At 40.8% G+C, this 115,343-nt stretch carries 95 protein-coding genes, 20 tRNA genes and 1 pseudogene (2 of these 116 running past the window's edge); 58 read left to right on the top strand and 58 right to left on the bottom strand.

What is annotated here, in order from left to right; all coding sequences use genetic code 11:
- From dinG to IT970_RS06105, 8 genes are all read left to right on the top strand, one after another.
- A protein-coding gene (gene dinG / locus IT970_RS06140; protein WP_036969462.1) for an ATP-dependent DNA helicase DinG crosses the window boundary here: on the top strand, nucleotides 1-1,169 show its 3' portion. It extends 907 nt beyond the left edge of the window; the window shows 1,169 of its 2,076 coding nt (coding positions 908-2,076); its start codon lies beyond the left edge, outside the window; the stop codon is at nucleotides 1,167-1,169.
- Nucleotides 1,169-1,945, top strand: coding sequence for a sulfite exporter TauE/SafE family protein (locus IT970_RS06135; protein ID WP_196857682.1), 777 nt, complete (start codon nucleotides 1,169-1,171; stop codon nucleotides 1,943-1,945). The genes dinG and IT970_RS06135 overlap by 1 nt, the downstream gene beginning before the upstream one ends.
- The gene (locus tag IT970_RS06130; RefSeq protein ID WP_036969469.1) at nucleotides 1,946-2,554 is read left to right on the top strand and encodes a primosomal replication protein; all 609 of its coding nucleotides are present in this window, start codon (nucleotides 1,946-1,948) and stop codon (nucleotides 2,552-2,554) included.
- Nucleotides 2,551-3,444: a histone deacetylase family protein gene (locus IT970_RS06125; protein WP_196857781.1), complete on the top strand. Its 894-nt coding sequence runs from the start codon at nucleotides 2,551-2,553 to the stop codon at nucleotides 3,442-3,444. Before IT970_RS06130 ends, IT970_RS06125 begins: the two co-directional genes overlap by 4 nt.
- A gap of 45 nt (nucleotides 3,445-3,489) precedes the next feature.
- A complete protein-coding gene (locus IT970_RS06120; RefSeq protein ID WP_036969473.1) occupies nucleotides 3,490-3,768 on the top strand; it encodes a late competence development ComFB family protein in 279 nt (92 codons plus the stop codon).
- The gene (locus IT970_RS06115) at nucleotides 3,758-3,916 is read left to right on the top strand and encodes a YbaM family protein (RefSeq protein WP_075594137.1); all 159 of its coding nucleotides are present in this window, start codon (nucleotides 3,758-3,760) and stop codon (nucleotides 3,914-3,916) included. Before IT970_RS06120 ends, IT970_RS06115 begins: the two co-directional genes overlap by 11 nt.
- Nucleotides 3,917-4,023: 107 nt before the next feature.
- Entirely contained in the window at nucleotides 4,024-4,914 is an 891-nt protein-coding gene (locus IT970_RS06110; protein WP_196857681.1) for a DMT family transporter, read from the top strand.
- Nucleotides 4,915-4,987: 73 nt separating this feature from the next.
- A complete protein-coding gene (locus IT970_RS06105) occupies nucleotides 4,988-5,230 on the top strand; it encodes a hypothetical protein (protein WP_036969480.1) in 243 nt (80 codons plus the stop codon).
- A 5-nt stretch (nucleotides 5,231-5,235) separates the two neighbouring features.
- On the opposite strand, the gene IT970_RS06100 is transcribed toward IT970_RS06105, so the two are convergent.
- From IT970_RS06100 to IT970_RS06085, 4 genes are read right to left on the bottom strand one after another with little or no spacing between them, the layout of a single operon-like run.
- The gene (locus tag IT970_RS06100; RefSeq protein WP_196857680.1) at nucleotides 5,236-5,895 is read right to left on the bottom strand and encodes a tRNA (adenine(22)-N(1))-methyltransferase; all 660 of its coding nucleotides are present in this window, start codon (nucleotides 5,893-5,895) and stop codon (nucleotides 5,236-5,238) included.
- Nucleotides 5,895-6,824 (bottom strand): class I SAM-dependent methyltransferase, encoded by a 930-nt coding sequence (locus IT970_RS06095; protein WP_074989788.1) that lies wholly within the window; start codon nucleotides 6,822-6,824, stop codon nucleotides 5,895-5,897. Before IT970_RS06095 ends, IT970_RS06100 begins: the two co-directional genes overlap by 1 nt.
- 5 nt (nucleotides 6,825-6,829) lie before the next feature.
- Entirely contained in the window at nucleotides 6,830-8,824 is a 1,995-nt protein-coding gene (uvrB, locus tag IT970_RS06090; protein WP_036969486.1) for an excinuclease ABC subunit UvrB, read from the bottom strand.
- Nucleotides 8,821-10,200, bottom strand: a complete 1,380-nt coding sequence (locus tag IT970_RS06085; protein WP_196857679.1) for an MATE family efflux transporter — start codon at nucleotides 10,198-10,200, stop codon at nucleotides 8,821-8,823. The genes uvrB and IT970_RS06085 overlap by 4 nt, the downstream gene beginning before the upstream one ends.
- 1,054 nt (nucleotides 10,201-11,254) lie before the next feature.
- Between IT970_RS06085 and IT970_RS06080 the strand changes: the two genes are divergently transcribed.
- The 12 genes from IT970_RS06080 to nth all read left to right on the top strand — a co-directional run bounded on the left by IT970_RS06080 (nucleotide 11,255) and on the right by nth (nucleotide 20,749).
- Nucleotides 11,255-11,331: transfer RNA gene (locus IT970_RS06080), tRNA-Asn, on the top strand.
- 21 nt (nucleotides 11,332-11,352) lie between these two features.
- Nucleotides 11,353-11,429: transfer RNA gene (locus tag IT970_RS06075), tRNA-Asn, on the top strand.
- Between the two features lie 19 nt (nucleotides 11,430-11,448).
- Nucleotides 11,449-11,525, top strand: a tRNA-Asn gene (locus tag IT970_RS06070).
- A gap of 26 nt (nucleotides 11,526-11,551) precedes the next feature.
- Nucleotides 11,552-11,628, top strand: a tRNA-Asn gene (locus tag IT970_RS06065).
- A 183-nt stretch (nucleotides 11,629-11,811) separates the two neighbouring features.
- Nucleotides 11,812-13,755 carry an EAL domain-containing protein gene (locus IT970_RS06060; protein WP_036969491.1) on the top strand — a complete coding sequence of 648 codons (1,944 nt, stop codon included), beginning with the start codon at nucleotides 11,812-11,814 and terminating at the stop codon, nucleotides 13,753-13,755.
- 169 nt (nucleotides 13,756-13,924) lie between these two features.
- Complete coding sequence (rsxA, locus tag IT970_RS06055) at nucleotides 13,925-14,506, top strand: electron transport complex subunit RsxA (protein WP_036969494.1); 582 nt, start codon at nucleotides 13,925-13,927, stop codon at nucleotides 14,504-14,506.
- Nucleotide 14,507: 1 nt separating this feature from the next.
- Entirely contained in the window at nucleotides 14,508-15,062 is a 555-nt protein-coding gene (rsxB, locus tag IT970_RS06050) for an electron transport complex subunit RsxB (protein WP_196857678.1), read from the top strand.
- A gap of 8 nt (nucleotides 15,063-15,070) precedes the next feature.
- Nucleotides 15,071-17,692, top strand: coding sequence for an electron transport complex subunit RsxC (rsxC, locus tag IT970_RS06045; protein ID WP_196857677.1), 2,622 nt, complete (start codon nucleotides 15,071-15,073; stop codon nucleotides 17,690-17,692).
- Complete coding sequence (gene rsxD / locus IT970_RS06040; protein WP_036969501.1) at nucleotides 17,689-18,744, top strand: electron transport complex subunit RsxD; 1,056 nt, start codon at nucleotides 17,689-17,691, stop codon at nucleotides 18,742-18,744. The genes rsxC and rsxD overlap by 4 nt, the downstream gene beginning before the upstream one ends.
- A complete protein-coding gene (gene rsxG, locus IT970_RS06035; protein ID WP_036969504.1) occupies nucleotides 18,744-19,379 on the top strand; it encodes an electron transport complex subunit RsxG in 636 nt (211 codons plus the stop codon). Before rsxD ends, rsxG begins: the two co-directional genes overlap by 1 nt.
- Entirely contained in the window at nucleotides 19,379-20,077 is a 699-nt protein-coding gene (locus IT970_RS06030; RefSeq protein ID WP_036969507.1) for an electron transport complex subunit E, read from the top strand. The genes rsxG and IT970_RS06030 overlap by 1 nt, the downstream gene beginning before the upstream one ends.
- Nucleotides 20,078-20,116: 39 nt before the next feature.
- Nucleotides 20,117-20,749, top strand: coding sequence for an endonuclease III (gene nth / locus IT970_RS06025; RefSeq protein ID WP_182396258.1), 633 nt, complete (start codon nucleotides 20,117-20,119; stop codon nucleotides 20,747-20,749).
- A gap of 189 nt (nucleotides 20,750-20,938) precedes the next feature.
- Here nth and IT970_RS06020 read toward each other — a convergent pair whose 3' ends face one another.
- Entirely contained in the window at nucleotides 20,939-22,474 is a 1,536-nt protein-coding gene (locus IT970_RS06020) for a S10 family peptidase (protein WP_196857676.1), read from the bottom strand.
- Nucleotides 22,475-23,313: 839 nt separating this feature from the next.
- On the opposite strand from IT970_RS06020, the gene IT970_RS06015 reads away from it, so the two are divergent.
- The 3 genes from IT970_RS06015 (at nucleotide 23,314) to gloA (ending at nucleotide 26,809) form a co-directional block, all read left to right on the top strand.
- Complete coding sequence (locus tag IT970_RS06015; RefSeq protein ID WP_065978844.1) at nucleotides 23,314-25,221, top strand: aminotransferase class I/II-fold pyridoxal phosphate-dependent enzyme; 1,908 nt, start codon at nucleotides 23,314-23,316, stop codon at nucleotides 25,219-25,221.
- Nucleotides 25,222-25,338: 117 nt separating this feature from the next.
- Complete coding sequence (locus tag IT970_RS06010) at nucleotides 25,339-26,370, top strand: serine hydrolase domain-containing protein (RefSeq protein ID WP_196857675.1); 1,032 nt, start codon at nucleotides 25,339-25,341, stop codon at nucleotides 26,368-26,370.
- A 40-nt stretch (nucleotides 26,371-26,410) separates the two neighbouring features.
- Entirely contained in the window at nucleotides 26,411-26,809 is a 399-nt protein-coding gene (gloA, locus tag IT970_RS06005; RefSeq protein ID WP_036969520.1) for a lactoylglutathione lyase, read from the top strand.
- A gap of 21 nt (nucleotides 26,810-26,830) precedes the next feature.
- Here gloA and IT970_RS06000 read toward each other — a convergent pair whose 3' ends face one another.
- Complete coding sequence (locus IT970_RS06000) at nucleotides 26,831-29,062, bottom strand: HAMP domain-containing hybrid sensor histidine kinase/response regulator (protein WP_118844166.1); 2,232 nt, start codon at nucleotides 29,060-29,062, stop codon at nucleotides 26,831-26,833.
- Nucleotides 29,059-30,141 carry a sugar ABC transporter substrate-binding protein gene (locus IT970_RS05995; RefSeq protein ID WP_036969526.1) on the bottom strand — a complete coding sequence of 361 codons (1,083 nt, stop codon included), beginning with the start codon at nucleotides 30,139-30,141 and terminating at the stop codon, nucleotides 29,059-29,061. Before IT970_RS05995 ends, IT970_RS06000 begins: the two co-directional genes overlap by 4 nt.
- Before the next feature lie 538 nt (nucleotides 30,142-30,679).
- On the opposite strand from IT970_RS05995, the gene IT970_RS05990 reads away from it, so the two are divergent.
- Nucleotides 30,680-31,693, top strand: a complete 1,014-nt coding sequence (locus tag IT970_RS05990; RefSeq protein WP_065979998.1) for an IS110 family transposase — start codon at nucleotides 30,680-30,682, stop codon at nucleotides 31,691-31,693.
- 553 nt (nucleotides 31,694-32,246) lie between these two features.
- On the opposite strand, the gene IT970_RS05985 is transcribed toward IT970_RS05990, so the two are convergent.
- From IT970_RS05985 to IT970_RS05945, 9 genes are all read right to left on the bottom strand, one after another.
- Nucleotides 32,247-32,322, bottom strand: a tRNA-Glu gene (locus IT970_RS05985).
- A gap of 182 nt (nucleotides 32,323-32,504) precedes the next feature.
- Nucleotides 32,505-32,580, bottom strand: a tRNA-Glu gene (locus IT970_RS05980).
- A 182-nt stretch (nucleotides 32,581-32,762) separates the two neighbouring features.
- Nucleotides 32,763-32,838, bottom strand: a tRNA-Glu gene (locus tag IT970_RS05975).
- A 94-nt stretch (nucleotides 32,839-32,932) separates the two neighbouring features.
- Nucleotides 32,933-33,008, bottom strand: a tRNA-Glu gene (locus tag IT970_RS05970).
- Nucleotides 33,009-33,102: 94 nt separating this feature from the next.
- Nucleotides 33,103-33,178: transfer RNA gene (locus tag IT970_RS05965), tRNA-Glu, on the bottom strand.
- A 94-nt stretch (nucleotides 33,179-33,272) separates the two neighbouring features.
- Nucleotides 33,273-33,348, bottom strand: a tRNA-Glu gene (locus IT970_RS05960).
- 94 nt (nucleotides 33,349-33,442) lie between these two features.
- Nucleotides 33,443-33,518 (bottom strand) — tRNA-Glu (locus tag IT970_RS05955).
- A gap of 129 nt (nucleotides 33,519-33,647) precedes the next feature.
- Nucleotides 33,648-33,723, bottom strand: a tRNA-Glu gene (locus tag IT970_RS05950).
- A 38-nt stretch (nucleotides 33,724-33,761) separates the two neighbouring features.
- A tRNA-Ala gene (locus IT970_RS05945) sits at nucleotides 33,762-33,837 on the bottom strand.
- 647 nt (nucleotides 33,838-34,484) lie between these two features.
- Here IT970_RS05945 and IT970_RS05940 point away from each other — a divergent pair.
- From IT970_RS05940 to IT970_RS05895, 10 genes are all read left to right on the top strand, one after another.
- Nucleotides 34,485-34,560, top strand: a tRNA-Val gene (locus IT970_RS05940).
- Between the two features lie 34 nt (nucleotides 34,561-34,594).
- A tRNA-Val gene (locus IT970_RS05935) sits at nucleotides 34,595-34,670 on the top strand.
- Between the two features lie 46 nt (nucleotides 34,671-34,716).
- Nucleotides 34,717-34,792: transfer RNA gene (locus IT970_RS05930), tRNA-Val, on the top strand.
- A 38-nt stretch (nucleotides 34,793-34,830) separates the two neighbouring features.
- A tRNA-Val gene (locus IT970_RS05925) sits at nucleotides 34,831-34,906 on the top strand.
- A 43-nt stretch (nucleotides 34,907-34,949) separates the two neighbouring features.
- Nucleotides 34,950-35,025: transfer RNA gene (locus IT970_RS05920), tRNA-Val, on the top strand.
- Between the two features lie 35 nt (nucleotides 35,026-35,060).
- A tRNA-Val gene (locus IT970_RS05915) sits at nucleotides 35,061-35,136 on the top strand.
- Between the two features lie 38 nt (nucleotides 35,137-35,174).
- Nucleotides 35,175-35,250: transfer RNA gene (locus IT970_RS05910), tRNA-Val, on the top strand.
- Nucleotides 35,251-35,814: 564 nt separating this feature from the next.
- A complete protein-coding gene (locus tag IT970_RS05905) occupies nucleotides 35,815-37,449 on the top strand; it encodes a response regulator (RefSeq protein WP_036969529.1) in 1,635 nt (544 codons plus the stop codon).
- 26 nt (nucleotides 37,450-37,475) lie between these two features.
- On the top strand, nucleotides 37,476-38,834 hold the full coding sequence (locus tag IT970_RS05900) for an extracellular solute-binding protein (protein WP_162898029.1): 1,359 nt from the start codon (nucleotides 37,476-37,478) through the stop codon (nucleotides 38,832-38,834).
- Entirely contained in the window at nucleotides 38,831-40,780 is a 1,950-nt protein-coding gene (locus IT970_RS05895) for an ATP-binding protein (RefSeq protein ID WP_075594150.1), read from the top strand. The genes IT970_RS05900 and IT970_RS05895 overlap by 4 nt, the downstream gene beginning before the upstream one ends.
- Before the next feature lie 5 nt (nucleotides 40,781-40,785).
- Here the strand turns inward: IT970_RS05895 and msrB are convergent, their stop codons facing one another.
- The 11 genes from msrB to IT970_RS05840 all read right to left on the bottom strand — a co-directional run bounded on the left by msrB (nucleotide 40,786) and on the right by IT970_RS05840 (nucleotide 51,611).
- Complete coding sequence (gene msrB, locus IT970_RS05890; RefSeq protein ID WP_180311477.1) at nucleotides 40,786-41,229, bottom strand: peptide-methionine (R)-S-oxide reductase MsrB; 444 nt, start codon at nucleotides 41,227-41,229, stop codon at nucleotides 40,786-40,788.
- 268 nt (nucleotides 41,230-41,497) lie between these two features.
- Nucleotides 41,498-41,956 (bottom strand): hypothetical protein, encoded by a 459-nt coding sequence (locus tag IT970_RS05885; RefSeq protein ID WP_036969534.1) that lies wholly within the window; start codon nucleotides 41,954-41,956, stop codon nucleotides 41,498-41,500.
- A 2-nt stretch (nucleotides 41,957-41,958) separates the two neighbouring features.
- Nucleotides 41,959-42,453 carry a DUF2919 domain-containing protein gene (locus IT970_RS05880; RefSeq protein WP_065979790.1) on the bottom strand — a complete coding sequence of 165 codons (495 nt, stop codon included), beginning with the start codon at nucleotides 42,451-42,453 and terminating at the stop codon, nucleotides 41,959-41,961.
- Complete coding sequence (locus tag IT970_RS05875) at nucleotides 42,450-42,794, bottom strand: DUF3392 family protein (RefSeq protein ID WP_118844164.1); 345 nt, start codon at nucleotides 42,792-42,794, stop codon at nucleotides 42,450-42,452. The genes IT970_RS05880 and IT970_RS05875 overlap by 4 nt, the downstream gene beginning before the upstream one ends.
- Nucleotides 42,787-44,808, bottom strand: coding sequence for an NAD-dependent DNA ligase LigA (gene ligA / locus IT970_RS05870; protein ID WP_180311476.1), 2,022 nt, complete (start codon nucleotides 44,806-44,808; stop codon nucleotides 42,787-42,789). The genes IT970_RS05875 and ligA overlap by 8 nt, the downstream gene beginning before the upstream one ends.
- An 84-nt stretch (nucleotides 44,809-44,892) precedes the next feature.
- Nucleotides 44,893-45,597 carry a cell division protein ZipA gene (gene zipA, locus IT970_RS05865; protein ID WP_036969545.1) on the bottom strand — a complete coding sequence of 235 codons (705 nt, stop codon included), beginning with the start codon at nucleotides 45,595-45,597 and terminating at the stop codon, nucleotides 44,893-44,895.
- A gap of 36 nt (nucleotides 45,598-45,633) precedes the next feature.
- On the bottom strand, nucleotides 45,634-49,029 hold the full coding sequence (locus tag IT970_RS05860; RefSeq protein WP_036969548.1) for a chromosome segregation SMC family protein: 3,396 nt from the start codon (nucleotides 49,027-49,029) through the stop codon (nucleotides 45,634-45,636).
- 60 nt (nucleotides 49,030-49,089) lie between these two features.
- Nucleotides 49,090-49,821 carry a TrmH family RNA methyltransferase gene (locus IT970_RS05855; RefSeq protein ID WP_036969551.1) on the bottom strand — a complete coding sequence of 244 codons (732 nt, stop codon included), beginning with the start codon at nucleotides 49,819-49,821 and terminating at the stop codon, nucleotides 49,090-49,092.
- A 267-nt stretch (nucleotides 49,822-50,088) separates the two neighbouring features.
- Entirely contained in the window at nucleotides 50,089-50,535 is a 447-nt protein-coding gene (locus IT970_RS05850; RefSeq protein ID WP_036969555.1) for a flavodoxin, read from the bottom strand.
- Nucleotides 50,522-51,295 (bottom strand): tRNA pseudouridine(65) synthase TruC, encoded by a 774-nt coding sequence (gene truC / locus IT970_RS05845; RefSeq protein WP_036969558.1) that lies wholly within the window; start codon nucleotides 51,293-51,295, stop codon nucleotides 50,522-50,524. Before truC ends, IT970_RS05850 begins: the two co-directional genes overlap by 14 nt.
- Complete coding sequence (locus tag IT970_RS05840; RefSeq protein ID WP_036969562.1) at nucleotides 51,288-51,611, bottom strand: YqcC family protein; 324 nt, start codon at nucleotides 51,609-51,611, stop codon at nucleotides 51,288-51,290. The genes truC and IT970_RS05840 overlap by 8 nt, the downstream gene beginning before the upstream one ends.
- Nucleotides 51,612-51,718: 107 nt before the next feature.
- On the opposite strand from IT970_RS05840, the gene IT970_RS05835 reads away from it, so the two are divergent.
- Nucleotides 51,719-52,747, top strand: a complete 1,029-nt coding sequence (locus IT970_RS05835) for a DUF3549 family protein (protein WP_036969569.1) — start codon at nucleotides 51,719-51,721, stop codon at nucleotides 52,745-52,747.
- Nucleotides 52,748-53,047: a DUF3301 domain-containing protein gene (locus tag IT970_RS05830; protein ID WP_036969572.1), complete on the top strand. Its 300-nt coding sequence runs from the start codon at nucleotides 52,748-52,750 to the stop codon at nucleotides 53,045-53,047.
- 696 nt (nucleotides 53,048-53,743) lie between these two features.
- On the opposite strand, the gene IT970_RS05825 is transcribed toward IT970_RS05830, so the two are convergent.
- Complete coding sequence (locus IT970_RS05825; protein ID WP_118844163.1) at nucleotides 53,744-54,394, bottom strand: GNAT family N-acetyltransferase; 651 nt, start codon at nucleotides 54,392-54,394, stop codon at nucleotides 53,744-53,746.
- A 148-nt stretch (nucleotides 54,395-54,542) separates the two neighbouring features.
- On the opposite strand from IT970_RS05825, the gene IT970_RS05820 reads away from it, so the two are divergent.
- The 3 genes from IT970_RS05820 (at nucleotide 54,543) to IT970_RS05810 (ending at nucleotide 55,968) form a co-directional block, all read left to right on the top strand.
- Nucleotides 54,543-54,773, top strand: coding sequence for a DUF2789 domain-containing protein (locus tag IT970_RS05820; protein ID WP_036969581.1), 231 nt, complete (start codon nucleotides 54,543-54,545; stop codon nucleotides 54,771-54,773).
- Nucleotides 54,774-54,928: 155 nt separating this feature from the next.
- Nucleotides 54,929-55,195: a hypothetical protein gene (locus IT970_RS05815; protein WP_036969583.1), complete on the top strand. Its 267-nt coding sequence runs from the start codon at nucleotides 54,929-54,931 to the stop codon at nucleotides 55,193-55,195.
- The gene (locus IT970_RS05810) at nucleotides 55,195-55,968 is read left to right on the top strand and encodes a Zn-ribbon-containing protein (RefSeq protein WP_036969585.1); all 774 of its coding nucleotides are present in this window, start codon (nucleotides 55,195-55,197) and stop codon (nucleotides 55,966-55,968) included. The genes IT970_RS05815 and IT970_RS05810 overlap by 1 nt, the downstream gene beginning before the upstream one ends.
- Before the next feature lie 242 nt (nucleotides 55,969-56,210).
- Here the strand turns inward: IT970_RS05810 and syd are convergent, their stop codons facing one another.
- Nucleotides 56,211-56,750 (bottom strand): SecY-interacting protein, encoded by a 540-nt coding sequence (syd, locus tag IT970_RS05805; RefSeq protein ID WP_118844162.1) that lies wholly within the window; start codon nucleotides 56,748-56,750, stop codon nucleotides 56,211-56,213.
- A 59-nt stretch (nucleotides 56,751-56,809) separates the two neighbouring features.
- On the opposite strand from syd, the gene queF reads away from it, so the two are divergent.
- A complete protein-coding gene (queF, locus tag IT970_RS05800) occupies nucleotides 56,810-57,655 on the top strand; it encodes an NADPH-dependent 7-cyano-7-deazaguanine reductase QueF (protein WP_118844161.1) in 846 nt (281 codons plus the stop codon).
- 118 nt (nucleotides 57,656-57,773) lie between these two features.
- Here queF and IT970_RS05795 read toward each other — a convergent pair whose 3' ends face one another.
- Together IT970_RS05795 and IT970_RS05790 are read right to left on the bottom strand one after the other, a co-directional pair.
- On the bottom strand, nucleotides 57,774-58,808 hold the full coding sequence (locus tag IT970_RS05795) for an isoaspartyl peptidase/L-asparaginase family protein (protein ID WP_118844160.1): 1,035 nt from the start codon (nucleotides 58,806-58,808) through the stop codon (nucleotides 57,774-57,776).
- 127 nt (nucleotides 58,809-58,935) lie between these two features.
- Nucleotides 58,936-59,640, bottom strand: a complete 705-nt coding sequence (locus tag IT970_RS05790) for a SapC family protein (RefSeq protein WP_036969596.1) — start codon at nucleotides 59,638-59,640, stop codon at nucleotides 58,936-58,938.
- A 230-nt stretch (nucleotides 59,641-59,870) separates the two neighbouring features.
- Between IT970_RS05790 and IT970_RS05785 the strand changes: the two genes are divergently transcribed.
- Nucleotides 59,871-60,599 carry a DUF6445 family protein gene (locus IT970_RS05785; protein ID WP_196857674.1) on the top strand — a complete coding sequence of 243 codons (729 nt, stop codon included), beginning with the start codon at nucleotides 59,871-59,873 and terminating at the stop codon, nucleotides 60,597-60,599.
- Between the two features lie 59 nt (nucleotides 60,600-60,658).
- Here IT970_RS05785 and IT970_RS05780 read toward each other — a convergent pair whose 3' ends face one another.
- From IT970_RS05780 to pgi, 5 genes are all read right to left on the bottom strand, one after another.
- On the bottom strand, nucleotides 60,659-62,176 hold the full coding sequence (locus IT970_RS05780; RefSeq protein WP_331272824.1) for a tryptophan halogenase family protein: 1,518 nt from the start codon (nucleotides 62,174-62,176) through the stop codon (nucleotides 60,659-60,661).
- A gap of 75 nt (nucleotides 62,177-62,251) precedes the next feature.
- Nucleotides 62,252-64,792, bottom strand: coding sequence for a TonB-dependent receptor (locus IT970_RS05775; RefSeq protein ID WP_180311623.1), 2,541 nt, complete (start codon nucleotides 64,790-64,792; stop codon nucleotides 62,252-62,254).
- 663 nt (nucleotides 64,793-65,455) lie between these two features.
- Nucleotides 65,456-66,166 carry a 6-phosphogluconolactonase gene (pgl, locus tag IT970_RS05770; protein WP_118844157.1) on the bottom strand — a complete coding sequence of 237 codons (711 nt, stop codon included), beginning with the start codon at nucleotides 66,164-66,166 and terminating at the stop codon, nucleotides 65,456-65,458.
- A gap of 5 nt (nucleotides 66,167-66,171) precedes the next feature.
- Nucleotides 66,172-67,644 carry a glucose-6-phosphate dehydrogenase gene (gene zwf / locus IT970_RS05765; protein ID WP_036969609.1) on the bottom strand — a complete coding sequence of 491 codons (1,473 nt, stop codon included), beginning with the start codon at nucleotides 67,642-67,644 and terminating at the stop codon, nucleotides 66,172-66,174.
- A gap of 269 nt (nucleotides 67,645-67,913) precedes the next feature.
- Entirely contained in the window at nucleotides 67,914-69,560 is a 1,647-nt protein-coding gene (gene pgi / locus IT970_RS05760; protein WP_118844156.1) for a glucose-6-phosphate isomerase, read from the bottom strand.
- A gap of 349 nt (nucleotides 69,561-69,909) precedes the next feature.
- Here pgi and IT970_RS05755 point away from each other — a divergent pair, with 349 nt between their 5' ends.
- A complete protein-coding gene (locus IT970_RS05755; RefSeq protein ID WP_196857673.1) occupies nucleotides 69,910-70,944 on the top strand; it encodes a LacI family DNA-binding transcriptional regulator in 1,035 nt (344 codons plus the stop codon).
- 261 nt (nucleotides 70,945-71,205) lie between these two features.
- Here IT970_RS05755 and IT970_RS05750 read toward each other — a convergent pair whose 3' ends face one another.
- The gene (locus IT970_RS05750; protein ID WP_196857672.1) at nucleotides 71,206-73,476 is read right to left on the bottom strand and encodes an aminotransferase class V-fold PLP-dependent enzyme; all 2,271 of its coding nucleotides are present in this window, start codon (nucleotides 73,474-73,476) and stop codon (nucleotides 71,206-71,208) included.
- A 118-nt stretch (nucleotides 73,477-73,594) separates the two neighbouring features.
- Nucleotides 73,595-74,662, bottom strand: a complete 1,068-nt coding sequence (locus tag IT970_RS05745; protein WP_036969615.1) for an AI-2E family transporter — start codon at nucleotides 74,660-74,662, stop codon at nucleotides 73,595-73,597.
- Between the two features lie 367 nt (nucleotides 74,663-75,029).
- Between IT970_RS05745 and IT970_RS05740 the strand changes: the two genes are divergently transcribed.
- The 5 genes and pseudogenes from IT970_RS05740 (at nucleotide 75,030) to IT970_RS05720 (ending at nucleotide 78,567) form a co-directional block, all read left to right on the top strand.
- Nucleotides 75,030-75,695, top strand: coding sequence for a hypothetical protein (locus IT970_RS05740; protein ID WP_036969618.1), 666 nt, complete (start codon nucleotides 75,030-75,032; stop codon nucleotides 75,693-75,695).
- Nucleotide 75,696: 1 nt separating this feature from the next.
- A pseudogene (locus tag IT970_RS05735) lies at nucleotides 75,697-77,152 on the top strand (M48 family metalloprotease).
- 55 nt (nucleotides 77,153-77,207) lie between these two features.
- Nucleotides 77,208-77,555, top strand: coding sequence for an arsenate reductase (glutaredoxin) (gene arsC / locus IT970_RS05730; protein WP_196857671.1), 348 nt, complete (start codon nucleotides 77,208-77,210; stop codon nucleotides 77,553-77,555).
- Complete coding sequence (gene wrbA / locus IT970_RS05725) at nucleotides 77,555-78,109, top strand: NAD(P)H:quinone oxidoreductase (protein ID WP_196857670.1); 555 nt, start codon at nucleotides 77,555-77,557, stop codon at nucleotides 78,107-78,109. Before arsC ends, wrbA begins: the two co-directional genes overlap by 1 nt.
- Nucleotides 78,106-78,567: a DUF2069 domain-containing protein gene (locus tag IT970_RS05720; RefSeq protein WP_036969630.1), complete on the top strand. Its 462-nt coding sequence runs from the start codon at nucleotides 78,106-78,108 to the stop codon at nucleotides 78,565-78,567. Before wrbA ends, IT970_RS05720 begins: the two co-directional genes overlap by 4 nt.
- Before the next feature lie 280 nt (nucleotides 78,568-78,847).
- Here IT970_RS05720 and IT970_RS05715 read toward each other — a convergent pair whose 3' ends face one another.
- Both IT970_RS05715 and IT970_RS05710 read right to left on the bottom strand, forming a co-directional pair.
- The gene (locus IT970_RS05715) at nucleotides 78,848-80,185 is read right to left on the bottom strand and encodes an ankyrin repeat domain-containing protein (RefSeq protein ID WP_036969633.1); all 1,338 of its coding nucleotides are present in this window, start codon (nucleotides 80,183-80,185) and stop codon (nucleotides 78,848-78,850) included.
- A gap of 256 nt (nucleotides 80,186-80,441) precedes the next feature.
- On the bottom strand, nucleotides 80,442-81,035 hold the full coding sequence (locus tag IT970_RS05710; RefSeq protein ID WP_036969635.1) for an MlaC/ttg2D family ABC transporter substrate-binding protein: 594 nt from the start codon (nucleotides 81,033-81,035) through the stop codon (nucleotides 80,442-80,444).
- Nucleotides 81,036-81,272: 237 nt separating this feature from the next.
- Between IT970_RS05710 and IT970_RS05705 the strand changes: the two genes are divergently transcribed.
- The gene (locus IT970_RS05705; protein ID WP_065979777.1) at nucleotides 81,273-81,809 is read left to right on the top strand and encodes an acyloxyacyl hydrolase; all 537 of its coding nucleotides are present in this window, start codon (nucleotides 81,273-81,275) and stop codon (nucleotides 81,807-81,809) included.
- Nucleotides 81,810-82,040: 231 nt separating this feature from the next.
- Nucleotides 82,041-82,184 (top strand): DUF2897 family protein, encoded by a 144-nt coding sequence (locus tag IT970_RS05700; RefSeq protein WP_074988602.1) that lies wholly within the window; start codon nucleotides 82,041-82,043, stop codon nucleotides 82,182-82,184.
- Nucleotides 82,185-82,214: 30 nt separating this feature from the next.
- Here IT970_RS05700 and IT970_RS05695 read toward each other — a convergent pair whose 3' ends face one another.
- A complete protein-coding gene (locus IT970_RS05695) occupies nucleotides 82,215-83,582 on the bottom strand; it encodes a YjiH family protein (protein ID WP_180311468.1) in 1,368 nt (455 codons plus the stop codon).
- Between the two features lie 71 nt (nucleotides 83,583-83,653).
- Nucleotides 83,654-84,715 carry an outer membrane protein assembly factor BamC gene (gene bamC, locus IT970_RS05690; RefSeq protein ID WP_065979776.1) on the bottom strand — a complete coding sequence of 354 codons (1,062 nt, stop codon included), beginning with the start codon at nucleotides 84,713-84,715 and terminating at the stop codon, nucleotides 83,654-83,656.
- 367 nt (nucleotides 84,716-85,082) lie between these two features.
- On the opposite strand from bamC, the gene IT970_RS05685 reads away from it, so the two are divergent.
- Both IT970_RS05685 and bcp read left to right on the top strand, forming a co-directional pair.
- Nucleotides 85,083-85,616 (top strand): glycine cleavage system protein R, encoded by a 534-nt coding sequence (locus IT970_RS05685; RefSeq protein ID WP_036969643.1) that lies wholly within the window; start codon nucleotides 85,083-85,085, stop codon nucleotides 85,614-85,616.
- A 10-nt stretch (nucleotides 85,617-85,626) separates the two neighbouring features.
- Complete coding sequence (gene bcp, locus IT970_RS05680) at nucleotides 85,627-86,109, top strand: thioredoxin-dependent thiol peroxidase (protein ID WP_036969646.1); 483 nt, start codon at nucleotides 85,627-85,629, stop codon at nucleotides 86,107-86,109.
- A 129-nt stretch (nucleotides 86,110-86,238) separates the two neighbouring features.
- Here bcp and queE read toward each other — a convergent pair whose 3' ends face one another.
- A complete protein-coding gene (gene queE, locus IT970_RS05675; protein WP_036969649.1) occupies nucleotides 86,239-86,904 on the bottom strand; it encodes a 7-carboxy-7-deazaguanine synthase QueE in 666 nt (221 codons plus the stop codon).
- Between the two features lie 131 nt (nucleotides 86,905-87,035).
- Between queE and queC the strand changes: the two genes are divergently transcribed.
- Entirely contained in the window at nucleotides 87,036-87,707 is a 672-nt protein-coding gene (gene queC, locus IT970_RS05670) for a 7-cyano-7-deazaguanine synthase QueC (protein ID WP_141687275.1), read from the top strand.
- A gap of 29 nt (nucleotides 87,708-87,736) precedes the next feature.
- Here the strand turns inward: queC and IT970_RS05665 are convergent, their stop codons facing one another.
- From IT970_RS05665 to IT970_RS05650, 4 genes are all read right to left on the bottom strand, one after another.
- The gene (locus IT970_RS05665; protein WP_196857669.1) at nucleotides 87,737-89,911 is read right to left on the bottom strand and encodes an exonuclease domain-containing protein; all 2,175 of its coding nucleotides are present in this window, start codon (nucleotides 89,909-89,911) and stop codon (nucleotides 87,737-87,739) included.
- A 68-nt stretch (nucleotides 89,912-89,979) separates the two neighbouring features.
- Nucleotides 89,980-90,168: a DUF3185 family protein gene (locus IT970_RS05660; RefSeq protein ID WP_065979772.1), complete on the bottom strand. Its 189-nt coding sequence runs from the start codon at nucleotides 90,166-90,168 to the stop codon at nucleotides 89,980-89,982.
- Nucleotides 90,169-90,231: 63 nt separating this feature from the next.
- Complete coding sequence (locus tag IT970_RS05655; RefSeq protein WP_075594283.1) at nucleotides 90,232-91,641, bottom strand: sensor histidine kinase; 1,410 nt, start codon at nucleotides 91,639-91,641, stop codon at nucleotides 90,232-90,234.
- Nucleotides 91,641-92,315 carry a response regulator transcription factor gene (locus tag IT970_RS05650; RefSeq protein ID WP_036969661.1) on the bottom strand — a complete coding sequence of 225 codons (675 nt, stop codon included), beginning with the start codon at nucleotides 92,313-92,315 and terminating at the stop codon, nucleotides 91,641-91,643. The genes IT970_RS05655 and IT970_RS05650 overlap by 1 nt, the downstream gene beginning before the upstream one ends.
- 174 nt (nucleotides 92,316-92,489) lie before the next feature.
- Between IT970_RS05650 and IT970_RS05645 the strand changes: the two genes are divergently transcribed.
- From IT970_RS05645 to IT970_RS05635, 3 genes are read left to right on the top strand one after another with little or no spacing between them, the layout of a single operon-like run.
- Entirely contained in the window at nucleotides 92,490-94,433 is a 1,944-nt protein-coding gene (locus IT970_RS05645) for an LTA synthase family protein (protein WP_074988605.1), read from the top strand.
- A 15-nt stretch (nucleotides 94,434-94,448) separates the two neighbouring features.
- Nucleotides 94,449-96,074 carry a phosphoethanolamine transferase gene (locus IT970_RS05640; protein ID WP_231387320.1) on the top strand — a complete coding sequence of 542 codons (1,626 nt, stop codon included), beginning with the start codon at nucleotides 94,449-94,451 and terminating at the stop codon, nucleotides 96,072-96,074.
- A gap of 20 nt (nucleotides 96,075-96,094) precedes the next feature.
- Complete coding sequence (locus tag IT970_RS05635; RefSeq protein ID WP_065979768.1) at nucleotides 96,095-96,475, top strand: diacylglycerol kinase; 381 nt, start codon at nucleotides 96,095-96,097, stop codon at nucleotides 96,473-96,475.
- Here IT970_RS05635 and IT970_RS05630 read toward each other — a convergent pair.
- The 5 genes from IT970_RS05630 to IT970_RS05610 form a co-directional block, all read right to left on the bottom strand.
- A complete protein-coding gene (locus tag IT970_RS05630) occupies nucleotides 96,472-96,705 on the bottom strand; it encodes a hypothetical protein (protein WP_075594280.1) in 234 nt (77 codons plus the stop codon). The two genes, IT970_RS05635 and IT970_RS05630, sit on opposite strands and share 4 nt — an antisense overlap.
- Nucleotides 96,706-96,754: 49 nt before the next feature.
- Nucleotides 96,755-97,507 (bottom strand): hypothetical protein, encoded by a 753-nt coding sequence (locus tag IT970_RS05625; RefSeq protein WP_196857668.1) that lies wholly within the window; start codon nucleotides 97,505-97,507, stop codon nucleotides 96,755-96,757.
- A gap of 62 nt (nucleotides 97,508-97,569) precedes the next feature.
- Complete coding sequence (locus tag IT970_RS05620) at nucleotides 97,570-98,001, bottom strand: hypothetical protein (protein ID WP_196857667.1); 432 nt, start codon at nucleotides 97,999-98,001, stop codon at nucleotides 97,570-97,572.
- Nucleotides 98,002-98,028: 27 nt separating this feature from the next.
- Entirely contained in the window at nucleotides 98,029-99,087 is a 1,059-nt protein-coding gene (locus IT970_RS05615) for a glycoside hydrolase family 10 protein (RefSeq protein WP_196857666.1), read from the bottom strand.
- A 77-nt stretch (nucleotides 99,088-99,164) separates the two neighbouring features.
- Nucleotides 99,165-101,804: a TonB-dependent receptor gene (locus IT970_RS05610; protein ID WP_036969673.1), complete on the bottom strand. Its 2,640-nt coding sequence runs from the start codon at nucleotides 101,802-101,804 to the stop codon at nucleotides 99,165-99,167.
- Between the two features lie 1,004 nt (nucleotides 101,805-102,808).
- On the opposite strand from IT970_RS05610, the gene IT970_RS05605 reads away from it, so the two are divergent.
- Together IT970_RS05605 and IT970_RS05600 are read left to right on the top strand one after the other, a co-directional pair.
- Nucleotides 102,809-103,009, top strand: coding sequence for a hypothetical protein (locus IT970_RS05605; protein WP_075594278.1), 201 nt, complete (start codon nucleotides 102,809-102,811; stop codon nucleotides 103,007-103,009).
- A 272-nt stretch (nucleotides 103,010-103,281) separates the two neighbouring features.
- Nucleotides 103,282-104,661, top strand: coding sequence for an alpha-amylase family glycosyl hydrolase (locus tag IT970_RS05600; protein ID WP_118844147.1), 1,380 nt, complete (start codon nucleotides 103,282-103,284; stop codon nucleotides 104,659-104,661).
- Nucleotides 104,662-105,033: 372 nt separating this feature from the next.
- Here IT970_RS05600 and IT970_RS05595 read toward each other — a convergent pair whose 3' ends face one another.
- Nucleotides 105,034-105,585 carry a cytochrome b gene (locus IT970_RS05595; protein ID WP_118844146.1) on the bottom strand — a complete coding sequence of 184 codons (552 nt, stop codon included), beginning with the start codon at nucleotides 105,583-105,585 and terminating at the stop codon, nucleotides 105,034-105,036.
- A 1,363-nt stretch (nucleotides 105,586-106,948) separates the two neighbouring features.
- On the opposite strand from IT970_RS05595, the gene IT970_RS05590 reads away from it, so the two are divergent.
- Nucleotides 106,949-107,944 carry a LacI family DNA-binding transcriptional regulator gene (locus IT970_RS05590; RefSeq protein WP_075594274.1) on the top strand — a complete coding sequence of 332 codons (996 nt, stop codon included), beginning with the start codon at nucleotides 106,949-106,951 and terminating at the stop codon, nucleotides 107,942-107,944.
- Here the strand turns inward: IT970_RS05590 and IT970_RS05585 are convergent.
- The 5 genes from IT970_RS05585 to IT970_RS05565 all read right to left on the bottom strand — a co-directional run.
- Nucleotides 107,925-109,130, bottom strand: a complete 1,206-nt coding sequence (locus tag IT970_RS05585; RefSeq protein WP_196857665.1) for an oligosaccharide MFS transporter — start codon at nucleotides 109,128-109,130, stop codon at nucleotides 107,925-107,927. The two genes, IT970_RS05590 and IT970_RS05585, sit on opposite strands and share 20 nt — an antisense overlap.
- Before the next feature lie 62 nt (nucleotides 109,131-109,192).
- Nucleotides 109,193-111,202: a glycoside hydrolase family 32 protein gene (locus tag IT970_RS05580; RefSeq protein WP_118844143.1), complete on the bottom strand. Its 2,010-nt coding sequence runs from the start codon at nucleotides 111,200-111,202 to the stop codon at nucleotides 109,193-109,195.
- Complete coding sequence (locus tag IT970_RS05575) at nucleotides 111,189-112,526, bottom strand: sugar porter family MFS transporter (protein ID WP_075594271.1); 1,338 nt, start codon at nucleotides 112,524-112,526, stop codon at nucleotides 111,189-111,191. Before IT970_RS05575 ends, IT970_RS05580 begins: the two co-directional genes overlap by 14 nt.
- A 51-nt stretch (nucleotides 112,527-112,577) precedes the next feature.
- Nucleotides 112,578-114,290, bottom strand: coding sequence for a RagB/SusD family nutrient uptake outer membrane protein (locus tag IT970_RS05570; protein WP_196857664.1), 1,713 nt, complete (start codon nucleotides 114,288-114,290; stop codon nucleotides 112,578-112,580).
- 27 nt (nucleotides 114,291-114,317) lie between these two features.
- A protein-coding gene (locus IT970_RS05565; protein ID WP_075594269.1) for a SusC/RagA family TonB-linked outer membrane protein crosses the window boundary here: on the bottom strand, nucleotides 114,318-115,343 show its 3' end. It continues 1,923 nt past the right edge of the window; 1,026 of the gene's 2,949 nt are visible here — the last part of the coding sequence; its start codon lies off the right edge, out of view — the gene reads right to left on this strand; its stop codon occupies nucleotides 114,318-114,320.

Here is a 115,343-nt window from a genome sequence, read left to right as displayed (position 1 = left end):
GCGACAGTATTAATGATGCGGCTAAAAACTTAAAAGTGGTGCGCGACATACTCGACAATGCCAACTTTAATTACAACAGTGATGATACCTATCGCTTTGAGCACGGTGAAATCCCAGCCTCGTTACATGCCAAAGCAAAAGACATTAGCGACGCAACGCTTGATGCTCTGCGTGCCTTGAATAAAATGCATGACACGCTCGTACAAGATGTGAGTGATGGCGATATAAAACCCTATGTTGCCGACCCTATTTTAGGGGAAAGTGGTCACTACATAAATCGTTTGGAATTATTAAATAAATTATGGTTTAGTTATGCCACAAAGGGTGAAGGTATTCCCCATGCACGCTGGATTAAACGTTTAGAATATAAAAATCATCATGATCATTTACTCAGTGATTGCCCAATTGAAGTTGGTTATTACTTAAAAGATAAACTTTGGAATCAATGCGCGGGAGCCGTACTTTGCTCTGCAACTTTAACCGCACTAGGGTCATTTGACCACTTTGCTTACGAGTGTGGCCTTGCCAAAGAAGAGGGTGTTAAGTATATCAAAGTGCCGTCACCTTTTGATTACCCCAAACAAGCTACATTACATATTCCGAACACACTTATAGAACCGACAGACAAAGCATTTAGTGATCATTTAGCCGAAAAGTTACCAAGTTACCTTGATGATAAAAAAGCAAATTTAGTGCTTTTTGCCTCATATTGGCAAATGGACCATGTGGTCAAAGCTCTTAGAACGAAAGGGATAGATGTCTTAGTTCAAGGTGAAATGTCGCGCGAGGCTTTACTCAAAAAACACAAAGCTAATGTCGATTTAGGGAGGGCAAGTTATTTATTTGGTACACAAAGCTTATCAGAAGGGCTCGATTTACCGGGTAAATACCTAGAAAACCTCGTCATTACTAAAATTCCTTTTGCGGTGCCAACTTCACCGATAGAAGAAGCACAGGCCGAGTTTGTGCAAAGTAAAGGGGGCAATCCATTTTTATCAATCACAGTTCCTGATGCAGCAAAGAAATTAGTTCAAAGCTGTGGTAGACTGCTTCGCAAAGAAAACGATCAAGGTCGCATTACCATTCTTGATCGCCGTTTAGTGACCAAGCGATATGGCAAAGCCATGCTCGATACCTTGCCACCTTTTAAAAGACAAATTGATTATTAATGTTTGAACTAGCTTTAGAACCAACCACATGGGCATTACTTTGCGCTGTCGCGCTGGCCGCTGGATTTATTGATGCCATTGCTGGCGGTGGAGGTATGCTTACCGTCCCCGCATTACTGACAGCCGGACTTCCTCCCCATCTTACGCTTGGCACCAATAAATTGGCAGCCAGTTTTGGCTCATTAACAGCCAGTGTCACCTACTTTCGTAAGAAGTTATTTAGCCCTCGTTTTTGGGCTGCATCCATAATAGCAACAGCAATAGGGGCATTAATTGGTACGTTGGTTGTTGATTATTTAAGTATCGATTTTTTAAATAAATTGCTCCCTGTGGTAATCATTTTGGTTGCCTGTTACAGCTTATTTGGCAGCCTAAGCACAACAGAGCATAATGAATTACCAACACTTGATACTAAAACAAAGATTAAACAATGGTTACAAGGTTTAGGACTTGGCTTTTTTGATGGTCTTGCAGGCCCCGGTACCGGCACGTTTTGGACGGCTTCAAATAGTCTATTATATAAAATGAGCTTATTGCTTAACTGCGGCCTTGCTCGGTCAATGAACTTTGTCTCAAACTTTATTTCATTGATTACCTTTGTCGCATTAGGCCATGTTAATTTTTTATTAGGCATCACAATGGGCTTATTTTTAATGCTAGGCGCATGGCTAGGTGCGCATTCTGCGATTAAATTTGGTGGTAAAATGATACGCCCTGTCTTTAATAGCGTAGTCATTATTTTGGCATTAAAGTTAATTTATGAGGCTTACTTATAAATGCATTCCCCTGCTTTTGATAAACTATGTGAACAAATTGCTCGGCTGAAACATCAAGCCACACAATTCGATCAGAGCAATTTATTTGCTAAAAACCGCTACATGCAAGCGCAACCAAGTTTATTTGATAGAGGGGTGTTTACAACAAAAAGTATGAAGCTTGCTGACTACGTGAGTGAAATTGAAGACGAGTTAAAAAGTTTACCCCCGGCAGAGCATCGCCACGCGTATCAATATGCCTTAGAGCGGATAACTCAGCAGGTACAAGCCGTCTTCAATGTAATAAAGTCGACTCCTGTTTGGGCAAAAGAAAATAAATACAGTTTTAAGCCTAAAACCAAACCTCAGGTATACAAACAAGCCGTACAAAAAATGATGCAATCGTCGCATGAACTGTATGACGAACTGAAACAGAACCATGAGTTTGAACGTCGTTTAGTACTGATGATCGAAGAAAGAAAACTCAAACTAGACGCAGCCAGCGCAGCAAAAGCAGCAGAAATAAATCAAGAGATACTGGCGTTGCATGCACGCTTAGGAAGGTGTCGTAAAGCAATTTCTGCCACCGAAGACAAAATTCAACAGGTCGAAAAACAGCAGCTTAGATAATGTTTTACTATCATCCCAGTTATTCTGCGCTTAATTTACCCGCACGGCATCGCTTCCCTATTCAGAAGTACAGCTTACTAAAACAAAAATTAAGTACCTTTATAAACGACGATAAGTTTATTACACCTAATAAAGCCACAACAGCACAATTAGCGTTGTGTCACGACCCGGCTTACATTAATGCATTTTTAAATGGGACACTTGAGGAAAAAGCCATTAAGAAAATGGGCTTTCCTTGGTCAAACGAGTTAGTTGAACGCACCTTACTTTCTGTCGGTGCAAGTATAAATGGCGCTGAATTCGCATTGCAGCACGGTGCCGCTTTTAATCTAGGCGGCGGTTATCATCACGCCTTTAGTGATCACGGAAGTGGTTTTTGTATTTTTAACGATTTAGCGATTGCTGCAAACCACTTAATAAACGAAGGGCTGGCTGACACTGTTCTGATTTTCGACTGTGATGTACACCAAGGAGATGGCACCGCAGAAATTGTAAGCCATCACGAACAAGTGATTAGCTGCTCAATTCATTGTGAGCAAAATTTTCCGCGCATCAAGCAACACTCTCACTACGACTTCGCACTTGAGCATGGCACCACTGACCAACACTACTTTGAAACAGTAAAACAAGCATTCCAACTAACCGTTCGACTTCATCAACCCGATATCATTTTATATAACGCCGGCGTAGATATCGCTAGCGACGATGAGTTAGGGCATTTTTTTGTTAGCCTTGATGGGGTATACCAACGTGATCACTTCATATTAAGCCAAGCAAAAGCGCAGCAAATTCCTATTTTTTCGGCTTTAGGTGGGGGCTATCAACGAAATATAAATCGCTTAGTTAATGTTCATACTCAGCTTTTTAGAGCTGCTGTCGATTTATTTTAAAGCTTGGTATACACTGAAATGACTATCACTTTGGATTCAAACTGTATGAAATTGCATGATGATATTCATAACTATTATGAAAAACTGGTTGTCGAAGATATAGCGCAGCGAGACTTAGACTCTGTATACAATGACGATGTGATGGCCGATTTATGCTGCACAGTACTCAACCAGCTTCCCGCTCGTTACATTCGCTACGATGTCGATATGGAGTTTTATTTACCGCACAGTGAGCGAATGCTAATGGAACAACAAGTACAAACGGCTATCGATGTTGCAATCAGCCAAGTTGCAAAGAAAAAGGAATTACAGAATGGGCAATGAATTAGAAGCCGCTCCTAATTATATTAAAGTGGCTGTCGACCTTATTATGCTCTTAGAACAAAACGAAGTCCCTGCAGAGGATGTACTCGCAGCATTAGAAATAGTCAAATCAGATTACGAAAAAAAACGTGTGAAACCTGCTGAATAGAGGCCTTCTATTCAGTGCTTACTCTACACTTACAAGCCCGAATAAGGCGAGTTTATCAGGCAGTATCTGATATGCTCGTGCTTTATTATTTTGAATGATTCATCATTATGCCAATACACAGCTTACTGCGCTTATTTTTTCTTGCCGCTATTTGGGGCGCATCATTCTTGTTTATGCGTATGGCGGCCTCAAGTTTAGGGCCTGCCGTTTTAATTGAACTACGCGTAGGGTTTGCTGCCTTAACACTCTGTGTCTTTGCCGTGTATTTTAATAAAAAGCTTGCTTTTCTTACCTACAAAAAGCACTTTTTTATTATTGGTGCACTCAATTCTGCGATTCCATTTTTATTATTTGCGTTTGCCGCACAAACTATTAATGCCTCGACATTAGCGATTTTAAATTCAACAACCCCCATTTGGGGAGCCATTGTTGGCATAATTTGGAGTAAATCGACACCGAGTAAAAGTATGATACTGGGACTCTTAATCGGTCTCATTGGGGTTGCTATCCTAGTTGGACAAAACAGCCTAACTATCAATACCGCCACCACAGTAACAGCAATTATTGCATCCCTGTGTGCCTCACTTAGTTATGCTATTGCCTCGCATTACACCAAACACGCCCCCAAACTGTCAGCTTTCGATAATGCGCATGGCAGTATGTGGGCCGCAAGTATGCTCGTATTACCATTGATTTTTGTGATGCCAATAAGAGAAATGCCAAGTCAAACCGTAATGGCGGGTGTTATTGCTCTGGGTATTGTGTGTACTGCAGTGGCGTATATTCTCTTTTTTCGTCTAATTGACGAGATTGGTCCAACCTCTGCGCTCACCGTTACCTTCTTAATTCCTTTGTTTGGCATTATATGGGGCAACCTGATACTCGACGAAGAAATAGGGCCAAATACGTTACTTGGCGCTCTGTGTGTTATTGCTGGCACCATGCTTGTGACTGGGTTTATTCGTATAAAATCGCTTTTTAAACGACATACCTTGTAACAGAATCCCCTTTGCTTTTTAAAATCCAGTCTATACTCTATTGGATAAAGATACTGATAAAAGGAGAATTATGATGTCAGGCACTACGATGGTGGTATTAATTGTACTGATCTCGGTTGGTTCAGGCGTTATCTTCGATATGTATAAAAAACATTTAGAATTTAAATCGCGCACCCTAAAAGACAATAAAGAAGCGAATGAACAAGTTGCAGCGGTTACCGCTGAGCTTCTTGAGTTAAAACAACGCGTGCAGACCCTCGAAGCCATAGTCACAGACTCAAGTTACAGCGTAAAACAAGAGATTAACAAGCTTTAAAACAATTAGGTTCGCATTAAGCGAGTATACTCATCAAGCACTTGCTGATAATAATCAGCATCTTGGTTTAGCATGCGTTGGTAATGTGCACATAGTTGCCCTAAGTAAGCTTGGTGCTCCTTATTCGTTAATTGCCACATCCCCTGTCCGACTCGCGTTATTGGCGTTTTAGCCGATGCGCTCACGAACATTAACTCATAAAAGCGTCTATTTTCAGAGATAAGGTGCTCGGCGACTAAACCAAAATCTAATGACTGTAGGTGGCTGCGTACTTTATAGCTATGGTGCACAGGACAAACTATAAAATCGATGTGAGCAAGATGATTGTGAGCCTGAATCTGCGAAATAAACTGACACATTAAATCTCCCCCAACTCCTGCAATAATCACGAGATGACGTTTTTGGGGTGTTAAAGAAATAGTGGCCACATCTTGGCAATGTACCTGCCAATGTCCGCGTTGTTCTTCAGTTGAAAAACGCGCCAATGTCTGTTGGAGTGACTGCATCAACTCAGGCACGATATCTACAAAGTGGATTTGATCGGCTCTATTATCTTTGAGTAACTGCATGCCTAAAAAACCATGATCGCAGCAGCAGTCCCAAATCTCATCATACTCATTTGGGACCATTTGCGCGATCGCTAATAAACGCTTACTTAACGCCATTACTGTGTGGTTTTATAAACAAGCGCTTTTAAGCTTCTATCGCTGTCTACTTCAATAAAACCAGCGGTAGGCGCTAAACGTTCAACGAATGTAATTGCACCTTCTGTGTGCTCTGCAATCAGTGCTTTAAATGCTTGTTCAGACATTTCAGGGCTATTGGCACACAACAATAAAAGGGTGTTTTCGTTGAGCAGCTCAGGCAAACGGCGCAATATTTTTTGATAATCTTTCGTCAAAATAAAGCTGCCTTTTTGAAAGCTGGGCGGATCGACAATAATCAACTCATAAGGTGCTGACTTTTTAAGCTTACCAAATGATTTTAAAATATCATGAGGCAAGTAACTAACACCCCGTGTAAACCCATTAAGTTGGTGATTTTGTTTACCTGTTCTGAGCACGCCTTTATTCATATCCATATTAATGACTTGCTCAGCCCCCCCTTGCATTGCCGCAACGGAGAATCCGCAAGTATATGAAAATAAATTCAGTACTTTAGCCCCCTGACTATGAGCCTGTACAAACTCACGGCCACGACGCATATCAGGAAAAATACCGGTATTTTGCCTGCTCAATAAATCGACTCTAAATTTTATGTCATTTTCTTGAACAACATGCTCGTCAGGAAGTTCGCCGTGTACCACGCTATTAATCGTATTTATACCGCTACGCTGTTGATACACCAACGCAGTAATTAATTCTGGGGCATTATTTTGCGCCCATTGCCAAAGTACTTCAGTGAGTTGACCTAGTTGATCGTCAGGGATGCTCTCATACGACACTAAAAATAATGCCGGAGGGTAAAAATCAACATTAATATGGCTTAATTCAGCCACACTGTGGCCGCGGCCATGAAAAATACGGCAAAGTTCGTTAGCCGAAAGTGGCGCATCTGCTAACGCAGTTAAAATGGCTGAAAAATCGTTTGTCATAGTACTTAATTTATTAGCTGTTGTTGTAATTCATGTATTTCGTCACGCACTGAGGCTGCTTTCTCAAACTCCAGATCACTTGCGTACGCGTGCATTTTAGTCTCCAGTGCTTTAATTTGACTGGCAATCTCTTTAGCGCTTAGCACTTTTTTAGATTCTTTACGGACCAATCGAAGGTTATCTTTAGGGCCAGCCTCTTCACCAACATCCATAATATCCGTGATACTTTTCACTAACGCTTGCGGTACAATTCCATGTTCTGCGTTATGAGCTTGCTGTTTTTCACGACGACGATCAGTTTCATCAATAGCCTGACGCATTGAATTCGTTATACGATCACCGTACAGAATTGCTTTACCATTTAAATGACGAGCAGCGCGCCCTATTGTTTGTAATAAAGAACGCGTCGAACGTAAAAAGCCTTCTTTATCAGCATCGAGTATCGCTACGAGTGAAACCTCTGGCATATCAAGGCCTTCTCGTAATAAGTTAATACCCACTAACACATCGAAAACACCAGCGCGCAAATCACGAATAATCTCAACTCGCTCAACAGTGTCGATGTCAGAATGCAAATAACGAACTTTTACATCATGATCATTTAAGTAATCCGTTAAGTCTTCCGCCATACGTTTTGTTAAGGTCGTCACTAAGACACGCTCATTTACCTCAACTCGTTTGTAAATCTCAGACAATAAGTCATCAACCTGAGTACCCACAGGGCGCACTTCAATTTCAGGGTCTACTAAGCCTGTAGGACGAATAACTTGTTCAGCCACTTCACCTGCTGAGCGCGTTAGCTCAAATTCGCCTGGCGTTGCCGATACATAAATCGTTTGCGGTGCAATTGCTTCGAACTCTTCAAATCGAAGTGGCCGGTTATCCAATGCCGAAGGAAGACGAAATCCATATTCAACTAAGTTCTCTTTTCGACTACGGTCACCTTTGTACATTGCACCAATTTGCGATACGGTCACATGCGACTCATCGATGATCATCAAGGCATCATCAGGTAAATAGTCAAGCAATGTAGGCGGCGGATCGCCCGGAGTACGCCCCGATAAATAACGGCTGTAGTTCTCAATACCAGAGCAATAACCAAGCTCGGTCATCATTTCTATATCGTATTGTGTTCGCTGTGCAATACGTTGCTCTTCGACGAGTTTATTTGCGCTAAGCAACTGGGCTCTGCGATCTTTTAACTCGACCTTAATATTTTCAATCGCATCAAGAATTTTCTCACGGGGTGTCACATAGTGTGTTTTTGGGTAAATAGTCGCGCGCACAATGTGCTTTTCAACAGCCCCTGTTAATGGATCAAAGATACTTAAACGCTCAATTTCATCATCAAACATTTCCACGCGCACCGCGTATGTATCTGACTCAGCAGGGAAAATATCAACCACTTCACCGCGCACACGGTACGTACCACGACTAAATTCAATGTCATTACGCGTATATTGCAACTCGGCTAAGCGACGAAGCATATCACGCTGGTCGACTGTTTCGCCTACTTTAAGTAACAACATCATCTTCATGTACGAGTCAGGATCGCCCAAACCGTAAATAGCCGAAACAGATGCAACAATAATTGTGTCACGGCGTTCAAGTAACGCTTTGGTTGCACTTAAGCGCATTTGCTCAATATGCTCGTTAATAGAGGCATCTTTTTCTATAAAGGTGTCACTGGCAACAACATACGCTTCAGGCTGATAGTAATCATAATATGACACGAAATATTCAACCGCATTATGAGGGAAAAACTCTTTCATCTCTCCATATAACTGGGCTGCAAGCGTCTTATTATGCGCCATGATAATCGTTGGCCGATTTAGATCATGGATTATATTTGCCATGGTAAAGGTTTTACCCGTCCCTGTAGCACCTAACAATGTTTGATGAGCAAGCCCTGCTTCAAGGCCCTCAGATAATTGAGCAATGGCCGTGGGTTGGTCACCACTTGGTTTAAATTTTGAAACCAGTTGAAAATGATCACTCATAAATGACACTCCTTCATCGCCGTTGTGCTTAATGCATTTACTTCTTTTATAAACCACTTATAAGCCACAAAAGCGGTAAACAAATTACCCACAGCTGCGCCTATAAACAAGCCTGTTAACCCTGCAATTTCACTCCCGACATAAGCAATTGGCACATAAAAGACAAATAAACGAATGATACTTAAAATCAGCGCATTCATTGGCTTATGTAGAGCATTAAATGAAGAGTTAGAGAGAATTATCACGCCTTGCAAACCGTAACTTAATGGCAAGATATAAATGAAAAGTTTAATGACATCAATAACCGCCTGCTCTTTACCAAAGACATGCGCAATAAAACCAGAGGTCAAAAGCAACAGTAAATAAATGCCGAATTGCCAAATCATCACAAACTTCAACGTAGTAATATACGCTTCTTTTACACGGCCTAACTTTCCGGCTCCGAAGTTTTGACTAACAAACGGTGGCAATGTCATCGACAATGCTAAAACCACTAAACTGGCTATTGACTCAATTCGGCTACCCACACCAAATGCAGCGACGGCTTCAGGGCCATGCTTAGCCACTAACGCCGTCATCACAGCCATTGCAATGGGTGTCAACATGTTCGCCCCTGCTGCAGGTAAACCTATTTTTAAAATTTTTCTTATTGCCCCAATAATCGTTTGTTGGCCAGCGTACAAGCTCAACAAACCATTTTTAATTGCCAGTATATAAAGAATAATCACCACCGCGAAAGACCATGCAATTACACTGGCAATGGCAGCGCCTTGAATACCCAATGCCGGTATTGGGCCCAAACCAAAAATTAAAATCGGATCTAACACGGCATTAATGAGACCCGCTCCCCCCATTACTAAACTCGGCGTTTTTGTATCGCCACTTGCGCGCAAAACAGAATTACCAACCATCGGGGTAATCAAAAATACACTGCCTAAAAACCACACACTCATATAGTCGTGTATTAGCGGAAGTACTTGCTGCCCAGCCCCCAACAATTCAAAAATAGGGTTAATAAATACATACCCAATAACAGACAAGCAAAACACCAAAACCACAGAAATGAGTAAAGCAATACTGGCATCAAACCGAGCTTCATCTAATTTGTCACTCCCTAATGCTTTCGCAATTACCGCTGAAGTGCCAATACCGAGGCCAATGGCAAGACTAATAACCGTAAAGGTTACAGGAAAAGTAAAGCTCACTGCTGCAAGGGGTTCTGTACCAAGTAGACTAATAAAGAAAGTATCAACTAGGTTAAACATCATTAAGGTGATCATCCCGAAGATCATAGGGATAGTCATTTTTTTCAACGTTGGCAGGATTGGAGAGTTTAAAAGATCAGGTTTAGATTTGCTCTGCGACGTCACGGTCATGGGAATACTTTGCCTCTTTTACTGAGCTGATAAGTTTAAAGCATCCTCGCCTTGCAAGCCACGGTTAATTTTAAACAAAGAAAACTGTCACTTTTGAGGCTTTAACATAAAAACAACCACGAACATCGTTAAAAAACAAAATAAGAACATCATTAATAGCATTGTTACAATAAAATGGCAGTAACCGCTGCTTTTTTACACAACAAACCGCGTCATTTTATCGTCACGAATAACATTACTTATCAATTCAGCGTCGCTTCAGATACAAAACTTAACCGTTTGATTTTAAATAAGTAAAAAAAATATGATTAAATGCTTGAAATTGCTGCAGCGCCCTAAAATTCTAGCGCCATAGCTGTTCTTAAAGTTTAATAAACAGAGTTATCCACAGAAACCGTGGATAACTCTCTGAAAGCCGCAATTATAAAGGCTTTTGAGCTCAGTATTTATCGCAACCTATGAAAATCACGCAAGTGTCTTGTTTTAACCCTTTTGTTAGATTCTTTTAAAGAATGCCTAATTATTGTTCACACTCACCCTGCAAATAAATATGACAATTCAAAATAAAGAGGCTAAAAAACAGCCTAACACACTGATAAAAAACACTTAAACCACTCTTCCATCTGTCTTTACATTCACAATTCAGGATCAATTAATGCCGTATTTAACGTTTTTTCTCAACCGACAGACCGATTTGAGACCTCTAAAATGGAAGAATTTAATGCGCAAATAAAAATGATTAGATTAAATTTTTATAGCGAGAATAAAATCTGAGATAAATGACAATTTCCTCTCTTATAAGCCAAAATTCTATACAACGAATACTTTTGGCTAATTTATAATATTGCTAGTGGTCAAAAAGCATGCAAAAAATCACATGATCCAACATGAAATTTTACTTTAACCGCGAAAACATCTGTGTTTTTCAGCTACATTTTGTTCAGATCGAACATAAAAACATCGAATACACTTCTTTTTTGAATTTATGAAGTTTTTATGTTGACACTTTGCAATGCTGTCATTAATATTTCGCCCCGTTGAAAGGCATGACGCTTCCCCCTTAGCTCAGTTGGTTAGAGCGACGGACTGTTAATCCGCAGGTCCCCCGTTCGAGTCGGGGAGGGGGAGCCAAGTTTTTCGACCATAAACGTTTCCCCCTTAGCTCAGTTGGTTAGAGCGACGGACTGTTAATCCGCAGGTCCCCCGTTCGAGTCGGGGAGGGGGAGCCAAGTTTATGATTATGATTGTTCCCCCTTAGCTCAGTTGGTTAGAGCGACGGACTGTTAATCCGCAGGTCCCCCGTTCGAGTCGGGGAGGGGGAGCCAAATCATAAAGCACACTACTCTATTGTTCCCCCTTAGCTCAGTTGGTTAGAGCGACGGACTGTTAATCCGCAGGTCCCCCGTTCGAGTCGGGGAGGGGGAGCCAACTTCCAGAATATATTAGACTTTTATCGTCTTTCACATTCTGCGAATCTATTAGACTTTCTGCCTTATATATTCTAATCTATCCTGAGTTATTTCTTTTTGCTATTTAATTAGAATTCACTGTACTTAAAGCAATCAATCAGGGAATTGATTCTTCCTTTTAGGCTTTTATAAGATAAAAAACATGGCAGGCTTTAAAAAACTAATATTTGTTCAACTTATTTCTTGGCTACTATTTGCATTGCTCGGTGGGTATTTTATTGCACTGGGGTTTGACAACGCAGTTAGCGATGCACAGAAAAAAGCGCAATTCGTAGTGAATACTTACATAAATAGTTTAACGATGGACGAGCTTGCGCCGGAAAAAATACAAAAAGCGCTTGCCGACGGCACTACTTTCTCTAAATTTATAATACGAGATCAAGCAGGTAACCTCGTTACCATGGTTGAATCGCCACAGCCCCTGCCCCTCTTTGCAGATATTGTAAATACGAGCTTTAATTCGATTCGCCCACAATTTGCTGTTAACCAAGCATCTGACATAAAAGTTGAATTCACAATCAACGCAAACAATCTGGCAAACCTGCTACAACAGTCCATGTTTATTGTCATTTTAGTCTCAGGCTTAATTGCTTTGTTGCCTATTATATATATGCAAAGCATGTTCAGACGCTTAAACCGAAAAGTGAGCACCACCATTGCAGATATCATCGATATCTATATCAATCAAAATCAGGTTAATGGCGATCTTGAACAAGCAATGGACACAACACGCTTGAAAAAGCTTAGTAAAGATTTAATACCTACTTTCAATCGTCTTTCGCACTTTTTACAAACCAAGCATGATGATATTGAAAACAATGCAATGAGCATTAAGCAAGAAGCGTATAAAGATGTCATTACAAATCTTGGTAATCGTAATATGTTCGTCGAATACTACGAGAAAAACATCGAAAATGCCGATAAAAGTACCTTTGGTTCTTTAGCTATGGTGCGTTGTAGTGAGCTACAAGCAATTAACCAAACTCGCGGTTATCAAAAAGGCGATGAATACGTAAAAGGTGTTGCCGATATTATTAAACATATCAGTGGTACTTACACCAATAGCCAAGTATTTCGGGTAAACAGTTCAGACTTTGCTGTTATTTTACCTAATACACCCCTAAAAGAAGCTGAACGATTCGGTGATAACTTACAATCGCGTTTTACGCAGTATCAGCAGAACCAAGAATTAAGTTCAGTAGCAAATACAGGCATAGTTGGCTACGAAAAAGGCAAACCTTTAGGCGAACTACTGTCGATTGTTGATAACGCTATGAGCATGGCACAATCTAAGCAAGCAAATGCATGGCATGTTCAACGCGAAACAGATTTAGTAAACAATGTGAGTGCTGGCTTTGGTAATCAAAACTGGCGCAAAGTGATAAACGAAGTGATCGAGTCAAAGCGTGTTCACTTAGTTATGCAAAATATCATGCCAATTGGTAAAAGCATCAAAGCCTATGCCGAAATTCAAGTGCGCTTTAAAACAGCCGAAAATCAAATGCTTCCTACGGCGTCTTTTTTAGCGATGGCCGAAAAACTCGGTATGGCAATGGAAATTGATCGATTAATAATCGACACCACCCTTGAAAAAGTGAAGACACGCAACTTCTCACAAAAGTTTTTTGGTATAAATGTCACAGCATCCAGTGCGCATAATGATCAATTTCTTATTTGGTTAGAACGCCGTTTGTTAAAAGATAACAATATTGCCACTAAATTAATTTTTGAAGTCAGCGAATTTGGTCTTCAGCAAAATATAAAAGCAAGTAAGCGTTTTATTGATATGGTTCATCGTGTCGGTGCGCGTGTGACTGTTGAACGCTTTGGTGTAGGCTTAACTTCATTTAAATTCTTCAGAGACTTGAAGCCTGACTTTATTAAAATGGATGCAAGCTATACCCGCGGCCTTGAAGATGATAAAAACAATCAATATTTTATGCGCTTGATGGTAGATCTTGCTCACCGGATTGGGGTTAATGTTTTTGCCGAAGGTGTAGAGAGCCAGGAAGAGAAACACATTATCGAAACCCTTTGCTTAGATGGCGTGCAGGGTTATTACATAGAAAAACCAAAAGACATCTAAGATCTACGCCAATAAGACCTAATAAACCGACTGTTTATCAGGTCTTTAACGTAACTTTAACACTTCAAATACAAACAGCTTTGTTAATTTAAGCTAATCGCCTCGCATGTGTTGTGTCAGCCTCCAGAAAAAAGGATAATGACGTTGTTTTTATTCTCGTGAGGCACGCATGACAGAGTATGTCTTGTTACTGATTGGTACCGTACTAGTCAACAACTTCGTTTTAGTTCAGTTTTTAGGTTTATGCCCGTTTATGGGTGTATCAGGTAAACTCGACACTGCTATTGGTATGTCTTTAGCGACAACCTTTGTGCTAACACTCGCCTCTGTTACCAGCTATCTGGTGAATCACTATATTTTGATTCCACTCGATATCGCATTTTTACGCACCATGAGCTTTATTTTGGTGATTGCTGTCGTTGTGCAATTTACTGAGATGGTTGTTAGAAAAACCAGTCCAACTTTGTATCGTTTGCTCGGTATATTCTTGCCTCTGATCACAACAAACTGTGCAGTGTTAGGTGTTGCCCTTCTTAATATCAAAGAAGACCATTCATTCTTACAATCAGCCGTGTATGGTTTTGGCGCAGCAGTTGGTTTTTCAATGGTGTTAATTCTTTTTGCCGCATTACGCGAACGTTTAGCTGTTGCAGACGTTCCTTCACCATTTAAAGGTGCATCGATTGCGATGATCACCGCAGGTCTGATGTCGATGGCCTTTATGGGTTTTACAGGATTAGTGAAGTTTTAATATGACCTTGTTTTATGCCTTAATTGCGCTAGGTTCATTAGCGCTAATATTTGGTTTGATTTTAGGATTTGCTGCCGTACGTTTTCGGGTAGAAAGCAACCCTATCGTTGATCAAATTGACACCATATTGCCACAAACTCAATGTGGACAATGTGGCTACCCTGGTTGTCGCCCTTACGCAGAGGCGATAGCGAATGGTGACGAAATAAATAAATGCCCGCCGGGCGGCGAAGCCACGGTAAAAAAACTGGCAGATTTAATGGGGGTTGAAGCAAAACCTCTTGCTGGCGGCGAACAAGCAGAGCCAGTAAAAACCGTTGCATACATTCGAGAAGACGAATGTATTGGCTGTACTAAATGTATCCAAGCCTGCCCTGTTGATGCCATTATTGGTGCGACCCGTCAAATGCATACCGTACTCATTGACGAATGCACTGGCTGTGATTTATGTGTTGAACCTTGCCCAGTTGACTGTATTGATATGCTGCCTGTAAAAGAAACCAAACAAACTTGGAAATGGCAATTAAATGCAATCCCTGTGACTCAGGTAGATTAGGAGCGCAGATGGAAACGTTAATAGAACAAATCAAACAAGGTAAAGTCTGGCCATTCGCTGGGGGGATTCATCCACCTGGACAAAAGCAACAATCAACATCACGTGCAATTGAGCGACTAGAGCTGCCAGATAAATTAGTTGTGTCACTAAAACAACATATTGGTGCCAACGGCAAATTAATCGTAGTAAAAGGCCAATCAGTTCTTAAAGGTCAAGCGTTAACGAAACCTAGCGGTAACTGGTCAGTGCCTGTACATGCGCCTACTTCTGGTGTGATCACAGATATCTGCCCGATGCCATCTGCACACCCATCAGCGTTGCCTGAGCTCAGCGTCATTATTGAACCAGATGGCAAAGATACATGGTGTGAACTAAACCCTGTTGATGACCCTAAAGCACTCTCACATGATGAGCTAGTCGATATTATTCATCAATCAGGTATTGCAGGGATGGGGGGAGCTGGTTTTCCCACTTATGTAAAAGCAGATACGCGAAAAAGCATTGAATTTTTAATTGTAAATGCCGTTGAGTGTGAGCCATACATCACTGCAGACGACATGTTAATGCGTGAACATGCACACGGAATTATCGCCGGTATTGAGTTAATGCAGCACTTGCTCAACCCAACACTGACAATCATAGGTATTGAAGATAATAAGCCAGAAGCTATTGCAGCAATGCAACAAGCAGCAAAACATAATGAGTCTATCATTGTTCAAACTGTCCCTACTGTTTATCCTTCTGGCGGTGAAAAACAATTGATAAAATTGCTAACAGGCAAAGAAGTACCTAGCGGCAATATTCCTGCTGACATTGGTATGTTAGTGCACAATGTAGGCACCCTGTTTGCAATTAACCAAGCGGTTTATGAAGGCAAGCCATTAATTGAACGCGTGGTCACAGTGACTGGCAATACAATCCATAAACAAGGAAATGTATGGGCGTTACTTGGCACTGAAATAAAACACTTACTAGATTGCCAAGGCTTTTCACCGGTGCCACAACAACGAGTTGTCATGGGCGGCCCTATGATGGGCTTTACCTTACCAACGGTAAGAATCGGCATTGTAAAAACCACAAACTGTATTTTAGCCCCTGATCATCAAGAGCTGGCTGAACCAGGAGACGAAAAAGCCTGTATTCGTTGTAGTGCCTGTGCTGATGCCTGCCCTGCTTCGCTATTACCCCAACAGCTGCAGTGGTTTGCTAAATCAAAAGAATACGACAAGTTAAATGAGCATAACCTATTCGATTGCATCGAATGTGGAGCCTGCGCCTATGTCTGCCCAAGTGAAATTCCACTTGTGCAATACTACCGAGTTGCTAAAGCCGAAATCAAAGAGCAACAAGCAGAACAAATAAAAGCTGAGCGCGCCAGAGAGCGCTTTGAAGCACGCAAAGAGCGTTTAGAGCGCGAGCAAGAAGAGCGACAAAACCGTCATAAACGCAAGCCCGCGACGAAGTCGAGCGATGAAAAACAAAAAGTGGCTGATGCCCTCGCCCGTGTTAAACCAAAATCTGACGATAAAGACAGTAAATCAGCTGTTGCAGCCGCTATTGCCCGTGCCAAAGCGAAAAAACAAGGCGCAGAACTGGAACCAGATAATTCTGAAGTAGCTAAAGAACGTGCTGCACGTAAAGAGCAAGCGCGTAAGTACAAAGAGCAAAAAGCGCTAGAGCAAAGTGAAGAAATCGTCGATAAAGACGATAAGAAGTCAGCTGTTGCAGCGGCTATTGCCCGTGCTAAAGCGAAAAAAGCAGCACAAGCCACAGAAGCTGATAACGCAACCAATGCAGAGCCTGCAGCCGTTGACGGTAAAAAAGCGGCCGTAGCGGCGGCGATTGCCCGTGCTAAAGCGAAAAAAGCAGCGCAAGCCACTGAAGCTGATAACGCAACCGATGCAGAGCCTGCAGCCGTTGACGATAAAAAAGCGGCCGTAGCGGCGGCGATTGCCCGTGCTAAAGCGAAAAAAGCAGCGCAAGCCACTGAAGCTGAGAACGCAACCGATGCAGAGCCTGCAGCCGTTGACGATAAAAAAGCGGCTGTTGCAGCGGCGATTGCCCGTGCGAAAGCAAAAAAAGCAGCGAGAGAGCACGCTGAAACTGAGAACGCAACCGATGCAGAGCCTGCAGCCGTTGATGATAAAAAAGCAGCTGTTGCAGCGGCGATTGCCCGTGCTAAAGCAAAAAAAGCGGCACAAGCCACTGAAGCTGATAACGCAACCGATGCAGAGCCTGCAGCCGTTGATGATAAAAAAGCGGCCGTAGCAGCGGCAGTTGCCCGTGCAAAAGCGAAAAAAGCAGCGAAAGAGCAAGCCGAAACTGAGAGCGCAACCGATGCAGAGCCTGCAGCCGTTGACGATAAAAAAGCGGCCGTAGCAGCGGCAGTTGCCCGTGCAAAAGCGAAAAAAGCAGCGAAAGAGCACGCTGAGCAACAAGCAAAAAGCGAAAGCGCAGACACCCACGGTACTGACGCTCACTCTGATGATTCAAGTACAGATGAATCTGAAGCACAGCAAATAGATAACACGCCTGAATCAAGCGAAGACAAAAAGAAAGCGGCGATTGCACGTGCAATTGCTCGCGCTAAAGCTAAAAAGTTACAACAAGAAGGAACCGATAAGTCATGAAACTAACCATGGCCAGTTCGCCGCATAATCATAGTACCAAATCATTAAGCCGCTTAATGATCACCGTGATTGCTGCGTGTATTCCAGGTTTAATAGCCCAAGTTTACTTTTTTGGCACTGCGGTATTAATTCAGCTTGTGCTCGCGTTACTGACTGTCAGTGCCTGTGAAGCGGCTGTTCTGTTACTTCGTAAACGCAAAGTATGGCCAACATTAAGTGATGGTAGTGCTTGGCTTACAGCTGTGCTATTGGCGCTTAGTATCCCACCTCTTGCCCCATGGTGGATTATCGTAATTGGTTGCCTATTTGCTATTGTCATTGTTAAACAACTTTATGGCGGGCTTGGTTTTAACTTGTTTAACCCTGCAATGGCGGCATATGTATTATTGCTTGTGTCATTTCCTGTGCAAATGACAAGCTGGCTGCCAGTAAACGAACTGCTCGCAAACCCAATTAGCTTTACACAACAACTATCCGTTATTTTTAACGGCTTTACCTCTGCTGGATTTAGTGTTGATCAGCTGCGTGTTGCAATTGATGGCACAACAATGGCAACCCCTTTAGATACGGTTAAAACCGATGTGGCTCACCACCTAACAGTGTCAGAAAGTATGAGCAAACCACTGTTTAATGATTGGTTTGGACTTGGCTGGGGCTGGGTAAACTTTGGTTTCTTATTAGGTGGTTTATACTTATTAAAAGCAAAGATAATAAACTGGCATATTCCTGTCGGCTTTTTAGCATCTCTTATACTGTGCAGTGGTATTGGTTATATTGCAGCGCCAGGCACAGAGCCAGGCGTGGTATTTCATCTATTCAGTGGTGCAACCATGTTAGGCGCATTTTTTATCGCGACTGATCCTGTTTCGGCATCAACCACCAATAAGGGCCGCTTAATTTACGGTGCCTTAATTGGTTTACTTGTTTACTTAATTCGTACCTTTGGTGGTTATCCAGACGCGGTGGCATTTAGTGTTTTGTTATTAAATATGGCTGTGCCGTTAATTGATTACTATACACAACCACGTACTTACGGCCATGGAGTGAAATAATGATCCTTTCCTCAATGACTAAAAATGGTGGCATTCTTACTGTTTTTGCACTGCTTACCACAGGGGCTGTTGCACTGACACATAGCCTGACGGCTGAGCGTATAAGCGAGCAAGAAAAAAAGCAACTTGCAGAGCAATTACAGCAAGTGCTTGATGCCCATCACTATGACAATCAACTATATAAAGATTGTGTGATCATTACAGATGAACGTTTAGGACCTCGTCCTGATCAGGTTATTTACCGTGCTTACAAAAATAACGAACCCTATGCTTTAGTCATGCGCCATGTCACACCTAGTGGCTACAGCGGCGATATCAACTTACTAACAGCCGTATTTGCTAATGGCGATATTGCTGGCGTGCGTGTCACAAAGCATGAAGAAACGCCCGGTCTCGGCGATAAAGTCGAAATAAAAAAATCGGATTGGATCACCCTCTTTAAAGGCCAAAATGTGCTAGGTGACGATGACACACGTTGGGCCGTTAAAAAAGATGGCGGTCAGTTTGATCAGTTTACTGGGGCAACAATTACCCCTCGAGCGGTCGTTGGCTCAGTCAAAAATGCGGTGCTGTTCGCAAAAGCTGAGTTTGATAACCTATTTGCTGCGCCAAATTCATGCCAAGGAGCACAGTAATGAGCGAAATCAAAACCTTATTTAAAGAGGGTATGTGGGCAAACAACCCCGCCCTCGTGCAATTACTGGGCTTGTGTCCTCTGCTGGCCGTAACATCAACCATTACAAATGCGTTAGGCCTTGGTTTAGCAACCTTACTGGTATTGGTTGGTTCAAACATCACTGTCTCTATTGTGCGTAACTGGGTGCCGAAAGATATACGTATTCCCGTTTTCGTGATGATCATTGCAGGGTTTGTTACCATCGTTCAGCTGCTTATGAACGCCTACACATTTGGTCTGTATCAATCATTAGGTATTTTTATTCCACTGATTGTAACCAACTGCGCAATTATTGGCCGAGCAGAGGCATTTGCCTCTAAAAATACCGTGCCTCTTTCTGCATTCGATGGCTTAATGATGGGACTTGGCTTTATGTTGGTGCTTGTTGTGCTTGGCGCTATTCGAGAATTAATAGGCCAAGGCACGCTGTTTGATGGTGCCGACTTATTACTTGGACCATGGGCAGAAGTACTGCGCATTGAAGTCTTTAGCTTTGACAATCAGTTCTTATTAGCAATTTTACCTCCTGGCGCTTTTTTAGGGCTTGGATTATTGATTGCGGCAAAGAATGTGATTGATACACAAATAAAATCTAAGCAAGTTGTTACTCCAGAAGTAGAAAAAGGCCCTCGAGCCCGAGTAACGAGTTTAACTTAAAGGAGAGCACGCACCGTCACTGCGTGCTTAACACTCACCATGAATAAAGAAAAACGCTACGAGATCCTGTCTCGCCTCCGCGCAGAAAACCCTCACCCAGAAACTGAGCTTGAATACTCAAGCCCTTTCGAGTTGTTGGTTGCGGTTACCCTATCAGCTCAAGCAACGGATGTTGGTGTAAATAAAGCGACCCGTAAGCTTTTTCCTGTCGCAAACACGCCCCAAGCTATTCTTGATTTAGGTCTTGAAGGCCTGCGTGATTACATAAAAACAATTGGTTTGTTTAATTCTAAAGCCAATAATGTCTATAAAATGTGTGAAATTCTGGTCAATAAACACAACGCTGAAGTACCAGAAAACCGCGAAGCCCTTGAAGCCCTACCGGGCGTGGGTAGAAAAACGGCTAACGTTGTTTTAAATACTGCTTTTGGCTGGCCTACCATTGCCGTAGACACGCATATTTTCCGTGTTTCTAACCGTACTAAGTTTGCCATGGGTAAAGACGTCGTTGCAGTTGAGCAAAAACTAGAAAAAGTCGTACCTAAAGAATTTAAAGTCGATGTGCACCATTGGTTAATACTTCATGGGCGCTACGTGTGTACTGCACGTAAACCAAAATGCGGCAGCTGTATTATCGAAGACTTATGTGAGTTTAAGGATAAAACAGAGTAATAAAGTTTGCTTTGCTAACTTAAAAAGTGGTCGCGCTGAATGCGCGGATAATGTCGCTAATGTGTCAGTATAATCGCTAATTTGTGAGAATCTATCAGTATTGCAAACTCACCACTGCTATTTTCCATCCTGAGTTCATTCGCTAATTGTGCCAAACACAGGCTTTGACACAATTAGCTAGGCCTATTATTAAGGGTTTTGGCTCAACTGTTTTTTAATAAAGTCTCGCGTATCTTTTAAAAGCGACACTCTTGCTGGTTCGTGAACATACATCATGTGACCACCGTGATAATAGTAGTAATCAATTTTATCAGCGTTTATACCGTGTCTGTTTAAGGTGTATTCAGCATCAAAAAATGGTGTGACCATATCGTAATACCCAGAGGCAACCATAACTTTCATCTGTGGATTACTGCGAAGGGCATACGATAAATCTGGCGCAGTATTCACGTATTTTGGCTCCCAGCTTTGTCCATCAGGAGCCGTACGCCAGCGCCAATTATCAGATAATTCAGGGTCAGATGGATTTAAGTATTTTCTTTTCCACTGTACCTTTAAATCCGTGTGCATATATTTCATGAGTGCTGCTTTGTAGGCCGGTGCTATGGCTTTCGACGCATCTTGCGTAGGATCAGCGGATAGGTCGTCTCTTTCATCAAGCTTATAACGTCCATCGAGCAACCCAACGGCGACGCCCTCGTCACGCAACAACTCTTTAGCAAATCTAAACGCGTTGATGCGCAAATCAGTTCGCTCTATGTATTGTTTGCTAAGGCCTGTATAACGTTGTAATCCCTCAACAATTCGCGCTCTTTCAGCTGTGCTAAGGGTATTACCTTTAAATAATGCGGGCAGCAATTCATCAACGGCAAATTGTCGACTCGCATCAATAAACGCTTCAAAACTTCCTGATGTATCAACTTTTTTATGGTACCAAGCTGTCGCAGCTAATGTTGGTATGTAAGTAATGTAAGATATAATATTGTCGTCTACATAAGGGCTTGAGCCTTGGTAATCCAAAGCTTGGGACACAAAAATGATGCCATTTACATTAATAAGGTGTTTGTCCATGAGCACTTTAGAAACAGCTGCCGCTCTAGTCGTACCATAGCTTTCTCCTAATAAAAATATTGGCGCGTTCCAGCGATTTTCTTTCGTCAGCCACTGCGCAATAAAATCAGCAATGGCGGATGTGTCTTCATTCAACCCCCAAAAGGCTTTGCTTTCAGTTTCACCTAATGCGCGAGAGTACCCTGTGCCAACGGGATCAACAAACACCATATCAGTCACATCGAGAATCGTTTCTGGCGCATCTTTTAATTCATAAGGAGCAGCTCCTGGATGCGCTGCGTCGCTTGGTACAACAACGCGTTTAGGCCCGTAAGCGCCCATGTGTAACCAATTAGAAGATGAACCAGGGCCACCATTCCATATAAACGTAACCGGTCTGTTCTCTTTGTCGTCTGCGACAATGTAATCAAATGAAAAGACAGAGGCGGTAGGTCCTTCGTCTTTGTTCAATAAATAGGTTTCACCGGCTACAACTTTGTATTTCAGTTTTTTGCCATTAAAGGTGCCTTTGTGCTGTGTAACAAATTGAGTGGCTTCTGTTATCAGTTTCTTACTGTTGTTTGAAGCTGATACTTCCTCTGCATACGCCACGTTTATACTCAACGCGCTTAATGTAAATATGACCACTGTTTTGAAATTTTTAAAATACGCCATTCTTTACTCTCTTGGTTGTTTACTTTTGTTTTTATCTGTATCGAGTGGGAGTGCTTTTGTCACTCGTTCTTTATCGCTGAGCATTTTTCAATTAGGCAGTCATCCTCCCACGAGTCAAACTTAGAAGCGTGTAAGCTCCCTCTGTTTACACTTGGCAATGATGTAAAAAGTTGCATTATCGTGTTGCTCACTCAGGATAGCCTCTGTGGTGAATACCCTATGCCATCGGGTCCATTTCCTGTGGGCAGTTCAAATAACGTTTTGCCAGAGACTATATCAATTACAAGCACCTTATTTTTTTCATAAGCAGACAAAAACAAAGTACGATCATCAGGATGAAAAACCACACCTTTTGGCCCCGTCCCCTTCTCAAATACGATTTGATGCAATATTTCCAACGAAAAGTACACAAATCAAATAATACATCCACTTCATTTTCTGCTCCCTATTCTTAATAAGCTTAATTTTCGAATTAGGTATAATTAAGCCCCCTCTAAGGAAAATATATTTTTCTGCCTTCCTAACACAAGTGCGGCGATATAAGTTGTCTGCGTTTAGTTGTATATAATTACAGCAATCTCGCCAGAAAATAAAATATATGTGTTCAAACTCACTATTCTGTTTGCTAATACATAAAACACTTTCCTTGCTAAGGTATTACTAGTATCGAATGATTGTGAGTGATTCCAACTTGTACTCGAATTAAAAACATGAAATTGCACAAACTCTAATCTCAAAAGACTCGAAACTAATAGCACAATAATCAAAGTATTAATTTCACAAGCCACCATCCTTTCGTTATGCTGTTGAGTATTGTGAAAATTTTTATGAGAATTGCTATGTTACCTTTACTTCGTATCTTGTTAATTGAGCAAGACCCTGCCACTTTGCAAGAGCTGTCAACGAACCTTGCACGAACAATCCCTAATTTTGAGCGTAGTGATGTTGATATCGATATTATTGAGTGTAATGAGCTCAAGCAGGCATTAACATGTGTAGAAGAAGATGGTGATATTCAAGCTGTGGTACTCAGTTGGGATGTACTGAACAATAGCGAACGAACCTATAGTCGCTTTATAGAGCAGTTAAAAGGGATCCGTCTTGAGCTGCCAGTGTATGTTATTGGCGACGATACTAAAGGGTTAGAGATCGTTAACGAGTCAGAAGAAATTGAATCTTTCTTCTTTAAAGATGAAGTAATTTCGGACCCCGAAGCAATCTTAGGTTATATGATCAACGACTTTGATGACAGATCAGAAACCCCATTTTGGACAGCCTACCGTCGTTATGTCGGCGAAGCGAATGATTCATGGCACACACCCGGGCACAGCGGTGGTTCTAGCTTTAGAAATTCTCCCTACATCAAAGATTTTTATCAGTTTTATGGCCGTAATGTATTTGTTGGCGACCTGTCGGTTTCTGTTGATTCGCTTGGTTCATTGTCAGACAGCACCAATACCATTGGCCGCTCACAAGAGTCAGCTGCTGCGACATTTGAAGTTAAGCATACTTATTTTGTCACCAACGGTTCATCCACCTCGAATAAAATTATTTTGCAAACGTTGCTGCGTAAAGGCGATAAAGTGATCATCGATCGCAATTGTCATAAATCAGTACATTATGGCATTTTGCAATCAGCTAGTTTACCCATTTATTTGTCGAGTATTTTAAACCCTAAATATGGCATCTTCGCGCCCCCCTCATTAGCAGATATCAAGCAAGCGATTGAACAGAATACTGACGCAAAACTGCTTGTTCTCACCGGTTGTACCTACGATGGCCTTCTTAGTGACTTGAAACAAGTGGTTGAGTTTGCCCATCAACATGGGATTAAAGTGTTTATCGACGAAGCGTGGTTTGCGTACTCGCTTTTTCACCCAAGTTTACGCTACTACTCTGCCATTCATGCAGGCGCTGACTATGTAACCCACTCTGCACATAAAGTCGTGTCGGCGTTTTCTCAGGCGTCTTATATTCACGTAAACGATCCTGATTTCGACGCCGATTTCTTCCGCGAGATCTACAGTATTTACGCCAGTACATCACCTAAGTATCAACTTATTGCCTCGCTTGATGTGTGCCAAAAACAACTAGAGATGGAAGGCTATAAGCTACTGAATGCCTTGTTGAATCATGTCGCAGAGTTCAAGCAACAGATGGCGTCACTCAAGTATATAAAAGTACTTGGAAAAGAAGATTTTATGGAAATTTTCCCGCATTTTAGTGGCGATAACATGGGTCACGATCCACTAAAAATTCTTATTGATATTAGCGAATTGCCTTATTCATTAAAGGATATTCATAAATTCCTATTGGATGAAATTGGCCTAGAAATAGAAAAATACACGCACAGTACAATATTGGTTTTACTGACACTTGGCGGAACGCGTTCTAAGATCATTCGTCTTTACAATGCATTAAAGAAACTAGACAGCGGAAAAGTAAAACTGGCTACATCGATGAGACGTACACGCTTACCAGAGAACTTACCAGCCATAGACTTAGCATGTATTCCAAGCGATGCGTTTTACGGCGAACGCGAGTCTGTGCCTATTAGTAAGAGTAACAACCGCATTTGTGCCGGATTAGTGACTCCTTACCCGCCTGGTATTCCACTTTTAGTGCCAGGCCAGCATATCACTGATGAGCATATAGAATATCTAAAAGAATTAGCAGGACAAGGACTGACGATTCAAGGGAGTTTTGATGGCGAGATCTATGTTCTTAAAGGTAAGGTGAAAAAGTAAAAAAGGCTATTAATACCGTCAAGTACCTTATCACTATTCAGCAATGCCACACGGTATTGCTCAATAGTAGATTAAAAACAGCCCCACACACCACAAAATAAACGAAGCGAGAATGCAATGATACAATTGAAGAACAAAAAAGCGCTCAGACTTATGCGCGTTGCAGCTCTTATTGTTACTCTCACTAGCATATACATTTTTGCCCCCTGGCAGTTTGCCATATATTACTTTCAGCCACTTCCCGCCAACATTCAAGCACAAACACAAGAGGCTATTGAACAAGGAGTTGATGGCATTATTGTGTATGTTCATAAACAAGGAAACCAACCTGAATATTTTGCACAAGGTTGGCATAATCGAGAGCAAAAAATCCCCGCTTATGCGACTGCGTTGTTTAAAATTGGGAGTATCCGTAAGCTGTATGACGCATCAGCTTTAACAAAGCTTGTGTCTGCAGGGCTGATTGATATCGATAAAACACTGGCTGATTATCTTCCATCGTTAGTTGGACGCATTCAAAACGCAGATAAAATCACCTTACGAATGATGGTACAGCACAGAAGTGGCATTCCCAATTACACAGATACTAATAACTTTGATTGGTCAATCGCCTACCCCGATCCGCTAGCTTTGGTGCTAGACACCCCTGCTGACTTTGATCCAGATACAGATTATGGTTATTCCAACACAAATTACCTGCTACTGCGAAAAATAATGTCTACTGTGCTGGGTTATGATCATAACCAATTTATTAAAGATGAAATTTTAACGCCATTGGGCCTAACGCATACGTTTTCATCAGTACATGAAATCAATTTAGTAGATTTGATGAGTGGTTATTACGTGGGTTATGAGAATGATTTTAAAGCACTCGATCAAGGCTATGTGGCGACAGCACAAGATGTAGGCGACTTTATTCTTGCTTTAAACAAATGCACTTTTTTCAACCAACAAGAGCAAATTTTGTATGCATCACTTTATAAGTATGAACACACAGGTTGGGTATTAGGGTATTCAAGCATTGCTCGTTATTATAAAGATATCGATACAGTCGTTGTGCAGTTTATAAATACTAATGGCGATGATACTGTGATGCTAGCAGAAATAATTTATAATCGAATTATTGATATTTTAACAGCGCAGCAGTAGCTGCGTTATCAAAAATTTGTGAATTTTAAAGAGGATTTAAATGCGTTTATTACACACAATGCTTCGCGTTGCTGATTTAGACAAATCTATCGAATTTTACACGCAAGTATTAGGCATGAAAGAACTGCGTCGTGCAGATAATGAAGAATACCGTTACACACTTGCTTTTGTTGGTTACGGTGAAGAAAAAGACGCTACCGTACTCGAGCTCACCTATAACTGGGATACTGACAGCTACGACTTAGGCAATGCGTATGGCCACATTGCAATTGAGTTTGATGACATTTATAAAGCCTGCGAAGATATTAAAGCCGCAGGCGGTAATGTAAGCCGTGAGCCAGGCCCAGTAAAGGGCGGCACCACTGAAATCGCTTTTGTTAAAGACCCTGATGGTTATGCAATTGAGCTAATTCAGAAAAAAGACTACAGTCAATTTTAATTGTTTTGGCTATTTCAGTCATTAAATTGACTGAAATAGCCACTTTGCAAGCGCCCGTTCAAGCTCTGTGAAATCGATTGGCTTCGCAATGTGATCGTGTATACCTATTTCCATACTTTTTTCGATATCTTCTCTCATTGCATTCGCACTCACTGCGATAATGGGTGTATTAAACCCTTCTTGCTTCAGCAGTGTTTTACTGGCCGTTAAACCATCCATCACAGGCATTTGAATATCCATTAAAATTAACGCGTAGTTATTCATTGATGCCTTATCACAGGCTATTTGGCCATTTTCAGCAAGTTCATAGCTCAAACCTAATTGCGATAAGTATTTCGTAATAACAATTTGGTTAATTGGGTTATCTTCTGCGACTAACAACGGTGTTTTTATGCTTGAAAAGTCGACCGTTATCGCCGTGTCGAGTTGACTTGTTTTTGCTTTGCTAAGCACGTGTGAGTGGGTTTTAAAACTCACCATAATAGTAAATGTAGTGCCTTCACCAAGCTCACTTTTAAGCGTAATTTCGCCGCCCATTAAATCCACTAAGCCTTTACTTATGGCAAGCCCTAAACCTGTGCCGCCATATTCACGCATGATATTACTTTGCGCTTGTACAAAGGGGTTAAACAAAGCGGTTAATTTATCTTCTGCTATACCAATACCTGTATCAGTCACTGTAAATTCAACTGTTGTCGTGTGAGCATCTTTGTCAATGACATTAATTGATAGAGTAATTTCCCCTTCTTTTGTGAATTTAATCGCGTTTGACAGCAGGTTTATGAGCACTTGCTTAACGCGAATTTCATCACACTCGACGTTGACTGCTTTGAGTTGATTAATATTAAGTTGGCAAGCAATCCCCTTAGCATCGCAGCTGGGTTTAAATAACACAATGAGATCTTGGCATAGCGCGATTAAATTACATTCTCGCGTATCGAGTTCTATTTTATTTGCTTCAATTTTTGAAAAGTCGAGTATGTCATTAATCACTGTGAGTAACACATCGCTGCAGTTATTAATTTGTCTCACAAAATCAGCTTGTTCTGGATTTAATTGGCTTTTTTTCAACAACTGTAAGAAACCAACAATCCCATTCATTGGTGTTCTAATTTCATGGCTCATATTTGCTAAAAACTGGCTTTTAACTTGCTCAGAATGCTCCGCCCTAACCTTCTCTAGCTGTAAAGAAGTGATCTGAATATCAATTGTTTCTGCCATGCTATTAAGTGACTGAGCTATATCTTTAAACTCTTGATAATGGAAATCATCGGTTATTTTTTTGTAATTACCACATGCAAACTCCCGACTCAGTGCAGTAATACGATTAAGTGGATTATGCAAACGTTGCGTTAACCAATGAACCAAAAACAATGACACAACTGAAAGGCCTATAATTAACAAACCTCCAGCTATCGCTGTTTCCTTTACCGCATTGGTATATGCAGTTTCAGCTTCATTAATTCTAAAGTGTAATGCTGTTCGTTCATTATTAAACAGCACGTTACTAATCGACGCACTTCCTGTTAGTAACGCCGTACTTTCAACGACCCCTAAACTGTATAAAACATGATCTTGCACGGTAATTTGTACTTGTTTACCTGATTGGTAAGTAGGCTGCTCATTGTGAACAGCAAGCCACTTTAATGCTTCAGATAACGGAATGAACGACACTAATAACCCCGTTTTTCGGATTGGTTCACTTAACGAGTCTTGCTCGTGTAACAGCGTTGAAGTAATTGCTATTAATGCATTTTGTTTGGCTTCTGTTTGAAAGAGCAATTCATTCAACTGCGGCTTATTAATTACTTGAATGCTATTTTGATTGTTCGAGATCTGCACACTATCGAGAATACTTTTTGTTAGTGCGTAATTTAGCGTTAACGATGTTATTGGGTAACCTTCAACAATAAAGCCTTGATTATCTAAAACAATTGATGCAATTATTTGTGGGTTATCTGTTACAAATTGCTGTAATTGAACCAATGCAAATTGCGAATACACCACGGTATCTGGAAGCTCAGCTATCGCTTTTGTACTACTTAATAACTGACTATTTTTTTCTAATTTGAAGATCAGTTGTTCCAAGCTTGCCGCGTTATTTCTTGCCTGCCATTGTAAGCTTGTTTTAGCTTGTTCAATCGAGTTTAAATAAAAACGCCCGATCATCAAGCCTGCCAGCACCAAAAGCGGAATAATAACCAGCAATAATACACTTGCGAATAATGCTTGGCTAAACCGTGGGCTGTTCATTGCACCTCTTCATTCGCAATTGAGCGCTCTGCGAGTCCCTGCATAAATAAACCTGCTTGTTCGGCAGTCAGCGCACCACTGCCATAACGAGAAAAGCCTTTTGTTAACACTTCCCATGCAATTATCATCGCAGCCGATGATGGCATTGGTTTGGTGTGTTGCAAAGCAGCAAGCAAGGTAAGTAACGTATCATCGTTTTGCTCTAAAAGCTGCGTTAAAACTTGCGTGTTCACTGGGATATCGTGAAGTTTTTGCCAAATTAAATGCTGAAATGGTGCATGTTGCACAGCCTTTGCAAACTTAATTAAGTTGTCTTTATTAGGGCCCTGTAAACTATTATTCGGAAAAGCTAAAACAAACGTTGAGTAGTACGGCTGCATGAAGTGACCATTCAGTTTTGGTAGTGGTTGTACGGCCAACTGCTCCCCCAGTGCTTCTTTGTAAGTATTGAGGGCCCAAGCACCGTTTATAATAAATGCAGCCTGTTGGTTTTGAAATGCGGCATGTGAACAGCTGTAATCACACTCTCTGTCCACGATACCTTGCTGATTTAAATCCCATACATATCGCAGAGCTAATTGCATTGCAGATGTATTCAACAGTACTTTGTCATCAACAATCAGGTCGCCTTCAAATGCGCTTAAAAATGGAATAAACCAATACATTTCCATAAAACTCCAGGTGATTAGTTTCACCTGTTCAGGCAGCATAGGTTTTAGTTTAATAATATCCTGCCAGTCATTTATTTTTTTCTTTACGTACCGAGTGTTATAAAAAAGCAGTAGATGATTACCTTGAATAATGGGAATGCCGAGTAATTGGCCATTTACTCTTGTTGTATCTAAAGTGCGTTTATCTGTTGTTTCAGCTATTAGTGATTCGGGAATAACACTAAAATTAGCGTATTTGTTCAGACCCAGATGGTCAGCAGGAAAAATTACGGCATCGGTGGTTGTCGCACTATTGGCTTGAACAAGCCGTACTTTTAACGCTTTTTGGTCAACCAACACAGAATCAACCGTTAATTCTGTTTGCTCAGCCAGCTCACTTAACAGTTGATTGAAGTTATCATGCTTCATTGTATAGGCCAGCTTAATTGTCGTGGCATAACACGGGAACATTGCCAACAGCACTACCAACCCAAATACTCGCCACACACTCGTATCTACTTAATAAACAGAAAATTATAAATTTAGTTAAGCACACTTGTTTACAATTGCCTAGCTTAATCAGGGGTTTTCTTACATCTCAACTTTGTGATCACTAAACCAACAATTGCAAAACAAATTAACCAAATAATACCATTCCGCTTAATTAAGTGGTCTATTTTGAGGCAATAAAACCGCGTTGATAACAAGGCAAAAATTTAGTTATTTAGTTGTTCTCGGCAATTGCTCCTGCATTGCTCTACCTCCTGCATCCATGCAGTCGTAAATCAGAAATTTTTAACGCAGGTAGCGACTGGTTTAATCACTCAAAATGATTAAGTATTTTTGCGGATTGGTATAAGTATTTTTGCGGATTAATGGAATGGACTCTCTCCACTCCCCAACGGCGTCATAATGCGCCATAGTAGTTTAGGGTAAGTTTTAGCGTAAACAAAGTAGAGAGAGTCACATGAATAAAATAACAATTGGATTAGATATCGCCAAGAACATTTTTCATTTAGTTTGGTTATCAAACTCGGGAAAAGTGCTCAAAAAGAAAAAGCTCAAACGCACTAACATGAAAGAGTATTTTTGTAATTTAGAGCCCGCAATTGTCGTCATGGAAGCGTGTGGCTCATCAAACTACTGGGCACAAAGTATTCAAAACTATGGTCATGAAGTGAAAGTTATCGCTCCACAATATGTAGTCCCTTACCGAAAAGGAAATAAAAATGATTTCAATGATGCAGAAGCGATAGCTGAAGCTTCACAACGAGTGAATATGCGATTTGTGCCAATAAAAAGTGTAGAGCAACAAGACATTCAACTGTTGCACCGTATAAGAGAGCGGCGAATAAAATGTAGAACGGCCTTAGTGAATCAAACCAGAGGCCTCTTAGCCGAATATGGTATTAGCCTCTCGCAAGGCGTTAATCAAGTGAGAAAGTCTATCCCCGATATTTTAGAAGATGCGAGTAACATGTTAACGCCATTGTCTCGTCGATATATAGCCAGTTTGTATGATGAATTAATTGAGGTAGATAAGTTAATCACGGATTTGGATAGCGAGATAAAAGCTTTAAGCCATCAGATAGAGCAGTGCCAGAAATTAGAAACAATGACAGGAATAGGTCCCATCATCGCAACAGCTTTGTATAGTGCAATAGGTGATGGTAAAACCTTTAAAAGTGGGCGTCATATGGCAGCTTGGCTGGGACTAGTTGCCAAACAGCATACGACTGGCGATAACCCCAAGTTAAAGGGAATAAGTAAACGAGGAAATACTTATTTGCGAACTCAGCTGATTAATGGTGCCAGAGCTGCGTTAGTCAAATCGGGGAGTAAAGCTGACAAGGTAAGCTTATGGGCAAATAACCTGCGGGAGCGGCTGCCATTTAATAAAGCAGTGGTTGCATTAGCGAATAAAATGGCGCGAATGGCATGGGCGATGACCGTAAAACAAGAGAGGTACAAATTTGTATAAAAACATTAACCGCAATTAAAAGACAAAAGTTCAATAGCAAAAATTGCAAAGATTGAGATTGACGGAAAACGGTTCATAGCCGTCCTATTTAAACCTGATAATACCAAAGGCTGTTAGAAGCCGTCGAGATTGATAAGGTGATAGGGGCGGATATCCATCAGGGCTAGAGCGGATAAATCTGCTCATAAAAAAGCCGAATATATGGCAGCAATGAACTTTGAAATTCTATCAATTACTGTCTTGCAATCGGAGAGAGTCCATATATGGTATAAGGTCTCCACTCATACTCGTTAACGTCACACCTTTTAAAAACAATGCCTCAAATTAGACATAAATGATGTGTCGCAGGAAGCATTAGAAATAGATTAAAACGGTCTGTCGCAGTGAGAAGTAAAGATCTGTACTGTGATTTTTAAAAATATCAGAGAAAAGTCGAAATTAAATAGCGTAGATAATTGATTTTTATAAGATAAGTATGGGATGTATAAATAGGAGTTTTTGAATTGAATCTTACAGTATTCACTGTGCAATAAATGTAAATTACGCAAGTAAGTGGCGTCCCCAAGGGGATTCGAACCCCTGTTACCGCCGTGAAAGGGCGGTGTCCTAGGCCTCTAGACGATGGGGACGCAGAAATTGGTTTGCAAATCACTGATTTGCTATTTCTGCGTAAGATGAGACCGAGCCTGTTAGGCGAATGGCCTTAGCTTAAACAGAAAGTTTCTGTGTCACTAGGACAACTGAATAGTTAAACTCGATTCAGGCGAGCTGTTTAATAACACAACACCCTCTTTAACACGGTTAAAGTAAGTGGCGTCCCCAAGGGGATTCGAACCCCTGTTACCGCCGTGAAAGGGCGGTGTCCTAGGCCTCTAGACGATGGGGACGCAGAAATTGGTTTGCAAATCACTGATTTGCTATTTCTGCGTAAGATGAGACCGAGCCTGTTAGGCGAATGGCCTTAGCTTAAACAGAAAGTTTCTGTGTCACTAGGACAACTGAATAGTTAAACTCGATTCAGGCGAGCTGTTTAATAACACAACACCCTCTTTAACACGGTTAAAGTAAGTGGCGTCCCCAAGGGGATTCGAACCCCTGTTACCGCCGTGAAAGGGCGGTGTCCTAGGCCTCTAGACGATGGGGACACAAGAATGTGTCACTAGGACAACTGAATAGTTAAGCTCGATTCAGGCGAGCTGTTTAATAACACAACACCCTCTTTAACACGGTTAAAGTAAGTGGCGTCCCCAAGGGGATTCGAACCCCTGTTACCGCCGTGAAAGGGCGGTGTCCTAGGCCTCTAGACGATGGGGACACAAGAATGTGTCACTAGGACAACTGAATAGTTAAACTCGATTCAGGCGAGCTGTTTAATAACACAACACCCTCTTTAACACGGTTAAAGTAAGTGGCGTCCCCAAGGGGATTCGAACCCCTGTTACCGCCGTGAAAGGGCGGTGTCCTAGGCCTCTAGACGATGGGGACACAAAAATGTGTCACTAGGACAACTGAATAGTTAAACTCGATTCAGACGAGCTGTTTAATAACACAACACCCTCTTTAACATGGTTAAAGTAAGTGGCGTCCCCAAGGGGATTCGAACCCCTGTTACCGCCGTGAAAGGGCGGTGTCCTAGGCCTCTAGACGATGGGGACACAAGAATGTGTCACTAGGACAACTGAATAGTTAAGCTCGATTCAGGCGAGCTGTTTAATAACACAACACCTTCTTTAACACGGTTAAAGTAAGTGGCGTCCCCAAGGGGATTCGAACCCCTGTTACCGCCGTGAAAGGGCGGTGTCCTAGGCCTCTAGACGATGGGGACACAAAAATGTGTCACTAGGACATTAAATGATAGTTTGACTCATATCAGAGTAAGGTTGCTAAATTAACATGTAAATACTCGAGATTGACATGTTTAGCGCCTTAGTATTAGCTCACTTACATAAATAAGTGGCGTCCCCAAGGGGATTCGAACCCCTGTTACCGCCGTGAAAGGGCGGTGTCCTAGGCCTCTAGACGATGGGGACGCAGAAACTGCTACCCTAGGACAAACACTATGCAAAATTGGTGGAGCTATGCGGGATCGAACCGCAGACCTCTTCGCTGCCAGCGAAGCGCTCTCCCAGCTGAGCTATAGCCCCGACTTTGCATACACACTACCAACTAATGCTGACGTGTATCGCTGAGTGCGGGGCGCATTCTATGCAGCCCCCCAAATAAAGTCAACAGTTTTTTATCTAACTTTATTTAAATGATTTAAATTTCAACAAGCTGACTAAATAACACCCCGAGGAGAAGCTATTTTATACAATCCACTAATAAATAGCTGAATTTTACATATTAGCGTGCTGTTTAGATTTTATTGTGCCTCAATGAAAGGAGGTTTCGCTTACTAAAAGGTATACATTTATATGGAAAACGGCGATATCTTAATTTTATAACTAAATTGATCATTCTTCCCCTCCCCCACGCCCTTTTAATTAACGTTAAAAAAGAGCACTGCGTTGTACTTATTTATACAACCGACAAATGCATTTACATATAAACAAAACTAACACAGCTCATCCTCGCTAAAGTAATTGACCCCAAACAGCCTAAAAGTCAGCTTGCGTATAGAAGGAAAAGCACTGAATTGCATAATTGTTCATCAAAAAATGTAAAAAAGCCATGTCGTTGTTTATAAAAGCTGCATCTAGCACATTTTTACTCATTCAAGTGTTGACACATTTACAACTCTATCTATAATAGCGCCCCACAACAACGCAGCAATGAGTTGTTTTTTAGATATGGGTCGTTAGCTCAGTTGGGAGAGCATCGCCCTTACAAGGCGAGGGTCACTGGTTCAAGTCCAGTACGACCCACCATTATTAAATGGTGTTCATATCTAAAGTTCTTAATGGGTCGTTAGCTCAGTTGGGAGAGCATCGCCCTTACAAGGCGAGGGTCACTGGTTCAAGTCCAGTACGACCCACCATTTAAATGGTGTAAACTCAACATTAAGAATTTATTGCATGTAATATGGGTCGTTAGCTCAGTTGGGAGAGCATCGCCCTTACAAGGCGAGGGTCACTGGTTCAAGTCCAGTACGACCCACCATTATCTTTTAATGGTACTTCATATTACACAATCTAAATGGGTCGTTAGCTCAGTTGGGAGAGCATCGCCCTTACAAGGCGAGGGTCACTGGTTCAAGTCCAGTACGACCCACCATTAATCCAAGTTTAATGGTGTTCTCATTTAGATTATTCTTCGCGGGTCGTTAGCTCAGTTGGGAGAGCATCGCCCTTACAAGGCGAGGGTCACTGGTTCAAGTCCAGTACGACCCACCATTTCAAAAATGGTATCGCGAAGAAAAAGATTATTTGGGTCGTTAGCTCAGTTGGGAGAGCATCGCCCTTACAAGGCGAGGGTCACTGGTTCAAGTCCAGTACGACCCACCATTTAATCTTTACAAATTAGCCTTTCGGCAATTATATGTGGGTCGTTAGCTCAGTTGGGAGAGCATCGCCCTTACAAGGCGAGGGTCACTGGTTCAAGTCCAGTACGACCCACCACATATAAAACTCTCTTTTCATACTCCATACTCCATACTTTATATTCTAAACTTTCTAAAAGCATCGCCACTCTTTACAAAGACTAAGCTCGATGATTCAAGTTCAGTACAACCCACCCCTATAAAACACTCTTTTCCATACTCCATATTAAAAATTTTCTAAAAGCATCGCCACTCTCTACAAAGACTAGGCTCGATGGTGCAAGTCCAGTACGACCCACCAGCTATAAAACACTCTTTTCTATGCTCCATATTAAAAATTTTCTAAAAGCATCGTTACTCTCTACAAAGACTCGGCTCGATGGTGCTAGTCCAGTACGACCCACCACCTGTAAAACACGTCTAGTCGTTGTGCCATTTTTGATATTCACTAATATAAATATCATCACGTTTGTAGCTGATTGTTAAGCTAATTCTTTGAGATAAAAAGGAAATAAAAAATACGACATAAGTCATGCTATAGCATGAGTCAGGTTTTTAAATTAACTGAAAACCTGTAATTTGCCTTGTCAGCAGCTAGACTGTTTATTATAGTCACTGTTAATATCACTCGATCGCAAGTCCAATGCCTGCAAAGATTTTTTCGAAAGCCAAAATTTTAATAGTTGAAGAGCAACCACTCGCTCAAAGCTACATGAAACAATCCCTCGAAGGATTAGGTTTTCGACAACTGCGCTTTGCTGACCATGCCATTTCAGCCAAAGAACAATGTCAGGACGAACAATTTGATCTCATCGTTTGCTCATTCAATTTAAGTAAGCACCAAGATGGCTACCAACTTTACGAAGAACTTAAAGTTAAACGCTTAATTAAAAACTCCACAGGGTTTATTTTCATTTCAGCCGAAACAAGCGGTTCTCTAGTTCACAGTGTGTTAGAGCTCCAGCCTGACGATTTTTTAGTAAAGCCATTTACCATTTATGAATTAAAAAGCCGTATTGAGAAAGTACTACTACGTAAGCACCACCTTTACAGTGTTTATCAGCTAATTGATGATGAAAATGACTCGAAAGCAATAAAGAAAATCGATGAATTACTACAAAATAAAAGTAATACCTACAGTGCCATTTTATTACGATTAAAAGGTGATGCCCTACTTCGTTTAAATCGAAATGAAGATGCAAAAACATTTTTTAAATCCGTACTCGATATACAAAAGTTTACGTGGGCTAAAGTCGGGTTAGTAGAGGCGCTTATTGCCAATAATGAGCATATTCTTGCTCAACGCATGTTAAAAACCATGCTACAGCGCAGTGAAACTCGCCTTGTGGCCCTTGATTTGTTAGGTCGTTTAGACATTAAACTTAATAAGTTTGATGACGCTCAACTATTTTTTAGTCAAGCTGTTGATATAGCACCAAGAAACATTGAGCGACAAAAAGCACTCAGCCATGTATCACTGTTAAATCATGACTACGAGAAAAGCTACTTAACGCAAAAAGATATCGCCAGTTATGCAAAGCACTCCATACACGATCACCCTGATATATACTTAAATGCAGCACGGGCAGGTATCGATTTTGCTCTGACAACAGATCAAACAGACCAAGTTAATCGTATTGCGAGACAAACAAATCAATATTTAAATGATTTAAAACAACAGTTTCCAAATAGTAACAATCAAACCCAAATTGATGTACTCAACGCACGTTTACATTATTTGAAAGACGAGCATAAAAAAGCAAAGGCCCTAATCGAGCAACTTGATGAGAGTGACAGTCAAATTCGTTCTGTTGATGGTGCGCTTGATAAAGCAAAGGCATTCCACGAGCTCGGTTTTCACAACAAAGCGCAAACACTCTTTAATCAAATTATAAGCCATTGTGAGCGCCATCCTTCGGTAAGTGATCCTGTGTTTCTTCGCTACATTCAACAACAGCAAACTGAACGTCGTGATATCAAAATGGGGCCGAAAGAACTCAATAACCATGCTGTTACGCAATTTAATAAAGGCCAGCTAAATATTGCGCTCGAAGCGTTTACACAGGCCTTTAGAATTATGCCTAAAAACGCCAGTATTGCATTGAATCTTTTACAATGTTTATTCGACTCTAATGCGCAAGGGCAATCATTTAACTTATTGCTAGCAAAAAAATGCTACGCTTTACTTAATGAATACACATTACACGATGAGCAAGCCACTCGCTTCGAAAAAATAAAAGCGCAAGCTGCAAAAATGAATCTTCAGCTATCTGAGTAAATGTTCTCATTATGGAGCGCCCTTTTTTGAAATCTATTAAGCTTCTTTTAGCTGCAATAGCACTCTTCAGTCCAGTCAGTATTGCTTCTGCTACTTTGCAGTATTGGCAGCAAGCTAATATAAATTGGCAAAGTGAAGCAGGCAGTCATATAAATATACTGGCTGACGAGCAGCCCGCATTTTTGGCCCTTAAACCTTATATCCCCCTGTTTGAGCAACTTACCGGGATTTCTGTTGGTTTTCATGCGCTGGAACAATCTCAAATGCGCTCTCGTCGTCATCAAGATTTAAGCGAAGGTTTAGGCCTATACGATGTATTGCCTATGGGCATTACATTTTTAGGTGAAGCACAAAATCAAGGCTGGATAGAGCCCCTACAACCTTATCTAGATAACCCACTCATAACTGATAAAACGTGGTATCAACTTGAAGATATTAGCGAAAGAAGCCTCACTCTTTGCAAAATAGATAACAAACTTTATTCTTTACCTTTTGATTTTTCAGCCCCTATTTATTTTTATCGCAAAGATTTATTTGAGCGCTTTAATCTTGAAGTGCCAGATACTTACGAGCAGTTACACGCAACTAAAATAAAATTACAGCGCGCGATTGATGCCGACTCTAAACTCGCCGGCATGCACGCGTTTGCTTCACGCACACTACCCGGTGCAGGGCTTAATACATGGACGGTGTTACCCGTAATGCGTGCCTATGGCGCAGAAGTGCTCAATGAACAAGGTATATCAACATTTGATAGTCCACAGACGGCACAAAGCCTTAAAATGTATCGGAACTTAGTCACAGGTTACGGTAATCCGGAAAATAGCCGCTTACTGCATTTTTATGAGATACGTCAATTGTTTAAACACGGCAAACTGGCTTCGGCAATCCTTGCGTCTCACTTTTACAATGAAATAGACACGGCTGAAGAATCCGATATTTGGAATAAATGGGAAGCCGCTCCCCTTCCAAAAGGACCTGTTGCCAGAGAAACATCACCATGGGCATGGGCATTTGCGATTAATAGTCATTCTAATAAAAAAATTGCAGCCTGGTTATTTATTCAATGGGCGACGAGTGAGCAAACGGCCGCTTTACTCAGCACCGGGGGGTCGCCACCAAGACAAAAGGTATGGCACGAAAAGCTATTTACTTTAGTCAATAAACCCGGCTTTAACAACGCAATGCTATGGGTATTTGAGCATGCCACGCCTGATCGACTGCAAGCCGGTATGGTTGAATTTCCAGTCATTGGTGAAATTATTTCGCAAACATTTAGCCAAATATTTTATGGTGCCGACATTAAACAATTAATTAAAAGTACTGATGCAAAAATTAATGCAAACATGCACGCTTTAAAAACACAAACTAAGAGCAGCCAATGAGAATCAGTATTGCGCATAAAATTCTGATAATCATCGGTTTTACTATCACGCTAATTTTAGGCGTGAGCACGGCTATACATGTCTTGGAATTAAAAGAGCAAACCTTGCTTAATATGAGTGAAAAAGCAGACGCGATTGTTTCGCCGATGCTGTCTGAAATAAACTCATTAACATCAGATAACACCGCTGGCAGTTGGGTCTTAAAAATTCAGGGGATAACATTAAAAAATATTCTCAAACATAATACCTTTGATGACCTCAAAACCATTTATTTTATTGATCAAAATAACTTTATTGCGGCTCACCCCGATAACAGCAAAGTCGATACCTTAGAGACGAATCAAACGATATTGCAGCAACTCAATCCGAGACGAAATAATATTATCGCGCTTGATCACCAGTACGCTGTAACAGTGCCAGTAAAAAATCATTACGGTGAAAATATTGGTTACGTTATTGTCACGTTTTCTGACATCGATTTATCCCAAAAAACCAAATCTATTATCAGTAACGCCGTCTCTTTATTTGCAATCTATCTGCTAACTGCACTCATTATTGCTTATATCATTATTAGGCGCATAATTTTGCAACCCATTGATCAACTTGTTGAGTTCTCCCATGCAGTGACCACAGGCGATTTAAATTGCCCTATTAATATTAAAAGCCAAGATGAAATAGGCACACTTGCCAGTGGCTTTAAAATGATGCGAGCCGCGGTTAGACAACAAATTAACAGCATGCATGAACAGCACAGCCAACTCGAAGAAACCGTGGCTAAGCGCACTCAAGAATACTTGGATGCAAAAGAACAAGCAGAACAATCAAACCAAGCAAAAAGTCGCTTTTTAGCCAATATGTCTCACGAGTTAAGAACACCTTTAAATGCCGTGTTAGGCTTCAGCCAATTATTGCAAGACAGCGAAACCGACAAAAACAAACGCCGCTACCTTGAAGCGATTTCCATCTCAGGCAATTCGTTATTAAACGTACTAAACGATATTCTTGATTTATCAAAAGTCGATGCAGGTAAAATGCAGCTCGATATTGAGCGGGTTGAAATTCCCACCATGTGCCATGAATTAAATATGATGTTTTTACAGCTCAGCGCACAAAAAGATCTCAATTTTAAAGTAACCGCACACCCTGATCTCACTCCCCCCGTATTGCTCGACAGTAACAAGCTTCGTCAAGTACTTACCAACTTAATAAGTAATGCTATTAAGTTTACGTCACAAGGCAGTGTAAGCGTATACTTTGACTTTAAACCACATGATGACGACAGCCACCTTGATATAAAAATTCATGTGAAAGATACCGGTAAAGGCATTCCAAAAGATCAACAAGATTTAATCTTTAATGACTTTGAACAAGTTCAAGGACAACGCAGTTCTGAGTTTGGTGGTACAGGCTTAGGCCTTGCTATTTCATTACGCTTTATAAAATTAATGGGCGGCGAGTTATCGGTTATCAGTGAAAAAGGCAAAGGCAGTGAGTTTATTGTTTCAATTCCCAACGTCGAGTTAGCTGAATCAATAACAGAAATTGAGCACCGTAATTACCCTGCAATCACTAGTTATCACTTTAATCCTGCGCGCATTTTAATCGTAGACGACATTCCCTATAACCGTGATTATTTAGAATCATTCTTATCGCGCTGGAGTTTTACTATCGATACGGCAATTAATGGTGAAGATGCACTGAAAAAAATAGAGCAACATCAGCCTGACCTAATCATAATGGATTTGAAGATGCCTGTAATGGGAGGGCTTGAAGCCAGCCAGTTAATTCGCAGTGATGATCGTTTTAAACATATCCCGATTATTGCTGTAACAGCCTCGGCTTTAAAGGATGATAAGGCACAATCAAGTATCTTGACAGACTACACTATCAGTAAGCCAATTTACCGAGAGCACCTTATTTTTATTATTGCGCAATATTTAGATTAGTTTACCTAATCGCATTTTTTCATTGCAACCGCATTCATGCAGTAGCGCAAACCACTTGGCGGCGGACCATCAGGAAAAACATGACCTAAATGGGCATCGCAGACATTACAAATAGCCTCAATACGTTGCATACCGTGACTTGTATCGGCTATGTACGCAATGCTATCGACGCTGCTTGGTTGGGTAAATGAAGGCCAACCAGTGCCACTGTCAAACTTTTCATCGGCATCAAACAATAAATTATCGCAACATACACACGCATATTTCCCAGGCTCAAAGAGTGTGCATGAATCAGAGCTGTGCGGACGCTCTGTGCCTTTTTGGCGTGTTACATAGAAAGTATCTTGCGCAAGCTCACGCTGCCACTCTAATGGCGTTTTTTCAACTCTACGGGGAGGTGTTGGATTGCCGTTGTGGGCAAACTCTAAAATATCTTGCCAAGTTAACATTGTGTTCTCCTAGGATTGATAAACCCACGTTCAAAATACTGCTTAAAAAATAGTTAAGCAAATTAAACCTTATACCAATTTACTTACTTAAATGATCTATTTTGATGCAAAAAAAACCGTGTGGTCGCAAGGCATAAACGATGATATTTAGTTGCTATCGGCCATTGCTCCTGCCTTGCTCTAACGCCCACAACGAAACTGTCGTTCATGAGCAATTTTTAACGCAGATAGCAACAGGCTAAGTCCATCAAATGATTCTGTATTATGGCTAGTCGGTACTAGACTGCTTAATTATTTTTATATTTTCGCGTTCTCGTTCAGACAGTAAGGTATGTAAATAAGCGTCAATTTTCGACTCTGCAACGCTTAAAACTGCGGTCAATGTCTGTTCATTGATATCGGTAACATGAATAATGCCATCGCCAATTTTTATCTTTTTAATCTGCCCTATTAATACAAATTCCGCTTTGCGTTTAAAATCAAACAAACCGGAAAGGCTAATCAATGCTAACTGGTTAACATCGCGCTTTAATGAATCTTCAATTGGATTGCGTGACACGAATAAAGGTGTCACACGGTACAGACTTGATACTGTAATAAAAGCCCACAAAAGAACAAAAAAAGAAAACGCGACACTGTGCCAAAGTGGTGTAAAAAACCACAGGGCAATCAATACCACTGCAATCAATGCTGAAATTTTTGCTAGTAATTGATTAATAGCCAGCATGGTTAGTTTCCTTTTTTTACGATTGGATCGGGCCAATCATTGAAAAACACGGATAAATAGCGACTTTTTACCAGATAAAGTAGCACCCAAAGCACCAATACCATTTGGCACGCCAAAAAAAATGAGAATTGATAATAACTGTGCGCGGCTTGGTAGGTCAGCCAGCCTAAATCTATCACAGCACACACAATCAAAGGCCATCGCATAAAACGCCACACAGTTGCCCACCGCTTAGCGGTTTCAGGGTTTTCTTGTGGCCTTCTAAAACAAAAAACAACCGCGGGTAACAGCGCAATTGCTGCAATGCCTATCGCCATAAAAAATTCTGATTTAGAGCTAAAAAACAACGACATAATATCTAAATCAGGGCGCCGACTTAGCGCGGCCATTAACCAGATAAAATAACTACGAAGCAGTACTAACAAGGTTAAATGAAACGCTATGGGGGTTCGATAAGCGCCATGTTTATCCCAATATTCTGGCCCGTAACGCATCATAGCTGATTCTTCTTATCTGCGATAACACCCAATACCAAGAATGCACCGGTTAACGTTAAACCTAACCACTTTATACCTAATAACATCAGTAGCTTACTTAAAAATGGCGTCACAAACACCACCAAAAGCCCCATACCAAAGCCTGTCACGGCAACAAAGCATAACACGCGAATAATAAAGTGACGTCTGGCAACAAAGCGCTTAGTCACTTTAATAATATCGTTGGCATATAATGAGATAAAACACACCACTAACAATAAAGAAATATTATACAAATGGGGTTGAATCCACTGCCCTATCGTTAAAGCGACTGACGAGACAGCTTGCTGAAAACTATCCATTGTGTTCACTTAATAAAGTAATTAAATCGGCTTCAGTAAGCACCTCAATACCCAACTCTTGTGCTTTTGTTAGTTTAGAGCCTGCTTTTTCACCTGCAATAAGGGCATTTGTTTTAGCCGACACACTCCCCGATACTTTTGCACCGAGAGCTTGCAGACGCGCTTTCGCATCGTTTCGATTAAGCTCACTTAAGGTGCCTGTTAAAACATACGTCAGACCAGCTAAAGGTTGCTTCTCAGCGCTTGGTGCATTTAAAGCTGGCCAATGAATTCCCTGCTCTATTAACGCATTAACAACAGCCATGTTGTGCTCTTCACTAAAGAACCCGCGCACATGCTTAGCAACAATTTCACCCACATCGCTCACTTCTGTTAGTGCATCAACACTGGCTTGTGTAATTTTCTCTAAGGTTAAAAAGTGATTAGCGAGGTTTTGAGCTGTTGCTTCACCGACTTCACGAATACCCAAAGAGTAAAGAAATTTAGCTAACGTAGTTTGCTTTGCCTCTTGCAGCGCATTCACCAAATTTTTAGCAGACTTTGGCCCCATTCGTTCAAGTGACTCAAAGTGACCTTGTTTTAAAATAAATAAATCAGCAGGCGTTTTGATAAGCTCACGATCGACTAATTGGTCAACAATTTTGTCTCCTAACCCGTCAATATCAAGCGCTTTACGTGAAGCAAAATGCTTAATTGCTTGTTTACGTTGTGCTTGGCACACCAACCCACCGGTGCATCGTGCAACTGCTTCACCCTCGATACGCTCTACATGCGAGTCACAAATTGGACAAGTGGTTGGGAATACAATCTCTCTTGCACTCTCAGGACGACGCTCCAGTACCACTTGGGTAATTTGAGGGATTACATCGCCTGCGCGGCGAATAATCACCGTATCGCCAATTTTAACGCCTAAACGGGCTATTTCATCCCCATTATGCAAAGTGGCATTCGATACAGTCACTCCGCCAACAAATACGGGCTCCAAACGTGCTACCGGTGTAATTGCACCCGTTCGGCCTACTTGGAATTCAACATCTAAAAGTTGTGTAATTTCTTCTTGAGCTGGAAACTTAAACGCAATAGCCCAACGGGGGGCGCGGGCAACAAAGCCCAAGCGCTCTTGGAGCTTTTTGTCGTTGACCTTAATAACCACTCCGTCAATTTCATAGGCAAGCTCACTTCGGCGCGCTAAGATGTCTTGGTAATAATCAAGCGCCGCCTGTTGACCTTCAACTAACTTAGTTTCAGGGCAAAGTGGTAATCCCCAATCAGTCAATTTTGCCAGTTGTTGGTAATGATCTTCTGGCAATTGCCCATCAGCCACCAGCCCTGTGCTGTATGCATAAAACATTAATGGGCGTTTTGCCGTTACCTTAGAATCGAGCTGACGTAAACTCCCAGCCGCAGCATTACGAGGGTTAACAAATACCTTTTCGCCTCGCTTTTCAGCGTCGCTGTTCAGTTTTGCAAAGCCTGCACTGTCCATAAATACTTCGCCGCGTACTTCAAGTTCAGCAGGAAAGTCATTGCCGCGAAGTTTTAATGGCACATTACGAATCGTTTTCACGTTTTGTGTAATGTTCTCACCCACCATACCATCGCCACGTGTTGCAGCTTGAACCAGCACACCATTACGATAAATAATCGACACAGCTAAACCGTCAAGCTTTGGTTCGCAGCAAAATGTGAGTTCGCGGGAATCCATCACGCGCTCTTTAATTCGGCGATTAAACGCCGCAAACTCTTCTTGTGAAAAAGCATTATCAAGCGACAACATAGGAACTTGGTGGGTTACTTGTTCAAATTTATCAAGCGCGGCTCCACCCACTTTTTGGCTGGGTGAATCAGGGCTCTGAAACTCAGGATTTGCTTGCTCTAAGCTACTTAGTTCTCGCATTAAGCGGTCATATTCAGCATCGGGAATACTGGGTGCATCCAGCACATAATAATTATGGTTATGCTCTTCTAACTGGGCACGTAGTTGACTAATTTGCTCAAAGATAGGGCTGGACATGAAAACCTCAAAAATCTACATAAAAAAGCCACTTAGACGACTTAACGCCAAGTGGCCTAACAATCATTTACTTGCGAATATGGATTACGCTGAAAAGCTTCTTACCTTTTCAACATATTCACGTACGCTATCAACCGTCATTTCTTCACGGTTGCTATCTAAAATAGTCGCACCAAACTCATCCGCTAACTTTTTAGCAGCGCTGTGCAACATATTGAAGGCACTTAGGCCATCACCATCGCATGGTAATGTCATAAACAAACTGACACCCGCTGTGCTGAACTGTTCCATATTATCAATATCAAACGTTCCAGGATTGTACATATTCACCAAACGGAATAACACAGGGCCTGTTCCAGCGGGGTCTAGATGGCGATTAAAGAAGCCTTCATCCGAGTATTTGAAACCTAGCATATTAACAGCTGGCAGTAATTGACTGCCCTCCATTGCTAAGCCTTCAGGCATCTGTAAGTGCACAATTATAAAGTCTGTCGGTGCAGGCGATTCTGGTTGCTCTTCAGTGTCAGCCGCTTCTTCGACTTCAACGTCTGGCTCTTCGGTGTTTTCAGCAGTAAAGCTTAAATCACCAAACTCAGGCTCATCACGCTCTTGCGCATAAGGCTGTGAAGATTCACTCGTTTCTGCACTTGCTTCATTTGGCTCAACCCGTTCTTGCTGCTCAACATCAGGATTATCCTTTTTGCGCACAGACCATAAACCATGAATTAATAAACCACCAATGACAAATACACTGATTACGATTAAAGCCCATCTTAATTCTTCGGCCATCCCCTCACCTTTATTATTTGATATGCCAAACTAAATTTATGCATGTGCCATTTGCACAGCTTGTTCGATATCTACGGCAACCATACGTGAAACGCCTGGTTCAGCCATAGTTACACCCGTCAATCTGCCTGCCATTTCCATAGCAATCTTATTATGACTGATATAAATAAATTGCACTGATTGTGACATCTCTTCTACCAAACGGCAAAAACGACCCACATTTGCATCATCCAATGGCGCATCCACTTCATCTAGCATACAGAATGGAGCTGGATTGAGCCTGAATATTGAAAACACCAATGATAATGCGGTCAGCGCTTTTTCTCCACCACTAAGCAGGTGAATTGTCGAATTTTTCTTGCCAGGAGGCCGTGCCATTATACTAACACCACTTTCAAGCAAGTCATCACTGGTTAATTCTAAGTAAGCGCTTCCGCCGCCAAATACTTTTGGAAATAACTCACCAAAATCACTATTTACTTGTTCAAACGTCGCCTTAAATCGATTTTTCGTTTCGCGGTCGATTTTTTGAATCGCGCCCTCAAGCGTATTAAGTGCTTGAGTTAAATCATCAAGTTGCTGATCTAAATAGTCACTTCGCTGCTTAGCCTGCTCAAACTCATCGATCGCGGCTAAGTTAACTGCCCCTAGTTCATGTAAGCCCTGCGTCGTTTTAGATAGCATGCTTTGCATACTATTTAAGTTGGCATTGTCTGGCAGTGATTCAAGCACTGTTTTTAAGTGTTGATCCAACTCTTCAAGTGGCTCCAGCGCCGCTTGCGCTTTTACAAGCAAACTTTGTTCATCTAACGCCAGTGATTGCAGTTGTTCTTGCAACGTAACTAGCTCTGATTGCGATGATTTAAGCGATGCCTGCTTATCCGCTAGTTCCTTTTTAGCGTGAGTCAGTGACGCTTGCAAGTTTTTTAGCTCAACGTCACTTTGTTGATGTTTTTCAAGCAATAACACAATATGCTCTGCCGTCTCTTCAAGCGGGATCACTAACTCTTCTAACTGCGCTGTTAATTCTAAAACAGCGTCACTTGCGGCTGTATGTGCTGCATCAGCATGTTGTAATTTTGTTTCACTGAGTTGACACTCACTACGGGCTTTTTGTTCCGCTAAATTCGCTTGATGGGCAAGTGTCTTGTAATGCTCTAATTGAGACGCAACTTGGCGATACTGATTGTCAGCATCCATTTGCACTTGCTTAGCCTGTTCAAGGTTACTTTCAAGCGTTGCGTGGTGTTCTAGCAAATCTTCTAGGCGCAATTGTTGGTTTTCTTGTTGCTGAACGACACCTTGCATTTGCTCTTTAAGCGACGTTTTGCGCAGCTGTAATTTAGCCAGTTGATTTTGCCACTGCGTTTGCTGCTCAAGGAGCATGTCTCTGCGAGTACTTGCTGAGGCAATTTGCTGCGCAACGTGATGAATACGCTCTCTGTGTTGCTCTTTTTCAGCGATGAGCGTGTTCTTTTTGGTAAGGTGACTGTCGAGCTGCTGTTGCTTGTCTGCGATTTGCTCATTGAGCTCTTCATCAAGTTCCTCTGCATCACTCAACTGGGCATGTTTTAACAGCAGTGAGTTGTCCGTGTCTTTTTTTGCATCAGCTTGAAAATTACGACCATAAATACAGCCCTTTTCATCAATCACGGCGAGCCAATATGGATCCGCTAGAATCGCTTCATCAAACGTTGCTTGAAATGCAAATCGTGTCAGCAATTCAGGGTAAATCCCCTGTTCAATGTATTGTGCTAATGAATGATCAGGCACAGCAAGGGTCTGTGACCAAACACTATTAGGCTGCGCATTTTTGCTGACCTGTAAATGCTCAAGACCCAGTAAAGCTTGCTCAACGAGAGGCTCAAAACCTGGCGTTACTTTTAATTGTGATAATAAAGAAGTGCGGTCACTGTCAGCATGCTCACTCAGGACTGAACTCAGTGCCGCAATACTGGCTTTATTTTCATTGCTGTGTTGTTGCACCCGTTGTAGTGCTTGCGCTAACTGTGCTTGCTCTGTCTCTGTTTGCACTAGATTTTGTGTCAGCCGATTCAGAGCCGTTTGCTGTTGAGCAAGTTCCTTGGTGAGCGCTTGGATATGAGTTTGCTGCTCAGTAATCTGCGTCGCAACAGGAGTCGCTTCAAGCTCACTGATTTCGTCCGTAAGCTGTTTAAGCTGTGTCTCTAGTTGGTCGATGGATTGCGAAAAATGCGCCAGCTGATTTTTGGCTACTGTCACCTCACTACTGAGCGTTTGACTTTGCTCTAATGCACGCTGGTATTCCTGTGAAGCAGTATGTCTGTGCTGATGTTGTTCTGATGCGTGAAGTTCAACTTCGGCCACGTGCTCTGCACATAATAAACTTTGCTCTATCGCTTCTTGTAACTGCTCTTGCAGTAAAGAAGCCGCAGCGTGTTGCTCAGCCTGCAACTCTTTGTTTTGCAATTGCAGTTGCTGCTGCTTAATCAAGTTTTGACTAATATTTTGCTGCTGTTGCTTTAAGCTGATTTGTTGCTGCTCTTTACGCGTTAACTCAGTGTGAGTTTGGTGCTGCGCGTGTTGTGCATCTTGTAATTTTTGCTGCTCAAGCTGTACTTGATTCTCAAGGCTCGCTAAAACATCATCATGACCAGAGTGGGCTTCTTTAAAAAACTGTATTTGTTCTTTAAGCTTATCTATTTCAGCAGCCTTATCAACTTGCTGTTGATGCAGCTTTTGCCACTTTAAAACCGCAATTTGCCCTTTTAGAGTCCGCTCTGTGGCTTTTAACTCACGGTATTTTTTCGCGTCGACTGACTGTACAGCAAGTTTATCGAGTTGCGTTTGTAACTCTTTACGAACATCCAGTAAGCGCTCAAGGTTTTCGCGAGTACTTTTAATACGGGTTTGTGTTTCGCGTCGGCGCTCTTTGTATTTAGACACCCCCGCGGCTTCTTCTAAAAACACACGCAAATCGGCAGGCTTACTCTCGATTAGTCGCGATATCATGCCTTGTTCTATAATGGCATAGCTTCGCGGCCCAAGCCCTGTTCCCAAGAAAATATCAGTAATGTCGCGCTTACGACATTTGCTGCCATTAAGAAAATAAATAGATTGCCCATCACGCGTTACCAAACGCTTAATAGCAACTTGGTTCCTGTCAGCAAACGTATTCGGTAAATGACCACTGGTATTATCAAAAATTAGCTCAACAGAGGCCTGTGAAATCGGCTTACGATTGGTTGAGCCATTAAAAATAACATCGGTCATGGCATCGCCACGTAAGTTCTTCGCTGAACTTTCACCAAGCACCCAGCGCACCGCATCAATAACATTTGATTTGCCACAGCCGTTAGGCCCGACAACACAAGTCATTTGATCAGGAAATGGGATTTTAGTGGGTTCAACAAACGATTTGAAACCCGCTAACTTTATGGTGCTTAAGCGCATCTAGTTGTTTTACCGATTTTTATTATTATTCTGCAATTTAACTCATTTTATAACAAAAGGTTAAGCGTGACGTTTAAAATTATCTAAAATAATGCCTGTTGCCATGGCTACGTTCAGCGATTCAGCCTGACCATAAGCAGGTATGGTTATTTTATCAGTGACCAGCTTTTCACAATCTGGGCGAATACCGTGCGACTCACTGCCCATTAAAAGAACAGCATCTTGTTTAAGCTTTGCTTGATGAATATTATCACCCGCTAAAAAAGCCCCATAAACGGGCAGGTTTAAGCTCGGTAAATAGCACGTTAAATCGGTTTGCGACACTGTCACACGGGCAAATGACCCCATGGTTGCACTAATGGTTTTTGGATTATATGCATCGGCACTGTCTTGGCTTGTCACTATATGGTTAATTCCATACCAGTCCGCCACGCGAATAATTGTGCCTAAGTTACCGGGGTCTGATACGCCGTCTAGCGCTAAAATAAGGCCCGAGGTGGGTAATGCTTGCTGCTTTGGCATATCAACAACAGCAATGGCTGCGTTATTGGTCACCAAGGTGCTGGCTTTCGTTAGACTGTCTTCATCGGCTTCGATAATTTGATGGGCTGCAAGTGCTGAGCGATGCGCGGCAATAAACGCGGGGGTTGCGAATATATTTGCGATACTCAAACCACTGTTTAATAACTCAAGGACATTTTTTTCACCTTGAACTAAATACTGGTTGTATTGCTTGCGGTATTTCTTCTGACCTAATGCTCGAATAAGTTTCAGTTGGTTTTTTGAAATCATAACAGCCTCATAAAATGAAGCCGTTAGTATACCCAAACCACCTAAAGATGCGAGTTTCAGTTAGAATTAAACGCGATTTAGGCAGGCATTAATTGCAAAGTGTGATTATTCCGATATTTAAATCTTTAAATCATAAAAATCACCGTTAAACCGACTACAGGGGGTGTCTCGCGGTGAATGATGTATCGCACAGTAAGAGCGCACTTAAAGTCGCAGACCGTGCCAATTGCTTTCCCCAATCGGCACGTGTGAATAGGCTATAAGCTATTAGCTAATTTTTGTTAGCCATTCATTTAACCATGGCTCAGTTACCGGCCACGGTTCAAAGTCTTCACAGGCATCAATTTCAAGGCGATGACCAACAGGCTTTGCCTGTAAATCACGAAATAGTTCATCAAAACTGCGCCCTGCCCCACAAAATGTATCACCATAGCTGCGGTCACCCATAGCGATAATGCCATACTGCTTGCCTGTTAACATGGGGAATTGATCATTTAATTGGCTGTACAATGTCACTAAATTATCAGGAATATCACCTTGGCCTGTGGTCGAGGTAATCACCAATATATGTGATGCAGCCAGCATGTCTTCTACTGTGCCATTTTCAATAAGCTGTGCTTGGTGCGGTGACTTTTCAATCACCTCAATTACTTGCTCACTTAAACGCTCTGCACCGCCGTACACACTGCCGACAAAAATACTAATGGTTGCCATAATAATCCTTTTCTTCTGTTGGCCAGCCTAGTTGCTGGCAAATCGTTAACATCGCCTCTCCAAGGGGGGCTCTAATCGTTATTACTTGTTTATTATAAGGGTGCACAAACTTTAGCTCAGACGCAAATAACATCAGACGACGCAGCTGAAAGTGCTCTCTAAAAAATTGGTTATGTTGGTTATCACCGTGGTTTACATCACCAATGATCGGTAGCGATAAATGTTTTAAATGCCGTCTAATTTGGTGCTTTCGCCCCGTTTTAGGAAAACACTCCACTAGCGAATAACGCACAGTGGGGTATTTACCAATTGGGATCGGCAAAGCAGCTTGGTGCAAGCAGTTAAAGTGAGTTTGCGCCTCTTGTGCAGCCTTATTTTGATCAGCAAACTTATCGGCTATTTTATCGAGTTCTTCTTTTAAAGGCTTATCAAGGAAGATTGACTCATTTAAAAAGCCCCTAACCAAGGCTAAGTAACGCTTTTCTATTTGCCCATCAATAAACAATTGATTCATGTCTCGAGCCGCTTCTGAGCTCAATGCAAACAATAAAACACCTGAGGTGGGTCTATCTAAACGGTGCACCGGAAACACATGTTGACCAATTTGATCACGTAGCATTTGCATGGCAAATTGTGTTTCGTGTTTATCTAAAAATGAGCGATGCACCAGTAAACCAGACGGTTTGTCTATTGCGATATAATTTTCGTCGCGATATAAAACCGTTAACTCTTCATAGTGCGGTTTAACAATTTCATCCATCTTGGTTATCACTCAAATGCTGATCAAGCTTTAGTAAAACGCTAATAACATCATGGCCACCGGCATGTTGTGCCAGCATCATTTCAGCCATAGGCGCAATAGCAAAGTTTCGAGGCAATGGCTGGTTATTGGTGATTAACACCTGCATTTTTTCAATAAATACAAATTGTAACCACTGCTCAAACGCCATGGTGTCATGACAAAACGGAACAGATGAATTTAATGCTGCAGGATCAATTGCAGCTGTTTGCCATAGTTCATGACGTTGGAGTGTCGTTTGTAATTCGCGCAGCAGCGCCAAAGTCTGTTGATACATTATATAACTCTTAAAACCTTTGGACTTATTATACCCTGTTCCAAGGCGCCATGGTATGGCGTATAATTCGCATCTTATAACGATTTATAAACGACGATTGGGATTTTATGACAGAGCAAATTGCTACTTTAGGGCAACTTCTTGATGCTGCGGGCACTACATGGCGTGCTTTTGATATTGGTAGACACATCACTAAGTTAGACAAAAAACAATTTCTTGCGATTGAAGAAACTAAAATCCCTTACCCTTACCCTCTTGCTGGTCACGCTTGGCTTGCGATTCAGTTTTGGGATGTCAAAGCATCCAAAGAGCCTTATGTCTGGTTTTTGAAGTTCCCACTCGATGAACAAAGCCGTTTAGTCAGTGCTAGCCGTGATCATTTTGCGAACATGGTCATCGAAGCATTAGGTACCGAAATTACCGGTGAAAATGCCGAAGGCAAGCTCGACAATAACCCGTATGTATTTACACCAAACGCCAATAAATTGGCCGCATTTAATGCCCAAGTTAAGTGCTTACTCAAACAAAGTGCATCGCAATATTATGAATATGCACAACTTTATTTTTCTGGCACCCTAGGTTTTGAAAATTGGCAAAGTGTTGCTGTACAAGGCATTGCTGATTTCGCAATGCGATTAGACAACGATAAAAACCTAACTAACTTGCAATCAGCGTGGCCGCAACTACCTGTTGAAGTGTTACAACCACTCAGCGCTATGCTTGAACACGTTACAATTCCTCCCGCTTTTGCGGAGCAACTTTTAGCTTATGGCTTAAATGCCATAGAGCAAAAAGATGAGATAGCACTCGTCGCTGCACTTCGCAGTATATCAAAAGCATCAGCACAAGGTTTAACAGCCCAACTGGTTGATGCCGTATTGAACTCTGAAATGAACACGCATTCAGATGTGCTTTTAACCATTGCCGGACGTTGCTTTAGTACCTTAGAAGATCCTGCGCGCCTACATGTGTTTATGGATTGTTGTGCGCATCACACCGATATCGAACAGTTGTTTGTGAGTATTTTCACAGACCTAGTTGCAATTCCAACTATTCGACCTCACTTATTAGGTTTGTTACGTTTAGAAAATCGCAGCGAAACACTCGCGCGTGCAATAGGAAGGTTATTTTCGTAAATGGCAGGTTTATGGACACTCATCATTATTGGCAGCATTATCTACTTTTTTTGGTTAAACAGAAAAGTAGCTGAGGCCGCCAATCTTCATGCACAAAGGCAAATTGAACAGTTAAATGTGCAATTGGTGAGTGTTGCATGTAATAAGCGACGTATTGGCATTCTAAAAAATGGCAAACCCGGCATCAAAAGCGAGTTTATTTTTGAATTCTCAAGTGATGGGGAAAGTGTCTATCAAGGTGTGCTGTTTATGGAAAATGAAATGCTGAAAAGTGTGGTGATACCACCGCATAAGATCTAAGTTGCGAGTTGCGAGTTGCGAGTTGCGAGTTGCGAGTTGCGAGTTGCGAGTTAACAATACTAAGTTGCTCAGCTAAAAATACAACCCCATAAAGAACTAAGGCGTAGCTTCAAGCCACGCCCCAATCTTGCTACTTCCATGATAAAGTATCCGTACTTTTGCCGAAGCTGCCGTTTTCATCTATCCCCTGAACGGGTATACATCCGATACACCCACCATGCAACATCATGTCACATTTAACACATCCTAGTGTCGTCCACTTGCCTTCACTGGCTATCCTCTACGTTTCCAAACGCTCCTTTAGCTTCCTGCTAATATCATCCTTTGGTCAATCCTTTTCAATTGCTCCGCAATTGTACTGCGTCCTGGCAGTGTCCTTGTTCGTCCTTGCCTTCCTTAGAACTTGTCCTTTTGCTTCCTGCTTAAGCATCATGCTTGGTGTGCCATAATCCTAATCCTTGGCATAAGTTCATTCATTGAACCTGTGTCTTCTTGACATGGTTAAGTTTAGAGAATTCCTGAGATGTAGATAGGCATAAAAAGTAATTTTTCTTAAGTCACAAAATTGCAAAAAACAATAAATCCTTATAAATCATTTAAATAAGTCATTTTAGGTACAAAAATAACTGTATTAAAGTGATAATACTCACAGCAATGTAAGAGAAATCGCACACGCTACTTTCCAAAACGTCCCAATTACTCTTTCGCCGCTTTGAACATTAACTCACCTTCGACCTGATTAAAGCTTAATGCTTTAAAGACTTCGAACCCTTCGGAACTAAAGAATTCACGCTGCTCACCACGTGTAACAAAGACGGCTAAACCCGATACTTGTTGGTGGCTGTCTACTAAATCATCTAGTCCTCGAAGTAAGTAACGCCCTAAACCTTGCCCCTGAAAATGAGGGTCTACAGCGATAAACGCTAAAAACAAATACTGCCCTTTTTCAGCTAACATTTCACGAATTGTGCGCTCTTTTTCAATAAGTTGATTTGTCTGTAGATATCCTGCACTAAGCATTAACTTTAAACGCCAGTGCCAATAGCGCTCTGCTTGTAACTCACTGGATGAATCAAACACGCATGCAATGGCTTTTAATCGGCTTTGCGAGTACAAACCAATTAAAGGTTGTTTTTCTTGCCAAAAGCTCGCGAGCTCTTCACGTACTAAAGCGCGTAGTTTGGTTTCATACTTACTGGGATTATCTTCTTTGTAGCCCAGCACATTCTGAAGTACGGGGTCATCATGATAGGCTTGGTAAATAAGACTAGCGGCCGTGCTGATATCTTCAGCACTTAGGTATTGCACACGTAAGGTCTCGGGTTCAGCAACAGTTGTCATACTCATCCTTTTCTGTGTTTTATTATTTTTAGTACTAGACTATAAGGTATATACCCAAGCGCGATTAAAGACAAATTCAGCGTGAGTTAAACTGCTGTTCATCATTATTATGGTTGAGCAGTAATAAAGACCGCCATACACAAGGAGCAGAATTATGGATACGACAAAACATGATATTTCGACCTTATTTGCACAATTAGGTTTACCCAGCAAAGAAAGTGAAATCGATGCATTTATTGCCTCGCATCAGCTGTCTGATACCACCCTACTACAGGAGGCTCCATTCTGGGACGAAGCTCAGCAACATTTTCTAGCAGAATCTTTAGCTGAAGATGGGGCGTGGAGTGAGGTTATTGATGAATTAGACGCCCGATTGCGTCAATAAACACACGATTAGTTATCCATAACCTAAAATCTGCCAATTTTGGGTTATGGATAAGGAAAGTAATTTCACATCACCTCTATTATTGCTACCATACGCGCGCATTGCAGCCCATACGCTACAGTGCTTTTTATTCTTTAATAAGAGTTTATACAAAAATGAATGCCGTTGTATTTGATGCAATTAAAACCCTTCTTGATGAAGGTAAAACCCCTACAGTTGCGCTAACAAAAAGCAAACTATCACAACCGATGCCAATGCCTGTAATTATTGCAGCTGTTAGTCAGTATAAAAACAATCCGGATTCAATTAAAAATTTCATTAATAACCCGTCAAATGAACATGTTAGTGCGCCAAAAGAAAGTCAATTAGATCGTATTGAAGCAAAACTAGATAGGTTATTAGCATTACTTGAGAAAAAATAATGTTTGTTGTCGATCTGACTTTTGATTGCTACCAAGATACCACCCTAGAGCTTGCTGAACAGGCAATAAACCGCCTTGTGAATGCATTGCGATTTAATGGCCAAATAATCGGTGATGAATTCCCCACTGTTTTAAAAGATGGCTATTTTATTACGCGTGTTATGTGCCCAACCGAAGATGCGATGCACCCGCTTAACAACAGCCCGTTTGTTAAACACAGCATAGAGCAACTGCACTCGGCGGGATTGTTAGCGCCTAAAGTGAAAGTGATCGGCCAAGATATACATTCAAATGGGGCTGACGCGTGTCAGGACCCATCGTGTTATATTTTATACACCACTTATGTGCATACCTGCAGCCCACTTTATTGTGGTGATGACTTTTTGCCTGTCCCCCTGTTTCGTATTCCAGCCATTGCTAATGGTGATTACAAAACACTGATCAAATGGCAAGAAGACTGGCAAGCATGCGATCAAATCCAGATCAATGGCGCTACACGCTGCGAGTTTCCAGCCCTTGAGGAAATGGCGAGCACACAAAGTGATTTGTATCGTCGTGGTAAAGACATTACTAAGCGAATAAGTTATTTGACTAAAAAACCTGTCTACTATTACTTATATCGTGTTGGTGGTATTGATAAAGAATCAGAACTCAAACGACGTTGTCCTAGCTGTGATGGTGACTGGAAACTGCCTGAGCCATGGTTTGGCTTATTTGATTTTAGATGTGAGCCCTGTGGCCTTGTATCGAATATATCGTGGGATTTTCAGTAAACATAAGGGGCATACAGCCCCTTTTTGTTTATTAAACTATACCAATGCAATGCGCTTAATTAATACCACTGTGCTTAATTAAGTGGTCTATTTTGAGGCAATAAAACCGCATTGATAACAAGGCAAAAATGTCGTTTTTTAGGTGTTGCTCTGCATCCATGCAGTCGTAAATCAGACATTTTTAACGCAGGTAGCAACAAGTTTAATCCCTCAAAATAATTAAGTATTATTGCAGGTTGGTATTAAACCGTTACCATATCTAAAAACTCACTAATGCTGTTAGCAAGTACATGGTGCGGTTTTTTGCCCACGTATTCTAAACACACCTGACCGTTTTCAACTAACACCGTAATCAGCAAATCATCTTGCTCTGTGAGGCCAATAAATACGGTCTCAGGCTGTTTTAACTTACGTTTCATAAGCACATGCCCGGTAATATTTTGTTGCAGGCGGCTAAAATCGTCTTCATTCCATGCTTGTAATAACTCAATATGATGATCGTTTATATTTAACAGCACGTTGCCTGCATAAAGGTGACCAAATAACGCATTTAACCCTTCAGGGAAGCGAAGCTCAAGCGCACTGGCTAGGTCATCTAAAGAACCTGCTGGCTGCTGCGCAACGGCACGCCATTGAATTAAACCTTGCTCGTCCACTTCACCGTGTTCACAAGGACTTGGCCAAGCGGTGTCATGTTCAATGACAGGAAGCTTTCCTGTACGCTCTAGGCATTTTTCACTAAATGCTTGGTGTAACTTATCCAGTTTTGAAGAAACAGACATACTGCGAAACTCATTAGCTTTAGGTATAATGCCGTTATTGTAACCACAAAAGTGTAAAGATGACAGATTACAGCAACTCCCCCGAACTGAAAAACAGCGTGCTTGGTAAGTCAACGGACTATGTTGATACCTATACACCTAGCTTGTTGTTTCCTATTGCCCGTAAACTAAACCGCGATGCACTCGGTGTGAGCGAAGATAACTTACCTTTTAAGGGCCAAGATATTTGGACAGGCTATGAATTATCATGGCTAAATAGTAAAGGTAAGCCGATGGTTGCTGTCGCTACATTCGTGTTTCCTTGCCAAAGTAGTCATATTATTGAATCAAAGTCATTCAAGCTTTATTTGAATAGTTTTAACCAAACTCGCTTTGCATCGACTGAAGAAGTGCACCAAGCACTTACACGCGATTTGTCAGCGGCAGTGAATGCAAACGTGAACGTTACTTTGTATCGTGCAGATGATCATAATTGCTTACCATTTAGTGCGCTACCGGGTGAGTGTATTGATGATCTCGATATTGAAATATCAAGTTATGACATTGATGCAACATCACTTTGCCATAGCCATGATGAAAAGGTATCTGAAACCTTACACAGCCACCTTTTAAAGTCGAACTGTTTAATCACCTCTCAGCCAGATTGGGCCAGCGTGATCATTCGTTACACCGGCCAAGCAATCAGTCACGAAGCCTTATTAAAGTATTTGATTTCGTTTAGAACTCATAATGAGTTCCACGAACAATGTGTTGAGCGTATTTACTGTGACTTAATGCAGCACTTAAACATTGATGAGCTTGAAGTGTATGCTCGCTATACACGCCGAGGTGGTTTAGATATCAATCCTTATCGCTCGACGAATCAAGACATAACCCCCTTTAACGTGAAAATTAATCGCCAATAAGCAAAACTCAAGCAATAAAAAACCGAGTAGAACTCGGTTTTTTATTGCTTATCTAATCGTTAAGCAGCATTGCAGAAGAGATTAACGCGTCGATTTCTTTTTTAACAGCCCAGCTTCGTTACTCATCGTTGAAGATCGCAACATACGTTGGTGTTGTATTTGATTTACTCGCGCGATACATGCCAGCAGTATTAAACGGCAAACTAATATTGCCTTTCGTATCAATAATAATTACACCGCCAGTGCCACCAACAGGCATTAATACATCGTGGATAACTTCGTTACCCGCTTCAGCAATCGTTTTACCTTGGTATTTCACACGTGCGCAGATATCTGCGGCAACGTTGTAGCGAATAAAGTACTCGCCATGGCCGGTTGCCGACACAGCACACGATGCATTTTCGGCAAAGGTGCCCGCACCAATCACTGGCGCATCACCAACGCGTCCAAAGCGTTTAGCTGTCATTCCCCCTGTTGAAGTACCTGCCGCAATGTTGCCATTTTTATCTAGTGCAACGGCACCAACCGTGCCCATTTTGTAATTAACAGGTAACGCTTTATGTGCTGCTTGGTAATCTTTACTGGTCACTTTCTCTTTATCGAGTTTTTCTTTGGCTTTTAGTAAAGCTTCATATCGGTCTTCGGTATCAAATAAATTATTTTCAACCAATGGCATGCCCTGAGTTTTTGCAAACTCTTCGGCTCCTTGGCCACTTAACATCACATGCACCGATTTTTCCATCACTAAACGCGCTAGATTAATGGGATTTTCAATATGCTTTACACCAGACACGGCGCCGGCTTGACGAGAACGGCCATCCATAATTGACGCATCTAATTCGTGTGTCCCGTCGTAGGTATATACCGCACCACGCCCTGCATTAAAATAAGGTGAATTCTCAAGTACATTGATTGCCGCAGTGATGGCATCTAAGCTTTCTCCGCCTTTTTCTAACACAGAATAGCCTGTTTCAACCGCCTCTTTTAATTTTGCACGGTAGGCTTTTTCTTGCTCTGGGGTAAAACGGCTTTTCTCGATGGTTCCCGCTCCACCATGAATGGCAATAGCGAATGGTTGCTCTGCTGAGTAAGCAAACGTGCTTGTCGTTAACGCACTGAATGCAACGATTGAAGTGAGTAATGTTCTTAGCATAGTGGGCACTTAAATTGAGTGTAGTTTGTAAGCCCAATGTGAATAATTTACGACTGTTTTTCAAGCTTTAACCGACGAAAGAAACAAAAAAAGCGCCTAACGGCGCTTTTCTGTTTGCTGTTTAAAATTAAGCTTTAGCCGCTTTTAAACGCGCTAAACGTGCTACTTGATGAGTAGACGTTAAGAAAGAGTAGATAGGTGCTAGGTAACCACGTTTACGAAGGTCTAAGAACTCTTCATCGCTTAATGAGTTAAGTTTTTTCTCATCAACCAGGTAGATACCGTTAATGTCTTTCTTCTCACCTTTGATTTCTACTGTTAGCGTTTGTGCTACAAGTAGTTCTTTATCTGCAAGGTATTTAGTGAATGCTTCAGTTACTTGAGAAAACTCGATGAAAGAAACAAGCGCTTCTTTACGACGTTTAAGGTACTCAGTTTCTTCACCATTTTCGAAAAGTGCATTACCAGTTTCTTCGCTAACTAAAGGGCTTGCTTCGTCGATAACGATGCCAAATTGATCAGCTTCTGGGTGCTTAACAAGACCCAGTGGGTAGCGAGTCATTGCCATTGGTGCAAATGCAGCTGTCCACTTGTCGTCTTGAATGAAAAGGTTTTCACCTGGCTCTAGACCAAATAACGCAACGGCTTGAAATTGACCTGACTCGTTGTTTTTAACAAATGCCATTGGGAATTCATTTGCGATACGTGCAAATTCGTGTGCAACCACAGGAACTAAATGCTGAGTTTTCATGAACTCAATGTTGATGCCGTTTTGAATTTTAGTGTTGGCATGTTTTTCGTTATGTAAAGGCTGTACTTGTTGCTCCGCCATGATACTGCTCCATTAAATTTTATAATATGTTTTTTGCTGTTAGTGCCCAAAGCCTATAGGTTTTGGCAACAAAAAGGAAGTGAAAATTTTGTGGCAGTTTGTACATTATTAATTAACAAACCGAGCTGTTTTTACTTACACTTTAAATTGACTAAAAAAACAGCATCAATGAAGTAAATATTGTCACGCTTAAGTAATTATTTTTGTTAGTATATTCAATAAATAATACTATGTTTACTGAGCCTATAATGGAAAGTTATCAATTAAATAAGCACTATAAAACACAAGTCATTCATATTAATGAAATCAACGACAATGTAATCATTATTGATGACTTTTTATCCAGCTTAGCACCTGTTTATCACTTTGCATCAGAGGTTGCCTATTTCCAACCTCCAGGGAGCGACGGTACATTATACCCTGGTAAGCGTGATGAAATGCCCGCCCCTTATTATCGCGTTTTTGAACAATTAATGGCAGAGTTAATTGATAAAGGCATATTAGTCAGTGGCGAAAACTCCCTTTATTTACACAAGTGTAAACTCTCTATCGTGACCCAAAAACCAAACGAGCTTTCGCCGTTACAACGTATGCCACATATCGATTCAACCGATGACAAAACATTCGCTGCGGTGCACTACTTATCAGGTAAAGAATGGGGAGGAACTGGTATTTACAAGTATTTACCTGCAAACGTAATTAAAGTGGGCTCCGATAATAAAGAGATAATTTTTGAAATGATCAATGACATGCAGCAATATGAAAGTACGCATCAAGGTTATTTAAATACCAGTACAGAGTTATTTGAAAAAGTGGTCAATATTGAAGCTAAAGAAAATCGTGTTGTGATCTATAAAAGCAATTTACTTCATAGCGCTGCCATCATTAAAGCACCAACAAATGAGCCCACAATAGGGAACTGTCGGTTAAGTATTTCATCTTTTTTTAGAATTGACTAAAACCCGAGGTGGCCATCAATTCATAAAATTAACAGCCAGTTATATGTACCTGATATAAATTAGTATTTTTGCATGCCGAACATTTTAATTTTGGCTAATAATGCCCGGTGTGTCGGTAACTCGGCTAGTAGCTGATTAACACGTTGTTGCTTTAACTGAGTTAATTGTTCATGTGCCATATTGTCAGAGTGACCTGTGTTTAACGTCGGCAAATATTTCATACCGAAAAGCACATATAAATAGTTTTCAAGATCAAACAGATCAAACTTGCTTTCGAAATCTTCGCGTTGCGGTGCAAACCGCTGCCAACGCGCTAAATTATATTTAAGCTTATCTGATATCTGTGTTTTATTTCGGTTTTCACGCCAAAAGCCCGAATCAGTACGATCGGAGACACAGTAGTGCATTTTTATAAAATCAAAAGTTTGTTCCCATACATAATTTACTTGGCGATTATAGTCATCTGCGATTAAAGCGATATCGGCTCTGCACCGAGGAAAACGTTTTGAAAGTAAATTAGCAGAAAAGTCAGCGATGAGTATCGCCGTGGCTTCTAGGGGCTCAACAAAGCCTTGTGACAAACCAATAGCAACACAGTTTTTATGCCACATTTTTTCTCGCCGTCCCACTTTAATCGGTATTTTACGAGGAGTAAGGTGAGTAAATTGATTACCTAAATAGCGATGCAACTTAACTAAAGCCTGTTCTTCCGTCATGTACTTTGATGAATAGACTAAGCCAACCCCTCTTCGCTGTGTGAGAGCAATATCCCAAATCCACCCGGCTTGGTGTGCAGTGGCAATAGTATAAGGTGGGATTTCTTGTTCAGGATTGGTTGGAACTTGAATCGTAATTGCAGTATCCGTCAATAAGTAGTCTGACTTATCGATATACCCAACGCCCAGCTTCTGACCAATAAATGCCGCGGAAAACCCTGAACAATCAATAATAAAATCAAACGCTGTGGCGTTTCCATCAGTATCAATAAGCTGAGTAATGTAGCCATCTTGGTCTGTTATTACTTCTTCAATTTCAGCATAACGATGCTTAACTGCAAATTGTTTCTGCGCATGACGCCCTAAAAAAGCAGCAAACTTCTTCGCATCAAAGTGATAAGCATAACCATTAACTCCTGCATATTCTGGCGTGGCAATTGTTTTTGGTGCCAGGTTATGCTCGCAACAGGCATGTTGCTTTGAAACAAATGAAGCATAGTCTGAATCACTACTTTGTCCGAGCCATGCGTCGGTTAATTGCTCACCGAATACATGAGGGTGATCAAACAAGTGATGATAAAAATTACTGCCATGTTTTGATTTATCGAGCCAATTCACGAACTTTATAGACTGCTTAAAGGTCACATCGCATTCATTTATAAAGTCAGTTTCACTTATACCGAATTTTTTTAGTGAATTGCGCATAGAAGGAACCGTGCCCTCGCCTACACCTATCGTTGGAATTGTGGGTGACTCAATTAGGGTAATTTCGATACCAGATCCAACGAGAGCGTGACCCAAGTGATTAGCTGCCAGCCACCCTGCAGTTCCCCCGCCGACAATTGCGATTCTTTTAATCATTATTAACTCGCTATCATTTACACACAAAAAAGCCCAGAACACGCTGGGCTTTATAGTTTCGTTACCTAACTTAAATTAGAAACGAAGTGATACACCTAGCTTATAGCGTGCTTCACCTTCGAAGCTCCATGCTGGGTAGCCATTACGAAGCTCAGGAACAACTTCAGCATCTGAAGGCGCAACACCAATTTGTACGCTATCTTCTTCAGTTAAGTTAACAGCTTCAAACGTTACGTCAATGTTATCTGTCACACTGTAGTTCGCACTGAAATCAAGTGTGCCGTAAGATTGGTGTTCACGGTTACCGTAGAAACCAGGAAGCTCACGGATCATATACTCTGAACGCCAGTTATAAGCTAAACGTGCTGAGTACGTATCTGTTTCATAGTAACCTACTAAGTTAACTGTGTGCTTAGACGAATCCGAGAATAATGGAATCATATCAGGGTAATTTTCAGCTTCTGATGGTGCATCTACAAATGTATAGTTTGCAGAGTAACCAAAGCCACTGTCGAAACCATCTTGGATTTGTAGCTCGATACCTTCGATTTGACCGCCACTTGCATTTAGCTTAGTTGATAAAGTCCAGTTGTCGCCTTGAGTATCTGGGTCAACAACACCAATTTGTTGATTCAAGATTTGGCTTGAAGTCACGAATGAAGTGATGTCTTTAAAGAAGTAAGTTGCACTTACCATACCGTCGCCATCAAAGTACCACTCGATACCTAAATCTGCTTGTGTTGCTTTGAATGGATTAAGACCAACGTTACCTTTTGTTAGTACTTCGTTATTTGCTGTGCCATCTGAGTAACCTGCAAATGATGATGCAGAGAACATATCAGTGTAATTAGGACGCGCAATAACTTGTGCAGCAGAAGTACGTAAAATAACATCTTCAGCAATATCGAATGCAATATTGATACTAGGTAAGATATCGTTATAGCTTGCTTTATCTGTGCTCAGAGTGCTTTCGTATTCACCGTTTGCAAAGCCATAATAATCTGATTCTGCATCTGTCGAGATATAACGTAAACCGAAGTTACCGCGAATAGATTCCGCAGAGAATTCAGCCATTGCGTAAACTGCAAAGTTTTCTTCTTCGATAGTGCCGTAACCTGAACGGTATACTGCTGAATCATTATCAAAACTTGAAATTGCTGCACGTGCATCTGCAACCATTTTGTCAAAGTCTGGTTCAGGTAAAGTAAAACCAGCGCCTGATGACATCGTACCAGAGTAATATGTCTCGCCATCACCACTTGGTAATGTATCAACTAACGTTGTTGAATAAGTTTCTTGCTTAACTTCGTGGTCAGCCCAGCGGAAACCTGTTTTAATCGCAGTAATAGCACCAAACTCTACAGGGAAAGAAAGGTCGAACTGTGCGTAAGTTTCTTCATCTGTGTTAGGTTGCTTTTTAAGTGCCCAACCAGCTGGCGATAATGGACCAGCAAAGTCTGACGCTTCAAAGTATTTGTTATTAATATCAATTTTGATTACTTCGCCCGTTGCATCATATGTACCGGCATAATCAGATGGAACACCAATAAAGTTTCCATAGTTTGCAGTAAGATCTGTACCACCTTCAGACTCAGTTGTACCTAAGCGACCTTTTAGCGTAAAGTTTTCACCTTCATATTTAAGGCTGAAATCGGCTGTATCAGATGTCATGCTAGCGATACGTGCCCACGTTTGAACCCAACCTGGGTTAGCGCCTTCGCCTGTACGACGATAGAAAGTACATGTACCTGATGCATTTTTTTGCTCACATGCTGCTTCTTTATCGTCTGGGAACATTACGAAGTTTGAGGTATTTGCGTTGTTTGCATCTAACTCAAGGCTCATAATATTTAAACCTAATTCTAGGTTTTCTGTAGGACGGTACTGGAAAGTTGCATTTAATGCAGTACGCTCACGCTCTTGTTGGAACGTTGTAGGAACAATATCACCCCAACCGATTAGTGACTCAATACCGTTACGTTGATAGTTTGTTTCAGCCCAAGACACTGAGCCTAATAGGCCAAATGTTTCTTCATCATTTTTCCAGCTAAATAAGCCAGAAACTTGTGGATCTGTTTCTTCAGAGATTGTGCCGTAATCTGCTTTCGCACTTAAGAAAGTTGTACCAGCATCAAGGTCAAGCGGTTTACGAGTATTAACAATTACTGTACCACCAACACCACCTTCAACAATGTCTGCTTGAGATGATTTATACACTTGAATTTCACCAACTAATTCTGGTGGTAAAAGTGTGTAGTTAAAGCTACGGTCGATTGATTGCTGATCATACCAACCTGTCGATGCAACAGTTTGACCGTTTAAAAGTGTACGTGTTAATTGACTAGACGCACCACGAATAGAAACTTGCTGACCTTGACCGAATTGACGGTTTACGGCAACACCCGAAATACGGCCTAATGCTTCACCCACGTCACCATCTGGAAATTTACCGATGTCTTCTGCTGACACAGCATCGACAACGCTGTCAGCAAAGCGCTTAGTATTCATTGACGCTTCAAGTGAACGACGAATACCACGTACTTCAATAACTTCAACGTCTTCTTGAACTTTTGTTTCATCAGCTGCATATGCAGCACCAGTGAACCCGGCACTCATTACAAGACCGATATTAACTGCTAATAAGCTTTTCTTAAAATTTTTAGCTAACACAGGATTCCCCTTGAATCATTTTGTTGGTTTTTATATCACTTCTGCCCAGTGATGATGACAACGCTGTCATCTAGTAACAAACCATACACTCTAAATTACATTTGTGCTACATCTTTTTGGTGAATTTGTGCAAAAAATTGGCAACAAATAAACAAAGTTATTGATATAGAAGAAAATTAATTATTAGATATTTAAGAATTGTTACATTTAAACGGCGCAAATATAACATGAGTAATGAGGCTGATGACAAGTCACAAATGATAACTTTGTGAAATTGACATCATTTTTTGGACTTTTTTGTAAGCTTAACTTGCCAGTGACCACTTATTAACCATAACAAAAAGTTATAATAAACCACTGTTTTTACAATATGTTAGAATTAAAAAAACGTACTATTTTGGAACAGCACTGTCACTGGAAAAGAAATGTTAACTTTTTTCAGGGCAGAAAGAGTCAAGGGTTATGATAATAAAAATCAATATCAATGACAGCGTTGTCATTTTTAAGTATAACGAGTCATTCTTACGATGTCTATCGTTTTTATATTTTGTTATTGAAACAAAAAAGCGAGCCTAAGCTCGCTTTAAATACAGAGATGTTGATTAGAAACTAAGGTGCCCAATAAACTTCAATATTAATTGTTGGATGGTTAAGAACTGCTCTAAGTGGCATGTCTGCAACATCACCACCCTCTTTCGCTTGTTTGTATACAGCCAGTTTTTCTTCACCACTGATCAATAGCTTAACCACTTTTGAATGAGCAATCGCTGCAAGCGTTAATGTCATTCTTTCAGTAATTTTACCTGTCACATCACTTTCAATCGCATTTATTGCACACACCAAATCATCAGTGGCAAGCCCATGCTCTAATCCATCAGCGTGTGGAAACAACGATGCAGTATGGCCATCAGGCCCCATTCCCAAAATGGTTACATCAAATGGGCGCTTTAATGTCTGATAAGCAGCTTCACATTGAGTAACGCCATTATGTGCTGTTAACGCATCATTTTTCATTGTAATGAAATTAGCGGCTGCGCCTTTGTTTTGCAATAAGGTGCTGTTGATAAATGCTTCGTTACTTTTGTCATGTGAGGCATCAACCCAGCGCTCATCGACCATTGCAACATCAATATTTTGCCAATCAAGATCAAGGTTAGATAAATGCTTATACGCAGGTGCAGGTGAAGAACCACCCGATACCATTAATACAGCACGGCCATCATCTTTAATGCCTGCAACTAAACGTTGCTCTAAACTTGCTGAAAGCTCAGCTGTTAATTCGTCTTTGCTTGCAAAGAATTTTTCAACAATTGTAGCCATCTTAATTATGCCTTGTCGCCAGTGTTAAACCATACATGGTTATTTTCTTCGAGTAGCTCATCTGCATCTTCTGGGCCCCAGCTACCTGCACGGTATAACGATGGTGCCCCTTTTTCTTGCCAGCGTTCGATAATTGGATCAATCCATTTCCACGCTTGACGAACTTCATCACGATGGATGAAAAGTGATGGATTATTTGCTGCTGCATCTAACATTAAACGTTTATAGGCATCAGAATGGAAACCATTGCTGTAAGCTTGTGATAATTCAATGTTCATTGTCACTGGCTCTAATTGCATTTCAAGGTTATCAAGACGCTTCGACATCAAGGTTAACTGAATTGTTTCTTCAGGTTGTAGTCGGATCACTAAGCGGTTCGGCTCAATATTTCCGACTTTATCGCTGTACACATTGTGCGATACTTTTTTGTATTCAACGACAATTTCAGCACAACGCTTCTTCATGCGTTTACCTGTACGAAGATAAAATGGCACACCCGCCCAACGCCAGTTGTCAATGTGTGCACGAATAGCAACGAAAGTTTCTGTTTTACTTGCCCCTTCGTTTAACTCTTCTAAATAACCAGGGACGATTTTACCGTCAAGGTTACCTGGTACATATTGTCCTCGCACAATATTTGCATCAACATCTTCTGCAACCAATGGACGCAGTGATTCAAGTACTTTTAATTTTTCAGTACGAATGCTATTCGCTGTTAATTTATTTGGTGACTCCATCGCCACTAAGCAAAGTAACTGCAACAAGTGGTTTTGTACCATGTCACGCAAAGCACCTGCTTTATCATAAAAACCAGCTCGGCTTTCAAGACCCACAGTTTCAGATAAGCTAATTTGAATATTGTCGATAGACTTTGCATCCCACATATTTTCAAATAATGAATTTGAAAAACGCAGCGCCATTAAGTTTTGTACGGTTTCTTTACCTAAATAATGATCGATACGGAAAATTTGCTCTTCAGTAAAATACTCAGCGATTTTGGCATTAATTTCTTCTGCAGACGCACCGCAATAACCAATTGGCTTTTCTACAACAACACGTGAAGTTTCCGTGATAAGCCCTTTTTTAGATAAAATTTCACAACAACTACCGTACACGGCAGGAGGAAGCGAAAGATAAAAAACACGAGACTTGTCGGTATCGTGTTCATCTAAAATATCTCTTAATTTATCCCAGTCATCATCGGCTTCTGTCACATTAGAGACAACGGGTACTAAATATGCTGAAAAGGCTTTCCAGTCTTTTGCGTTAAACTCGCCTTTTCCTAAGAAGTCTTGTAATGCTTTGTGCGCAGTTTCTATGTATTCTTCACATTTGCTTTGCTCACGTACGGTAGGAAGGATACGTGAACCTTGAGGAAGGTTGCCCTCTTGATAAGCGCGATACATGGCAGGAAGTAATTTGCGTAACGCAAGATCACCACCGCCCCCAAAAATTACGATATCAAATGGATTTAGCATATATCACTCTCTACATTGGCAATGCCATTTAGTTCACTTCATGTTGTATGGCAGTGCGTATTGTTATACGGATGATTTGGCCGTGTTAGCAGGTTCCCTTAACAAAGCCTGTTGAATTTTTTTGTAAGTAGCTTACTCATTATTCTTATAGTGTGCTGAAGTAAATGAGTCTTAGGGGCTCTGTAAATCCTCTCACAAAAATACAGGCCCTAAGAACTCCAGCGCTACCCGTTCAAAGGTATTTTTTTTGCAGCAATGCTGCGAATCTGTTACTGCTTACGATGTGTTTTGTAGTAAGCGATCAATCCGTTGGTTGAGCTGTCATGAGGATGGCTCACTGAGTCATCACATAATTCAGCTTCAATTTTAGAGGCAAGTCCTTTACCTAGTTCAACGCCCCATTGGTCAAATGAACAAATTTCTAAAATAATGCCTTGGCAGAAAATCTTATGCTCATAAAGCGCAATTAAACGACCCACTGTTTTTGCATCTACTTTGTCTAGTAGCATTGACGTTGTTGGGCGATTGCCTTGATGAATCTTATGATTCAGTAATTCTGCAATTTCGGCTTCAGATTTACCTTTCGCGGTCAAATCTGCTGTTACTTGCTCTGCATCGACACCGGCCATCATGGCTTCTGTTTGTGCAAAGAAGTTTGATAATAAAATATCATGGTGTTTGCCAACATTCACTTGCGGCTCAATTGACGCAATAAAGTCAGCTGGCACAATCACATTACCTTGGTGTAAACATTGGTAAAATGCGTGCTGGCCATTAATACCTGTCATACCCCAAATGATTGGAACGGTTGTATACGGTACAGTGTCGCCTGCAAAGTTAACATGCTTACCGTTACTTTCCATTTCACCTTGCTGTAAGTACGCAGGTAGCATATGCAGTGCTTGATCATACGGTAAAATAGCGTGCGACGTATGACCTAGAAAGCTTGTATTCCACACACTTAAAAGTGCCATTAATAAAGGAATATTAGTTTCAAAGTCAGCATTTTTAAAATGCTCATCAACTTCAAACGCACCTTCTAATATCGCTTCAAACGCGTCGAAGCCTAGGTACAACGCGATTGGTAATCCTATCGCACTCCATAAAGAAAAGCGACCACCGACCCAATCCCACATTGTGAATACGTTTTCATCAGCAATACCAAATGCAGCTGTTTTTTCTAAATTTGTGCTGACTGCTACAAAGTGCTTAGCGATATGCGCTTGTGCCTCTGCCGCTTGTAAAAACCACTCAACAGCCGTTTTAGCATTCGTCATCGTTTCAGACGTTGTAAATGTTTTCGAAGAAATCACAAAAAGCGTGGTTTCTGCGTCTAATTCTTTTAAAACAGATGCAATCTGTACACCATCAACATTCGATACATAATGCACGTTTAACGTATCGTCAGCGTAAGCGGCCAATGCTTCAGTTGCCATTTGCGGTCCTAAGTTAGAACCCCCGACACCAATAGCGACAACATCTTTCACTGCTTTGCCAGTGTAACCACGCCACTCACCGCTGCGCACCTTATTTACAAAGGTCTTCATTTTAGCCAGTTCTGCGTTGACTGCATCGGTCACATTCTCACCATCAACCACAATAGCCGTGTTTGCACGATTACGAAGAGCGGTATGAAGTACGGCACGATCTTCAGTGATATTAATTTTTTCACCACTGAACATTTTTTCACGCCATGCACTCACATTGCACTCTTTGGCTAATGAAATGAGCTGCTCAAAAACCGTTTTATCAATATGTTGCTTTGAATAATCAAATAATACGCCTGGGATTTGAGTAGAGAATTGTTCGAAACGCGCACTATCTTCGGCAAATAAATTTTTAAGATGAATTTGTTTCATCTTCTTTGCACTTTCTGACAGTGCTTGCCAACTAGCTAATTGCGAACGGCTGCTCATAAACATAATCCCCTAAAAACTTGCAACAAACTGATTTAAAACTATCTTTTTATTAATTTAGAATAAAGACAGCAACTAAAAACACGAAGTAAAATAACACTAAGTTAAAATGACAACGCTGTCAATGTTCTACTTTTACATTTTATAGTCGAGATAATAGCGCAATTTTTCTCTTTTGACACCGGTATCATAAAAATTATCTCAATTATTTTACTGCTAATTTGGTAGAACATTAGATACACTAAACAACTTATATTAAATATTAATGTACTTAAGTAAGAAAAGCGTGCAGGAGCACATCTTTCGAGTAATATTATAATACAATTATAACGAACTATAAAGTAACCGTATGAAAGTAACCATAAATGATGTAGCTAAACTTGCGGGTGTTTCTATGAAAACCGTTTCGCGAGTGATCAATAAAGAGCCATCGGTCAGAAAAAAAACGTATGACATCGTGATGGACGCTGTTAATACGCTTAACTACCAACCTAATCTTGCAGCTCGAAATCTTGCGGGTACATCTTCTTTCACTGTCGGCTTAGTGTATGACAACCCGAATGCCTATTACGTTATCGATATGCAAAATGGGGTTTTATCTCGTTGTAAAGAAGAGGGCTATGAACTTGTAATCCACCCATGTAGCTACACCGACAGCAATATGGAAGCAGATTTTAAGACCATGATAAAACGCTCTCGTTTAGCTGGTTTAGTCCTCACTCCCCCACTATCCGAGCAAAATAGTATTATTGATATGCTCGATGAAATGGGTATCCACTATGTGCGTGTATTATCTGGCCGCCCTTCAGACGAAGACCAAGATACGTGTATTTATGTGAACGATTATGCAGCTGCGTATGAAATTACTGCTCATTTATTATCGCTTGGTCATAAAAACATTGGCTTTTTATGCGGCGACAAAGAGCATAAGTCAACCACTGAGCGCTTAGAAGGCTATCAAGCTGCGCTAAAAGATCACAACATCGCGCTCAACAATGCACTGGTTTATGAAGGCCAATATTCATTTGAATCAGGCGTTGAAGGAGCCAAAGCGTTACTTGGTGAGAACAACCCACTGAAAATTACTGCGCTTTTAGGCGGAAACGATGAAATGGCAGCCGGTGCGTTGTTCGCGTCTCGACTAATGGGAATTGAAATTCCAGAGCAATTATCAATCACCGGGTTCGAGGATTCACCATTCTCGCGCCAAACATGGCCTAAACTAACAACCGCGCATCAGGCTAATGATGTGATTTCACAACATGCAGCGCGCCTGTTATTCAGAAAAACACGTGGTGCGCGCAATCAAGATAAAGACATTATTACCACATTCACCCCTTCGTTGGTGATACGTGAAAGCTCAGGGCCTAACAGCGCCTCCTGATAAAACACATCAACTATACAAAAGCCGCTATAAATAGCGGCTTTGTTTTTTATAACTCAATGGTGCTGTGTCGCGCTAATAGCAATTCGCTTAATTAAGTGGCCTATTTTGAGGCAATAAAACCGCGTTGATAACAAGGCAAAAATGTCGTTATTTAGATGTTCTCGGCAATTGCTTCTGCATTGCTCTGCATACATGCAGTCGTAAATCAGGCATTTTTAACGCAGGTCGCGACAGGTTTAATTCCTCAAAAATTAAGTATTATTGCTGATTGGAATTGATCAGTGCGAGTCCGCCATTTAAGTTATAAACATGTTCAAACCCTAATTGCGATAAATTATTTGCAGCCTGCTTTGAGCGATTACCGCTGCGGCACACTAAAATATAATTTTTCGCTTTATCGAGTTGTCCTTGCACTATCGCATTTGCCATACGGCTCAATGGAATATTGATAACTTTCGCGTTCTCAACATTAAATACCTCAGCAAGATTAGCCACACCATGTTCGTAAGGTTCACGGGTATCAATCAAATAGGTTGCTTGATCGCCTAACATAGCTTTGGCATCCGTTGATGTAAGCTGTTTCATTGGCGAGCTTTCAAGCACATCAACGTAGCCACACAATGGGTGACTTGTGTGCTGCTTTTGTTGATCGGCTTGCTGCTTTAATTCAATAAATTCAGCCTCACTTAACTGCCCATTAAGCAACGTCGCTAATAAAGGAGTCGTCGCTTTTTGTGCATGCCAATCCATCGCAAAGCATTGCTGGTAATCATGTCCCGAGCAAATCAGCGTAGTATCATCAATCAGGGTAGCGAGAGATTTTAATGATTGCACCATTTGTGCCGTATCACTGCCACTAATTACTGTGTTACCTAACCCACCAGGAAGAATTAAATCACCGCAGAAACAATAGCTAACATCATTTGTTAGGCTATTTTCGAGTAAATAGCTCACACTGTCTTGGCTGTGACCCGGTGTCGCGACTTTACGTAAACGCGCGGTATTAAGTGGTATTGTTTCATCATTAACAGGCCAGCCTAATTCGTCTGTTTCATTGCCTACGTACTGCTCTGCTAATTCTTTAGCAAGTAAACAGCGAGCAGATAAGCGTTCTTGATGTTTGTGTGTGTCTAAAATAGCTTTAACTAACAAACCTTGTGTTGCGACAATTTTAGCCATTCGCGGTATCAGCTCAATAATTGGATCAATCACAACTGCGTGCTTATTGCTATCAACGTATAACCAACAACACGCCGCTTGATGACGTAATTGAGTCAAACCAATTGCACAGACCTCTTGTTGAGGTGAAGTGCTGTCCGAAACCACCAAGCAATTTGCTTCAAGAATAGGTTTAAGCGAGCGGATCTTATCGCAGGCATAATTAATTTCTTGCTCGGTTACCGCTGGACCAAATGACATCCGAATTGCATTTTCACTCTGCCAATCAGATGCGCCCATTGCATCAAGTACAAAGCTGCGATTCGCACCTGAGCTACACGCAGAACCACCACTAACACGAATACCCGCAGCATCAAATAAGTCCATCACCTCTTTGCTAGTTAATTCGTTCACAGCAAAATTTAATGTCGTTGGCACTGAATACTCAAATTCATGATTAAACGTAATACTGCCAAACGTATCAATCAGTGCTTCATGCAGCTGCTTGCGAAAAGCATGTAACTGCTCTAGTGGTTTAAAGGTGTGATTCTCTTTATCAAGCAATAACGAAAACAACTCGTTCAGGCCAGCAATACCCGGTAAGTTTTCTGTGCCAGAGCGCATGCCGCTTTCTTGACCACCACCGGCAATAAACGGAGTGTATGCACTGCCTTTACGAATATATAGCACCCCAATGCCTTTGGGTGCATACAGTTTATGGCCAGAAAAAGGCGCATAGTCTATTGTGGTTTGGCTTAAAGCCAAACGGGTTTTACCTAAAGCTTGAACACAATCGACCATCCAAGCGACGCGCGTGTTTTCACTGCGGATCACTTGCTCGATAGCCGCTAAGTCTTGAAACACACCCGTTTCATTATTGACTGCCATAGTGCAGATCATCAGAGCATTTGCAGCATGCTTGCGGATGAACTCATGATCTAAAATGCCGTATTTATCAACCGGAATAGCCAACACTTGCGCATTAATATCCAGCACATTGTTCCAGTGCTTTAGTGTATTTGGAACCGCTTTGTGCTCTGTGGCGCCATAAAGCAGCACTGGATTTTCAATTTGATGATTTTTTGCCGCTATTAATGTCGATACAACAGCAGTCTGAATACCTTCGGTTGCTCCCGAGGTAAACAATATGTCGCCATCAGACGCCCCAATCACATCACGTGCTTTGCTTCGTGTTTGTTCTAATAGATATTTTGCTTGAATACCTGTGATGTGTGAACTCGATGGGTTACCAAAACAGACTTGCATAGTATGAGACACTACATCTGCAATTTGTGGAAGTACCGGTGTCGTTGCGTTTGCATCTAAATAAATCTGCTGATTAGCATCGTCTGGAAGAAAAAAATTTGCCATGAAAAACGCACCATATTACTAAAAGATATATCTTATAACCTATTTTACATTTTTCACGTGTAAATTATAATAATCAATTAGTCAGTAAAGTGCGTTTTATATAGCTTTTAATACTAAGCTAGCTAGGAGTAAGGTCGACCTGCTTTGATGACCAGGCATTAATTAATGCTTTAACAAGCGACGCCAGCGGTATCGCAAAAAACACGCCCCAGAATCCCCATAAGCCACCAAAAAATAAAACCGCAACGATTATAAATACAGGATTCAGATCAACAGCTTCCGAAAATAACAGCGGAACTAACACATTGCCATCGAGCGCCTGAATAACCCCATAAATAATAAGGATTGTCCAAAATTGGGTCTCTAAACCAAATTGGAATAGCGCAACAGCCGCAACCGGAATCGTCACCAAAGCAGCGCCAACAAATGGAATAAGCACCGATAAGCCCACTAAAACGCCAAGTAATGCTGCATAACGTAAATCAAGCACCGCAAATGCAATAAATGAAGCAGTACCAACAATTAAAATTTCAAACACCTTGCCACGAATGTAATTCATGATTTGCTGATTCATCTCTTGCCATACTTGGATGATAAGGCGGCGTTGTTTTGGAATTAATCGTTCAGCACTTTGTGTTAATTCTTGCTTGTCTTTAAGCATAAAGAAAACTAACAGTGGCACCAAAATCAGATAAATAAGCCAAGCAGCCACATCTTTTAACGACGTTAACGAAACCGACAGCGCAAGTTGACCAAATTCAATCACTTTTGCTTCAACGCTACTGACTATCGACTTAACTTGTTCAGAGGTAATTAAACTGGGGTAATCTTCAGGTAAATGTAGTAGCAGTGCTTTCCCTTTTTCTATCATGTAGGGGGTTTCTTGGACTAAATTACTGGTTTGCTGCCAAAGTACAGGCCCCATTCCAATTAAAATCATGATCATCAAACCGCTAAATAACAGCATCACTAAAATAGAGGCCGTAAAGCGCTTCATGCCTAGCTTTTCTAAATGAACAACAGGCCAATCGAGTAAATATGCAATGACCAGCGCAACCAACACCGGCACAATAAGAGAGCCAAAAAAGTAAAACAGCGCCACCGTTGCAATTAGCAGCAACAATAAGGTGACCGAATGGGGGTCGGAAAATTTATTTTCGTACCAAGCTTTTACATATTCAAACACGAATTGGCTCCACAATGAGTACACCTAATTTTAGGTCAATTTTAAAATGGTAATGATGTTTTTCTAAAAATCGCTGCATATCCTCACTCGACTCAGCAGCATTAAATGTAAAAGTAACTGATTGATTCGCAGATACTGCCTTATTTAACCCTAATTTAAACTGAATAAACTGTTGCGGGCATTTAAATGGCCGCAAATCACACATCAACATAACGAATCAACTACGTAATTTATATGAATAATAAGTATTAGATCACAGCACTCATTAAAAAATAAGTCTTTATAATGAGTAATAAGTCATTTTTTTCTTAAAACACGCAAAGCAATAGTTTATCCTTATCGGATACCGGATAGTAAAGGAAACACGATGCCTGGCTCGCATAATAAAGCGCAATTACCAGCGAATCCAACTCTTAAAGAGATTAATTGGTTTAAAAAACAAATAAACTGGGGGGAATTGCCTCCATTTTATCACATGGTGGCATCTTCGGTCAGCGAATCGGAAGGTATTTTAGATCATGGTTTTGACAATGCAGTAAAGCGGCTTATCGACCCGCGAAATTGGAATCTTGATATACTTGATGGACACGAAACAGAATTAGGCGAGATAGTGTGTAATAATAAGCCGCGCCTTGCTTTGCACCAAAGCTTCACGGACCGAGGGTTCGAGCTGTGGGCTTATCCTTATGCAAAAGATGTCACGGTCGATCAGTATATTAAAGATAATCGCTTTATGGAGTTTCGTGTGTGGGATCCACATACTATGAAAAATCTGATTCGTATCAATCAGCTACATAAATTTATTGCATTTTACTTTGAACGAGGCGATAAAGCAGATAAAGCACTGATCCTTCATGCTCATAAAGTTGTGCATAAAATCATAACTTTTTTACAACGGGAGTTGAACGTTGTTAAGCTAGATGGAGTCACAATAAAAGATTTCTATCAATTGTGCGAAAAAGATAGCCGTGCATGCAGCGACGAAATTGATATAGCCAAAGTCATGCTAGGTGAACAAATCAACAAGGAATAAAATGCGAATAAAATCAGCCTTTATTACACTATGCAGTGCATTATTAACGTTTTCGATACTGCATAGTGAGCCGTTGAAGGCACAAACAAATTTTAAGCTTCCAGATTTAGGTACCTCAGCACTGCAAGCATTGCCGATTGAAAAAGAGCAAGCAATCGGCGAAGTTATGATGATGCAAATTCGCGGCTCATCCCCTGTCGTATCTGATCCGGTACTTGATGAATACCTCACCACTTTAGGCCGTCGATTGGTGGCCAATGCCAATGATGTGCGTTTCCCCTTTTCATTTTTTTGGATCGACAACCCCGAAATAAATGCGTTTGCTTTTTACGGTGGTCATGTTGGTGTACACACGGGTCTCATTGCACAAGCCGATAATGAAAGTCAATTTGCCTCGGTACTAGGTCACGAGATTGCACACGTAACACAACGCCACTTAGCGCGTCGTATTCAACAACAACAAGACAATAGTGCTTTAACCATTGCCGGTATGATTGCTGGTATTTTAGCAACCGTCGTTGCTCCCGATGCCGGTATTGCTATTATTTCAGCTAACCAAACACAAGCGGCATTTAGCCAACTAACACACAGCCGAGCTGCAGAACAAGAGGCAGACCGTATTGGTATGCAAACACTCAATAATGCCGGCTTCGATCCGCGCCAATCGAGTGAATTTTTAACTAAACTGGCTGCACAAATTCGTTACAAGTATAAGCCACCGGCGTTTTTGTTAACTCACCCATTACCTGAAAGCAGGGTGTCTGATGTTCGCCTCCGTGCCGAGCAATATCCAAAAAAACATTTCGAAGACAGCCTCGAGTTCAATTTAGCAAAAAGCCGAGTTATTGCTCGCTATTACCAGAAATCAAAAGCTGCTGAAGACTTATTTCGTAAGTTAATGCGTGAAAATACCGTACACAACACCGCACTGAAATACGGATTAGGCATTAGTTTGTTAGATCAAAAAAAGCTGGATGAAGCAGCCAATATTCTTGAGCCTTTACTGAAGGAAGACCCTAAAAACCTATTTTATATCGACACCCACACTGATTTACTTATTGCGCAAGGCAAAGCCGCTGAGGCTGTGACGTATTTAGCAAAACTGGATGTTGATAGGCCAAACAATCAAGTAATTACCCTAAACGCAAATGCAGCAATTGAAGCAGAACAGTACGAACTCGCTGAGCGTATTTTAAAATCGTTTTTATTAGCAAAGCCAGAACATAACTTAGGGAAGCAATTAATTGCCTCTGTTTATAAAAAACAAGAAAATATGGCGTCATATCATGAAGCAAATGCCGATGTACTCGCCCAGTATGGAGCCTATTTAAAAGCCGCTGACGAAATTCAAAAAAGCGCTTAATTTTGTTGAGCCTGAAGAGCTCGTTAAGCAACAACGCTTAAAAGCACTTCTAACACAATATCGTCAACTGCAAAAAGAACTAGCGAGACTTTAAGTCTCGCCACGCTTGCCCTAAAATAAACCAAATTCATAAATTTAGAGAACACACCATGTCTGTTACTATTTATCATAACCCTCGTTGTTCAAAGTCACGTGAGACACTTGCCCTACTCGAAAGCAATAACGTACAACCTACCGTGGTTGAATACTTAAAAACGCCACTTGATGAAGCGCAAATCGCAACGCTTGTAGACCAGCTTGGTTTTTCTTCTGCGCGAGAATTAATGCGCACCAAAGAAGATATCTATAAAGAACTTGATTTAAAGAACGAGCAAGATGAAAGCAAACTGCGTGCTGCAATGGTTGCTAATCCTAAATTAATTGAGCGTCCAATTGTTGTAAATAACAACAAAGCAGCCCTAGGTCGTCCACCTGAAAACATATTAAGCGTACTTTAATGACAACCAATATTGTTGTTTTATACCACTCAAGCCATGGTTCTTTAGAAGCCATGGCCCATGAGATTTGCGATGCCATTGAGCAGCAAGGGGCAAACGCCTTATTGCGTACGTTTGTACAACGTCAACCGCACGACATCGTGATCAGTAAAGATGATTTGATTAACTGTGATGGCCTTGCGTTTGGCACTCCTACACGCTTTGGTATGATGGCCTCACAAGCAAAAAGCTTTTGGGAAACAACCAGCGATTTATGGCTTAAAGGCCAGCTGATTGATAAACCTGCTTGTGTCTTCTCGTCATCAAGTAGTATGCATGGCGGAAACGAAGCCACACTGCTTAATTTATCATTACCACTGTTACATCACGGTATGATGTTGCTTGGTGTTCCCTATGACGTACCTGAACTGCTTGGCACCGAAACAGGGGGTACGCCTTATGGCGCAACACATGTCGCGGGTAGTAATAACAGCAATATTCTAAGTAAAGACGAAATAAAAATTTGTCAGAGTGTTGGAAAACGTCTGGCACTGATTGCGAGTAAATTACAATGAGCTCAGAGTCTGAGTTAAACCACCCTGTAGCCAAAAAGCCGATTACAAAGCGTTTTCAACGTTTTGCATTAATTGGTTACATTGGTTTATTAATTTTAATGCCAATTTGGTTGTTTTTAATTGCACCACGAGAAGGCCACAGCAACGCATTTATATTTGTTGTTTATATTGTGCCATTGCTATTGCCATTAAAAGGAATTATTCAAGACAAGCCCTACACCTACGCATGGGCTAACTTTATTGTCATGTTCTATTTTATACATGGCTTCACCTTGCTTTGGGTAGCCCAAGATCAGCTTATTTGGGTGTTACTTGAGTTAACCTTTGCAAGCCTCATGTTTATTGGTTGCACTTATTATGCACGCCATAGAGGGCAAGAGTTAGGATTGAAAATTCGTAAGCTCAAAGAAGAATTAGCAGAAGAAAAAGCCGCCCACGAAAGCGAGTCTAAAAAATAGCAAAAACGGCAACCAAGGTTGCCGTTTTTTTATTGAAATAAAATCGGAAACTCCACACTTCTGTACTTATCCCAATTCAATTCGGTTAATTAAATGAGCAGTGTTGAGGCTAAATCGTCGCTGATAACAAGGCAAAAAATCGTTGTTTAGTTGTTCTCGGCAATGGCTCCTGCATTGCTCTACCTCCTGCATCCATGCAGTCGTAAATCAGCAATTTTTAACGCAAATAGCGACAGGTTAAACCCTCAAAATGATTAAGTATTATTACGAATTAATGGTATTAAACAAGCTCTGAAAGTGTCGCTAATGCCACAATGCTTGCCAAACCAACTTGTGCGACCAAACTAAACAACGAAAACATACGCAGTAGAAAGAGTCCCCAAGGGTGGCGTAAATGTGGGTAAAGCGCGCAACGCTTTAAGCTCGTTGCAAAGAAAAAGCACATGATGGCAAGCAAGGTAAAGCTCAGCGTTAATTCACTTTTTATAGCAATGCTATCATCAAAAAAGAAGAACAACTGCACAGGGAAAAGCAAAGTGACGATGGCATGCAGCAAATGCACTTTTTTCACACGTTCGAACTGCCCTTCTGGTGAAAGCTCTTTAATACCAAAATCGCGCTCTAGGCATTTTACCAAGTTATCTGCTTTTATACTGACGGCTAAGCGATAACAACTTAAACCTTCGTTATTACGGACACGAAAATCAAACCCCGATTTTAACAAAAACACTAACAAAGGTTCACTTTGGGCAAACACGGCATAATGTAATGCGGTATTACCTTTGTTATCTTGTCGCGTTTTATCTTGATGTTCGAGTATCGTTTCAACAACATTTACGTAGCCTTTTTCTATCGCCCACATAAACGCAGTTTTACCGTTTTCGTCAGCAAGTGTGCCTGTTGCCCCTTGCTCAATAAAGCGCTTTGCCATTGTTTGCTTTGCACTTTCATGACTTAAATGCGCTAACAGCGCTTGCTCAAGTAACGCGACAGAATCAACGTCTGGCGAGACCAACTTCAATAACGTAAAGTAGTCTTCCCCTTGCGCGACTTTATCTGCTGCAAGGCTGGTTAAATGCTCCAGGTCAGCAACCGTTTCAGGGATAAAGCCACTAAGACGGTCTCTAAAATCCACTTCAGTCCACAGCTCAAGCACGTCTTGTGCAGACATTTTTGCACCTTGATTCAGCACATGCTCAATCACCGTAAAATAACGACGATTGAATAGCTGGTGAATAAGTGTAATCGGTGTTTTAACCGCTGATTGCGCAAATGCACTGGCGTATTTTTCAAGACGCTGGCAGAGCATAAGTACAAGGCTTTCTGGGGTGTAATCGTTGTCTAGAAAATGCGTTTTCATTGCATTTATATAGTGCTGCGCAGATTCATCAAACTCAGAAATATGCTGAAAGTAGCACTCTTCAAAAGGCTCAAGCGGTGTTAACCAAGTAAGGTAATAAATAGGTGGCAGAACCGTCGTGCACACACCGTCATCTTCATTTGTTGAACGACATGCAGGCCAAGCTTCTAAAGCATCTAAAATATAAGCCCCGTTTTGCTCAGCTAATCCTTTGATCAGTAACGGGTATTCCTTCGGCCAAATCAGTACATTTTCCATTAAAAAAACACAACTCCGCTGCACATTATTCGAGGTCTTATTAAGCACTCAGTTATAACAAAATATAACTGACACTGAGCTTAATATTGCGACCAAAAAACGAGTATCTTGACAGATACTTAGGTTAATAAGAAAAGTAGCTTGATTCTACCACAGAGGGTACGAGGTGCTAGCGCAAAGTAGGTGATTTTTAAAGAAAATAGAAAAGCAGTGGCACACACACGGAACACACTGCTTGGTTGGAGACTATATAAACTTATTTACTGGCTAATTCGTGTGTTACTTGGTCGATGCCTACTTGGCTAATGCGTTGCAATACTTCTTTTTGCTTTGCACTTAAGAGCGAAATACCTTCAGCAACGATATCGTAAACTTTCCATTGCTTGTCTTTGCCTTGACGCAACTTAAAGTGTAAATCAATGGCTGGGGCATTATCGTCAACAATTTGCGTTTTCACTGTTGCATAATCACCATCGACCAACTGAGATTGATCGAAAATAACTTTTTGGCCGGTGTACTTCATAAGCGCACCCGCATAAGTCACCGTTAAATAATGCTCAACAGCAGCAATAAACTCAACAGCCTGTTCGCGGCGTAAACCTTTAATATGCTTACCTAGCAGTTTGTAAGATACAAATTTAATATCCATGTGTGGCAGTAAACGTTGCTCTACAATACTGCTCATTGCTTCAGGGCTTGCATCACCTTTGGCATTCACATTGGCGATATCAACAAATAAATCAGCTGTTACTGATTCTAATAACTGCTTTGGCGAACTCACATTACTGGCGCTTACACTGGCCGTAAAGAGTGTTGCAATTAGCAAGAATGAATTAACTAATCTGGTCATTGTGTGTGCTTCTGGATCAAAAAATTTTCGCTAATATACCGATTACTACCCCAAAGAAAAAGAACCAATACGACACCTTTTTAATGCCAAAATGACACCAATCAGTTTTTATTAGCATTTTCATATAATTACTTCTAAAACCACGAGCCTGCACAGCGTCTGTGTATTTTCGCACATTGAAAACGGCTCCCCCCTGCCCTTATCTACATTCTCACAGTCACAAAGAGAAGTACCGATATGAAAAAAATGCATCAATTAAAAACCCTCATACTTTGCGCAACGGCTTTGGTCGCAGGCCCGCTTTATGCAGCTTCAAATCATGGTTATGCAATTGATTATATTCAAGGTGAAGGCGACGTGAAAGGCATTAAATTAGCCTACCAATATCATATCCCGAGCGAGAAATTACCACTCAAGTACGGCCGTTTATACTTCGAATCGAGTTTTAACATTTGGCAATACGGTAAAGAAAACAATCATCAAACTAACGTAGTGTTAGCAATGTCACCCGTGATTCAATACCCCGTGTTCAATGTTAAAGGTATACCGGTGTCAGTTGAGTTTGGTATAGGCGTCTCAATTTTAGATGACACCCACTTTGCAGGAAAAAATGTTAGCACTCACTACCAGTTTGAAGACAGGTTAGGCTTGGTTGCTGATTTAGGTGATAACCGTTCGTTAGCATTACGCTATTTACATTACTCTAATGCGGGATTCAAAAGCCCAAACCCTGGACTTGATTTTATTTCTCTTTCTTATGCAAAACGCTTTTAATACCATTGTGCTTAATTAAGTGGTCTATTTTGAGGTAATAAAACCGCGTTGATAACAAGGCAAAAATTTAGTTATTTAGTTGTTCTCGGCAATTGCTCCTGCATCCATGCAGTCGTAAATCAGACATTTTTAACGCAGGTAGCGACTGGTTTGAACACTCAAAATGATTAAGTATTTTTGCGGATTGATATAAGTGCTACTATCTAGGTTGATGAATTAGCTGAGTGTACTATGGAAACCTGGCAAAAAATTGCAATCGTCGTGGCCGTGTTTGGGGTTGTCATTGGCAACCTTGCTTTATTAAAACATGCAGCAAAAATGGACTTTAAAAAGCCCGAAAAAAAAGACGAAAATGATCAAAAAAGCCCTGATTGATCAGGGCTTTTTGATTATGCGCTAACGAGTTTACACTAACCAATGCGCCATCAATACAATGACCGGCAGCGTCACCAATGTTCTTAAAATAAAAATTAAAAACAATTCAACGATATTCACCGGGATTTTGCTGCCTAATAACAATGCCCCTACTTCTGACATGTAAATTAACTGCGTGACACTCATAGCAGCAATAATGAAACGGGTGACATCGCTCTCAATGTTTCCCGCCGCTAATATTGACGGTATAAACATATCGGCAAAACCCACCATAATAGTTTGCGCCGCTGCTTCTGCTTCAGGGACCTGCAGTAATTCTAAAAATGGCACAAATGGTTTGCCCATGTATTCAAAAATGGCAGTGTATTCAGCGATAATCAGGGCAAATGTACCCACAGCCATCACTACGGGTAATACAGCAAAAACCATGTCAAATGCGTTGTGTAAGCCTTCTTTAAGCGTGCCTACAACGCCTGGAGCTGTGCGTGCTTTAGCTAAAGCAACATCGAGAGAATGCGTAACAAGAGTTTTCCCTTCTGGCACCGACTCTGCATGCTTGTCGGGTTCTGTGCCGTCAACATACAAATCTTTCTTAAAACGTAAAGGCGGTAAACGCGGAACAATTAAAGCGGCAACAAAACCCGCTAAACACACGGTCAAATAGAATGGAGCAAACAAGTGTTCTAATTTTACTTGGCCAATAACAACCAAACAAAAAGTAATTGATACCGCAGAAAATGTGGTACCAATAATCGCAGCTTCACGTTGTGTATAATGCTTGTCTTCATATTGGCGTGCGGTCATTAAAATACCGACACTACCATCACCAAGCCACGACGCTACGCAGTTAACTGCGCTTCGTCCTGGTACACCAAATAAAGGGCGCATCACCTTTGTCAGTAACGTACCAACAAGCTCCAACAAACCAAAGTTGAGTAATAATGGCAGCAGTAAACCCGCTAAAATAAACACCGAAAAAAGTACCGGCAGGAGGTCGTTTAAAACTAATGCCCCTGTATCACCCGAAATAATCATTTCGGGACCTTGCTTCGTGTACGTTAATATAATAAATACCATACCGAGCAAACGCACAGTCAACCACAGCCAACTTACATCAAACAAATGTTTAATAATAAATATTTTTAACAGCGCTCTTGGCTTAAAAAACTTTATTATTAACGACATAACACCTGTGATACACACAATTGTGGTAATTAACCCCAATGCAAATGGCGCAATCCACTCCTGCACAGCTTTTGCCATAACAGCAATTGGAATTGTCATTGCTTCACCTATGGGTACCGGCGTCATAAACAAGAAGACACCTATAAGTGAAGGAACGAAAAAGGTAAACAAAGTTCGCAAGTTACTGCGGTTTGCAGCGTTTAAGTTAGACATATTTTCAACCTGTAAAAACCACAAAAAGAGCGGCTAGGCTCTTTTTGTGGTGGTTTTAACTTTTTTAATTATTAAATATTGATGCCGCGTTGGCGCAGCGCATTTTCTAATGCTTGTTGTAGGTCATTCATTGTACCCGGCTCAAGTGTATTGCCTTCTGAGTCCATCCAAGTCAGGCTTGTGCCACCTTCATTGGTACGACTAACAAGAATTTGGTATTGGCCATCTTCAATAGGCAGTTCTGCAAGCTCTTCACCCCAAATAGAATCCCACACGCTTGACTCTGGCTTTTTGTAATCAGCCGTGATCAAACCGCGCTCTTGATCAATTTCAACAATGGTGAAAGATAAACGCTCTAAGAAACCAGAAAAACGATCAAACACAACAAAGTAATCTTGCTCAGTAACTAATGCGGCGTTACCTTTGTTATCAAAGCCCATTTCAAGCGAAATAATGCCTTGTTGTTTACGCATTTCAACCTCAAGTTGACGATAACGATAGTCAAACTCAGCGATTACTTGGTTTAAAGCACGCACTTCTAATTGTTGTTGTAGAAGCGGTGTTAATTCTTGTGAGTCACTTTTATAATCAACCAGTTTTGCATTTAAAGATGCTGTACGTTGATGCGATTTCTCTTCAATTGTAAAAAGAAAACGCTGCTGTGACACTTCCGTTTCGCTTTCCCAAAACCAGCTATCTTCAGGCTTGATGATTGTGTACCAATCAGTTTCTATGCTGCCTAATAACTTATCTTCTTTAACGGCACGGGTATTACTCTCATTCAGTACCGCGTGAACGGAATCCCAAATAAATTCATCTAAATCAACGATACCGTCATTTTTATCAAAATAAACACGTGCGTCTTTATCGCCTTCTTCAACCCAGCTACCTTGTGCAATGGTGATCACTTGCGCCGGTGGACGATAATTTCTCGCTTCAGGATTATTGTCGTACTGAGCCACTTCCATTTTATAAGTCGGATCTTGAGCTGGTTGCGCAAGTCCTTCAGGCGCTTTAACCGGTTCGTTAGCACGATAATTACGTTTATGGTGTGCTTCATCGGTAAATACACCGCACCCAGTTAAACTTACCAATACGCTTACAGCAAGCGCCTTTGAGATCCAATACTGCACAGATATTTCTCCTTAGCAAACCCTTAATTTTTTTAACAAATATATGAGTGGGTAATGCCGATTTGGTTCACTGTAAAATCACTTTTAACTTTACATTTTTTATTTTATGCAAAAAACCCGAATGGTTTGGGTTAGCGTAACGTATGTGTTTGCTTATCACCTTGCAAAATTTTAACTATGGTACTTTCTGATGCCCCTAAAAACAAGAAAGAGCGCACTTTATTCACGGCTTAATTAATCGTCGCTATCGTTAACTGAGTAAATTATGTTAAACTTTGCCGCCGTGCGTTATTAAACTCACGTGAAATCAAGGCTTATTCTGGCTTATATCTATTGGTATTATTAATTACTAGGTACTTAAAATTCCATGACTGTTTTTACAAATCATCAGATAGTGCTCACTGCGATTGGCGAAGATAGACCCGGTATCGTTAGCGAATTGACTCAGTTAGTGAGTGATTGCCATTGCAATATAATTGACAGTCGCATTGCTATTTTGGGCAACGAATTTACCTTTATCATGTTATTGGCTGGCGATATGTCAGCAATTAGCCGCATTGAGCATACATTGCCTACAAAAGGCATGGAGCTTGGCTTATTAACCATGATGAAACGCACAGCAAGTCATGTTGCGTGTGAATTTTGTGCTGGTTACACCCTCGAATACACAGGTATTGACACACCGGGAACACTAAGCAAAGTAACGCGCTTTTTTGCTGACAATCATATCAGTATTTGTTCTCTTAAATCAGATACCTATGAAGAGAATGACGAACTTAAAATGCGCTGCGAACTAGAGTTTAATATCCCTGTAGAAGTCGATATTGATCACTTTAAAGTGAGCTTTGAAGATCTTTCTCGTAGTTTGAACGTAGACTATATATTCAGACGCATTCGCTAAGGAGCAAAGCATGAAGAAAATTAATCCACTACAAGCTGGCGACACAGCCCCTGCTTTTAGTTTACAAAACCAAAACGACGAAACCGTTGTTTTAGCTGATCTTTTAAAAGAGCAGCAAGTACTGGTTTATTTTTACCCTAAAGCATCAACTCCTGGTTGTACAGTGCAAGCTGAAAACCTTCGTGATGAAAAAGCAGAGCTTGCTAAGTTCAATACGCACGTTGTTGGTATTAGCCCTGATCCAATCAAACGACTAAAGAATTTTGAAACAAAGAAAGAGCTTAACTTTGATCTGTTAGCCGATGAAGATCACGCCATTGCCGATGCATTCGGTATTTGGGGTTACAAAAAGTTTATGGGTAAAGAGTACGAGGGTATTCACCGCATCAGCTTTTTAGTTGGCCAAGATGGTAAAATCAAGCACGTGTTTGATAAGTTTAAAACCAAAGATCATCATCAGGTTGTGCTTGATTATTTAGCGCAGAATAAATAGTTACGAGTTACGAGTTACGAGTTACGAGTTACGAGTTACGAGTTACGAGTTACGAGTTACGAGAACATAGTAAAAAAGCGTTGCCATGGTGCAACGCTTTTTTTGTTTCTGTACACAAAAATTATCTGTTTAACTAATTCCCAAATACTTATGCACTTGCACTGATAAACGCCAGTTCTTTGCAATACAGGTTTCAATGGCCAGTTTAGTCGCTGATGTTTTTTGGCTGATGGGTTGAAGGTAAACTAAACGCGGATTCACGCCTGTTTTTAAGAACAAATCTTCAAGCTCTTCGACATGCTTTTGCATAGCCACTGGGTGTTTAATTTCATCGGCGCGTTGCATTGCACTGCGCAGTACTTTGTAACCGCCGCGCATATTAATTTTTGGTGAAACCGTCACCCACGTTTGCTCAGGGACTAAAATCTCGAATGTGCCGCTGGTTTCTATTTGCGTAGAATAACCGTTTGCATGTAATAGCTCACACACTGGGTTTAAGTCATACATGCAAGGTTCACCACCGGTGATCACCACATGCTTTGCGTTGTAACCGCGTTCTTTAAATAGCGCTAATATTTGCTCTGCAGAGGCTTCGGCCCAATGATCAGAGTCCGCTTTTTTTTCGACCGTGTCATCAAGCGACACCCTATACACATTATCAACGTCCCATGTTTGTTTTGTATCACACCAAGCACAGCCCACAGGGCAGCCTTGCAAACGTAAAAAGATTGAAGGTGTACCCGTAAAACTTGCTTCACCTTGAATTGTTTCAAACACTTCGTTAATTTTGTACAAAAGACATCTCACTTACGACGCGACGGACAGTAAAAATTGGCCGCCTAAAAACCAAAATCGCGGGCAAAAATTGTTATTTAGGCCCGAGCCGTGTAGTATATCGCGCCCTGAAGTAAACCTCTATCAAAAGTATGAGCAAAACAGTTATGACGCAAAAAGTAGTTGTTATTTATTCCGGCGGTATGGACTCATTTACCGTATTAAATAAAGCCCTGCAGCAAGGCCACGAAGTGTATGCCCTGTCGTTCGACTACGGCCAGCGTCATGTTAAAGAGCTTAAAGTGGCGGCACAGGTATGTGAAAAGCTTGGTGTTCCTCATAAAATCGTTGATATTTCTGCGATTAATCAACTGATTGGCGGCTCGTCGTTAACCGACGATATAGACGTGCCAGAAGGTCATTACGAAGAAGAGAGCATGAAAAGCACGATCGTGCCAAACCGTAACATGATTTTATTATCACTGGCTGTTGGCTACGCAGTGTCGCTAAAAGCCAGCAAAGTGTATTACGGTGCTCATTCAGGTGACCATGCAATTTACCCAGATTGTCGTCCAGAGTTCGTTAAAAAAATGGATGATGTATGCCGTATTGCAAACTACGACGCCGTTGAAATTTTCAGCCCTTATTTAAACAATACGAAAATCGATATTTTGACAGATGGTTTAAAAATGGGCCTTGATTACAGCCAAACATGGACCTGCTACAACGGCCGCGACAAAGCCTGTGGTAAATGTGGTGCATGCCAAGAGCGTTTAGAAGCCTTCGCACTTAATAACGTAACAGACCCTATTGAGTACGAATAACCGCAAACGCAAAATGATAAAAGGCGAGTTTAACTCGCCTTTTTTGATTGTGTTTGCTGAATAAGTTTTAACAACTGGGCTGTGGCGGTAGCATCAGCCAGTGCACGGTGATGATTCGTTAAATTCAGTTCAAAATGCGCAGCTAAATTACCAAGCGAGTATGAGGGAAGTTTCGGAAATGCTTTTCGCGACTCAACCACCGTACACAATTTAGGCATTTTAAAGGTCTGGGCGATTGCGGCGTATTCTTTTCGAATAAAACTGTAATCAAAATTCACATTATGAGCCACAAATACCGACCCTTTTAAGAGCCCTCTGAGCGTATCGGCTATATCAGCAAAACAAGGGGCATCGCGCACCATGGCGGCATTAATGCCAGTCAACTTGGTGATAAATGGCGGTATACTTCGCTCTGGATTAATTAAACTTGCCCACTGCTTAATCACTTCGCCGGCTTGTAGCTGCACCACGGCAATTTCGGTTATTTTATTATTACCTTGCACCCCACCCGTGGTTTCAATGTCAACCACACTGTATATACGGTTAGGATCATTAAACCAATTTACCGCAACAATGTTCACGGTAAAGCCATGCTGTTTTAATATATCAATACTCACCAGCTGATTGCGTCTGAGTTTATCACCAGGCGCTTTCACTTCTTCAAAGCACAAGCCAGTGTCTTTCAGTACCATCAAGTCTGGGTAGCCATCTTTGAGTTGTTTAAAAGTTTTTGTCATTTGCAATAAATGCGCTTTTAAACTCTCAAGTTCACTGTGCTGAATAAGCACTTTTAAAGGCTCAAGAATATCACTGTGCCATTGAAACAACCCCGTTGGCGTATCGTAAAACTGCGCTGCACTTTTGCAAACCTGCTTATAAATACAATCATTATGGGTGAACGTTGCCAGTTTTTGCTCAATATCTGCCTGCTGCGAAGCGTAAAAACAATCGGCTAATAAAACATGCGGGTAAATATCAAATTCATTGCACGGTGGGTACGGTGTATCCACAAACAGTTCTTGCCAAAACGTCAGCGCGAATAAACTCAACCACAGATTATTTTCAGTAAAAAATACCGTATATCCCTGCTGTTGGTAATACTCACAGACTCCTTGCTCAACATCGCCACGATAAATATCGTCAATCTCTAACTGACACTCAGTATCACTGAGCATTTGTGTTAACCGAGAGCGCTGCTGCTTGTTGTATTTTCGTTGTAAGAAATCTTCAGCAAAATACAAAATGCCGTCGTCGATGGGGTCGTTAATAATTGCTTCTAACGTTTGCTGTACCCATTCAGTATCACCTTGTTTATAACGTACACGAATAGCCAGCTCTTGTGCCTCACTGCTACCAGTGCAATTATCTAAAAGTGTGCATGCATAAGCCAAATCGGCCTCTTTAAATTGCTTAAATAAGCGAATAAGCAGTTTATTTTTAATACTGTGCGCTAAATCGTCAGTACAGTTTATCTGTAACAGTTCATTGGCTAAATGACGATATTGTTCAGGCATCTCGCATGCCTTAAACTGCATGCGGCATTGATTTAATTGGTAATGAGTCTGTGCTTCTTCAAGAGTATTAAAACGTGACCGCGTTTCACCAACATCATTACGCACCTTCGCTATCCCTAAATCACGCATAACAAAGCGGTTTTGATGGTTTATATCACCTGCACTTAAGCGACCGCTGTATAAAAATTCAAAGTACTCGTAATATTCTGCTCGGCTATTAACAACAAACTCTCCACATAACTGCTCAAGCGCATTCGCCTCTCGGTCAATATGTTGTTTACACAGTGCCAGTAAAACCCCTTTACTAGCCGACTTTTTAAACGTAACAGGGGTTTTAAAAAGTACGTCATCGGCAAGCAATGCAACAAGCTCAGGTTTCGTTAAATGAGCAAGTACCAAATCAAGATCATCAACCGTAGGGTGAGCCACCAGCGCAAACTGCTTAAGTTTAAAAATAGCGCCGTGTAGGTTTGGGATTTCTTCGTAATTAAGCGATGAAAGCGCGACAAGTCTTGGTTTTCGCGAATAGATACGTAACAAAGTACACAAGCTTTGTTCGTCGAGCTGGGTTAACTTAACGATAAATTGCTGTTGTTCAGGAGTTAGCAACGTTTTGCATTGCGCCTGAATAAACTCAGCTAATTCAAAAAAGTGATTTAAATAATATTTTAGCGGTAATTGTTTTTGCATAGCTAACACCACAACTGTATATAAATACAGTATCAGGTATTAGCTTGCTTATTTCAACATGTGGTTGCTTATTTTACTTTATAAATTCCCACAATGGCGCAGATTGCCCCACCCACCATACCAAGCCATGCTTCGATTGGTGTGTCGCCACTAAACGTACGACTTACTTGAGCACTGGCCGAGTCATAAACGTTATAACCCCATACAGCAAGTGCAACACCAATCACGATAAGTGCGATACCAATAATTTTACCCATAGTTATTATTCCTTATTGTTGTTCACTTTCAGTGTTGCACATAAATACACACGCTGCAAAATTTCACTTTAATTTCAAACTAAAGGTAATAATTTCATCATTTAACTCAACGTTAAGTTCGGCGTTTATCGATGTGCTTAACGCTTTGGCAATCGATAATCCAAGACCAAAATTATCGCTGGATGTTCTGGCACTGTCTTTTTGCCACAGTGGATCAAATAACTGGCTAATATCTTCATCGGTTAAGGGTATTTTTAATTCATTAGAAACAGATAATTGCAACTTACCCTCTTTATTAAGGAGCGTACTTACAGTCACTACACTCTTTTCTGGGCTGTATTGTTTAGCGTTATTCACAAGATTGATGATGATTGATTCAAGTGCAAATAGGTTACTAACAATAGCTGGGATATCTTCTTGAAGTGCAAATTCAACTCGCTCTAGAACGCACCTTTCTAAGGTACGCATTATGACCTGATTTAAATCGCAAGCATCTTGTTTTGGTAAGGCTTCATTACTGTATTTATGCAGTAGCAATAGGTTCGACACAATGCTTTTTAACCGTTGGCTAATTTTCAGTACCTCGGGTTTAAAATCGGCTTCAAATTCTTTTTCATCAGGAAAACGAATGGCCACTTCGGCCATGTTGATTAGCTCAGCAATGGGGGTTTTTAGTTCGTGAGCGATGTCTGACGTTAAACGTTTTTCGCGAAAGTACAGCTGCCTATTTTCTTTAATAAAGGCATTCAAGCTATTTACAATCGGCTGCAGCTCTTTAACTGGTTCTTCAACGACAATTATTGCATTTTTATCTGCGATACTAAGCCGACTAATATCACGATTGAGTTTATTCAGTGGCGCTAAAGAACTGTCGACCGATTTACGTACAAAGAGCCGAATAAAAACAATGACTGTCACTGTGGTTACAATAAAAATAACGTCAATTAACCACAAAATAAAATCAACTTCTTCAGAAGACGCGGCATAGGCCAAAGTAAGCGTGCTGTGATGTGGTCTACTCACTCCATTATAAAAATTCCTATGTGAGTGCGAGTCAAGTTGCGGCTGAAAACGAGTATAAATGATTCGTCCGTCACGACCATCCGGTAGCTGGGTGGTCATTATTTTCGCTTCACCCAATTTTAACTCTTCAAACTTAAGGTTCTTCAAAGCAAATAAATTAAGGCTTTGTGAGCGTGTAAACACTCCCTCCTCAGTCCAAATCTGAAAATACTCAGGCTCAAACTGCCCATCAAACTCTGGCATAAATTCACTCGAGAAATTAAAAGCCACCCCTTCTTCATCTTCATGTACCAAAGTCATCAGCATGCCAGCTTTTGAGTGTAAGCCACGGTTAAACTCATTATCAATCCAATTATCGACTGCAATATCTGTGGCTAATAAAATACCTAAAACAAGCCCAGTTATCGCTATGGATAGAGTAAAAACTAATTTACTGCGAATTGATTTCATCACCTTCCTTGAATTATGTAACCAAAACCACGCTTGGTTTGAATAGGTAACTCACCACCTGCCGCTCTGACCTTTTTACGTGCTGATGATAAATGCGCCTCAATAGAGTTTTTCGAAACTAAGTCATATTGCCCTGCAATATAAGTACTTAACTTTTCTGATGTAATCACTTTATTTTGATTACTAAATAAGCACTCAACAATTTTGTATTCGTTGGGCGTAAGGTCGATTACAGTGTCACCGACTTGCAACAGTTTTAATTGTAAGTTCAAAGCCAAGTTATCGATGCGGATCACATCACTGATTGTTTTCAAGCCACCGCGACGCATCAAGTTTAATAACCTTGCATGAAGCTCATCAAACGAAAATGGTTTTGTTAGGTAGTCATCGGCCCCAGTCAGCAGCCCTTTCACTTTGTCTTCAGGTTCTTGCTTGGCAGATAAAATGAGCACACGCACATCGAGCTGCTTTGCTCTTATGGTTTGTAATAACGTAATACCATCAATACTGGGTAACATAATGTCGAGTACTATTAATTCGTACTCTCCTGTCATTGCCATACTAAGTCCTTCAGCGCCATCGCCAGTTTCATCAATGGTAAAACCTAAGTTTTCAAGGCCAACTCGTAGACTACGTCTTAATGACACTGAATCTTCAATAATTAACAATTTCATATGTTACTCAAATAAGTAAAAACTCTTCTACCTCATCAGGTTACAGCACCAAACTTAAGATTCACTTAAGATTTACTGAAGTTTTTCTGGTTTAGAAAATATTAAGATTACCATAAGGATTTCTTAAGTTTTGCTTCCTACTATTGCCGTAGTTTCGATTAAGAAAGTACGACTATGACAGCAAAACTCTCCGTTTTAAAACCTTTGTTTCGTTTTACCTTATTATTAATGACAGTTTTTATGCTGTCGAGAATTGGCTTACTGTTATGGCAGCAGCAACGGCTTGTTGATGGTGATAGCATAGCTGTGCTAATTGGTGGCCTGAGAATCGATTTGAGTAGCCTAGGTTACCTATCAGCTTTAGCCGTTTTGATGTTACTTGCTAACGTGTTTTTGCGCAGTAAAACCGCTTTATTTCAACATGCTTTTACTCTTTATAGCAGCCTAGTCGTAACTGTAATCGTGGTTGTTGAGGCTTCGACACCCGCATTTATTAACCAATACGATGTGCGACCAAATCGCTTGTTTGTCGAATACCTAGATTACCCTCAAGAAGTATTCTCTATGCTGTTAAATGGCCATCAGCTGGCTATGATAAGCACCTTAATTATTGCAACACTAAGTTGTGTGTTTGCGTATCGCTTTATAAATGCAGCATTTAGTAAACAACAAAACACTAAAAAGGCTAGCCAAGTGGTAATACTCGTTACCACCTTAATAATTTGTTTAATTAGCGCAAGAGGTACTGTAAGTCATCGCCCTCTAAATCCGGCATTAGTGTATTTTTCGGGTGACTCGCTGGTTAATTCACTGGTGCTCAACTCACCCTACAGTGTAGCGTTTGCGTTAAAAAATATGGGTAATGAAAAGAATGCCAGTAGTCTATATGGCACCATGCCACGCAGTGACATTATCGACACCGTTAAAAAAGCATCATATCGCTCACAGTTCACCATTGAGGCAATCCCAACGCTTGCTGCTAACACAGCGTTTAACCATAAAAGTAAAAAGAACTTAGTGATCATTTTAGAAGAGAGCTTAGGTGCTCGTTTTGTCGGGGAGTTAGGTGGCATTGGTGTTACACCACACCTTGATAAGCTGTATAAAGAAGGTTGGGGATTTAACAATTTATATGCAACGGGTACACGTTCTGTCCGAGGAATTGAAGCTGTAACAACCGGTTTTATCCCCTCACCTTCTCGCTCAGTAGTAAAGCTATCAAAGTCACAGCATAACTTCTTTTCACTTGCCGATGTACTGGCACGCACAGGTTATACCACCCAATTTATTTATGGCGGAGAAAGTCACTTCGATAACATGAAAAGCTTTTTCTTAGGCAATGGCTTTAGCGATATTGTAGATATTAATGACATACAAAGCCCAGAGTTTATCTCATCTTGGGGAGTAAGCGACGAAGACTTATTCAATCAAGCTGATAAAGAGCTAAACGAGCTAAATAAAGCGGGCAAACCTTTTTTCAGCCTTGTGTTTACTTCAAGTAATCACGATCCCTTTGATATTCCAGAAGGTAAGGTAACGCTGCCTGAAGGCCACGACCCTCAAAACTACAAACGCGATCTCGCAATTAAATACGCTGACTACGCGCTAGGTAAATTCATCACAAAAGCCAAAACACAAGATTACTGGCAAGACACGGTATTTTTAGTGGTTGCTGATCATGATGTGCGCGTGTTTGGCTCAGAGCCTGTGCCGCTTAAATCTTTCCATATTCCTGCGGTCATTTTAAACAGTGATATGAAAGCAAAGCGTGATACTCGCTTAGTAAGCCAAATGGATTTACCGGTAACCTTGTTATCGTTATTAGGTGTTGAACAAGCGACCCCAATGATCGGCTACGACTTAACAAAACAATACCCCGTAGAGCGCGCCATGATGCAGTACTACGACAACTTTGCTTACGTAGAAAATGGTGAAGCCGTGATCCTGATGCCAAACCAAAAAGTGAGCTATTGGCGCTATGACCCTGCTAGTAAAACCCAAGTTGCCATCGATAACGCAGATAGCAGCGTTGAGCTTGCCAAAAAAGCCTTAGCTCACGTCTTATTTAGCAATTTAGCTTATACCGAACAGTTGTATCGCTTACCAAATAAACCGTAGCGATGAGGAATGATTATGAGCATGCAAATTAAACAACTCCTTACTAAAAAATGGCACGTTAGCTACAGCCAATTTGTCTGGCTGGTGTCGTTTTACTTGGTTATAGCATTTAATGGCCTGTTTTTATTTAACATGCTTGAAGCTGCCAGCAAACCTGAACATATCAATTGGTTATTTATAGCAAGCGTACCTTTTTTCTTATTAGCACTGACGGCAATGGTATTGAGTTGGTTATCGTTAATCACCTTTGTAAAACCCGTGCTTTTAACAAGCATCGTAGTTTCGTCGCTGTTGTTTTATGCAACCTTAAATTACGGTGTTATCTTTGATAAAAGCATGTTGCAAAATGTCTTAGAAACAAATTCAGGTGAGGCATTTTCATACCTAAATGTACAAGTCATCGCTTTTATTGGTGTGCTTGGGGTGCTCCCAGCCTATTTGTTTTCTCGCTTTAAAATTGTCGGAAACTTTCGTGTTCGCCTAAAAAGCTTTGCGTTTCTCAACGTCACAGCGTTTATTGCTGTAGCCGTTATTGCTGTGCCATTTTATAAAGATTATGCCTCTGTAGGGCGTAATAACCGCCAGCTAACAAGTTACATAACTCCTTTTGCATTTTACACCGCAAGTTATAAGTACTTGCGCGATAATTATTTTTACCCGCCTTTACCATTTAAAGTATTAGATAAAACACCGCATTTATTGGCTAAGCAGCAAAGCTCGCTCACCATTATGGTGGTTGGCGAAACAGCCAGAGCAGCCAATTTCTCACTGCAAGGTTATGGCAAGCAAACGAATCCATATACACCAAAACTCGGTGTGAAATACTTCAGCCATGTCAGCTCATGTGGCACCGCAACAGCGATTTCTGTGCCTTGTATGTTCTCGCGTTTAGATAGAAATGAATACGATTCCCGACTTGCGCAGAGCCAAGAAAATGTGCTTGATCTTATCCAGCGAAGTGGTGTTGAAGTCACTTGGATTGACAATAACAGCAGCTGTAAAGGCGTTTGTGTTCGCGTTAAGTCTAAGACTATCGAACCAAATAAAATAAATACACAGTGTGATGGCCATTACTGTTTTGATGAAGTACTCGTTGAAGAGTTAGCTGCAACACTTGCCAAGAGTCATGCGACGCACCAACTAGTCGTGCTACACATGATTGGCTCGCATGGGCCAACCTACTATCGCCGCTATCCAGAAAAAGAGACTAAATTTTTGCCTGACTGCCCACGTAGCGATATCCAAAATTGTAGCAGCGAGCAACTCACAAACACCTATGACAATACCATTGCTTATACCGACTTAGTGCTGAGTAAACTAATCAACTTGCTTAGAGACAGTAAGGCGGATGATAAATCACTGTTATATGTCTCTGATCATGGTGAGTCGTTAGGTGAAAAAGGTTTGTATTTGCACGGTTTTCCCTATGCATTAGCGCCTAAAGAGCAAACCCAAGTGCCTATGCTGTTTTGGAGTAATAAACTAGCCGATAGCCGCTTTAACCAATGTATTGAGCAACAGCGTAACCATGTTTTTTCGCACGATAACATATTTGACACCCTACTTGGCTTAACTCATGTCGGAAGTATTAAATATAACCCTGAGCAAGACATTTTCTATGCTTGCTCAAAACAAAGCTAACGAAATAGAGATTTCATACGATGCAATTTGATAGCACTAACAAACCTATAGGCATTAAACGTATTCGCCTAGCATTTAAAAATTCCCAACGTGCATTCACGTGGTTAGCAAAGCATGAGTCTGCTTTTAAACAAGAGCTGATACTTTTAGTCCTTGCCATAGCCGTGGTTTTTGTCTGGCAAATTACCCTGTATGAGAAAATCATGCTGCTTGTCTCTGTGTTATTTGTGATGTTTGCTGAAGTGGTCAATACGGCAATTGAAGCTGCAATAGACCGCATAGGCCTTGAAATTCATCCGTTATCAGGCCTAGCCAAAGACTTGGGGTCAGCAGCTGTGCTTATTGCTCTTACGATTTGTGCGCTGGTATGGGGCGGTGTATTTGTTAGCAACCTAGGTTAATTCGCTTTTTTATCATCTGGGGTGTCATTACACAAGGCACAATGTCGCCCTTTTGATGAGTGATATAAACGGGTTGCGATAAAAATTGCCGTTGCAATAAATGACCAAAGTAACGCAAAACTTAATGCACTTTGTGTGTCGTGACCTTTAAGGATTTCTACCATAAATAATAAAATAGCCACCAGCGTGAAAACTCTAATGGCTCTTAAAATCCAAAATTTTGTACTCATAACTTACTCCTTTAAAAGAGTAAGCGTAGTGCAAAATAAGCAAAAACACCTAAAAATCCAAAGCAGGCTCAGACAAAACCTGTGCACCATTTTTAAATACTTCTAATTGCCCCGCTGGTGATTGCTCAGTACCTAGCACAATAACATGACACACATAGCGGTAGCCGTTATTCATAAACGTATAAAAATGGTTACCGCCACTGCCATCAAAGCTTAACGTGCCCCCTGTTATCACAATGCGTGGTTCATCCGCCATTGTTTGCGTGATGTCCCATGCTGCATAGCGGTATTGGTTTTCTGCCAATTCATCAATACGTATTAAATGCTTTTTTGTCTTCCAAGTTAGTATCGGCTGTGTAAATTCGCGAAGACTTTCATGCAGGCGTTGTTTTTGCTTTGCAATAAGCGCTTCACGCCGTGTTTTTTCTGCTTCTGATTCATAGGGAACAGCCCAAATTGAACCATCAAAATCAAGCCACAATTTACCCGAGTCAAACATAATGCCTCGCCAGCCCATCATTTGCCAATCGTGGCGAATATTGGAGGTCGTGATTTTTTCAACGAACGCTTTATCAAAAACCTCATCAAAGCGCGCTATCAGCATGTGCTTGTTTTTAATAGCTTTTAAGGGGGCTTTACGCTTTAGCGGATAATGAACACGCTCTGCGATGGTGTCTTTATCACCCGCTTTAAATGCCGCAACCACTGGCTTAACAAGATTTATATGTTGAGTTGCGGCCATATTTTTTGTCGAAAAAATACATCCCAGCAGCAATACTGCAAATACCTTAATTGCGTTCACTCTGATGCCTACTTTATTGATTTTCATAAGCGTAACAGATAAAGGGATACTGCGTACAGGCTCTACTTAAAGGCGATTTCTGTGGCAGGGCTTTGATTTCCTAGCCTATCCACCGCAATCACTTTTACAGCATTGAGCGACTGCCCCTCTTTTGTTTTATTGACCTTAAGCCAATTAACATCAGGCGTGTAAATTTGATAGTGCCAATCATCACCATATTGCGTGTACACTAAGCTGTGTGCGACGTGTTCGGGGGTTGTATGTTGCCAGCGTAACACTATAGATTCAGCCTGTTGTTGATACTCAAGTTTAAACGGTGATAGAGCGGGCATGTCTATCCAAGGCGTTTCAGGAATTAAAGCTTGATGCTGAAATACGCCATCTGCAATGACGTCACGCATTAATTGGCTCCCATCTAGTGCGGCAACATTCCAAAAAACGGTCCCTGGCGATGCAGTCAAAAATCCACGGTTGATCATTATTTGATTAACCACTTCATTAACACCTGCTTCGTCGAATGATCACAGCGCATTAATACCCGGCCATAAATGACGACCTTGCGTGTTTTGTGACTGCCACCAGCTTAATAAGAGCGGGTAGCTTTGTGCGTATTGGTTTATTGGCCAATAAAGCTGAGGTGAAAAGTAATCTAACCACCCTTCGTTTAGCCATAACTTGGCATCTGCAAAAAGCGTTTCGTACTGATCCATGCCACGAATGGTACTCGGCTGTGTTGGTCTGTATATACCGAATGGGCTGATCCCGACTAACACATGTGGTTTAATTTCTTTCACCGTACTATAAAGACGCTGCACAAATGTGTTCACCGCATTGCGTCGCCAGTCTGGCACACTAAGCGTCCCACCTGCTTGAATATATGCCTGATATTGCTCAGCATCTGGAAAATCGTCTCCTTCGTTATACGATGGATACGGGTAAAAGTAATCATCATAATGAATGCCATCTAAATCATAGCGCGTTACCAGCTCTGTTAATGTATTTAATGTATGAGTGACCACATCTTTATCTGTCGGCAAAAACCAAAAAGTACCATTTTTTAATTTAACCACCTTATCAGGCTGGGTATTCACGACCGACTGCGACGATAATGGCCCGCCTACATGATGATGTGCTCGATATGGATTGATCCATGCGTGAAGCTTTAAGCCACGTTTATGCGCGTTTTCTATCCAAAATTGTAAGGGATCATAATAAGGCTCTGGGGCTTTTCCCTGCTCTTTCGTTAAATAGTAAGACCACGGCTCATAACTACTTTGATAAAGGGCATCAGCTTGGGGCCTCACCTGAAAAATCACCGTATTAAAATTATGTTGTTGCAGCGTATCCAGTATTCTAATTGCGTGTTCTTTTTGCTCTGCAACAGGTAACCCCGGCTCCAGGGGCCAATTTATATTGGCCACTGTCGCAACCCACGCTGCGCGAAATTCTCGCGCGACGACCTGTTGGTGAATTTTGCCAAGCATCTGCTTTTCAGCACTACTGGGCTCAGAACTGGGCAAAAAGCTACATCCAATCAAACCAGAAAACATCAACAAGATAAGTAAATTTTTAAAATGCATAGCTAACCTATTATTAAAAAGGCACAGCATAAATATGCTGTGCCTTAATTAAATGAGTAAACGTCGAATCAATCTGATTAGAATTTCATTTGTGCGCCCAGTAAGAAACGGCGACCGTAGTCATGAATAGCCAACGGACGATTGTTATCAGGCATACCGGTGCTGTTACCCGACGTCGCTTTTTGCTCTTCGTTTGTGAGGTTAATCGCTTGGAAAATAAGATTAAGGTTTTCTGTCACGTTGTAACTCATGTTCAAATCATATTGACCAAAGCCATCTTTATACTGGTTTAAACCTAAGTAGTTTGTGTAGAAGTACTCAGAGCGATAAGTGTATGAAACACGTGCAGAGAATGCGCTGTTTTCGTAATAAACCGTGGCATTAAACGTATCTTCAGAGTTATTTGGTAATACGGCTTCTTCACCTGCTTCTTTTTGCTCAGCGGTTTGCTCAAGCTCAGCATCAGAATAGGTATAGTTTGTTTGAATACCAAAACCATACGGTAGTTTTTGAGTATAGTTCACTTCGAAGCCCGCATTTTCGCCACCTAAACCATTTTGTGGCTGCGTCACTAAGAAATCACGCACTTCTTCAATACCGGTATCTGGGTCTGTCCATGTCCACTGTTTTTCAACAGTCGCATTGGTAATATACGAGTCGATATCTTTGTAGAAGTAAGCAAATGATAGAATTGACGATTCATTAAAGTACCACTCTGCCGAAAGGTCATATTGAGTCGCACGATATGGTTTTAAATAAGGATTCCCTTCGGTGCCTTTACACCCTGTGGCAGCTGCACAGTAACCACTTTTGCGTGCAGATAAAAAGTCATAATCAGGGCGAGACATCACTTTTGCTGCAGCAAAACGCACAACAACATCATCGGCTAAATCATAATTAATATTTACACTTGGTAAAAAGTCATCGTAACTATTTGTGCTTTCGACATCTTGGATATTTTCAGGTGCAAAGCTGCGACCTGTGTACTCAACTGAACGCGAATCAAGCTCAGTTTTCACCGCTCGAACACCCATGTTACCACGCCATTTATTGTAATCGAACACAGCCTTTACATACCCAGCGGTCACGGTCTCTTCTAAATCAAAGGTGTAATCTAAGTGCTCGTATGGGCCACTAGTCGGCGTGGTTGATGAAATCCAATCGGCGTACTTAGCGTTATCAAACTGCCATAAAATTGCATTTGCCCCCTCGCCCATAAAGTCAGAGGCCGAGTCGCTTGCAAACATACCCAAGTGATAAGTTTCACCATCTGCTGACACTTTAGGGTAATTAGCTTTCATTAAACTAGCTGCTTTTGAGTGCTCTCTGTACTTAACACCCGCTTTGATAGCGGTAAAAAAACCACCATCAAGTAAATATTCAACGTCTAATTGACCATAAATTTCTTTTGAGTCATTAAAAATATCGTTTTTATGGTTATAGTCTAAGCGGTAATCTTGTGGACTTAAGTCCGCTGATAAAGTGACATCGGGTGTACCATTTTCAAGTGTAAATGAGGCATCTGTATTAGCATAATATTCTGAATACACATCGCTGACCTCACCATCCGCTTTGCTGTAACCTAATTGCCCCGTTACGGTGTAATTATCAGCTTTGTAAGTTACTTTTAAATCATGCGCTTGAGTCTTAAATTCGCCCTCGTAACCTGCATTACCGTAATAACCTAAATTATTATGAGCCGGTAAATCACCCGCCACTAACGTACCATCAACAATAACAGGATTTTCTACATTACTGATGTTTTGTAAAATAAAACCACTGGAGTAAGTGCCAAACGACTTGTGCTCCGACGATGAATATAAATTGTTAAATACAAAATCCAGATTATCATTTGCAGCATATTGCAGCGTCACGGTTGCGGTGTCTAAATCACTGTCACTAGCATAACGGTTGTAACCCACAGCACCCGGATAAAACTCAGCATTGCCGTCTTGGTTTGCATCAGTACTACGGTAGCCAAAACGTACTTCTTTACTGTCACGTTGCGTCGCTGTTTCTTTGTGAATAAAACCCACATTGAAGCCAAAGTCTTGTGCTTCATTTTTCCACGAGTATAAACCCGATAAATACGGTTTTGTTTCATCAGCATTTTCAAAATGGAACGCCTTTACTGATAACGCGGCATAATTTGCCTCGCTATCCAACGGCTTACGTGTTTTAACAACAACGGTTCCACCAATTGAGCCTTCGTCAATGTCAGCTTCAGCCGATTTATATACTTCAAGCGTATCAACAAGCTCTGCAGGTAATAACGAATAGTTAAAACCTCGTGATGGGCGCGTAATTGAGGCTGAAGCTGTCGCTGATGCCACGTTTTGCCCGTTCAACAACGTAATATTTAAATGAGGTGCAGTACCACGGATACTTACTCTGTCGCTTTCGCCACCCAAGTCTTTTTCAACCTGAACACCAGGAATACGCTGGAGTGCGTCTGCGACCGTTTGATCTGGAAACTTACCGATGTCTTCTGCAGACACAGCATCAACTACGCTATTTGAAAAGCGCTTCATATTGATACTTTTTTCAACGGAAGCCGCATACCCACGAACTTCTATTTGTTCAATGTCTTCTTTGGTGACTTTCTTTTTATCAGCTTGTTCATCGGCTGCGAAAACCGATGCTGAAGCCCCTAAAACAAGTGATGGAACGAGCGCTTTTTTAATACAAATAGCTAACGCAGAGAATTTTTTATTCATGAAACTGTAACCCTATCGTTTTTTATAAAGTGAGAGATTTTGTGACTACAAACTACATAAATGCTCTTTAGAACAACAAACGGTAACAACTTTATTGTTACATTGCGGCTACAATATTCGTAATAAACTTTAAAATCAAGATATTTTATTCTTTATATTTATTTTTTTAAAAATATAAAATTCTATAAAAGGGACTAAAAGTGTTTAGCTGAATTTTTGCCACATTATTTTTTATCCATTAATCAACGTTATAGAAAACGAGAAAAGGCTATATCGCTTAACACCCCCTGATGAATACGCCTTTATAACGCCTAAAACAGAGAAATTCGCGCTCGGGTTGCTGTTATTGGGTAACCAAAAAGTGCTGATGAGACAGTGGGTATACACACCTCCTAAAAAGAGTATGCTTAACTCATAACTCAGTAAATACAGTACACAGAAAACTGATTGCAAGGGCCGTTGTCACCATAGTACCGCCCCTTTACTTCGGCACTTATCGGCTTTCGCTCTCTGTGCTCGCCGTAATGTATAAATACCTAAACATAAACTTTAACTTTTTGTTCGATTACAAAAAGCGTTTTATCAGCCTTAAAAAATGCCCGATAACATAGTTGCAACCGCCTCTTTTAAAACGCTTGCTAGCTTACTCTGTATGCCATTCACTAAACACATAGCCATTAAATACACAAAACGCATTGAACAAATCTTTTAGTAAAAATCAAGCTAAAACAATGAGATACTAAGCTTGTTAGTTAATTCAATTAAATATGCAGCCTACCTATTACTGTTTTTAGATAAATAACAGCTTATTTTTCAATGCATTATTTTGCGAATATAAAACAGGTTTTTGAACGTTTTTTACCACTGACGCATTAACATTTAGACATAAATTGACGAGATAAAAATGATGAGCCATAGTCATTCAACCCATGCTTTAATCCAAAACAGTAAAACACTCTCAATAAGCAGTGTCATTGCATAAAAAAATAAGGAGGGAGAATGTTATGAGCCGTAAATCAAAATTAATTTACCGTATTATGTTGGCCTCTAAACTTCGTAGCCGTAACAAAGAAATTTCACTGGAAAAACTCAAACAAGATTGCTGCCTGAGCGAGTTTGAATTATTAACCATTATGAAAGAGCTTGAAATCAAACAGCTCGTCAGCTGGGATCCCAATAAATCTGCATTTTTCATCTCTGCTTAATTTCCCTAGATCACATAACGGCTATCAGTGCTTAATATTAGCTAGCCGTTTTATTTATTGATACTACCCGTATTGTTTATTGATAAAAGCACTCCTAAATAAACTTAACCATTCCAGAAAACATCAAAAAATAACTACGAAAACACAGCAAATATATCACTTAATCGATTATGTAAATTAAAAGTGAATACGTATGCACTTTATTGTTGCACCGCGATTTGAAGTATATATTTTAATCACATGCTGTTATTCAACTGTGTTTAAGGAATCACATGAATTCATTTCTGCAAAAAAGTTTACTAATACTCACACTGTGTGTGCTCACTGCCTGTACGCAAACCACGTCAACATCCCATGTTTACGAGCCAAAGCCCTATGTAAAGATCACTCACCCCGACTGGTCAAAAAATGCGGTAATGTATCAACTAAACACCCGTCAATTTACGCCCGAAGGCACCTTTAACGCAGCTAAAAAGCAGTTACCTCGTTTAAAAGAGTTAGGTGTCGACATAATCTGGTTAATGCCCGTACACCCAATTGGCGAAGAAAACCGTAAAGGCACTCTCGGCAGCCCATATTCAGTCAAAGACTACAGAAAAGTAAACCCTGAACTGGGCACCCTTGATGACTTAAAAACCTTTGTAAGTGAAGCGCATAACATGGGCATGTACGTTATTTTAGATTGGGTGGCGAATCACAGTGCATGGGATAACTGGCTGCGCTATGAGCACCCTGATTGGTACGAGCGTGACTACCAAGGACAATTTAGACCAACGCCTTGGTGGGATTGGTCTGACATAATCGACTTCGATTACTCAAAACCTGCGCTGCGTGAATACATGACAGAGTCTATGAAGTTCTGGGTAAAAGAAGTCGGTGTAGATGGCTATCGTTGTGACGTAGCCGGTTTTGTTCCCGTTGATTTTTGGAATAATGTACGTCGCGAACTCGATGAAATAAAACCTGTATTAATGCTAGCAGAATGGGAGTCTCGTGATTTACACGCTGAAGCCTTTGATATGACCTATGCATGGTCGTGGTCAGAACACATGCACAAAATAGTTAATGGCCATGCCGATGTCAGCGCTCTATTTGTTTACTATTCTTGGAACGAAAGCGCATTCCCTGTAGAGGCTTATCGGCTTGTAGGGGTTGCCAATCACGACTCGAATGCATGGGAAGGGACTATGTTTGAAACCTACGGTGACGCACTTGAAGCGGTCATTACATTATCGGTCGTAGGTGAAGGTTTCCCAATGATTTATAACGGACAAGAAGCAGGAAACGATAGACGACTCGCCTTTTTTGAACGCGATCCGATTAAGTGGCAACCCCACCCAATCGGTGATTTATATAAATCACTATTTGCACTCAAACATCGTAACGAAGCGCTGTGGAATGGCCAATTTGGTGGGCGTATGGCACACGTACCAAACACGGCTCCAAAACACGTTCTTAGCTTCGTACGCGCAAAAGGCGATGAAAAAGTCTTTGCAGTATTTAACCTATCCAAAGAACCGCAAACAGTGAACTTTAAAGAACCATTATTTATCGGTGAATATAAAGAGGCGCTATCGGGGAAAACGGTTAACTTTACCAACGACACAACGTTAAGTTTGCCCGCTTGGGGGTTTAAGGTATTCGAAAAATAACGACCTTAGGTACATAACAGCTCTCTTAATTAAGAGGGCTGTTTTAAGGCTCAAAAACAGGGTGTTGATAAAATAAGTTTCGCTCTTTAAAGCTTGGTTGTTATAGCTTAGCTGTTATGGCTTGGCTGTTATGCATCGCTGATTTAGCCGTGCTAAAAACAAATTAAAAGCACAGCGGTTTCGCAATAAAATCAACGATAAAGTGACTAAAAACGCCAACTATAATTTGTAAACGTTAGCAATGTAGAGCGAACCAACGGGCCGACTTAAACGACTTATTGCATCGTTACATTAAGCTCACGCGCATGAGCAGACCTTGATAATTGTGATACCAGACCTTAAAGCTCCACCATTTTGGCTTTTGTAATGTGTTTATTTTTTAGAAAACAACATACGTTTAAAAGTGTTATCTGCCAAAACGTAATGGTGAAATAATGCAGCCGCAGCATGTAAGCCTATTAAGTAATACCCAACCTTACCTGCTGTTTCGTGTATTTCTTTTATGGTTTTACCAAGCTCTTTGTTTTCACTTGCCAATGGGGGGAGCTCTACCCCAAAAAATGGCACAGGTTTACCTGCCATACTCAATATTAACCAACCCGCTATCGGCATAGTAAACATAAAGACATACAGCAAAACGTGTACACATTTAGCGAGTGTGCTTTGCCACTTTGCAGGTTCAGGCTGAATAGCAGGTAACGAGCCACTCGCCAAACGCACAATTACCCTCACACACACTAAAACTAAAACCGATAAACCCAACATAAAATGCCACATTTTAAAGGCATCACGGGTTTCAGTGCCTTTTTCAAATAACTCACGTAGCTCAATACTGCCAAAAACAGTGACAATTAATATAAACATTAGCCAGTGCAAGGCAATAGAGAGTGTATTGTAATGAGTTGTTGTATTTTTAAAATTCATAGTGCCTCTTGTGTAAAAAACGCATTCAGATAAGTGCTCTTTTTATGCGTAATAAATGTGCAGAATTAGCCTAGCGTATACTCATCCTTGTTTTCATGTTCTAAAACATAAAATGAGTTACTTTTAACTTTTTTGTTTACTACTTTCTTGCTTACTACTTTGCTTGCACTTAACTGTAATTTATTAAACTTAAAATAACCTTATGTATGTTATTAAAATTAAATATCGAGGATAAAAACGATAACCTTTAAGTAACCGTTTTAAAAAATAGCGTGTGTTTAAGAGCCATAAATAACTGAGGTTGAAGCAAACAAAGATGTCAGCTCTACTTTATTTTATTGCACCAAAATTCTGAATAACTACCATCAATCCAACACTCAACACGAATCGTTCCATACTCTCTTTGTGAGTTTAGTGCTTGGGATATGATTACTTTCTCAGATTGAAGTAGGTTAGAAACTAGATCTAGATCATCCAAGCCCTCTATTTCTATAGTCTTGGATTCATTATCACACTCAACTTGAAAACAGAGTGCCAACTCCCCTTCAAGGCTGTTTTTTCTAGTTGTTAAATCGCTGAGAAACCAAGGTCGCTGAAATTCAAAAAATATTTTGTAGTTACTCATATGCGCTAAAAAATGTCATGTTTATAGCGAACAGGTAATATATTTTTCTACACACTCGTGCTCACTTTTAGTGATTGATGTACATGTATCAAATAATATAAGTTGTTGCCACGTTTTTGACTTTAGTCAAAAGTCTCAAATTCGCTCTTAGTTGCGTACCAGATAAAACCTAAAACTAACTCGACTTGTAAGCAGATAAACCAATACATATTATTCCTTAAAACCAACCCCCTACCCTTAAAGAGCATGTACACAAAAAGGTGGATGACACTAAGATTATTATTCAGTTTTTCATATAAATATCCCCCAAGGTTTACTAGATTCTTATACCACTCCAGCCTTTAATCTGTTGAAAAACTAATGTTGTTCTTTTTACACTCTCAAAATTTCCACCTTAAATTGAGAGAATGAGCTAACAAACTTACAAAAGGGACAAACATTAAGACCCTCTTACGCTAAAATAGTGAACGTTGTAGTCTAGTTAACTTTAAAGATAGATAGCCTAGTAATCACTTAAGATATGATTTACTTCTATAAATAAACGCTATCATTCACTTTAGATCTGAATACAACAGCTTCAAAATAGTGATTTATTAGGTATACTGAAGAAATAAATTATGTCAAAAATAACGTTAATCCATTAGTTTACTACGATGGTAAGTTCTATAAATGTAGTAAGATCATACCCCCTGAGATTTACAAAAGATATTTTAGTACAAAAGGAATAAACTAGTTACGATGGTTACTATCAAACAAGTTGCTACTCATGCAGGTGTATCATTTAAGACAGTTTCTAGGGTAGTGAACAATGATCCTACTGTGAAAAGTATCAACCGAGAGAAAGTATTAAAATCCATTAAAGAGTTAGGTTACAGGCCAAATAGAGCTGCAAGCTTAACACGCCGAAAAAAATCTAACATTTACGCCATTATTGCGGATGAATTACTAAATATTCCTTACACTTTCGATATGATTCGTGGTGCTCAAGAGGTTGCTTGGCAGCAGAATAAAGAATTGCTGATACTCAATGTCAATGAAACCCAAGCAAGTATAAATAAGGCGATAGAAAGTTTGTTTGAATACAGGGTTGAAGGTGTTATTTACTCTGCAATGTATCACCGCGAAGTTTCTATGGCGGATGAACTAAAGGGGATACCTACAATTTTAGCTAATTGCTTCCCTAAAACATCAACTTTTCCTTGTGTAGTACCAGATGAAAAACAAGCAGGTGAAGAGATTACTTCCGCTCTGATTCGTAAGGGATATAAGCGTATCGCATTTCTAAACTTAAACGAAGATATTGTAGCTGCAAAAGGCCGTAAAGAAGGCGTTATTAGTGCATTCAAAAGCCATAACCTGCCTTTATCTAATTTACTTATTGAATCTGTTATTCACTGTCAGCCCGATGGAAGTGAAGTTTCAAATTCTAGAGTTGCCGCGTCAAGGATTATTGATGAATTTAAACCAGATGCAATTATCTGTGGCCAAGACCCTATGGCTATTGAGATTTACTTTATTGTACATGACAAAGGTATGGAAATAGGCAAAGACATTGGTATCGCTAGTTTCGATAACTGGGGTGATATCCCTGAATTATTGAAACCAACCTTAACAACAATGGCATTACCTCACTACGCAATGGGTAAATGGGCAATGGAATATTTAATAGATCAGCGTAGCGATATTGTGCATCACCACTTGCCCTTTGAGTTAATTAGTCGCAACTCTTTTTAGGTTTATCATGTGCAAGAGTAAAGTAAGAGATTATTAGAAATAGTGTTACAAGGAAGCCCAAATAACGATAAGTTTGAGCATATCCTATTTGGTCATAGAGCACCCCAGCTACTATTGCAAGAATTGAGGCCATAAACTGAGTCGTAAACTGAAAACCAATCATATAAATCATAGCAGAATATCGAGCTTCGAAATGCATATTAATATACTTAAATATTGCTATAATCATCAATGGAAGTTCGACGGCATGCAATAATTTAAGCAGGCTTATACTATAACTATCAGCAACAATTCCTGAAAGGAAGATACGGATAGCCATAAGTACACCACTGCATAACAAAGCACGTTTAATTCCTAAACGATTAACCCATTTCACCCCTAGAAACATAAAGAGTGCTTCAAAGACAACTTGCGCAGACATCAAATAGCCGTAGTATTCTCTTCCTGTGTTACGGTCCTCAAAAAATGTTGTAAAATAAATAGCAAATTGCTGGTCAAAAACAGCATAAATACACGTTACCCCAATAACAAACGCACTCAACCGCCAAAGCCCCGGTACTTTAAAAAACGACAAAATCCTTTTGTTTTCTAAAAGACTCGGAGAACTATTTAATTGAACATCATCTGTTGTTACTTTTACGAATTTTAGCAAAACTAAAAAGCAGACTGCAGCAATGCTTGTTAACCAGTAGTTTAAACTTGGCGTGATATTAAACGACAGTCCGGCAAAGTAGCTTGCGAAGGCCCATCCTAATGACCCCCACATACGAGCTTTACCAAACTCGAATTGAACAATTCGGCTCTGTTTATCTATATAACTTTCTAATGCCCCCACACCTGCAAGAAATATGAGGGAAAAAAAAGCCCCTCCAATAAAAACAGCCAAGTAAAAATGAGATTTAAGGAAAGGTTCGTAAATTAAGTTAACAAATGGCCCAAGTAAAATCATTGCGATTGCTATGAAATACAATAAACCTTTTTTTAATCCAAGCTTATCTTGAATATAACCGTACCAAGGCATAATAACTAAAGCAGTAAGCGCATTCACACTAAACACGATCCCTACCTGCTCGCCATTGAGGCCTACTTCTTGACTCAACCAAATTGGGTACAATGAAAAGGAAAACGACCACGCTATAAAATAAACGAAAAATATGGCACTTAATAGCCCGTAATTGCGACCCATAACTTATTACGCCTTAAAATCTATCGACCTTATGTTACTATAAGGTCGATAGAATGGTTAAGTTACTTGGTGACTGAAATATTAGTGACGCTTACATCATTTAAAGTAAGTTCTTGTGAGCTCAAAATGGACAGCTGACTATATGGTTCAGTTGGAAACACAACAGATGTCAATGTTGTCTGTCCATCATTGATAAACACCTCTATTGAGCCTTTATCAACCCAAATATCAAATTGATAATTCTCAAGATTAGCAATCACCGGCGCTTTTTGTAAACGCGTAAATTCTTGATCAAAATCACTTAAACCCGATTTACTTCTATCTAGAGAAACGAGGCCTGTTTTTGGATTCAGCAGTATGCTTACACTTTCTTGGTTAATCGAACTTAACTTAATTTCTATAAGCTCTTGGTTTTTGCTATTTGCACCGAATTGCGCCCTAAACTGCCCAGAAGCAATTTTAAAAAGCTCATGTAAAGCATAACTTTTTCGCCCTTCAAGGATAGCTTGTTTTTGTTCACCACTTAATAATGTATCAAGCTCTTTAACAGGAACAGACGCCACTCGTAGTCCTTCATTTGTTTGTAAAAGCTTCAACTCTCTTGGGATTGTCATTGCACCTCTCCATGACTCTGTAGGTACAGTATTAGCGTATTGCCAATTACTCATCCATCCCATGAACAAATGACGATCATCCTTCACATCAGCAAATGTTACGCCAGCATAGTTATCTGTACCATAATCCAACCATACGGATGGTTCGATTTTAGTATTTGCTGCGTGTTCTGAAAATATAATGTCAGAGACTTTAATATGTCCCCAATGAGATATTTCATTATCTACAATTTTAATTTGAGCGCTCTTACCTTCGAATTCACTGACACTCCAAGATTTCTCTAATAAATTTCCGGAGTTATTTCCAGTTGAAGTGCGAACAACTTTATTATCAATAATCAGTTGTGCCGCTGTTCTATTATGGTGTTTACCGCCTGCAATTTTAAAATTTATAAATGGTTTATTAATGTCAAAAGCTGGTGATAACATGCTCCCTGTTGATTCGTCCGTGCCATTAAATGAGCTAACTATAGATTGCTCTCCTTGTTCAACGTGAAATGCATCACCTGTTACGTTCCAACTTTCAATTCCCTTTTCGAAATCACTAAAACTCAGACCTTCTGGGAATGTCGCTGGAGTTGATTTCAGCATCGATTGGTACTGTTTATCCAAAACAAACTTTTTACCATCAAAGTCACCGACAAAGTACTGTGTACCAGAACCTCCGTTTGGTGCCCCAGGGTTTATGCTTACAAGTAAAACATATTTATATTTATCCGTTCCTTCAATTCTAACTCGTATTAGATCAGGACACTCCCATACACCAGCATGACTTCCCCAATCAGCGCCGAAAGTACTTTCCTGCTGCCAATTTTTTAAATCTTTCGATGAATAAAAACCAATATGATCGTCTTGTGCTAATACCATTATCCAGCTATTTGTCTGTAGGTCCCAGCTCACTTTAGGATCGCGAAAATCACGAATGCCTGGATTTTTTAATACTGGATTATCTTCATACTTAGTCCAAGTTCGGCCTTTATCTAAACTGTAGGCAATACCTTGAGTTTGAAAATCGATATCACCTGCTTTGGCTTTTTCCTCGTTATGGTAGGTAAAAATTGCAACCATTGGTGGATTTTCTTTACTGCCTAAACCACTTGTATTTTGCCAGTCAATGACTGCACTGCCTGAGAAAATAGTGCCATGCTCATCAGGAAATAGTTTAATTGGCTGATGCTCCCAATTAACCATATCTTTACTTATAGCATGGCCCCAATACATAGGCCCCCAGACAGTGTCATTTGGGTTATGCTGATAAAATAAGTGATATTCGCCTTTGTAGTACACCATTCCATTCGGATCGTTCATCCAATTTTGAGGAGGTGTAAAGTGATAGGCGGGGCGAAATGCTTCTGCAGCTGAATTTGCCACTAGATCAACGCCCGTTTTTTGTACTTTATCTGTCATGCCGCATGCTGCCATAAATGATGAAATTACGATTAAGTTAACGACTCGCATTTAAAACTCCGTGTTTATTATCTGTATCAATTGAAATAGCTTCTAAAGCACGCCCTTTTGTTTCAGGCATAAACCAAGTAACAAAAATGAGCTGACCTAGCATCATGACGGTGAAAAAAGTAAATACTTCAGATGCAGTGAATTGCTCCAAAAAGAAAGGCATTAATAATGTGATAGCTGCAGCGAAGAACCAGTGCGTTCCTGAGCCGAGTGATTGCCCTTTTGACCGAACTTTATTTGGAAATATTTCTGCAATAAAAACCCAAATAACAGTCCCCTGTCCAATTGCATGAGCAGCAATAAAAATGAAGACAAATGCAACGACTGTAAAACCACCTGAACCAGAGCTAAATGCCCATGCAACTACAGAAAGAGATATAACGTAGCCAAATGAGCCTATAAACATAAGTGCTCTACGACCAAACTTATCGATCAATGACAAACCTAACATCGTAAAACACAAATTAACAATCCCGATCCCTGCACCCGAAAGTAGTGATTGATCGACATCTAAACCTGCTAATTCAAATACTCGTGGAGCATAATAGATAATAAAGTTAATACCTGAAAGTTGATTAAAAGCCGCAAATAGAAACGCAAAACATGCTGCTTTATTATAAGTTCCACCAAACAGTTTTGTTTCTTTGTGCTGTTTGTGATCTTGCTCAATAGCATTCAAAACTATATCGGGATTCTCTTCACCAAGATTCACCAAAATTTGACGTGCTTTGTCGTTCTCACGCTTTTTTTGCACAAGCCAACGAGGGCTTTCAGGCGCTTTTAATATCATGACTAAGTAGATCAATGCTGGAATAGCCTCAACACCCAACATTAATCGCCAATCAATTGATGATGTACCCGATATTAAAAAATTTGAAACAAACGCAATCAATATCCCAAATACAATTTGAAACTGATAGAGCGCAACAAGACGTCCTCTAAATTTTGCAGGGGCAATTTCAGAAATATAGGCAGGGACAACAATAGAGGAAATTCCCACTCCCACACCACCAATAAAACGCAACAACGCAAAGCTATATGGATCAGGCGCGACAGCAGAACCTAAAGCAGAAATAAAGAATAGTATTCCCACCAAAACAAGTGTTGGCTTACGCCCTAACTTATCACATGGGTAATTACCCATCAGTGCACCTAGTAAAGTGCCCCACAATGCCGAAGACATAATAAATAAACCATGAAACAGCGAACTCGTTTCCCACAGTGCTTGGATAGGTTTATCTGCACCTGAAATTACAGCGGTATCAAAACCGAATAAAAAACCAGCTACAGCAACAGTAATAGACCAATAAATAATTTTTTTCATAACAACTTCTTCTTATGAATCAACAGTTAAGTGGGCTTTCGCCCACTCACGTTAATACCCTGAGTTTTGAACGTATAAACCACCACTCAAAATCATTTGCTGATTTGGAATAGGTAGATACTCATGCTTTCCTGCTGTGAATAACGCTTCAACTAAATATGGCTTACGAACAGCCTCAACAGATAAGTACTTATCTATCGTTTCTTTAGCAATTCCCCATCGAACAAGATCAAAGAATCGATGTCCTTCCAACCCTAATTCCAAGCGACGTTCAAAACGTAATGCTTTACGGGCCTGCTCTTGGGTTAAAAACTCGTCATATAGGCCAATGTTATAAATGCTCGCGTTGTGCAGCTTTGCAGTACTTTGCTTAGCGCGAGATCGGATACGATTAATAATCACTAATGCTTCATCAAGACGGTTTAATTCAATTAATGCCTCAGCTTTCCAAAGCAAAACATCAGAGTATCGAATTAGCGGTGTATTCAATGAAAATATTGGAAATGGACCATTTTCACCACGACAGCTACACTGTGGATGCTCAAGGTCTTTCATAGCAGTGAAGTTTCCATAAATCCCTGGCGCTCTAGCCCAGCTATCACCACCATGAATCAGGTCTTCATCATATTTGAATGGTTTTCCTTCCATCGCGACCGTATGATCAAGACGAGGGTCTACAGCATCAAGGGTCATGTCATAGTTCATGTCATTGTATGTATCGAACATAGGCAAGCCTTGCTGATCTGTTTTAAATACATTAACGAAGTTTTCTGTTGGCACATGAAAACCACAACAACCAAAACCACCGGCCATTGGCGCATTCAACGCACTAGGCCAACTACCACGACCATCAGGAGAGCCGTCATTTAAAGAGCGTTGGATGGCAAATACAGATTCAATACCATTTTCACTTTCAAATAAAAAATTATCTGCATAATCATCAAATAAGCCGTAAACACCAAACTGCTCAATTTCATCAACTAAGTTCACAACTCGTTCTAACTTTTGCTGATTTATTTTGACTACTTGATGTTTTTCATTTTGCTCATACGCTTGATATAAAAGAGTTTTTGCTAAATACGCTTTTGCAGAGAGTGCGGAAGCACGACCAACATCCTCTTGAATGTTTGGTAAGTTGTTCGCTGCAAATTCGAAATCAGCAGCAATTTTGTCCCATAACTCTTGATCACTAAAGTCACGGTTAGTCGCTGTTAATATCTGTTCTTGAGTCATCGACTCATCAATCCAAGGAATAAACTTATGGTGAATCTTTAAGTCAAAATAAAAAATACCGCGGATAAAACGCAACTCAGCCTGCTTTGCTTCTCGATTATCAACAGCATCAGCAGCAGCATTAGCAATCACCTGCAGTGCTGCGTTTGTCCGTGAAATACCGGTATAATTACGTGTCCATTTTTTATTATTTAAATCAATCAAATCAGGCGGGAAAGACTCCATATCAGGTACTATCGGTTGATATAATGATAATGCGTGATAAGCAAAAATATCACCTGGGCCATTCCCTCCTTTATGCGCATCTCCAGCTCGTAAGTTGCCAGTAGGCCATAAGAAATTTGGCGCGGTATAATGGTCATTTCCTAAATACGAATACGCTGCGATGATCAAAGAGTCAACGTTATCTGTTGTCGAGACTTGATCTTCAGTCAAAACCCCAGAAGGAGGAGTGTCTAAATCGGCTCCTCCACATGAGGCGAGAGCGAGAGTAAATGCTGTGGCAGCAAACATGGTGGTTAATTTATTCATAGTTTGTACTCTTATTGTTGCCAGTAATTAAAATGAAAGGTTCACGCCAAGTGTGATACGTCTTGGAATAGGGAAATTGCCATCAGGTGTTTCAGGATCCTGACTTAAAGTACCTGAAGGCGTAATAGTGATTAAATTACTTCCCTGCAGATATATACGGGCAGAAGATATACCGTATTGGTTTAACCACTGCTCGTCAGGGGTGTAACCAATCGACAGGTTACGCAGCTTTAAATAAGTCCCCTCTTCCCAAAATAAACTTGATTGACGTCCTTCACCGTTATTATCAATAAGCGTGAGAGCGGGTACATTTGAGTCTGTGTTATCGACTGTCCAAGCATTTAGTACACGGTCACCGTAATTTGAACCGATATTTAATGATGTGAAGTCCGTAAACCCTCTCCAACCGTTACGGATTTGACCGCCTTCAACGCCTTGCCAAAACATGTTGAAGTCCCAATTTTTATATTTAAGACTTAAATTAAAGCCGTAGGTATAATCTGGATCTGTATCTGCAAAGAACATTTGGTCATCTTCATCAATGACCCCATTTCCATCAAGGTCTTTCCAACGAACACGGCCTAAACCAGCTCCAGCTTGAGTAGCATGCGCATCTATTTCCGCTTGACTTTGAAATAAGCCATCAGCTACATACCCATAAATAGAGTTAATTGAGTGCCCTAAAATAGTTTTATCCGTTCCATTACCACCAAAAGAATTCACAACATCTTCAGGAAGAGACACCACTTTATTTTTAGCTGATGACACATTAAAACTAACATCAACATCAATATCACCGTCTAAACTGTCAAACGTCAAATAATCTGCATATCCAACGATAAACTCGATACCTGAGTTCTCAATTGTCCCACCATTAACCCATTTTTGGGCACCTTCACCTAGCGTAGCAATCGGATTAGTTAGGGTTAAAATGTCATCGGTTGTTTTCTCAAACCAATCTAGACTTCCGTAGATGGTGTCATACCGCATACCAAAATCGATACCAAAGTTAGTTTGAGTCGATGTCTCCCACTTCAAATCAGGATTACCAGT

This window comes from Pseudoalteromonas sp. A41-2, from assembly GCF_015767615.1.
Taxonomy (GTDB): domain Bacteria; phylum Pseudomonadota; class Gammaproteobacteria; order Enterobacterales; family Alteromonadaceae; genus Pseudoalteromonas; species Pseudoalteromonas lipolytica.
This window is presented reverse-complemented; position numbering and strand designations above follow the sequence as displayed.

What these genes read in the sequence shown, in the direction of transcription:
- IT970_RS06135 (WP_196857682.1), top strand. Translation starts at nt 1,169, where the DNA reads ATGTTTGAACTAGCTTTAGAACCAACCACATGGGCATTACTTTGCGCT.
- IT970_RS06130 (WP_036969469.1), top strand. Translation starts at nt 1,946, where the DNA reads ATGCATTCCCCTGCTTTTGATAAACTATGTGAACAAATTGCTCGGCTG.
- IT970_RS06120 (WP_036969473.1), top strand. Translation starts at nt 3,490, where the DNA reads ATGAAATTGCATGATGATATTCATAACTATTATGAAAAACTGGTTGTC.
- IT970_RS06115 (WP_075594137.1), top strand. Translation starts at nt 3,758, where the DNA reads ATGGGCAATGAATTAGAAGCCGCTCCTAATTATATTAAAGTGGCTGTC.
- IT970_RS06110 (WP_196857681.1), top strand. Translation starts at nt 4,024, where the DNA reads ATGCCAATACACAGCTTACTGCGCTTATTTTTTCTTGCCGCTATTTGG.
- IT970_RS06105 (WP_036969480.1), top strand. Translation starts at nt 4,988, where the DNA reads ATGTCAGGCACTACGATGGTGGTATTAATTGTACTGATCTCGGTTGGT.
- IT970_RS06100 (WP_196857680.1), bottom strand. Translation starts at nt 5,895, where the DNA reads ATGGCGTTAAGTAAGCGTTTATTAGCGATCGCGCAAATGGTCCCAAAT.
- IT970_RS06095 (WP_074989788.1), bottom strand. Translation starts at nt 6,824, where the DNA reads ATGACAAACGATTTTTCAGCCATTTTAACTGCGTTAGCAGATGCGCCA.
- uvrB (WP_036969486.1), bottom strand. Translation starts at nt 8,824, where the DNA reads ATGAGTGATCATTTTCAACTGGTTTCAAAATTTAAACCAAGTGGTGAC.
- IT970_RS06085 (WP_196857679.1), bottom strand. Translation starts at nt 10,200, where the DNA reads ATGACCGTGACGTCGCAGAGCAAATCTAAACCTGATCTTTTAAACTCT.
- IT970_RS06060 (WP_036969491.1), top strand. Translation starts at nt 11,812, where the DNA reads ATGGCAGGCTTTAAAAAACTAATATTTGTTCAACTTATTTCTTGGCTA.
- rsxA (WP_036969494.1), top strand. Translation starts at nt 13,925, where the DNA reads ATGACAGAGTATGTCTTGTTACTGATTGGTACCGTACTAGTCAACAAC.
- rsxB (WP_196857678.1), top strand. Translation starts at nt 14,508, where the DNA reads ATGACCTTGTTTTATGCCTTAATTGCGCTAGGTTCATTAGCGCTAATA.
- rsxC (WP_196857677.1), top strand. Translation starts at nt 15,071, where the DNA reads ATGGAAACGTTAATAGAACAAATCAAACAAGGTAAAGTCTGGCCATTC.
- rsxD (WP_036969501.1), top strand. Translation starts at nt 17,689, where the DNA reads ATGAAACTAACCATGGCCAGTTCGCCGCATAATCATAGTACCAAATCA.
- rsxG (WP_036969504.1), top strand. Translation starts at nt 18,744, where the DNA reads ATGATCCTTTCCTCAATGACTAAAAATGGTGGCATTCTTACTGTTTTT.
- IT970_RS06030 (WP_036969507.1), top strand. Translation starts at nt 19,379, where the DNA reads ATGAGCGAAATCAAAACCTTATTTAAAGAGGGTATGTGGGCAAACAAC.
- nth (WP_182396258.1), top strand. Translation starts at nt 20,117, where the DNA reads ATGAATAAAGAAAAACGCTACGAGATCCTGTCTCGCCTCCGCGCAGAA.
- IT970_RS06020 (WP_196857676.1), bottom strand. Translation starts at nt 22,474, where the DNA reads ATGGCGTATTTTAAAAATTTCAAAACAGTGGTCATATTTACATTAAGC.
- IT970_RS06015 (WP_065978844.1), top strand. Translation starts at nt 23,314, where the DNA reads ATGTTACCTTTACTTCGTATCTTGTTAATTGAGCAAGACCCTGCCACT.
- IT970_RS06010 (WP_196857675.1), top strand. Translation starts at nt 25,339, where the DNA reads ATGATACAATTGAAGAACAAAAAAGCGCTCAGACTTATGCGCGTTGCA.
- gloA (WP_036969520.1), top strand. Translation starts at nt 26,411, where the DNA reads ATGCGTTTATTACACACAATGCTTCGCGTTGCTGATTTAGACAAATCT.
- IT970_RS06000 (WP_118844166.1), bottom strand. Translation starts at nt 29,062, where the DNA reads ATGAACAGCCCACGGTTTAGCCAAGCATTATTCGCAAGTGTATTATTG.
- IT970_RS05995 (WP_036969526.1), bottom strand. Translation starts at nt 30,141, where the DNA reads ATGAAGCATGATAACTTCAATCAACTGTTAAGTGAGCTGGCTGAGCAA.
- IT970_RS05990 (WP_065979998.1), top strand. Translation starts at nt 30,680, where the DNA reads ATGAATAAAATAACAATTGGATTAGATATCGCCAAGAACATTTTTCAT.
- IT970_RS05905 (WP_036969529.1), top strand. Translation starts at nt 35,815, where the DNA reads ATGCCTGCAAAGATTTTTTCGAAAGCCAAAATTTTAATAGTTGAAGAG.
- IT970_RS05895 (WP_075594150.1), top strand. Translation starts at nt 38,831, where the DNA reads ATGAGAATCAGTATTGCGCATAAAATTCTGATAATCATCGGTTTTACT.
- msrB (WP_180311477.1), bottom strand. Translation starts at nt 41,229, where the DNA reads ATGTTAACTTGGCAAGATATTTTAGAGTTTGCCCACAACGGCAATCCA.
- IT970_RS05885 (WP_036969534.1), bottom strand. Translation starts at nt 41,956, where the DNA reads ATGCTGGCTATTAATCAATTACTAGCAAAAATTTCAGCATTGATTGCA.
- IT970_RS05880 (WP_065979790.1), bottom strand. Translation starts at nt 42,453, where the DNA reads ATGATGCGTTACGGGCCAGAATATTGGGATAAACATGGCGCTTATCGA.
- IT970_RS05875 (WP_118844164.1), bottom strand. Translation starts at nt 42,794, where the DNA reads ATGGATAGTTTTCAGCAAGCTGTCTCGTCAGTCGCTTTAACGATAGGG.
- ligA (WP_180311476.1), bottom strand. Translation starts at nt 44,808, where the DNA reads ATGTCCAGCCCTATCTTTGAGCAAATTAGTCAACTACGTGCCCAGTTA.
- zipA (WP_036969545.1), bottom strand. Translation starts at nt 45,597, where the DNA reads ATGGCCGAAGAATTAAGATGGGCTTTAATCGTAATCAGTGTATTTGTC.
- IT970_RS05860 (WP_036969548.1), bottom strand. Translation starts at nt 49,029, where the DNA reads ATGCGCTTAAGCACCATAAAGTTAGCGGGTTTCAAATCGTTTGTTGAA.
- IT970_RS05855 (WP_036969551.1), bottom strand. Translation starts at nt 49,821, where the DNA reads ATGATTTCAAAAAACCAACTGAAACTTATTCGAGCATTAGGTCAGAAG.
- IT970_RS05850 (WP_036969555.1), bottom strand. Translation starts at nt 50,535, where the DNA reads ATGGCAACCATTAGTATTTTTGTCGGCAGTGTGTACGGCGGTGCAGAG.
- truC (WP_036969558.1), bottom strand. Translation starts at nt 51,295, where the DNA reads ATGGATGAAATTGTTAAACCGCACTATGAAGAGTTAACGGTTTTATAT.
- IT970_RS05840 (WP_036969562.1), bottom strand. Translation starts at nt 51,611, where the DNA reads ATGTATCAACAGACTTTGGCGCTGCTGCGCGAATTACAAACGACACTC.
- IT970_RS05835 (WP_036969569.1), top strand. Translation starts at nt 51,719, where the DNA reads ATGACAGAGCAAATTGCTACTTTAGGGCAACTTCTTGATGCTGCGGGC.
- IT970_RS05830 (WP_036969572.1), top strand. Translation starts at nt 52,748, where the DNA reads ATGGCAGGTTTATGGACACTCATCATTATTGGCAGCATTATCTACTTT.
- IT970_RS05825 (WP_118844163.1), bottom strand. Translation starts at nt 54,394, where the DNA reads ATGAGTATGACAACTGTTGCTGAACCCGAGACCTTACGTGTGCAATAC.
- IT970_RS05820 (WP_036969581.1), top strand. Translation starts at nt 54,543, where the DNA reads ATGGATACGACAAAACATGATATTTCGACCTTATTTGCACAATTAGGT.
- IT970_RS05815 (WP_036969583.1), top strand. Translation starts at nt 54,929, where the DNA reads ATGAATGCCGTTGTATTTGATGCAATTAAAACCCTTCTTGATGAAGGT.
- IT970_RS05810 (WP_036969585.1), top strand. Translation starts at nt 55,195, where the DNA reads ATGTTTGTTGTCGATCTGACTTTTGATTGCTACCAAGATACCACCCTA.
- syd (WP_118844162.1), bottom strand. Translation starts at nt 56,750, where the DNA reads ATGTCTGTTTCTTCAAAACTGGATAAGTTACACCAAGCATTTAGTGAA.
- queF (WP_118844161.1), top strand. Translation starts at nt 56,810, where the DNA reads ATGACAGATTACAGCAACTCCCCCGAACTGAAAAACAGCGTGCTTGGT.
- IT970_RS05795 (WP_118844160.1), bottom strand. Translation starts at nt 58,808, where the DNA reads ATGCTAAGAACATTACTCACTTCAATCGTTGCATTCAGTGCGTTAACG.
- IT970_RS05790 (WP_036969596.1), bottom strand. Translation starts at nt 59,640, where the DNA reads ATGGCGGAGCAACAAGTACAGCCTTTACATAACGAAAAACATGCCAAC.
- IT970_RS05785 (WP_196857674.1), top strand. Translation starts at nt 59,871, where the DNA reads ATGTTTACTGAGCCTATAATGGAAAGTTATCAATTAAATAAGCACTAT.
- IT970_RS05780 (WP_331272824.1), bottom strand. Translation starts at nt 62,176, where the DNA reads ATGATTAAAAGAATCGCAATTGTCGGCGGGGGAACTGCAGGGTGGCTG.
- IT970_RS05775 (WP_180311623.1), bottom strand. Translation starts at nt 64,792, where the DNA reads ATGAGTGCCGGGTTCACTGGTGCTGCATATGCAGCTGATGAAACAAAA.
- pgl (WP_118844157.1), bottom strand. Translation starts at nt 66,166, where the DNA reads ATGGCTACAATTGTTGAAAAATTCTTTGCAAGCAAAGACGAATTAACA.
- zwf (WP_036969609.1), bottom strand. Translation starts at nt 67,644, where the DNA reads ATGCTAAATCCATTTGATATCGTAATTTTTGGGGGCGGTGGTGATCTT.
- pgi (WP_118844156.1), bottom strand. Translation starts at nt 69,560, where the DNA reads ATGAGCAGCCGTTCGCAATTAGCTAGTTGGCAAGCACTGTCAGAAAGT.
- IT970_RS05755 (WP_196857673.1), top strand. Translation starts at nt 69,910, where the DNA reads ATGAAAGTAACCATAAATGATGTAGCTAAACTTGCGGGTGTTTCTATG.
- IT970_RS05750 (WP_196857672.1), bottom strand. Translation starts at nt 73,476, where the DNA reads ATGGCAAATTTTTTTCTTCCAGACGATGCTAATCAGCAGATTTATTTA.
- IT970_RS05740 (WP_036969618.1), top strand. Translation starts at nt 75,030, where the DNA reads ATGCCTGGCTCGCATAATAAAGCGCAATTACCAGCGAATCCAACTCTT.
- arsC (WP_196857671.1), top strand. Translation starts at nt 77,208, where the DNA reads ATGTCTGTTACTATTTATCATAACCCTCGTTGTTCAAAGTCACGTGAG.
- wrbA (WP_196857670.1), top strand. Translation starts at nt 77,555, where the DNA reads ATGACAACCAATATTGTTGTTTTATACCACTCAAGCCATGGTTCTTTA.
- IT970_RS05720 (WP_036969630.1), top strand. Translation starts at nt 78,106, where the DNA reads ATGAGCTCAGAGTCTGAGTTAAACCACCCTGTAGCCAAAAAGCCGATT.
- IT970_RS05715 (WP_036969633.1), bottom strand. Translation starts at nt 80,185, where the DNA reads ATGGAAAATGTACTGATTTGGCCGAAGGAATACCCGTTACTGATCAAA.
- IT970_RS05710 (WP_036969635.1), bottom strand. Translation starts at nt 81,035, where the DNA reads ATGACCAGATTAGTTAATTCATTCTTGCTAATTGCAACACTCTTTACG.
- IT970_RS05705 (WP_065979777.1), top strand. Translation starts at nt 81,273, where the DNA reads ATGAAAAAAATGCATCAATTAAAAACCCTCATACTTTGCGCAACGGCT.
- IT970_RS05700 (WP_074988602.1), top strand. Translation starts at nt 82,041, where the DNA reads ATGGAAACCTGGCAAAAAATTGCAATCGTCGTGGCCGTGTTTGGGGTT.
- IT970_RS05695 (WP_180311468.1), bottom strand. Translation starts at nt 83,582, where the DNA reads ATGTCTAACTTAAACGCTGCAAACCGCAGTAACTTGCGAACTTTGTTT.
- IT970_RS05685 (WP_036969643.1), top strand. Translation starts at nt 85,083, where the DNA reads ATGACTGTTTTTACAAATCATCAGATAGTGCTCACTGCGATTGGCGAA.
- bcp (WP_036969646.1), top strand. Translation starts at nt 85,627, where the DNA reads ATGAAGAAAATTAATCCACTACAAGCTGGCGACACAGCCCCTGCTTTT.
- queC (WP_141687275.1), top strand. Translation starts at nt 87,036, where the DNA reads ATGAGCAAAACAGTTATGACGCAAAAAGTAGTTGTTATTTATTCCGGC.
- IT970_RS05665 (WP_196857669.1), bottom strand. Translation starts at nt 89,911, where the DNA reads ATGCAAAAACAATTACCGCTAAAATATTATTTAAATCACTTTTTTGAA.
- IT970_RS05660 (WP_065979772.1), bottom strand. Translation starts at nt 90,168, where the DNA reads ATGGGTAAAATTATTGGTATCGCACTTATCGTGATTGGTGTTGCACTT.
- IT970_RS05655 (WP_075594283.1), bottom strand. Translation starts at nt 91,641, where the DNA reads ATGAAATCAATTCGCAGTAAATTAGTTTTTACTCTATCCATAGCGATA.
- IT970_RS05650 (WP_036969661.1), bottom strand. Translation starts at nt 92,315, where the DNA reads ATGAAATTGTTAATTATTGAAGATTCAGTGTCATTAAGACGTAGTCTA.
- IT970_RS05645 (WP_074988605.1), top strand. Translation starts at nt 92,490, where the DNA reads ATGACAGCAAAACTCTCCGTTTTAAAACCTTTGTTTCGTTTTACCTTA.
- IT970_RS05640 (WP_231387320.1), top strand. Translation starts at nt 94,449, where the DNA reads ATGAGCATGCAAATTAAACAACTCCTTACTAAAAAATGGCACGTTAGC.
- IT970_RS05635 (WP_065979768.1), top strand. Translation starts at nt 96,095, where the DNA reads ATGCAATTTGATAGCACTAACAAACCTATAGGCATTAAACGTATTCGC.
- IT970_RS05630 (WP_075594280.1), bottom strand. Translation starts at nt 96,705, where the DNA reads ATGAGTACAAAATTTTGGATTTTAAGAGCCATTAGAGTTTTCACGCTG.
- IT970_RS05615 (WP_196857666.1), bottom strand. Translation starts at nt 99,087, where the DNA reads ATGCATTTTAAAAATTTACTTATCTTGTTGATGTTTTCTGGTTTGATT.
- IT970_RS05610 (WP_036969673.1), bottom strand. Translation starts at nt 101,804, where the DNA reads ATGAATAAAAAATTCTCTGCGTTAGCTATTTGTATTAAAAAAGCGCTC.
- IT970_RS05605 (WP_075594278.1), top strand. Translation starts at nt 102,809, where the DNA reads ATGAGCCGTAAATCAAAATTAATTTACCGTATTATGTTGGCCTCTAAA.
- IT970_RS05600 (WP_118844147.1), top strand. Translation starts at nt 103,282, where the DNA reads ATGAATTCATTTCTGCAAAAAAGTTTACTAATACTCACACTGTGTGTG.
- IT970_RS05595 (WP_118844146.1), bottom strand. Translation starts at nt 105,585, where the DNA reads ATGAATTTTAAAAATACAACAACTCATTACAATACACTCTCTATTGCC.
- IT970_RS05590 (WP_075594274.1), top strand. Translation starts at nt 106,949, where the DNA reads ATGGTTACTATCAAACAAGTTGCTACTCATGCAGGTGTATCATTTAAG.
- IT970_RS05585 (WP_196857665.1), bottom strand. Translation starts at nt 109,130, where the DNA reads ATGGGTCGCAATTACGGGCTATTAAGTGCCATATTTTTCGTTTATTTT.
- IT970_RS05580 (WP_118844143.1), bottom strand. Translation starts at nt 111,202, where the DNA reads ATGCGAGTCGTTAACTTAATCGTAATTTCATCATTTATGGCAGCATGC.
- IT970_RS05575 (WP_075594271.1), bottom strand. Translation starts at nt 112,526, where the DNA reads ATGAAAAAAATTATTTATTGGTCTATTACTGTTGCTGTAGCTGGTTTT.
- IT970_RS05570 (WP_196857664.1), bottom strand. Translation starts at nt 114,290, where the DNA reads ATGAATAAATTAACCACCATGTTTGCTGCCACAGCATTTACTCTCGCT.